The 115,343-nt window shown below is 40.8% G+C and carries 98 protein-coding genes, 1 tRNA gene and 1 riboswitch (2 of these 100 running past the window's edge); of the genes, 85 read left to right on the forward strand and 14 right to left on the reverse strand.

Translation table 11 applies throughout. The features are described 5' to 3' along the window. On the forward strand, positions 1 to 87 hold the final stretch of the coding sequence (locus tag IGI78_RS05875; protein WP_195265716.1) for a GNAT family N-acetyltransferase. It extends 1,095 nt beyond the left edge of the window; 87 of the gene's 1,182 nt are visible here — the last part of the coding sequence; its start codon lies beyond the left edge, outside the window; the stop codon is at positions 85 to 87. A 76-nt stretch (positions 88 to 163) separates the two neighbouring features. On the opposite strand, the gene IGI78_RS05880 is transcribed toward IGI78_RS05875, so the two are convergent. Continuing rightward, positions 164 to 235: transfer RNA gene (locus tag IGI78_RS05880), tRNA-Arg, on the reverse strand. Positions 236 to 304: 69 nt separating this feature from the next. Here IGI78_RS05880 and IGI78_RS05885 point away from each other — a divergent pair. The 5 genes from IGI78_RS05885 (at position 305) to IGI78_RS05905 (ending at position 4,479) form a co-directional block, all read left to right on the forward strand. Beyond that, a complete protein-coding gene (locus tag IGI78_RS05885) occupies positions 305 to 1,237 on the forward strand; it encodes a haloacid dehalogenase-like hydrolase (protein WP_140965411.1) in 933 nt (310 codons plus the stop codon). 96 nt (positions 1,238 to 1,333) lie between these two features. After that, positions 1,334 to 2,029 carry a ThuA domain-containing protein gene (locus IGI78_RS05890; RefSeq protein WP_140965412.1) on the forward strand — a complete coding sequence of 232 codons (696 nt, stop codon included), beginning with the start codon at positions 1,334 to 1,336 and terminating at the stop codon, positions 2,027 to 2,029. A gap of 107 nt (positions 2,030 to 2,136) precedes the next feature. Continuing rightward, positions 2,137 to 3,261, forward strand: coding sequence for a hypothetical protein (locus tag IGI78_RS05895; RefSeq protein ID WP_140965413.1), 1,125 nt, complete (start codon positions 2,137 to 2,139; stop codon positions 3,259 to 3,261). A 278-nt stretch (positions 3,262 to 3,539) separates the two neighbouring features. Further along, the gene (locus tag IGI78_RS05900; protein ID WP_003126918.1) at positions 3,540 to 3,740 is read left to right on the forward strand and encodes a cold-shock protein; all 201 of its coding nucleotides are present in this window, start codon (positions 3,540 to 3,542) and stop codon (positions 3,738 to 3,740) included. 106 nt (positions 3,741 to 3,846) lie between these two features. Next, positions 3,847 to 4,479: an HD domain-containing protein gene (locus IGI78_RS05905; protein WP_140965414.1), complete on the forward strand. Its 633-nt coding sequence runs from the start codon at positions 3,847 to 3,849 to the stop codon at positions 4,477 to 4,479. A 98-nt stretch (positions 4,480 to 4,577) separates the two neighbouring features. Here the strand turns inward: IGI78_RS05905 and IGI78_RS05910 are convergent, their stop codons facing one another. Next, entirely contained in the window at positions 4,578 to 5,348 is a 771-nt protein-coding gene (locus tag IGI78_RS05910; protein WP_081118747.1) for an SDR family oxidoreductase, read from the reverse strand. A gap of 212 nt (positions 5,349 to 5,560) precedes the next feature. Between IGI78_RS05910 and IGI78_RS05915 the strand changes: the two genes are divergently transcribed. The 17 genes from IGI78_RS05915 (at position 5,561) to IGI78_RS05995 (ending at position 25,910) form a co-directional block, all read left to right on the forward strand. Beyond that, complete coding sequence (locus tag IGI78_RS05915) at positions 5,561 to 8,317, forward strand: helicase C-terminal domain-containing protein (protein WP_140965415.1); 2,757 nt, start codon at positions 5,561 to 5,563, stop codon at positions 8,315 to 8,317. Positions 8,318 to 8,365: 48 nt separating this feature from the next. Next, positions 8,366 to 8,866, forward strand: a complete 501-nt coding sequence (locus IGI78_RS05920) for a DUF5590 domain-containing protein (protein WP_086292801.1) — start codon at positions 8,366 to 8,368, stop codon at positions 8,864 to 8,866. A 50-nt stretch (positions 8,867 to 8,916) separates the two neighbouring features. Beyond that, the gene (locus IGI78_RS05925; RefSeq protein ID WP_140965417.1) at positions 8,917 to 10,110 is read left to right on the forward strand and encodes a pyridoxal phosphate-dependent aminotransferase; all 1,194 of its coding nucleotides are present in this window, start codon (positions 8,917 to 8,919) and stop codon (positions 10,108 to 10,110) included. A 43-nt stretch (positions 10,111 to 10,153) separates the two neighbouring features. Continuing rightward, positions 10,154 to 11,452, forward strand: coding sequence for an asparagine--tRNA ligase (asnS, locus tag IGI78_RS05930; RefSeq protein ID WP_140965418.1), 1,299 nt, complete (start codon positions 10,154 to 10,156; stop codon positions 11,450 to 11,452). Between the two features lie 179 nt (positions 11,453 to 11,631). Next, the gene (locus tag IGI78_RS05935; protein ID WP_223080166.1) at positions 11,632 to 13,335 is read left to right on the forward strand and encodes a hypothetical protein; all 1,704 of its coding nucleotides are present in this window, start codon (positions 11,632 to 11,634) and stop codon (positions 13,333 to 13,335) included. 28 nt (positions 13,336 to 13,363) lie between these two features. Next, positions 13,364 to 14,581 carry a CDP-glycerol glycerophosphotransferase family protein gene (locus tag IGI78_RS05940; protein WP_229045585.1) on the forward strand — a complete coding sequence of 406 codons (1,218 nt, stop codon included), beginning with the start codon at positions 13,364 to 13,366 and terminating at the stop codon, positions 14,579 to 14,581. Further along, positions 14,571 to 15,320: a WecB/TagA/CpsF family glycosyltransferase gene (locus IGI78_RS05945; RefSeq protein WP_170924076.1), complete on the forward strand. Its 750-nt coding sequence runs from the start codon at positions 14,571 to 14,573 to the stop codon at positions 15,318 to 15,320. The genes IGI78_RS05940 and IGI78_RS05945 overlap by 11 nt, the downstream gene beginning before the upstream one ends. Further along, the gene (locus IGI78_RS05950) at positions 15,232 to 16,491 is read left to right on the forward strand and encodes a CDP-glycerol glycerophosphotransferase family protein (protein ID WP_430618542.1); all 1,260 of its coding nucleotides are present in this window, start codon (positions 15,232 to 15,234) and stop codon (positions 16,489 to 16,491) included. The genes IGI78_RS05945 and IGI78_RS05950 overlap by 89 nt, the downstream gene beginning before the upstream one ends. A gap of 29 nt (positions 16,492 to 16,520) precedes the next feature. Continuing rightward, complete coding sequence (locus IGI78_RS05955) at positions 16,521 to 19,217, forward strand: CDP-glycerol glycerophosphotransferase family protein (protein ID WP_430618543.1); 2,697 nt, start codon at positions 16,521 to 16,523, stop codon at positions 19,215 to 19,217. 106 nt (positions 19,218 to 19,323) lie between these two features. After that, positions 19,324 to 20,667: an endolytic transglycosylase MltG gene (gene mltG, locus IGI78_RS05960; RefSeq protein WP_086292795.1), complete on the forward strand. Its 1,344-nt coding sequence runs from the start codon at positions 19,324 to 19,326 to the stop codon at positions 20,665 to 20,667. A 115-nt stretch (positions 20,668 to 20,782) separates the two neighbouring features. Further along, a complete protein-coding gene (gene greA / locus IGI78_RS05965; protein WP_005229556.1) occupies positions 20,783 to 21,262 on the forward strand; it encodes a transcription elongation factor GreA in 480 nt (159 codons plus the stop codon). A gap of 152 nt (positions 21,263 to 21,414) precedes the next feature. Then, positions 21,415 to 22,146 (forward strand): cell wall-active antibiotics response protein LiaF, encoded by a 732-nt coding sequence (liaF, locus tag IGI78_RS05970; protein ID WP_010749367.1) that lies wholly within the window; start codon positions 21,415 to 21,417, stop codon positions 22,144 to 22,146. Then, positions 22,143 to 23,210: a sensor histidine kinase gene (locus tag IGI78_RS05975; protein ID WP_077452577.1), complete on the forward strand. Its 1,068-nt coding sequence runs from the start codon at positions 22,143 to 22,145 to the stop codon at positions 23,208 to 23,210. The genes liaF and IGI78_RS05975 overlap by 4 nt, the downstream gene beginning before the upstream one ends. 3 nt (positions 23,211 to 23,213) lie before the next feature. After that, a complete protein-coding gene (locus IGI78_RS05980) occupies positions 23,214 to 23,843 on the forward strand; it encodes a response regulator transcription factor (RefSeq protein ID WP_077452576.1) in 630 nt (209 codons plus the stop codon). Positions 23,844 to 23,930: 87 nt separating this feature from the next. Further along, on the forward strand, positions 23,931 to 24,596 hold the full coding sequence (locus IGI78_RS05985) for a potassium channel family protein (RefSeq protein ID WP_005229566.1): 666 nt from the start codon (positions 23,931 to 23,933) through the stop codon (positions 24,594 to 24,596). 11 nt (positions 24,597 to 24,607) lie between these two features. After that, entirely contained in the window at positions 24,608 to 24,907 is a 300-nt protein-coding gene (locus IGI78_RS05990; protein WP_077452574.1) for a HesB/YadR/YfhF family protein, read from the forward strand. Between the two features lie 58 nt (positions 24,908 to 24,965). Next, positions 24,966 to 25,910 carry a glycosyltransferase family 2 protein gene (locus tag IGI78_RS05995; protein ID WP_176285423.1) on the forward strand — a complete coding sequence of 315 codons (945 nt, stop codon included), beginning with the start codon at positions 24,966 to 24,968 and terminating at the stop codon, positions 25,908 to 25,910. 64 nt (positions 25,911 to 25,974) lie between these two features. On the opposite strand, the gene IGI78_RS06000 is transcribed toward IGI78_RS05995, so the two are convergent. Both IGI78_RS06000 and IGI78_RS06005 read right to left on the reverse strand, forming a co-directional pair. Beyond that, a complete protein-coding gene (locus tag IGI78_RS06000; RefSeq protein ID WP_195265906.1) occupies positions 25,975 to 26,970 on the reverse strand; it encodes a phosphoglycerate dehydrogenase in 996 nt (331 codons plus the stop codon). A 26-nt stretch (positions 26,971 to 26,996) separates the two neighbouring features. After that, positions 26,997 to 27,806 (reverse strand): DUF1189 domain-containing protein, encoded by an 810-nt coding sequence (locus IGI78_RS06005; protein ID WP_195265724.1) that lies wholly within the window; start codon positions 27,804 to 27,806, stop codon positions 26,997 to 26,999. A gap of 132 nt (positions 27,807 to 27,938) precedes the next feature. Here IGI78_RS06005 and IGI78_RS06010 point away from each other — a divergent pair, with 132 nt between their 5' ends. The 14 genes from IGI78_RS06010 to IGI78_RS06075 all read left to right on the forward strand — a co-directional run bounded on the left by IGI78_RS06010 (position 27,939) and on the right by IGI78_RS06075 (position 42,517). Further along, entirely contained in the window at positions 27,939 to 28,382 is a 444-nt protein-coding gene (locus IGI78_RS06010; protein WP_034878673.1) for a GtrA family protein, read from the forward strand. Between the two features lie 76 nt (positions 28,383 to 28,458). Then, positions 28,459 to 29,064, forward strand: coding sequence for a superoxide dismutase (locus IGI78_RS06015; RefSeq protein ID WP_081119170.1), 606 nt, complete (start codon positions 28,459 to 28,461; stop codon positions 29,062 to 29,064). A 144-nt stretch (positions 29,065 to 29,208) separates the two neighbouring features. Beyond that, positions 29,209 to 29,409: a cold-shock protein gene (locus tag IGI78_RS06020; protein WP_005229578.1), complete on the forward strand. Its 201-nt coding sequence runs from the start codon at positions 29,209 to 29,211 to the stop codon at positions 29,407 to 29,409. 109 nt (positions 29,410 to 29,518) lie between these two features. After that, positions 29,519 to 29,920: a glycerol-3-phosphate cytidylyltransferase gene (tagD, locus tag IGI78_RS06025; RefSeq protein WP_081119169.1), complete on the forward strand. Its 402-nt coding sequence runs from the start codon at positions 29,519 to 29,521 to the stop codon at positions 29,918 to 29,920. 168 nt (positions 29,921 to 30,088) lie between these two features. Then, positions 30,089 to 31,144: an ABC transporter ATP-binding protein gene (locus IGI78_RS06030; protein ID WP_081119168.1), complete on the forward strand. Its 1,056-nt coding sequence runs from the start codon at positions 30,089 to 30,091 to the stop codon at positions 31,142 to 31,144. A gap of 45 nt (positions 31,145 to 31,189) precedes the next feature. Next, positions 31,190 to 31,999 (forward strand): ABC transporter permease, encoded by an 810-nt coding sequence (locus IGI78_RS06035; RefSeq protein WP_015510020.1) that lies wholly within the window; start codon positions 31,190 to 31,192, stop codon positions 31,997 to 31,999. A gap of 186 nt (positions 32,000 to 32,185) precedes the next feature. Next, on the forward strand, positions 32,186 to 33,214 hold the full coding sequence (locus IGI78_RS06040) for an LCP family protein (protein WP_195265726.1): 1,029 nt from the start codon (positions 32,186 to 32,188) through the stop codon (positions 33,212 to 33,214). Positions 33,215 to 33,525: 311 nt separating this feature from the next. Further along, positions 33,526 to 35,646, forward strand: a complete 2,121-nt coding sequence (locus tag IGI78_RS06045; RefSeq protein WP_195265728.1) for a peptidoglycan D,D-transpeptidase FtsI family protein — start codon at positions 33,526 to 33,528, stop codon at positions 35,644 to 35,646. A gap of 190 nt (positions 35,647 to 35,836) precedes the next feature. Then, complete coding sequence (locus IGI78_RS06050) at positions 35,837 to 36,118, forward strand: hypothetical protein (RefSeq protein ID WP_008379625.1); 282 nt, start codon at positions 35,837 to 35,839, stop codon at positions 36,116 to 36,118. A gap of 3 nt (positions 36,119 to 36,121) precedes the next feature. Further along, positions 36,122 to 38,158, forward strand: a complete 2,037-nt coding sequence (locus IGI78_RS06055; protein ID WP_081119165.1) for a cation:proton antiporter — start codon at positions 36,122 to 36,124, stop codon at positions 38,156 to 38,158. Positions 38,159 to 38,360: 202 nt separating this feature from the next. Next, positions 38,361 to 40,268: an ABC-F family ATP-binding cassette domain-containing protein gene (locus IGI78_RS06060; RefSeq protein WP_288362174.1), complete on the forward strand. Its 1,908-nt coding sequence runs from the start codon at positions 38,361 to 38,363 to the stop codon at positions 40,266 to 40,268. 17 nt (positions 40,269 to 40,285) lie between these two features. After that, the gene (locus IGI78_RS06065; protein ID WP_195265732.1) at positions 40,286 to 41,233 is read left to right on the forward strand and encodes a thymidylate synthase; all 948 of its coding nucleotides are present in this window, start codon (positions 40,286 to 40,288) and stop codon (positions 41,231 to 41,233) included. 43 nt (positions 41,234 to 41,276) lie between these two features. Further along, on the forward strand, positions 41,277 to 42,023 hold the full coding sequence (locus tag IGI78_RS06070) for a hypothetical protein (RefSeq protein ID WP_195265734.1): 747 nt from the start codon (positions 41,277 to 41,279) through the stop codon (positions 42,021 to 42,023). 5 nt (positions 42,024 to 42,028) lie between these two features. Then, a complete protein-coding gene (locus IGI78_RS06075) occupies positions 42,029 to 42,517 on the forward strand; it encodes a dihydrofolate reductase (protein ID WP_195265736.1) in 489 nt (162 codons plus the stop codon). 61 nt (positions 42,518 to 42,578) lie between these two features. Here IGI78_RS06075 and trhA read toward each other — a convergent pair whose 3' ends face one another. Further along, entirely contained in the window at positions 42,579 to 43,232 is a 654-nt protein-coding gene (gene trhA, locus IGI78_RS06080; protein ID WP_081119160.1) for a PAQR family membrane homeostasis protein TrhA, read from the reverse strand. A 126-nt stretch (positions 43,233 to 43,358) separates the two neighbouring features. Here trhA and IGI78_RS06085 point away from each other — a divergent pair, with 126 nt between their 5' ends. The 7 genes from IGI78_RS06085 to lepB all read left to right on the forward strand — a co-directional run bounded on the left by IGI78_RS06085 (position 43,359) and on the right by lepB (position 48,867). Beyond that, a complete protein-coding gene (locus IGI78_RS06085; protein ID WP_195265738.1) occupies positions 43,359 to 44,201 on the forward strand; it encodes a DegV family protein in 843 nt (280 codons plus the stop codon). Between the two features lie 210 nt (positions 44,202 to 44,411). Next, positions 44,412 to 45,398, forward strand: coding sequence for an SGNH/GDSL hydrolase family protein (locus IGI78_RS06090; protein WP_081119159.1), 987 nt, complete (start codon positions 44,412 to 44,414; stop codon positions 45,396 to 45,398). Beyond that, the gene (locus IGI78_RS06095) at positions 45,395 to 46,045 is read left to right on the forward strand and encodes a YpmS family protein (RefSeq protein WP_081119158.1); all 651 of its coding nucleotides are present in this window, start codon (positions 45,395 to 45,397) and stop codon (positions 46,043 to 46,045) included. Before IGI78_RS06090 ends, IGI78_RS06095 begins: the two co-directional genes overlap by 4 nt. Next, the gene (gene msrA / locus IGI78_RS06100; RefSeq protein WP_081119157.1) at positions 46,045 to 46,566 is read left to right on the forward strand and encodes a peptide-methionine (S)-S-oxide reductase MsrA; all 522 of its coding nucleotides are present in this window, start codon (positions 46,045 to 46,047) and stop codon (positions 46,564 to 46,566) included. The genes IGI78_RS06095 and msrA overlap by 1 nt, the downstream gene beginning before the upstream one ends. Continuing rightward, on the forward strand, positions 46,559 to 46,780 hold the full coding sequence (locus IGI78_RS06105; protein ID WP_195265740.1) for a YozE family protein: 222 nt from the start codon (positions 46,559 to 46,561) through the stop codon (positions 46,778 to 46,780). Before msrA ends, IGI78_RS06105 begins: the two co-directional genes overlap by 8 nt. 75 nt (positions 46,781 to 46,855) lie before the next feature. After that, the gene (locus IGI78_RS06110; protein WP_140965440.1) at positions 46,856 to 48,286 is read left to right on the forward strand and encodes a S41 family peptidase; all 1,431 of its coding nucleotides are present in this window, start codon (positions 46,856 to 46,858) and stop codon (positions 48,284 to 48,286) included. Positions 48,287 to 48,318: 32 nt separating this feature from the next. Continuing rightward, positions 48,319 to 48,867, forward strand: coding sequence for a signal peptidase I (lepB, locus tag IGI78_RS06115; RefSeq protein ID WP_086292763.1), 549 nt, complete (start codon positions 48,319 to 48,321; stop codon positions 48,865 to 48,867). Positions 48,868 to 49,001: 134 nt separating this feature from the next. On the opposite strand, the gene IGI78_RS06120 is transcribed toward lepB, so the two are convergent. Then, positions 49,002 to 50,486: a helix-turn-helix domain-containing protein gene (locus IGI78_RS06120; protein ID WP_140965442.1), complete on the reverse strand. Its 1,485-nt coding sequence runs from the start codon at positions 50,484 to 50,486 to the stop codon at positions 49,002 to 49,004. Between the two features lie 333 nt (positions 50,487 to 50,819). Between IGI78_RS06120 and IGI78_RS06125 the strand changes: the two genes are divergently transcribed. From IGI78_RS06125 to IGI78_RS06195, 15 genes are all read left to right on the forward strand, one after another. After that, complete coding sequence (locus IGI78_RS06125; RefSeq protein WP_195265743.1) at positions 50,820 to 54,395, forward strand: SpaA isopeptide-forming pilin-related protein; 3,576 nt, start codon at positions 50,820 to 50,822, stop codon at positions 54,393 to 54,395. 52 nt (positions 54,396 to 54,447) lie between these two features. Continuing rightward, positions 54,448 to 56,316, forward strand: coding sequence for a SpaH/EbpB family LPXTG-anchored major pilin (locus tag IGI78_RS06130; protein WP_140965446.1), 1,869 nt, complete (start codon positions 54,448 to 54,450; stop codon positions 56,314 to 56,316). 22 nt (positions 56,317 to 56,338) lie between these two features. After that, on the forward strand, positions 56,339 to 57,244 hold the full coding sequence (locus tag IGI78_RS06135; RefSeq protein ID WP_140965448.1) for a class C sortase: 906 nt from the start codon (positions 56,339 to 56,341) through the stop codon (positions 57,242 to 57,244). Positions 57,245 to 57,667: 423 nt separating this feature from the next. Continuing rightward, positions 57,668 to 58,534 (forward strand): ribosome biogenesis GTPase YlqF, encoded by an 867-nt coding sequence (gene ylqF, locus IGI78_RS06140; protein WP_016613223.1) that lies wholly within the window; start codon positions 57,668 to 57,670, stop codon positions 58,532 to 58,534. After that, positions 58,518 to 59,282, forward strand: a complete 765-nt coding sequence (locus tag IGI78_RS06145) for a ribonuclease HII (RefSeq protein ID WP_140965452.1) — start codon at positions 58,518 to 58,520, stop codon at positions 59,280 to 59,282. The genes ylqF and IGI78_RS06145 overlap by 17 nt, the downstream gene beginning before the upstream one ends. Before the next feature lie 68 nt (positions 59,283 to 59,350). Then, positions 59,351 to 60,229 (forward strand): DNA-processing protein DprA, encoded by an 879-nt coding sequence (dprA, locus tag IGI78_RS06150; RefSeq protein WP_140965454.1) that lies wholly within the window; start codon positions 59,351 to 59,353, stop codon positions 60,227 to 60,229. A 142-nt stretch (positions 60,230 to 60,371) separates the two neighbouring features. Beyond that, positions 60,372 to 62,450: a type I DNA topoisomerase gene (gene topA / locus IGI78_RS06155; protein WP_081119148.1), complete on the forward strand. Its 2,079-nt coding sequence runs from the start codon at positions 60,372 to 60,374 to the stop codon at positions 62,448 to 62,450. A 150-nt stretch (positions 62,451 to 62,600) separates the two neighbouring features. Beyond that, complete coding sequence (trmFO, locus tag IGI78_RS06160; RefSeq protein ID WP_195265745.1) at positions 62,601 to 63,902, forward strand: FADH(2)-oxidizing methylenetetrahydrofolate--tRNA-(uracil(54)-C(5))-methyltransferase TrmFO; 1,302 nt, start codon at positions 62,601 to 62,603, stop codon at positions 63,900 to 63,902. A gap of 119 nt (positions 63,903 to 64,021) precedes the next feature. After that, entirely contained in the window at positions 64,022 to 64,447 is a 426-nt protein-coding gene (locus IGI78_RS06165) for a hypothetical protein (RefSeq protein WP_077452548.1), read from the forward strand. Between the two features lie 13 nt (positions 64,448 to 64,460). Beyond that, positions 64,461 to 65,897, forward strand: coding sequence for a flotillin family protein (locus tag IGI78_RS06170; protein WP_288362178.1), 1,437 nt, complete (start codon positions 64,461 to 64,463; stop codon positions 65,895 to 65,897). A 196-nt stretch (positions 65,898 to 66,093) separates the two neighbouring features. Next, complete coding sequence (gene xerC, locus IGI78_RS06175; RefSeq protein ID WP_195265747.1) at positions 66,094 to 67,032, forward strand: tyrosine recombinase XerC; 939 nt, start codon at positions 66,094 to 66,096, stop codon at positions 67,030 to 67,032. Positions 67,033 to 67,054: 22 nt separating this feature from the next. Further along, entirely contained in the window at positions 67,055 to 67,597 is a 543-nt protein-coding gene (gene hslV, locus IGI78_RS06180) for an ATP-dependent protease subunit HslV (protein WP_005229630.1), read from the forward strand. A 14-nt stretch (positions 67,598 to 67,611) separates the two neighbouring features. Next, positions 67,612 to 69,009, forward strand: coding sequence for an ATP-dependent protease ATPase subunit HslU (hslU, locus tag IGI78_RS06185; RefSeq protein WP_005236820.1), 1,398 nt, complete (start codon positions 67,612 to 67,614; stop codon positions 69,007 to 69,009). A gap of 13 nt (positions 69,010 to 69,022) precedes the next feature. Next, positions 69,023 to 69,814: a GTP-sensing pleiotropic transcriptional regulator CodY gene (gene codY, locus IGI78_RS06190; protein ID WP_086292738.1), complete on the forward strand. Its 792-nt coding sequence runs from the start codon at positions 69,023 to 69,025 to the stop codon at positions 69,812 to 69,814. An 11-nt stretch (positions 69,815 to 69,825) separates the two neighbouring features. Next, positions 69,826 to 70,701 (forward strand): aldose 1-epimerase family protein, encoded by an 876-nt coding sequence (locus IGI78_RS06195; RefSeq protein WP_077452544.1) that lies wholly within the window; start codon positions 69,826 to 69,828, stop codon positions 70,699 to 70,701. 51 nt (positions 70,702 to 70,752) lie between these two features. Here the strand turns inward: IGI78_RS06195 and plsY are convergent, their stop codons facing one another. Continuing rightward, a complete protein-coding gene (plsY, locus tag IGI78_RS06200) occupies positions 70,753 to 71,391 on the reverse strand; it encodes a glycerol-3-phosphate 1-O-acyltransferase PlsY (protein WP_074535152.1) in 639 nt (212 codons plus the stop codon). Positions 71,392 to 71,675: 284 nt separating this feature from the next. Here plsY and parE point away from each other — a divergent pair, with 284 nt between their 5' ends. From parE to efp, 17 genes are all read left to right on the forward strand, one after another. Next, the gene (gene parE / locus IGI78_RS06205; RefSeq protein WP_195265748.1) at positions 71,676 to 73,703 is read left to right on the forward strand and encodes a DNA topoisomerase IV subunit B; all 2,028 of its coding nucleotides are present in this window, start codon (positions 71,676 to 71,678) and stop codon (positions 73,701 to 73,703) included. An 11-nt stretch (positions 73,704 to 73,714) separates the two neighbouring features. Next, positions 73,715 to 76,177, forward strand: coding sequence for a DNA topoisomerase IV subunit A (parC, locus tag IGI78_RS06210; RefSeq protein ID WP_195265749.1), 2,463 nt, complete (start codon positions 73,715 to 73,717; stop codon positions 76,175 to 76,177). Between the two features lie 269 nt (positions 76,178 to 76,446). Further along, the gene (gene pflB / locus IGI78_RS06215) at positions 76,447 to 78,675 is read left to right on the forward strand and encodes a formate C-acetyltransferase (protein ID WP_077452540.1); all 2,229 of its coding nucleotides are present in this window, start codon (positions 76,447 to 76,449) and stop codon (positions 78,673 to 78,675) included. Between the two features lie 104 nt (positions 78,676 to 78,779). Beyond that, entirely contained in the window at positions 78,780 to 79,535 is a 756-nt protein-coding gene (pflA, locus tag IGI78_RS06220) for a pyruvate formate-lyase-activating protein (RefSeq protein WP_140965459.1), read from the forward strand. A gap of 94 nt (positions 79,536 to 79,629) precedes the next feature. After that, positions 79,630 to 80,559 (forward strand): manganese-dependent inorganic pyrophosphatase, encoded by a 930-nt coding sequence (locus IGI78_RS06225; protein ID WP_081119140.1) that lies wholly within the window; start codon positions 79,630 to 79,632, stop codon positions 80,557 to 80,559. 88 nt (positions 80,560 to 80,647) lie between these two features. After that, entirely contained in the window at positions 80,648 to 81,457 is an 810-nt protein-coding gene (locus IGI78_RS06230; protein WP_140965460.1) for a DUF1803 domain-containing protein, read from the forward strand. Between the two features lie 197 nt (positions 81,458 to 81,654). Continuing rightward, on the forward strand, positions 81,655 to 82,101 hold the full coding sequence (locus tag IGI78_RS06235) for a hypothetical protein (protein ID WP_081119138.1): 447 nt from the start codon (positions 81,655 to 81,657) through the stop codon (positions 82,099 to 82,101). 94 nt (positions 82,102 to 82,195) lie between these two features. Then, positions 82,196 to 82,603, forward strand: coding sequence for a hypothetical protein (locus tag IGI78_RS06240; protein ID WP_077452679.1), 408 nt, complete (start codon positions 82,196 to 82,198; stop codon positions 82,601 to 82,603). Positions 82,604 to 82,806: 203 nt separating this feature from the next. Further along, positions 82,807 to 84,726: a 1,4-alpha-glucan branching protein GlgB gene (glgB, locus tag IGI78_RS06245; protein ID WP_081119137.1), complete on the forward strand. Its 1,920-nt coding sequence runs from the start codon at positions 82,807 to 82,809 to the stop codon at positions 84,724 to 84,726. Between the two features lie 31 nt (positions 84,727 to 84,757). After that, the gene (locus IGI78_RS06250; RefSeq protein WP_016610807.1) at positions 84,758 to 85,900 is read left to right on the forward strand and encodes a glucose-1-phosphate adenylyltransferase; all 1,143 of its coding nucleotides are present in this window, start codon (positions 84,758 to 84,760) and stop codon (positions 85,898 to 85,900) included. Continuing rightward, complete coding sequence (glgD, locus tag IGI78_RS06255) at positions 85,890 to 87,041, forward strand: glucose-1-phosphate adenylyltransferase subunit GlgD (protein ID WP_077452536.1); 1,152 nt, start codon at positions 85,890 to 85,892, stop codon at positions 87,039 to 87,041. Before IGI78_RS06250 ends, glgD begins: the two co-directional genes overlap by 11 nt. Further along, positions 87,038 to 88,471: a glycogen synthase GlgA gene (gene glgA / locus IGI78_RS06260; protein WP_081119136.1), complete on the forward strand. Its 1,434-nt coding sequence runs from the start codon at positions 87,038 to 87,040 to the stop codon at positions 88,469 to 88,471. Before glgD ends, glgA begins: the two co-directional genes overlap by 4 nt. Before the next feature lie 117 nt (positions 88,472 to 88,588). After that, positions 88,589 to 91,042: a glycogen/starch/alpha-glucan phosphorylase gene (locus tag IGI78_RS06265; RefSeq protein WP_195265750.1), complete on the forward strand. Its 2,454-nt coding sequence runs from the start codon at positions 88,589 to 88,591 to the stop codon at positions 91,040 to 91,042. Positions 91,043 to 91,123: 81 nt separating this feature from the next. Beyond that, positions 91,124 to 91,885, forward strand: coding sequence for a hypothetical protein (locus IGI78_RS06270; RefSeq protein ID WP_140965470.1), 762 nt, complete (start codon positions 91,124 to 91,126; stop codon positions 91,883 to 91,885). Positions 91,886 to 92,234: 349 nt separating this feature from the next. Further along, a complete protein-coding gene (locus IGI78_RS06275; RefSeq protein ID WP_005236782.1) occupies positions 92,235 to 92,804 on the forward strand; it encodes a DUF2179 domain-containing protein in 570 nt (189 codons plus the stop codon). A gap of 104 nt (positions 92,805 to 92,908) precedes the next feature. Then, entirely contained in the window at positions 92,909 to 93,847 is a 939-nt protein-coding gene (locus IGI78_RS06280) for a cation diffusion facilitator family transporter (RefSeq protein WP_229045611.1), read from the forward strand. A gap of 74 nt (positions 93,848 to 93,921) precedes the next feature. Continuing rightward, a complete protein-coding gene (gene efp, locus IGI78_RS06285; RefSeq protein WP_005229668.1) occupies positions 93,922 to 94,482 on the forward strand; it encodes an elongation factor P in 561 nt (186 codons plus the stop codon). Positions 94,483 to 94,544: 62 nt separating this feature from the next. Here the strand turns inward: efp and IGI78_RS06290 are convergent, their stop codons facing one another. Then, on the reverse strand, positions 94,545 to 95,756 hold the full coding sequence (locus IGI78_RS06290; RefSeq protein ID WP_195265752.1) for a chloride channel protein: 1,212 nt from the start codon (positions 95,754 to 95,756) through the stop codon (positions 94,545 to 94,547). A 91-nt stretch (positions 95,757 to 95,847) separates the two neighbouring features. Continuing rightward, a riboswitch (Fluoride riboswitch) is annotated at positions 95,848 to 95,920 on the reverse strand. 231 nt (positions 95,921 to 96,151) lie between these two features. Between IGI78_RS06290 and IGI78_RS06295 the strand changes: the two genes are divergently transcribed. Continuing rightward, positions 96,152 to 96,844, forward strand: coding sequence for a hypothetical protein (locus tag IGI78_RS06295; RefSeq protein ID WP_140965474.1), 693 nt, complete (start codon positions 96,152 to 96,154; stop codon positions 96,842 to 96,844). A gap of 82 nt (positions 96,845 to 96,926) precedes the next feature. Here the strand turns inward: IGI78_RS06295 and IGI78_RS06300 are convergent, their stop codons facing one another. Further along, positions 96,927 to 97,205, reverse strand: a complete 279-nt coding sequence (locus IGI78_RS06300) for a GIY-YIG nuclease family protein (protein ID WP_123834404.1) — start codon at positions 97,203 to 97,205, stop codon at positions 96,927 to 96,929. Next, entirely contained in the window at positions 97,195 to 97,929 is a 735-nt protein-coding gene (locus tag IGI78_RS06305; RefSeq protein ID WP_140965475.1) for a tRNA1(Val) (adenine(37)-N6)-methyltransferase, read from the reverse strand. Before IGI78_RS06305 ends, IGI78_RS06300 begins: the two co-directional genes overlap by 11 nt. Before the next feature lie 137 nt (positions 97,930 to 98,066). On the opposite strand from IGI78_RS06305, the gene IGI78_RS06310 reads away from it, so the two are divergent. After that, the gene (locus IGI78_RS06310; RefSeq protein WP_005229679.1) at positions 98,067 to 98,702 is read left to right on the forward strand and encodes a lysophospholipid acyltransferase family protein; all 636 of its coding nucleotides are present in this window, start codon (positions 98,067 to 98,069) and stop codon (positions 98,700 to 98,702) included. 53 nt (positions 98,703 to 98,755) lie between these two features. On the opposite strand, the gene IGI78_RS06315 is transcribed toward IGI78_RS06310, so the two are convergent. The 3 genes from IGI78_RS06315 to anmK form a co-directional block, all read right to left on the reverse strand. After that, positions 98,756 to 99,847 carry a DUF871 domain-containing protein gene (locus IGI78_RS06315; RefSeq protein WP_140965477.1) on the reverse strand — a complete coding sequence of 364 codons (1,092 nt, stop codon included), beginning with the start codon at positions 99,845 to 99,847 and terminating at the stop codon, positions 98,756 to 98,758. 118 nt (positions 99,848 to 99,965) lie between these two features. Continuing rightward, positions 99,966 to 101,261, reverse strand: a complete 1,296-nt coding sequence (locus tag IGI78_RS06320) for a PTS sugar transporter subunit IIC (protein WP_005229683.1) — start codon at positions 101,259 to 101,261, stop codon at positions 99,966 to 99,968. 21 nt (positions 101,262 to 101,282) lie between these two features. After that, positions 101,283 to 102,443, reverse strand: a complete 1,161-nt coding sequence (anmK, locus tag IGI78_RS06325) for an anhydro-N-acetylmuramic acid kinase AnmK (protein WP_140965479.1) — start codon at positions 102,441 to 102,443, stop codon at positions 101,283 to 101,285. A gap of 255 nt (positions 102,444 to 102,698) precedes the next feature. On the opposite strand from anmK, the gene IGI78_RS06330 reads away from it, so the two are divergent. The 3 genes from IGI78_RS06330 to IGI78_RS06340 are packed head-to-tail and all read left to right on the forward strand — an operon-like array spanning position 102,699 to position 110,132. Beyond that, positions 102,699 to 103,820 (forward strand): exonuclease SbcCD subunit D, encoded by a 1,122-nt coding sequence (locus IGI78_RS06330; protein WP_140965480.1) that lies wholly within the window; start codon positions 102,699 to 102,701, stop codon positions 103,818 to 103,820. Between the two features lie 2 nt (positions 103,821 to 103,822). Continuing rightward, on the forward strand, positions 103,823 to 106,951 hold the full coding sequence (locus IGI78_RS06335) for an AAA family ATPase (protein WP_195265753.1): 3,129 nt from the start codon (positions 103,823 to 103,825) through the stop codon (positions 106,949 to 106,951). A gap of 16 nt (positions 106,952 to 106,967) precedes the next feature. Beyond that, complete coding sequence (locus IGI78_RS06340; RefSeq protein ID WP_195265754.1) at positions 106,968 to 110,132, forward strand: SNF2 helicase associated domain-containing protein; 3,165 nt, start codon at positions 106,968 to 106,970, stop codon at positions 110,130 to 110,132. Positions 110,133 to 110,178: 46 nt separating this feature from the next. On the opposite strand, the gene IGI78_RS06345 is transcribed toward IGI78_RS06340, so the two are convergent. Then, positions 110,179 to 110,913 carry an HAD family hydrolase gene (locus IGI78_RS06345; protein WP_096742514.1) on the reverse strand — a complete coding sequence of 245 codons (735 nt, stop codon included), beginning with the start codon at positions 110,911 to 110,913 and terminating at the stop codon, positions 110,179 to 110,181. A 244-nt stretch (positions 110,914 to 111,157) separates the two neighbouring features. Between IGI78_RS06345 and IGI78_RS06350 the strand changes: the two genes are divergently transcribed. The 4 genes from IGI78_RS06350 to IGI78_RS06365 all read left to right on the forward strand — a co-directional run. After that, entirely contained in the window at positions 111,158 to 112,894 is a 1,737-nt protein-coding gene (locus IGI78_RS06350) for an ABC transporter ATP-binding protein (protein ID WP_096742515.1), read from the forward strand. 701 nt (positions 112,895 to 113,595) lie between these two features. Then, positions 113,596 to 113,994: a transcriptional regulator SpxA gene (gene spxA, locus IGI78_RS06355; RefSeq protein ID WP_003127030.1), complete on the forward strand. Its 399-nt coding sequence runs from the start codon at positions 113,596 to 113,598 to the stop codon at positions 113,992 to 113,994. A 152-nt stretch (positions 113,995 to 114,146) separates the two neighbouring features. Then, positions 114,147 to 114,797: an adaptor protein MecA gene (locus IGI78_RS06360; protein WP_077452520.1), complete on the forward strand. Its 651-nt coding sequence runs from the start codon at positions 114,147 to 114,149 to the stop codon at positions 114,795 to 114,797. 100 nt (positions 114,798 to 114,897) lie between these two features. Next, on the forward strand, positions 114,898 to 115,343 hold the 5' end (the start) of the coding sequence (locus IGI78_RS06365; RefSeq protein ID WP_223272985.1) for a competence protein CoiA. Its footprint extends 553 nt past the window's final position; the window shows 446 of its 999 coding nt (coding positions 1-446); its start codon is at positions 114,898 to 114,900; its stop codon lies beyond the right edge, outside the window.

A 115,343-nucleotide genomic window follows, 5' to 3' on the forward strand; every position in this document is an offset into this window, starting at 1 on the left:
CAGCAAATGGAAACGGAGAAGGAAGCTGCAGTGATGATTCAGGAAAACTTACCAGACGGAAAGCCGATTCTGGAAGATTATTTCTAAGCCAATCGACACAGACGCATTTACTTTCCAACAAAAAAAGATTCCTTAAAAATAAGGAATCTTTTTCTTCAAAAAACGTTCCCTGCCGGAATCGAACCAGCAACTAATCCTTAGGAGGGACTTGTTATATCCATTTAACTAAGGGAACACAATAGCTATATTTTACCTGTTATTCGTGTTTCTCGCAAGATGAGAAGGAAAAGAAAGGAAGAAAAACATGGTCAAACGATTGATAAGTGCAAACTATAGTGAAATCAAAGAAATGTCGGCGCAAGAATTAAAGCAATCCATTAAAGCGAGCGAAGGACGAGTGATCGTCTGTGAAACGGTGGTTCAAACCATGCCGCAAGCTGGCGATATCACCAACGCAGAAGTCGTGGCAGCTTTTGGGGCTGACTTGATTTTGTTGAATGGCTTTGATTGTTATCGTCCAGCTATTTTTGGGATGCCTGGTATCACATTGGAGCAGCTGCTTGATCCTACACAACCGATTGAAAACCCGATTCCTCAACTAAAACAACTGATTGGACGACCTGTCGGCATCAATCTTGAGCCGATCCCAGCTACGACGGAGATGATGAGTGAAAAGATCAGCATCAGTCAAGGCCGAACAAGTTCGGTTGACACCATCAAAAAAGCCCAAGAACTCGGGGTGGACTTTCTCTGCTTTACAGGCAATCCTGGAACAGGTGTGACCAACCGAGAAATCGCTAAAGCAGTAAAAATGGCAAAAAAACATTTCTCTGGGTTGATCATCGCTGGAAAAATGCACAGTGCCGGCTCAGATGAACCTGTGGTTGATCGAGAAGCCATCATTTCTTACGCTGAAGCTGGGGCAGATATTTTGTTACTGCCTTCCGTTGGCTCGATTCAAGGCTTTCTAGAAAAGGATCTGATTGAAGCTGTTCAAATTGCCAAACAATATGACTTATTGACGATGTCAGCGATCGGAACGAGTCAAGAGAGTGCGCGTCCGGAAACGTTGCGACAATTAGCCATTATCAACAAAACTTGTGGGGTCGACCTGCAGCATATCGGTGATGCCGGTTATGGCGGCATGGCACCGACTGAAAATATTTTTGAAACATCGGTTGCAATTAGAGGTATGCGCCATACGATCAATCGTGTCGGGCGTTCAATCAACCGTTAAATCAGAAAAAATTACTAGCGAAGGAAAACGGAGAATCGTTCTGCTTCGCTTTTTGCGTTTTTTTCGCTAAGTTAGAAAGAAAGGAGGGAACACAAAATGAAACAAGCATTGATCATTTACGGAGGTTGGGAAGGACACGCCCCAAAAGAGACCAGTCAGTTTTACCAAACGTTGCTGGAGTCAGAAGGATATCAGGTGACACTCGCCTCAGATTTTGAACCTCTCTATCATAAAGAAGAATTAAAAAGGCTGGATCTGTTGATCATGAATTGGACGCGAGGAGAATTGCCTGATGAGCCGCTGCAAAATGTCACTCAGGCTGTAGCAGAAGGATTGGGATTAGCAGGGGTTCATGGCGGTTTTGCCTCGGCTTTTCAAGCCAGTAAAGGCTGGTTGTTTATGACTGGTGGCTGTTTTTTGGCACATCCTGGCGGCTTGAAAACGACCTATAGCATCGATCTTACGACAGATCACTATATTACGGCAAATACGCAATCGATCCCTCAGTTGACGACGGAGCAATACTATTGCCTGGTTGATCCAGCCGTCACTGTGTTAGCTACCTCAACATTTGCCGCTAAAGATCATCCGAATGCAGCTAACCAAGAAGTCATACTGCCAATGATGTGGATCAAAAAGTGGGGCAAGGGCAGAGTCTTTTTCCAATCCGTTGGACACAGTCTAAAAGAGCTGAAAGAGCCGACCATTCAGACTTGGACCAAACGAGGCTTTCTATGGGCCACCAGAAATACATTGACAGATCCGCTGAAAAATAGCCAGTATAGTGAGTAATCAGAAAAACGAATGAGGAAATAAACGCATGCAATCGTTTTACTTTATGGAAGAAAATAAGCATGGTACACTTTATTTGTATTTGATTAAGCAGGAGGTAATGTGGAATGGGAAAATTTGGAAAAAATTTTTTATCGCAGGTAATATCTGACAGAATCAAAGGACCATTTGTCACGATCATGCTCAATACGCATGTCGGCCACCAGAATGTCGAAAAGGATCAAATCAAATTTAAGAACTTAGCCAAAGATGCGAAGCGCCGCTTTGAAAAAAAATACCCAGATCATTCTTGGGATCTTTTTCAAACGAAAATTGATGAACTGCTTGCAGATCAATCATTTTGGCGCAACAGTACAACAAGTGTGGCGGTGATTATCACCCCAGAAGAGGTACTGGTCCATCGGTTAAGTATTCGTGTGGATGATCAATATTACGTAGGGGAAACTCCTTATGTATTAGCTGTCATCAAAAACGCACAATTTAATTACCCATTTTATCTCTTAGCGTTGAATCGCGATTCAATGCAAGTCTATCAAGTTGAAAACAATCAAGTGCGTGAAGTCGAGTTGCCAGAAGAGGCACCGACAACGATCGAAAAAGCGCTGGGGGAAGAAATCACTGGCGGCGGCAACTTTAATTACAGTGCCCAAGGTGGCCCTAACTCAGGAGGAGAAGGCGTCGCTTATCATGGCTTTAGTGCCAAAGACGAAGAGGTCGAGATCGATCACGTCAACTACTACCAAGCAGTTGATGCATTTTTCAAAAATGATTTTTCAAACGAAGAGCATTTACCAATGTATCTTTTTGCGTTGCCAGAAAATCAAACGCTGTTTAAAAAAGTGGCAAAAACCAACTTTTTCAAAGCAGATCCAAGTATTTCTTCTTCACCAGCGTCGTTATCTTTGAAAGAGATCCAAACGTGTACGCAAAAGCTGATTGCGGAGTTGACACAAAAAGAAGTTGAGGAATACGGCAAGCTGTTGGATCGAAAATTTATTGACCAATTGGTTGATATCGTGCCTGCAGCCAAAGAAGGCCGGATCGCCAATTTGTTTGTGGCTACCTCAAATCTCGCCGATGGTTTTGGAGAAGATCCTGATACAGAGTATGATCGTCGCCAAGTGTTAAATACGCTGGCAATCGATGTTTTAGAAAACGGCGGTGAGGTATCTATCTTGGAACAAAAAGATGCCCCTGGAGAAAAAAGTTTGACGGCGATTTTGCGTTACTAAACACAGTTGCGTCGTTCATAAATAAATCGTTTCCATAAAAGAGAAGGCTGTTGCAGATCTTTAATGCAGCAGTCTTTTTGCGAATCATAAAAAATTTAAGGCGTTTTCATTTTTTTTGATTTTCTATTAGTCATAATGAAGATAATGTGCTATAATACAAAGTGTAGTTTTTGTTACGGTAAATTATGGTAGCTTGTTTCATCTTAAACATCTTCCACATTTTCACCTTATACAAGTAATTGCAAAATATGTGTATAAACACAAGGAGGATTTTTATTATGGAAACAGGTACAGTGAAATGGTTTAACTCAGACAAAGGTTTTGGATTCATCACTGCAGAAAACGGTAACGATGTATTCGTTCATTTCTCAGCTATCCAAGGCGAAGGCTTCAAAACTTTAGAAGAAGGTCAAGCAGTGACTTTCGATATCGAAGACGGACAACGTGGCCCTCAAGCGACTAACGTTAACAAAGCATAATTAGTGAATGCCTTTTAAGAGCAGCTTAGCTGCTCTTTTTTTGTGCGCGAGATATTTGCTTGCAGACAAAGGAGTTGTTATACTCTTAAAAAAAGGAGGCACATTTATGGGATTGAATGAATTTATTCTCGGATTGGCTAATTTGGAAAAGATCCAACGAGCGCCGGGTTTTTTTAAGTTTACTGAGCACAGTGTAGCTGCTCATTCATTTCGAGTAACGATGATTGCCCAGACCTTAGCCGATATCGAAGAACAAGCGGGAAATCAAGTCGATTGGCAAATTCTTTATGAAAAAGCCTTGAACCATGATTACACGGAACGTTTCATCGGCGACATCAAAACGCCAGTCAAATATGCAAACAAAGAATTGCGGGCGATGTTATCAACCGTTGAAGAAAAAATGACCGATGCCTTCATCGAAGAAGAAATCCCCCAAAGCTTTCAAGCGACGTATCGCAGACGCTTGGCGGATGGCAAAGACAACAGCCTTGAAGGACAGCTTTTGGCAATTGCGGATAAGATCGATCTTTTGTATGAATCTTTTGAAGAGATCTCAAAAAGCAACCCCGACAAAGTGTTCAAAGAAATGTTTCGTGAAGCGGTTTTGACGGTCAAAGCGTTTCTGCATCGTCCGTGTGTCACTTATTTCTTTGAAGCCATTTTTCCAGAGTTACTAAATGCAGATTTTTATGGCAAGACTGCCTTTCTAGAAGAAATCGCGGCTTTGGTGGAAAAATAACCAAAACGAAAAAACGAAAAATCAAGAAATGATCCATCTCAAGGGCTTCAATGAAACAAGTGAGGGTATCAGGTTTGATTTTTCGTTTTTTTGTTGGATTAAAGTAAAGATTCCGCTCCATCAATATAGACTTCCGTTCCAGAAATATTGCCCGCAGCCTCTGAAGAAAGAAAAAGCACAAGGTTGGCGACTTGTTCTGGCACGCCTGTTTCTTGCTTTAATGGTCGAGAACGTTCTGGATATTTGACGGGGATCTCAACGCGAGCAACTTCTTCTTCAATTTCTGTGTTGGCATCGATATTCGTTGCGATCGCCCCAGGACAGATAGCATTGACCCGAATATTATAACCGGAAAGTTCCAGCGCAGCCATTTTTGTAAAGGCAACTTGTCCTGCCTTAGATGTACTATAAGCTGTCGCACCAAAATTGCTGAAGATGCGGTTTCCATTGACTGAACTCGTAATGACAATGCTGCCACCGTTTGTTTTCATAAAGGGAATGGCCGCTTTGACGGTAATAAAGGTACTGCGTAAATTTGTGTTGATCGTCTGATCCCATTCTGCCACCGTCAGCTCTTCGATCGGTGTCCAGGTACCGTTGATGCCGGCATTGACATGGAGTACATCAAGTCCACCTAGTTCTTCCACAAGACCACTCATTGCTTCTTGCAGCTTATCCGCTTCGGTGACGTCAACCGCTCGATAATGGGCTTGTGCGTCATAGTCAGCAAGAAACTCCTGCAGCTCCTCTTCGTTGCGATCAATCAACCCAACAAGAGCACCATGGGCTAGAAATTGTTCTGCCACCGCTTTTCCAATTCCTGAAGCAGCCCCCGTTACAATCACTCGTTTGTTTTTGAAATCATTCATTTTTTTCGCCTCCTTATAGTAAATTATAAAAAAGATCCCTTTTTTTGTCGAAAAAAGCGATCAGCGACCAGCACCAAACTCTTTCAGATGGGACACGCGAACGGTTAGCTTTCTAGTTTTACCTCCTGAGACCCCTTGTATCTAGTGGGAAAACAGATGTAATCGCCATTGATTTTGTAGTATAATGCAGACAGTGTGCAAGGAGGAATACAATGAAACCCATATACGCTGTGGTGGATCTTGAAACAACAGGAACCGATTCGACGGTTGATCGAATTATTCAATTTGGCTGTGTCCTAGTCCAAGATGGCAAGATCATCAATCGTTTTGCCGCAGATATCAACCCTGACCGCAGAATTTCTAAGCAAATTCAACGATTGACACACATCACAAACCAACAAGTAAGCAAAGCGCCATATTTCGAAGACGTAGCTGATACGATCTATAACTTACTCAGCAACACGATTTTTGTGGCGCATAATATTTATTTTGATTATCATTTTTTAAGCAATGAATTTGTGCGTTGCGGGCTGCCACCTTTATCACTTCCCGGAATCGATACGGTGGAATTGGCACAAGTGTTTTTACCAACAGAAAGCAGCTTTCGTTTAGGTGACCTAGCAGACAGCATTGGCTTTCGTCATGATAACCCGCATCAAGCAGATAGTGATGCAGAAGTGACCGCAGCTTTATTTTTGTATATCGAAGCGATCATGCGAGAACTGCCCCGAACGACCCTTAAACAAATTGCGCTTTTAAGCGGTCAAATGGGCATGCAAACGAGTGACTATATCCATGGGATCTTAAAAGAAAAAGGCCCAGAGTTGGCAGAAGATTTCGAAGTGATCGACGGTATCGTCTTGCGGAAAAAGACCGTTCCGCTTTTTGAAGCTACGCATTTTCAAGAAACGTATCCGAAAGTTAAAACGGAAAAAGAACAGCGCTTTGGGCAGCACTTAGTCTATCGGAAACAACAAGCACGCTTGATGAATGCAGTGTATACGCATTACACCCAGCCAGAGAAAAATCTGATCATTGAAGCCGAAACAGGCATGGGGAAAACCATCGGTTACTTGTTTCCAGCCGCCTATCTAGTGACACCAGAAAATCCATTGATCGTTAGTACCTCATCAATTCTATTGCAAAATCAAATCATCAACAAAGACATTCCTTTGGTAAACCAAGTACTGCAGCAACCTTTGCAAGCGGTCTTGGTCAAAAGCCATCGTCATTACATTGATTTGCAGCGTTTTAAAGCGACCCTTGATCAACCGGTAGAGCAAAAGCAATATGCGCAATACCAAATGGGGATCTTAGTTTGGCTAACTAAAACAGAGACGGGAGATTTCGATGAATTGAACTTGGTTCGACTTGATCATCCCTTATTTACCGACATCCGCCATCGCGGCGTTGCCTTTTTAGCCAAAGATCAACCCTTCTATGAACAAGATTTTGTCCGACATTTATATCAGCGGATAGCGCAAAGCAATGTTTTGATCGTCAACCATGCCTTTTTGATGCAGGAAAACCGGCGAGTGCAGCCGCTTTTGCCAGCGAGTGATTACTTATTGATCGATGAAGCCCAACAGTTGCCGCAGCAAGCAGAAGGCTTTAGTCAACATGTCTTTGACTCTGCTCACTTCAAGCGGCAGTTTTTACAGCTAAATGAAGAAGGACTATTTGAAGAAATTGCCCAAATCATTACCGAGGATGATTTTTTACAACGGATGTTCTCGTTGTACCGAAACGCGTTGTCGATCTTGGTCGAAACACAAGAACAGTATTTTCGCAGTTTGTCGATCGATGCGCCAGAGCTACAAGTCGTGCACCATGACGACCTCTACGATGGCACGTTAGCACAAGACAAGCTGCATCAGAAATTGATCCTTTACTATCAAGAAATCAATGAGATCCAACAACAGCTGCGTCAGCGATTCGAGTTGACCAATGATCGGTGGTATGCAAGACAACGAATCGTGATTGCCCGTTTATTGGATTTCTTTAGTCAAATGGAAACCCAGGAACAAACGGTGACCGCATGGTTGACTTGGTGGCATCCTCGTTACGTTCATTGGTTAAAAAAGCATCCCCAGTCAGGAAATGCTGTGATTGAGTTAGCTGATCTAGAAGGGCATTCGATTGTGGAAAGCACGTGGTATCAACGCTATCAGCACATCATTTATCTAGGGGGGACATTGAAGATCCCGGGAAATAAAGAATATTTTGCCCATCAGATCGGCTTGACCGATGTGCCAGTCAAAACGATTCCCGCTTTTTATGACTACAGCAAACAAACTCGACTCTATGTAGTTAAAAAAGGTCTCTCGATCCAACAAGCATCAGCTGCTGAATACGCGGATTATTTAGTCGAAGCGTTAGTCCCAATTTTGTTTGACAATCCGCAACCAGCGCTTGTGTTGTTTACGGCGCATGAAACTTTGAAAAATGTCTATGATCGATTGAATAAAAAAGCCCTGCATTATGGCAGAGAAATCGTTGCTCAAGGAACTGGCGGAACCCGTGAGAAAATCTTAAAGAAATTTTTATTAGCGGAAAATGGCATCTTATTAGGGACTAGCAGTTTTTGGGAAGGGGTCGACCTACCAGGTCAGGCCTTGAAGATCGCTGTGGTGACTCGCTTGCCTTTTGAGAATCCTAAGCAACCAATGGTCCAAGCACGGCATGCCTTCTTGGAAGCAGAAGGCATCGATTCTTTCAAAGAAGATGCCTTACCTAAAGCGATTCTACGGCTACGCCAAGCGTTGGGGCGCTTGATCCGTTCTGAAGAGGATACAGGCGTGATGGTCGTCCTTGATCGACGCTTGTTATCAACAAAGTATGGCAAACGGATGGTCAAAGGTCTACCCAAAAACTTGCCTCTGATTGAAGCCAGCCCAACCGAAATTGCCGAAGATATTCAACATTTTTTTGCGCAAGAGGAAAAAGCGGCGGTTGATTTTGAAAAATGAGTCAAACATCTGATATAATGAGTTTTATTTAAGATTGGAGTACGAAGTGTGAAAACAAAAGACAAAGAACATCGGCGAGTGATTATTTTGCTGAGTGCGATCACGGTTTTACTGATCGTTATTCTCTTCGCTTCTATTTTCTATCTCCGTTCTTCTCGTCCAATGCGACAAGCAAGAAACGAAGCGATCGAAATAGCAGAAAGATACACTGATTTAGCAGAGGTCGAACAATTCTATTGGTTCACCCGTGAGGAGACATCTTTTAGCATTGTTGGAAAAGATACGAATAACAATGAGATCGTCGTGATCATTCCTAAAAGCGGCGAAAAGGTTTCCGTTTATAATCAAGGGGATGGATTGACGGAAGCACAGGCCAAGGCCTTCGTTCGCGACAACCATCAAGGGCAGCAAATCCAAAAAGCAGCATTGGGTATTTTTAAAGGCGAGCCCGCTTGGGAAGTCATGACTAAAGACGACCAAGGTCGCTTGAACTATTATTTGATTGGTTTCAAAGATGGAGAAGAAATCAAAGCGGTCACTGAACTATAGAAAGCCGCTTATGATAGACAGAAATTTGGATCGTAGGAAGGATGATAAACATGGTACTTTCAAAAAGAGCAGAAAAATTAGAACCCTCCGCTACGTTAGCGGCATCTGCTAAGGCAAAAGCATTAGCAGACCAAGGTGTAGACGTATTAAGTCTAACCGTCGGTGAGCCCGACTTTATTACCCCGAAGAACATTCGCCAAGCAGCGATTGCAGCGATTGAGAGTGGCAAAGCTAGTTTTTACACAGCAACTGCTGGGATTCCAGAGCTAAAACAGGCGATTCTTGCTTATATGAAAGAGTTTTATGGTGCTGACTATGATTCAAACCAAGTGATCGTGACAGATGGCGCAAAATTTGCCCTTTATACGCTGTTTCAAGCACTCCTTGATGAAGAGGATGAAGTACTCATTCCAGTACCTTACTGGGTCAGCTATGCGGAACAAGTCCGTTTAGCGCAAGGGACACCTGTGTTTGTTGAAGCCAAACAAGCAGCTGATTTTAAAGTTTCTGTTGCTCAATTAGAAGCTGCTTGTACAGAGAAAACGAAAGCCATCATTTTAAACTCGCCTGCCAACCCAACAGGGACGATTTACTCAAAAGAAGAGTTAACGGCAATCGGCAACTGGGCAGTGGAAAATAATATTTGGATCATTGCCGATGATATCTATGGTCGTTTGGTTTATAACGGCAATACCTTTACATCGATCGCTAGCCTATCAGAAGAGATCCGCAAGCAAACCATCGTGATCAACGGCGTTTCTAAAACCTATTCTATGACTGGGTGGCGGATCGGATTTGCTGTCGGCGATGCAAAAATCATCAAAGCGATGGTCGATATCGCTTCCCAAGCTACCAGCAACCCGCCGGCTGCTAGCCAATACGCAGCAGTTGAGGCACTGACTGGTAATCAAGAATCGATCGAAGTGATGCGTCAGGCCTTTGAAGAACGCTTGAATAAACTATATCCGTTAATTGCCGCTATTCCTGGTTTTAAAGTGACGAAACCCCAAGGCGCGTTTTACTTGTTCCCAAATGTCAAAGAAGCCATGACAATGTGCGGTTATCAAACCATTGATGCCTTCGTAGAAGCTTTACTAATGGAAGCCCACGTGGCAGTAGTGACTGGTGCTGGTTTTGGCACACCGGATTATTTACGGATCAGCTATGCAACTGATTGGGACACGTTAGCGGAAGCTACCAAACGAATCCATGATTTTGTTGAAAAGAAACGCCAAAAAGCTTAAAATGCTCTATGGTGCCTTTATTAATTAGATAGGAGAGAATCAAGTGGAATCTATTCAAATTTTAGATGCAAAAAAACACGTTGGCGAAACCGTTCAAATCGGAGCATGGGTTGCTAACAAACGCTCTAGTGGGAAGATCGCCTTCTTACAACTTCGCGACGGAACAGCGTATTTCCAAGGAATCGTTGTAAAAAGTGAAGTAGGGGAAGAAGTATTCCAATTAGCGAAAAATCTAAATCAGGAAACTGCCGTACTGGTCACTGGGGAAATCAGAGAAGACAGCCGCTCAAAATTTGGCTATGAAATTGGCATTTCTGGTTTAGAAGTTGTCGGTGAAAGCCACGATTACCCAATTACACCAAAAGAACACGGAACAGATTTCTTGATGGACCATCGTCACTTATGGTTGCGTTCTTCAAAACAACATGCCATCATGCAAATCCGAAACGAAATCATCCGGGCAACGTATGAATTCTTCAACAAAAATGGCTTCATCAAAATCGATCCACCAATCCTAACCGGATCAGCACCAGAAGGAACGACTGATTTATTCGAAACCAACTATTTCGATCAAAAAGCATATTTGTCTCAGTCTGGTCAATTGTACATGGAAGCTGCTGCTATGGCGTTTGGCAAAGTCTTTTCTTTTGGACCAACCTTCCGTGCTGAAAAATCTAAGACACGTCGTCACTTGATTGAATTTTGGATGATTGAACCAGAAATGGCCTTTATGCATCAAGAAGAAAGTTTGGAAGTCCAAGAGCAGTACGTGGCATTCTTAGTGCAAAATGTGCTCGATAACTGTGACTATGCACTTGACGTCTTAGGCCGTGACCGTGAAGTCTTGAAAAAATACACCAAATTACCATTCCCACGAATCTCTTACGATGATGCAGTGGAATTATTACAAAAGCACGGCTTTGATGATATTCAATGGGGCGATGACTTTGGCTCACCACATGAGACCTTTATTGCCAATTCATTCGATCAGCCCGTCTTTATCTTAAACTATCCAAAAGCCATCAAACCTTTCTATATGAAGCCACATCCAACGAGAGAAGATGTCGTGATCTGTGCCGATATGATTGCACCAGAAGGCTATGGCGAGATCATAGGCGGTTCTGAACGTGCCATCGATCATGAATACCTGCTAGAACAAATCCGCGCCCACGGCTTGGACGAAAACGAGTACTCATGGTATTTAGACCTACGCAAGTACGGTTCAGTCCCTCACACCGGCTTTGGTCTTGGATTAGAACGGACCGTTACCTGGTTATCAGGAATCGAGCACGTAAGAGAATCCATTCCGTTTCCACGGTTGTTGAATCGGATTTATCCTTAAAGTTGACATAAGCTAGTACTAAAAAAATGGTGCTAGCTTTTTTAGTTTGAAAAAATACTGTGCCTTTTAGGTTGAAATTCCCACATTATAGCTATATATTTATATGGGTTATACGATAAGAATCAATTTTAGAAACAAAATAATAATAGAGGTAAAAAGAAAATGTGAGGAGTTTTTAAATGCTGAGTTTTTTTAAAAAATATCCATTATATATACAAATGTTTTTGATTTTATTTGCCAGTTTCATTTTAATTTTTCCGCAGTTATATCTGCGAGGAGTTATTATTGGTTCTGACGCTATCTTTCATTATAATCGCTTTTATGATGTAAGTGAGCAAATAAAAAATGGAAATTATCAATACTTTATATCAATGTATGGGTTTCAACAATCCGGACGAATCATCAACGCTTTGTATGGTCCACTATTTGCATATTTCCAAGGAATTATTGTAATAATTTCAAAATCGTGGTTTCAATATCAAATAATATCCAACTTTATACTTTATAATATTTCCGGTTTCTCCATGCTGATTTTCTTGAAAAAAATTAAAGTAAATGGTTGGATTTCTGCTGGATTCAGTATATTTTTTATGACTACTTATCCAATTCAATATTGGATAGATCAACAAGGTCTTTCAGCTTGGCCAGCTGCAATTCTTCCGCTGTGTATGATACCATTGATAAAATTAATTGAAGAAAAAAAACTAAGTGTTATAGGAACCTCAGTGGCAATTAGTGCTATGTTTCAAGTCCATGTTTTATCGACAATCTTCTTAGTAATGGTTTATTTCTTCTTCTTTATATATTCTTTTTTGACAACAGATAAAAAAAAATCGCTATTGAAAGAATTAATTATATCAATTTTTTCATTTTTGTTACTAACTACTAATGTATGGGTAAATATGATAGATGTTTATCTAGGCAATAGATTAGTTTCGCCTTTTTTAAATGAACATATGGAGAATAATACGATTACAGCCAATAGTTCATATTGGGTTGAGTATCCTAAATTTCTTCCGGTTCTTTTTGCAGTTCTATTCTGTGGAATACTAAATAAGAAATATAAATTTGAACCTTTTTTGAAAATAATAGTGGCAATTGTTGCTTTATTTACTATTCTTTCAACAAATTTTATACCGTGGAAATTTCTATCTAGCTTGGAGAACCCTATTTTAGGGCTTATACAATTTCCGTTTCGTTTCGTTATAACCTCAATAGTTTTGTTATTAATAGGTTTGGCAATAATGATGCGATACTATAAAGGTGCGAGAATAGCAAATCCATTTTACTTAGCTATATTACTATGTTTAAGCTTAGTTCAAATAAATTATATGAATACGAGTAAAATGATTAAATGGCATCAAAGTGACACTGCTGTAAATACTAGAGTAAACTCGTTTGTTTTCGAAGATGACGAATTCAAAATGAAAAATCAACTTTTTTCAAAAGATAAACAGGAGCTTCTTTTGAGCTTTCAGAAGTCTACGCCAGATTACCTTCCTTTATATAATGATGATAAAATAAGCAGATATGGGACCTATGGAGACGAAATCATCCAAAAAAATCATTTTTTCGAAAAAAGCGTGGTTAATGGTAAACTACAGGTTACTTGGAAATCCAATTCAAACAAAAGTATAAAAATTCCGATTATCAAATATAAACGAACAAATTTGATTTTAAATGGCAATTCTCTTTCAGATGAAGACTTCGATGTCAATACAATAGGAGTTGTAACAGTGAACCAGGTTAAGGGGGAAAATAATCTTATAGTATCATATAATAATCCTTGGTTCTTTTCTATTACAATAATAATTCCTTGTATTGTGTTGCTATTTTTCATAATCGTAACCTTAATAAAAAAGTATAACTTTCATTTATCATAAAAGAATTGTTACCCATCCTAATGACTATATGACGGTTTTGTTACAAATATTTTCTTTTTTTCTTATATCGGTTAGAATAAGGGTTAGTGTAAAAGAGGCGATTACAATTATAAATTATATAAAACCTTTGGCTAAGACAATTTACTTATTGCCAATTAAATGGTTATCGAAAGTAAAACGAAAAAAAAATAAGCATATCGTATTTTTATTAAGTTTCCCCTCTTCAAGTGAGTATATTTTGGATAAATTGATAGAAAAATATAGAGGAAGAGTGATTATCTGCTATACAAAGAATTGTGCTGAACTGGCTCAAAGGTTTTCTATTCAGGGTAATCGAACTTTATCGATTGATTCTTTATACGACTTATATACTAAGGTGATTCCTGTTCTAGGTTCAAGTAAAATGATTTTATGTGATAATTATTTTCCTTTACTTGCTGAATTTAACTTCGATAAAGAAGTTAGTGTAGTACAACTTTGGCATGCGAATGGTGCTATAAAAAAATTTGGGTTAGAAGCAAATTATGTATCTAGTGAATCGAATATTGATAAAAAAAGATATCAAGCAGTATACAATAGATTTACTCACTTGGTAGTTAGTTCTCCAATGATGGCTAAGATTTTTTGTAAGAGCTATGCTAAAAATTATGGTATATTACCTTTTGGGTATCCTTTAACTGATCAATATTTTAGTCATCAATTCAAAAACGAACTAAAATTTGATTTTATAAAAAAACCCTTGGTTCTCTATGCTCCAACATATCGTGAGACTGAAAGAGATCAATCATTTAGTTTAGAAGAGTTTATAAAACAAATCCCATCGAACTTGCAATTGATTATCCATCCGCATCCGCATGATAATTTTATAAGAGATCAATTAGCTGATTTTCCTGAGATTATTCAGCTTCCTAAAGGTGTGTCTTTAACATCTATCCTTCCATATGTTGATTATCTAGTAACAGATTATTCATCTATTCCTTTTGAATATTCATTAGCAAATCCCAATGGGCAAATTATCTATTTTTGGTATGATTACAAAACTTATAGTACTAAGGTTGGAATACAAGAGTTATTTGAAAAATACGTAACAGGGACAATTGCTTATAGTCATAGTGATCTTAAAAATTCGTTTTTAAAAGAAAATAAATCAGATTTAAAAGAGTTTAATTCCATTTGGAATACTTTTGCAGATGGAAGAGCTATGAAACAACTAATAGATTGGATCGATAAACAATATGAAAACTGAGTTAATTATGGGGATCCCAGTAGACAATCTTACGTATCAAATGATTTTAAGTGATCTTCCGTACTACTTGTTAGAAAAGAAAAAGATGACTATCATTAGTGTTAATCCTCAAATCATAATTGAGGCTAAGAGGTTTCCTGAAGTGATTGATTTGATAAAAACTAGTACACATCGTATTCCTGATGGTATTGGGGTTGTCTTAGTATCAAAATTAACAGGTGGAAATATTAGGGAGAGGGTTGCAGGTTTTGACTTGATGTTAAAGCTATTGGAGTATGCTAATGTAAATGGGAAAAGTGTTTTCTTTTATGGTGCAAGAATAGAAATCCTTAAAGACGCTATTGCCAATATTGGCTCCACTTATCCTAAAATTAATATAGTAGGCGCAATTGATGGGTATACTAATCTAAGTGAACAAGAAATTGTTAGGGAAATCAACAAGTGTAAGCCTGATTTTCTATTTGTTGCATTAGGTTTTCCAAAACAGGAGCAATGGCTATCTAGGAATATTAACAAGTTGAATGTAAGTATCTTTCAAGATGTTGGTGGAAGTTTTGATGTTTTAAGTGGACATGTGAAAAGAGCACCACAGTTTTTTATAAAATATAATTTGGAATGGATGTATCGTTCACTAAGCAATCCATCTAGAATTGGAAGGATTTTTCAATTGCCCTCCTTTCTTTTTAAAAGTTTGTGGTGGAATTATAGAGGAGTTGACAAACATAAAAAAGATAATTAGTTATCTCTACGGTAAACTTTTTAATTTTATCGCTTCGTATTTTTCCGTTAAGAAAAATACGATTCTTTTTGAAAATTTTAATGGCAAGCTCCCTGGAGACAATCCCTATGCAATTTATAACGAATTTATAAACAATATAGACTGTAACGATTGGTATGTTTATTGGGGAATCAAAAAAAAATATTTAAGTATAGCTCAAGAGAGATTTCCTGAGATTAACTTTGTTGTTCGTTTTTCTATTAAATGGTTATTTTTAGCTCCCAGATCTAACTTTTGGGTATTTAATGCCCGAATGCCAATTTGGTTAAAAAAGAACAAACAGACTGTGTATTTTCAAACCTGGCACGGTACACCCTTAAAAAAATTAGGATTAGACATTCAGAATGTTTCTATTCCAGGTACAACGAATGAATCTTACAAAGAAAGTTTTATAAAAGAGTCAGAAAGATGGGATTTCTTGATTGCACCGAATGATTATTCGAAAAGGATTTTTATAAAAGCTTTTCAATTTAAAAATGAGTTTCTTGAAATTGGTTATCCAAGGAATGATCATTTGGTTAAATATGGTAGTAATAATGAAATTAAAAATATATTGAAAAAGAAAATTTTGGGTAGAACTAATGGCAGGGTGATTCTGTATGCTCCTACTTGGAGAGACGACTATTACATTAGTAAAGGAAATTACAAATTTAAGATGCCTTTCCAATTAAATAAAGTTTTCGATTTGATGAATGAAGATGATGTTTTAATCCTAAGGCCGCATTACTTAGTAGAAGACTCAATTGACATTAATGGGTATGAACAGAAGGTCTTTATTAATAGCTCAGAAGATATTAATAATTTATATTTAATCTCTGATTTTTTAATCACTGATTATTCATCTGTAATGTTTGATTTTGCAGAGCTTCGTAAACCGATGTTATTCTACGCTTATGACTTAGATCATTACGAAAGAGAAATCCGTGGATTCTATATTGATTATATAAATGAACTACCAGGAGCTATCTCCACAAATGAAGAGGACTTTTACAAGCAGTTTAAATTTATGATAAATATGACCTCAAACTACTCAATTATATTTTCAAAAAAATATTCGAACTTTTGTGATAAGTACTGTAGAAGAATGAGCAAAAGTAGCGAAGCAGTTGTAAAAAAAATAATGGAATTTTAAGAACAATTGAATTAAGGAGTTACACTACAATGGTTAGAATACTTAATAAAAAAGTAAGGAAAGTTTTGAAGAAAAAAATAGATAAAAAATATGAATTTCAGTATTTACATTTTATAAAAAATAAAAAGATTAATAAAAACGTTATACTTATTGAGTCTACTCACGGAAGAGATTTCAGTGGGCATGTTTATTATCTTACAAAATATCTTTCGAAAAATTTTAAAGATTTTCAACTAAAGATTGCGATTCAAAAAGACAAGAAAGACTGGATAAAAAATTTACTCGACGTTGAAGTAAATTGGACTAATATTGAATTAATTGAATACAATTCGAAAGAATATGTCTATAATTTAGCTACTGCTGAATTTTTAATTAATGATACGACATTTTGGAGTTATTTTAATAAAAGACCTGAGCAAATCTACATTAATATTTGGCATGGAACCCCTCTGAAATGTTTAGGCAAGGCAATGGAAGTTGACGGTTTTGGGAATGTTCAAAAAAATTTCATGGCATCAAACTTTCTTGTAGTTAGTAATGACTACACTAAGGAAAAGATAGCAGAGAATTACAATTTGAAAAATATTTCAAGTACCAATATTGTGGTAGCACCTTCTCCAAGAAATAGTATCCTTTTTGATAATACTAAAGGATCAGATGTCCGTAATAAAATCGATGTCTCTAATGAGAGAATATACTTTTATATGCCTACATATAGAGATGTAGGTACTTCTGTATCTTTCATAGAGGAAATATTGACTTCTTTCGAAAGAGAACTTAAAGACAATGAGAGATTATTCATAAAGCTTCATCCTTTTGATGCTGAGAAACTCAGTATTGACTTAAATAACTTTAAAAAAGTTAAGTTATTTCCAGAAAACGTGGAAACATATGAGTTTTTAACTGCTGTAGATGTGTTAATAACTGATTATAGTTCTATTATGTATGATTTTTTATGCAGCGGTAAAAAGACTGTTTTATTTACTTATGATAAAGAAGAGTATTATTTAAATAGAGGCCTATATGAAGATATTGATAATTACCCTTTTAAACAAGTAAAGACTATAAATGAATTAATAGAAGAGTGTAGAGTTGATGAATCAGAAAGTTATTCTGGCAATATTACTTCATTTAAAGAAAAATTCATTGGTAAAGATAATATTAAAGGAACGGAACAATTAGTTAAATTTTTGTTTAACAAAGAAAATAATGATAGAATACATCAATACTCTTTAAGAAACAGTAAAAAAAATATAGTTTTATACGCGGGTGCTTTATGGGATAATGGAATTAGTAGGGCTTTTTTTAATACTATTGAAGCAATCGATTTATCAGAAAATAATTATATTCTTTTTGTTAAAGATCGTTCTGTAAAAAAAGAACATAAATATAAATTGGCTGAATTGAAGATTCCATATATTTTGAGTTCCGGTGTAACTCAGTACACTTTTTTGGAAGGAATTTTAACATATTTTTATTTAAATACTGAGTGGTTTGGAAAAAAAATCGCAAAAAAACTTATTGAAAAAAGTATTTTTAAAATGTATAGACTGGATTTTCGACGTATGTTCAACAATCTTGACATAGATCAATTTATTCACTATACAGGTTTCGAACGCGCAATAGCAACTATGACAAGTGCTATTTCTAAATCAAACGTTAAAACTACAATATTTTATCATACTGATATGTTTGAAGAATATAAAGCAAAAAAAAATGTGAATATGAAAGTTTTAGGATCTACGTATGAAAATGTAGATCAATTGGTCTTAGTTAATTCCGAATTGAAAGATAGATTGTTATTGAATTATCCTAGCTTAAATAATATATATGTTATGGATAATTTCTTAGGTTTTAAAGAGATAAGAGATGCAAGTAACGAATCAATTTTTACTTCTCTTTTGAATGTACCATTGCAATATGGATACTCAGAACATATTTCTGATAGAATAAAGAGTGATTTAGGGATAAAAACTCAGACAGAAAATGTAGGATATCGTAAAATATTTAATGTGGTGAAAACACATGAACTAAGTCGAGGTGGACTTTTTCCCAATATTGAAAATAATTCTGATGAGCTTTTAAAAGCTTTTCAAAAAGCGGCTGAAGTTCATCTAGGTATTGGAGAGAAGATAGATTTCACTTTAAATGAAATAGGATATATTTATGGTGTTACTAAATTGCGATTAATTGATGATTTGCTAAATCCTAATATTAAAGTTTTTATCAATATTGGTAGATTTGATTTACAAAAAGGTCATGATCGATTAATCGAGTCTTTTGTAGAAGTAAATAAAAAATTTCCAAACACACGTCTTGTTATTGTAGCTCCTCATGGACCATTAAAAAAGCAGACTATTGCAAAAGTAAGAGAAAGTGGTATCAAAGAAAAAATTATTATTTTTGGAGGAATGGATAATCCCTATTCTTTACTTAAACTATGTGATGCATTTATTTTTACTAGTCTGTATGAAGGCTTAGGGTTGGTAGTATTTGAAGCATTGGCCGTAGGAACAGATGTTATCACTGTCGATATTCCAGCAACCACTCAATTCTTAAAAGATGGTTCTTCAAATGAATTACCGGCACTAATTGTACAAAATAATGTAAGTAGTATAATTGAAGGTTGGATTTTTTATATGGAAGGTTATCCCATTCTAGGGAAATATGATTTTGAAAAACAAGAACAACAGTCTCTTGCAGTATGGAATAGCTTAGTAAAATAAGGTTATTTATATTTAATGATTTCAAAAATATTAAAATCATTCCACTCCTCCTAACTTTCGTGTATAATGGTACAAGCCAGTATTACGAAAGTTAGGAGGAGTTGTTTTGAGTAAACAACATCCAGAGGATAAATCCTTTAAAGACGAAGTATTAGGAGCTTTAAAGCAACCTCAATCAGATCAAACCCAGGAAGACCAAGGTTTGAACGAGCGTCCTATTCAACAGCCTCAAGAAGAGGTGGGTTCGCGAACTGCAAGTGGAAAGACCAAAAATAAAAAAGCAAAGCAAACTGCTGCAAGTCGTAGGGCAGCAGCGGAAGAATTACCCATAGCTGAAGGTGGAGAAACGCAATTGCGCAAGCAGCAACGCAAAAAAGAAGACCGAATTGTCAATCGGATCGTTTTGATCGTAGTTCTTGCTTTGCTCGTTATCGGTGGAGTTTTAGGATTTTCAATGTATCGTTATGTATCATCCGGGCTACAGCCTTTGAATCCTGATGACACGGAAACTGTCGCTGTTGAGATTCCTAGTGGATCGTCCAACAAAGCAATTGGAGAAATATTGGAAGAAGACAATATCATTAAGAGTGGTATGATCTTTAACTATTATACGAAATTCAATAATTTAACTGGATTTCAAGCGGGAAATTATCAGTTTGCGCCAAGTATGACATTGGATCAAATAGCGAAGATGCTACAAAATGGCGAAGGATCGGTCACCTCTGACGCCAAAGTCACCATTCCTGAAGGATTTGATGTAGATCAAATCGGTGATGCTCTAGCGGAAGCAACGAATATCTCGAAAGATGATTTCTTAGCTTTGATGGAAAGTGACGAGTTCTTTGAAAAAATGAAAGCAACCTATCCTGATCTTTTAGCAAGTGCCGGCGATGCACAAGGTGTACGTTACCGACTAGAAGGATACTTGTTCCCAGCGACGTATGACTACTATACAGGGAATACCCTAGAAGAAGTCGTTACTCAAATGGTGGATAAATCAAATGCGGTCATGTCGAAATATTTCGATCAAATCGCTCAAAAAGAAATGACCGTCCAAGAAGTTCTTACTTTAGCATCACTTGTTGAAAAAGAAGGTAGTAAGCTAGAAGATCGTAAAAATATCGCACAGGTATTCTTCAATCGCTTAGCAATTGATATGCCGCTGCAATCGGATATTTCGATTCTATATGCGTTAGGCGAGCACAAAGAGCTAGTTACTTATGAGGACACTCAAGTTGACTCTCCTTATAACCTCTATGTGCATACTGGCTACGGACCTGGACCATTCAACAATCCAAGTGAAGCAGCGATCCAAGCGGTCTTAGATCCAACACCGAACAACTACTATTATTTCGTTGCTGATATTCATACTCAAGAAGTTTACTTTGCAGAAACCTATGAACAGCATATGCAATTAGTGGAACAATACGTAAACAATACCTCAAATTAAATTTTCATAGGTTTATAGTTTACATTTAAAAAAAAGCATGGTAATCTTTTGTGGACTCATCGCAAAAGATTACCTTTTGCGATTTATTAGAAGTTACTAAAAGGAGAAAAGAACTATGGTAGAAAAAGTTTACCCAATGACACTTGAAGGAAAAGAAAAGTTAGAACAAGAATTAGAAGAATTGAAAACGGTAAAACGCGGTGAAATCATTGAACGTATCAAGGTAGCCCGCAGTTTTGGCGATTTATCCGAAAACTCAGAGTATGAGTCTGCCAAAGATGAACAAGCGTTTGTCGAAGGTCGAATCACTACTTTAGAAAATATGATTCGATTTGCAGAAATCATTGATAATGAAGGTGTCGACTCTGATGAAGTTTCCATCGGAAAAACAGTGATTTTTGTGGAGTTGCCTGATGGTGACGAAGAAGAGTACATGATCGTCGGCAGTGCTGAAGCAGATCCCTTTTCTGGTAAAATTTCCAATGATTCACCAATCGCTCGTGCTTTGATTGGGAAAAAAGTCAACGATGAAGTGACGATCTCAACGCCAGGCGGAGATATGCAAGTAAGAATCACAGAAGTAAAGAAAAGCTAATCGTTTGATCGCTAGGTAAATCTAGTTGACCCTGTTGTTCATTCTCCGTTAGGGAAATTGATCATACAGGGTCTTTTTTCGGACCAGCGACGGATGAACAAACCCTTTTTTTCAGGTATGATAGAGTAGAATTACTAGGAGGAGGAGCTTGAATGAAAAGTCCTTGGCGTTTTTTCTTTATTGTTGAAGCGCTCTTACTGCTTTTTGCGGTATGGCAAATTTTATCTAATCCGCCATTATTATTTTTATTAATACTTGGTGTGACGTGCTTGGTTCTGGTGAACCGAAGTGAGCGCAAGAGCAATTTTAAAAATTTCTTGATGGTCTCAAGTTCCATTGCTATTTTGATCAGTTTGTTAAATAGTCCAGCATTGTGGCTGATGCTGATTTTTGCGATTTTATTTATTGGATTAAAAGGAGTCGAGATTACCGGAATCGATTTGACTAAAAATTCCTTCTGGCGCAAAAAACAAATGATCATCGTTGAAACCGAAGAACCAAAGGCGGATCATCCGTTGAAACAAAAACAGCAATGGTTAGGCAATGAACGAATTGGCAGTCAAGTTTATGAATGGGACGATATCAATTTAGATATCTTGACGGGAGATACTTTCATCGATCTAGGCAACACGCTGTTGCCTAAGAAAGAAAATGTCGTGATCGTACGAAAAGGCTTCGGCAGAACTCGTATTTTAGTGCCTGCTGGCATAGCAATCAAATTAGAGCACAGTACTTTTATTGGCTCCGTTATCTTTGAAGGTGAAGAAACGAGCTTGAAAAATGAAAAAGTGACAATCTACAGCCCCGATTATGGCGAAAATAGTCGGCGTTTGAAAATTTTAACGAATACCCTTGTTGGTGATGTTGAGGTGATTCGGGTATGATCGGGAAATTTTCAAGAGGCATGATCGCGTTTTATGCAGGCTTAGCAAGTTTTTTTACCATGATTTTGATGTTGTTCTCCTATTTGTATGCCAGTGGGAAAAATAATTGGCTGATAGAAGTCTTTCAAATCAAACTTTTTTTCATTCCTATCGTCTTTCACTTGCTTGTAATATCTGCATTGATTGCTTTAGCTGTCTTCTTACTGATTTCTTTTTTCCGCAATCGTCAATACGGTCCGGTGGAAGAAAAGCTAAGACTGTTAGCCAGCGGCTATATCGATAGCCCTTTATTGGAAACAAAGATCCCCCATGCGTCTGAAAACCATTTGATTGCGAATGTGGATCGTGATATTGCTAGTATCCAATCGAAGATGAAACAGATGTCGATGGAATTGCAGCAATTGAATGCGAAACCGCAGTTTGTTGATGGTCAGACGAAAGAAGAGATTTTAGAAGCAGAGAGGCAGCGTTTGGCACGTGAATTGCACGACTCTGTTTCTCAACAGCTGTTTGCCGCCATGATGATGATGTCTGCACTGAATGAGCAAGCGATTCGAACAGATGCTCCAGAAAGCCAAAAGAAACAGTTAGCGATGGTCACAGACATTATCAATGCTTCGCAATCTGAAATGCGGGCGCTCTTGCTTCATCTACGACCTGTTACTTTGGAAGGGAAGAGTCTAAAGCAAGGAATCGAGCAATTGTTAAAAGAATTAGAGACAAAAATCAAAATTTTGCTAACTTGGGATATTGAAGACTTTACGATGCCCAGCTCGATCGAGGATCAGCTTTTTCGTGTGATCCAAGAACTCTTGTCTAATACCCTCCGTCATGCTAAAGCCGATGAGTTGGAAGTTTATTTGCATCGCATCGACAATAACGTGTTGTTGCGGGTGATCGATGACGGGGTTGGCTTTGATCCACAGGATCAAAAGGCCGGCAGCTATGGCTTAATGAATATCCGAGAACGGGTGAGTGCCGTTGGAGGTACGTTGAAAATTATTAGTTTTAAAAAGCAAGGAACCAGCATTGAAATCAAAGTTCCACTGTTGAAGGAGGCATAACGGATGATAAACGTGTTGTTAGTTGATGACCATGAAATGGTTCGTCTGGGGGTATCTTCTTACTTATCGATTCAAGACGATATAGAAGTGATTGGGGAAGCGGAAAATGGCCGAGTAGGGTATGAAAAGGCCTTGGAGCTGCGACCAGACGTGATTTTGATGGACTTAGTGATGGATGAAATGGATGGGATCGAATCTACGAAATTGATTTTAAAGGATTGGCCGGATGCAAAAATCATTATTGTCACTAGTTTTATTGATGATGAAAAAGTCTATCCTGCAATTGAAGCGGGTGCGGCCGGTTACCTGTTAAAGACGTCTACTGCTCATGAGATTGCAGAAGCCATTCGTGCCACCCAGCGAGGCGAGCGGGTCTTAGAACCCGAAGTCACCACGAAAATGATGGATCGTTTGACGAATCGGACACCGATCTTGCATGAAGATTTGACGAATCGGGAACAAGAAGTGTTACTGTTGATCGCCGAAGGAAAGAGCAACCAAGAGATTGCGGATTCACTCTTCATTACGTTGAAAACAGTGAAGACACATGTGTCAAATATCTTATCAAAATTAGAAGTAGAAGATCGTACACAAGCGACGATATATGCTTTTAAACATGGTTTGATAAAATAAAATCTTAATAATCATACCTCCTCATGGCAAGCAGGGGAGGTTTTTGTTATACTAAATAATGATCTGGCAAACAAAGGAGCGTTTGTGGTGAAGCAAAATTATGCAATTATTGGATTAGGCCGTTTCGGTGGAAGTATTTGTCGTACGTTGATTGAATCAGGTCAAGAAGTGTTGGCCATCGATAGCAACGAAGATCGGGTGAATGAGTACATGAATATCGCCACCCATGCGGTGGTTGGTAACGCACAAGATGAGATGACGTTACGCTCGTTGGGTATCCGTAATTTTGACCATGTAATCGTTGCGATCGGTGAGGATATTCAAGCTAGTATTTTGGTGACCTTGATGGTCAAAGAAATGGGTGTTCCTAATATCTTAGCGAAAGCCCAAAACGAATACCATGCCCGTGTACTGGAAAAACTCGGCGCAGACCGTGTCGTCCATCCTGAACGTGATATGGGGATTCGCATCGCCCATAATCTAGTTTCCAAAAATATCTTAGATTATATTGAACTATCTGACGAATTTTCTCTAGCAGAGATTCGCGTGTCCAATCCACGCTTTTTCAATAAATCCTTGATTGAGCTGAATTTTCGACAAAAGTATGGTCTGACAGTCGTTGCGATTCGTCGGGGACCAGGACAAGTGATCGTTTCGCCTGATGCAGAGGCAATCGTGCGTGAAAATGACAATTTACTCGTGATCGGCAATACAGATGATGTAGATATACTCGATGAACATATGAATGATTAGGAGTGAAGAAAATGAACTTAACAATAAGTCCTGAAGCAATGCAATGGTTCAAAAAAGAGTTGGTGGTAGACCAAGGAAGCGGGATTCGTTTTTTTGGAAAAATTTATGGCAAAACACAAGTGCATGACGGATTTTCCGTGGGGATGTCAGTCGATAAACCAGAACGTCCGATCGTTGAACGAACCATTGACGGCTTGCTTTTTTTTATTGATGAAGCGGATGAGTGGTTTTTCAAAGGCTATGATCTGACAGTTGATTATGATCAAACGTTAGATGAACCCAAGTATGATTTTAGTGAAGAGAAAAAATAATATGAGTTTGGTCAAATGATGACCGATGTAACTCGATTGGCTCTAGGAGATGAAACCGATGTTATCAATTGTTGTACCTTGTTTTAATGAAGAGGCGAGCTTGCCGATATTTTTTGAGGAAACAGAAAAAGTGAAGAGACAATTAAATATGCCCTTTGAATATATTTTTGTCAATGATGGCTCTTCAGATCAAACACTACCTGTTTTAAGAGAGTTATATCGTGCCCACCCCGACAGTGTTCGCTATTTATCTTTTTCGAGAAACTTTGGCAAAGAAGCTGCACTTTATGCAGGCTTACAAGCGGCGAAAGGCGATTTTGTCACTGTGATGGACGCAGATCTACAAGACCCGCCGACATTACTGCCAGAAATGTTTGCGATGCTGGAAGCAAAACCAGAGCTTGATTGTGTGGGGACTAGACGGGCGGATCGCAAAGGAGAACCGAAGATCCGTAGTTTTTTCTCAGATGCTTTTTATAATATTATCAATAAGATTGCCGATACCGAAATGGTAAATGGTGCTCGAGATTTTCGCTTGATGCGCCGTAATATGGTAGATGCCGTTTTACAACTGTCAGAATACAATCGCTTTTCCAAAGGGATCTTTAGTTGGGTCGGCTTTGATACAGAATACATCGCGTATGAGAACCGGGAACGAGTCGCTGGTGAGACATCGTGGTCATTTTGGAAACTATTTCAATATTCGATCGACGGTATCGTCAACTTTTCGGATACCCCTCTGAACATTGCTTCGTTTATTGGTGCGCTTTCCTGTTTTGGCTCTCTGATCGCATTGATCTTTATTGTAATCAGAACCTTTATCTTTGGTGATCCAACAACTGGTTGGCCATCGATGGTCAGCATTTTCTTGTTTGTGGGCGGTTTGCAATTGCTTTGTTTGGGGATCATCGGGAAATACATTGGGAAAATTTTCTTAGAAACCAAAAATAGACCCTTATATTTCTTGAAAGAAACTGAAAAAGACCAAGAAAAACAACGATAAATTAAAAGTGTACAATCGGAAGGTTTCGCCTCCAACTGTACACTTTTTTTGCGGAAAGAATTTGTTAGTAGCCTTTATCCAAGTTTATCTCATTTTTTTCAAGTTCTTGTTTCGCCAAAAATTGTTGGAGATTCGCTAAGAAAATGGCCATAAATGCCTTTTGAAAATGGGGGGTGTGCCCTGAGATATGAGGAGTAATCAACAGGTTTTCGGTATGCCATAGTGGATCATTTTCTGGTAGAGGTTCCTCTTCAAAAACATCTAGTGCGGCAAATGCCAGCTGCTTTTTCTCTAGGGCTTTTGCTAATGCAGTGGTATCCACACTTGGCCCGCGGCCGACATTATAAAAGGAAGCACTAGGTTTCATTTGGGCAAAAAAAGCTGCATCATACAAGTGAGTGGTTTCTTCCGTCAGAGGAAGGATGTTGATGACGCAATCGGCAGTTTTTGCGCAAGCGTGTAAGTCAGATAACGCAAACGTTTTTTCAAAACCCGCCACCTCATGCCCGCTAGTATTGATACCAATGGGACTTACACCAAAAAAGGTCAATACTTGAGCTAACTTTTGGCCAATTTGTCCCGTACCAACGATCAAAATCTCTTGGTCTGACAATTTTGTATAGGGGATTGTATTTGGTGACCATTGCTGTTTTCTTTGTTGTTGGATTGCTTGGAAAATCCCGCGGTTTTCCATAAATAGTAGAGCCAATAGATGGTCTGTAATCGATTCAGCATGGATGCCGCTACCATTAGATAAGCGAATGCCGTATTTCGCAAACTCTTTTAAGGGTAAGGTGTCTACGCCAGATGAAATTGCTTGGACCCATTTCAAATTTGTTTTCTCCGTTAGTAGGTAGTCCTTCCATTCGGGCTTCCAACCGATGGTAATTTCTACTTGTGACCAATCAATTGCTTGGTCCTTTCTGTACACAAGAAATTGATAGTCTTTTTCGATTTGTTTCACGTATGTGTCGCGAAACTCTCGAGTGGCTAAGATTATTTTTTTCATTGCCAAGCCTCCTTTTAACTTAAGTGTAGCAAAGAATGAGAAAAAAACCATGTTCAAGGAATTGAACATGGCCTAGATTAGGTTTTAAACTGAATTTTTGGAGACTGTTTGACCCCTTGTGTGAATAAGAATAAAGAACCAAACAAAATAAAGGTGGTTGCATCGAAGGAAGGCAATAGTAGTTGTACGATTACACTAATAAGCGTAGGCAATGCAGCACTTACGATCAGAATCTTTAAATTTTCAAAGAAAGTATAGGAGAATCGTTTTAATCTTGTATAGATCGTTGCAATAAAGGTCCCCATCACTAAGGTGATCAGCAAGCTGACAAATGATGGATACAATGCAACAAAAAAGACAATGAGTTTGATTAGCCAGGGGATCGCTTGATTTGATAGCGCTTCTCGAATCGCCTGACCGTTAAGATTGCGCAGCGCAGGCTCACTGTAATCAAATTCTAATTGATTAGAATCTAACATTGACGTCGATAAGCCAGAAGAGGGGATACGGATGACCAGCTGATCTTTTAACAAGGCAACAGCGATGACAGAGCCAGTGACATCAGATGCAATATCTGCTGGCGTACGGTTGCCATCTGGATCGAAAGTAAAGATGATCGAATCGGTTTGATAAATGAAACCTTGCGTACCCGGCGCTGTAGCAAGCTTGCCATTTTCGATCGTAAAATCTGGGATCGATTCTCCAATTTTTTGTCCGTCTGCTTGTACATCGCGAAAGACACCTAATACATTGATGGTCATCGGTACCGCGATAAGCACGGAGGCGCTTAATAGAAAAACGATTACTTTGGAAAATTCTGCTTTTTTGACAAATTTTAAATCAGGTATTCGGAAAAAAGCAATTTTAAATAGTTGGACGATAGTCATTTGCTGATGAACTCCTTTGTGGTATAACTAGAGTAATTGTAACGAAGGGTTCTTTGAATTACAAGGAATTCACAAAAAAAGAACCAATAATCGAATGAATGAATAAATAAAGAAATGAAAGTAGGCAAAAGAATGCAAAAGTACAACGAATACAAGCAGTTCTTGCAGCAAAAAAAGTTGTGGGAGCCGATTACGTATTTATTTTTTGGTGGATTAACGACTGTAGTCAACATTGTCGTCTACCTCGTTTTTCGTGAAGGATTTGGTTTTTATTACCAGACAGCGAATGTGATTTCCTGGATTGCTTCTGTTTTGTTCGCCTACTTTACAAATAAGTTATGGGTCTTTGAAGCAAAAACCGAGACAAAGCAAGAGTCATGGGCGGCATTTGGGAAGTTCATTTTCTTTCGCGTCTTATCATTAGGCTTAGATATGCTTTGTATGTATCTATTTATTTCAATTTTGGCAACCGGCGATCTAGTTGCCAAGCTGGTCACCCAAGTTGTTGTTGTTTTGGCAAACTATGTGTTTAGTAAATTTTTGATTTTCAATACGAAAAAAAGTGAGAAAAAGTAAGCATATTTTTTGAACAAAGTCTGATAGTCTGATAATGTTACTTATGTAAACATTATCATTGAGGAGGAATTTTTTTATGACTTACACATTACCAGATTTACCTTACGCATACGATGCATTAGAACCATACATTGATGAAGAAACGATGCATTTGCATCATGATAAACACCATAATACTTATGTAACAAACTTAAACGCAGCGATTGAAAAACATCCTGAATTAGGTGAAAAAACAGTTGAAGAATTATTAGCTGACTTTTCTTCTGTGCCAGAAGATATTCAAACAGCGGTTCGTAACAATGGTGGCGGCCATGCCAACCATACGTTCTTTTGGGAAATCTTAGGCCCAAATGCTGGTGGCGAACCTACTGGAGCCATCAAAGAGGCAATTGACGCAGCTTTCGGCAGCTTTGAAGACTTTAAAGAAGAATTCAAAACTGCAGCAACCGGACGTTTTGGTTCAGGTTGGGCATGGTTAGTCGTGAAAGATGGCAAATTAGCAATCACATCAACAGCGAATCAAGATTCACCATTGATGGATGGCCAAACGCCTGTTTTAGGTTTAGATGTTTGGGAACATGCGTATTACTTGAAATACAAAAATGTTCGTCCAGATTACATCAATGCTTTCTGGAGTGTTGTTAATTGGGACAAAGTAAACGAATATTTCGCAAAAGCTTAAACAATTTACTAGAAAGAAGCCTGCTAAAAGGCTTCTTTTTTTGTGGATAGAAAGAATCGTTTTGATATTGCTAACGCTTACATAATCAGCTATAATAAAGGCGACGGAATCGTCGGATTATAATTATTGGAGGCTTTACACACTATGGAACATGGGAAAGTAAAATGGTTCAACAACGAAAAAGGGTTTGGTTTTATTACAGTTGACGGTGGCGATGATGTATTTGTTCACTTTTCTGCCATTCAAGGAGACGGTTTTAAATCACTTGAAGAAGGTCAAGAAGTTGAATTTACGATCGTTGAAGGTGCCCGCGGACCGCAAGCAGCGGAAGTGACCAAAGTCTAAATCTGAACGGAAAAGCTGAGTAAGCCCTCAGCTTTTTTAATTTGCTATTTCTCGCCATATTTGGTATCTTCAATACATTAGTAAGATTAAGAAGCGAAGAGGGATAAGAATGAAACGAGTAATCACTTACGGAACATTTGATTTATTGCATTATGGACATATCAATCTTTTGCGTCGTGCAAAAGAGCAAGGCGATTATTTAATCGTGGCACTATCAACGGATGAATTTAATTGGAACGAAAAGCAAAAAAAATGCTACTTTTCTTACGAGAAAAGAAAGCAATTATTAGAAGCGATTCGGTATGTGGATCTAGTGATTCCTGAAGAAGGCTGGGCACAAAAAGTTTCCGATGTCAAAGAATATCATGTGGATACCTTTGTTATGGGAGATGATTGGGCTGGCAAATTTGATTTTATTCAAGAAGAAACAGCTGCTGAAGTGATTTATCTAGCACGAACTCCGGAAATATCAACTACTCAAATCAAAAAAGATTTGAAACTTACCAATTAAAAGGACTATTATAAAAAGCATCTTTTACAGATGTTTTTTTTTGTTGAACGCAACTTCAAGAAATTAAGATTTTATTACTAGTTTTTCATTGATTATTTGTTCAGAACACAAAATATGGTATGATGATTTGTGAGTTGACTCGATCAATTAGAAATTCTATGAGAATGGATGAAGAAAGTGGAAAAAGAAATCAAAGTCCGTGCAACTTTAGTGACGAAAGAATACGACTTATATAAAAAGAAAGCGGATAAAGTAAAAGCATTATTCAAATTCTATCATCGCAATGTTCCTCGATTTTGGGCCTTAAAAGGGGTCAGCTTCGATGTGAAAGCCGGCGAATCAGTAGGGATCATTGGAATCAATGGTTCTGGGAAATCAACTTTATCCAACGTGATCAGTGGGATTATCCCACCGACATCTGGTACGATGGAAGTAAATGGTGACACCTCGATTATCGCGATCGGTGCGGGGTTGAAATATCAACTGACCGGACTAGAAAATATTCGGCTTAAAGCCCTGATGTCTGGAATGACTAATAAAGAAATTGATGAAAAGATGCCTGAAATCGTGGCCTTTGCTGATTTGGGCGACTTTATCAATCAACCAGTTAAAAGCTATTCCAGTGGGATGAAATCACGGTTAGGCTTTGCTATTGCTGTTCATAATGATCCAGATATTTTAGTTATTGATGAAGCTTTGTCTGTCGGTGATGAAACTTTTTATCAAAAATGTGTGGATAAAATTATGGAATTTAAAGCAGCTGGAAAAACCATCTTTTTTGTCAGTCATGCTTTAGGACAGGTAGAAAAGCTTTGCGACCGGACGATTTGGATGCACTATGGTGATTTACGGATGTTTGGTCCTACTGAAGAAGTAATGGCTGAATATCGCAAATTCATTGATTGGTTCAAAAAGCAGCCAAAGAAAGAGCAAAAAGCCTATCAAGACAATTATAAAGAAGACCAGAAAGCCTTTAATTTGGAGAAATTAGCAGAAAAAAGTCGTGAAGATCACTTCTTGCAACAACAAAATCTTTCGGACCAAATGATTCAAAAAAACTTGAAACGTACACCTTTAGGGGAAAAAATGAGCTGGCTAACTAAAGGGATCCTAGGTTTGGTAGTAGCCGCAACGATATTTTGTTCGCTGGTTTCTTTTAGTGGGCGTTCGATTACTTACGCAATTAAGAATCCTGTTGAGACGATCAGTCAAGTTTTCAAATAAAGAAGATGTTTCTTTATTTAGTTCATATAGAAAAGGAAGAAGTTTGTGAAAGAGATTGCTGCAGTCATAAAAGAACAATTTAAGCATGCGGGAATTATATTCCGGATGTCTCGCTATGAGGATAAGGCTACTTATCAGAGCCATTATTTGGGATTAGCTTGGCAAATATTAAATCCTGCGATTCAAATCGGTATTTATTATTTGGTTTTCGGATTAGGAGTGAACGGGAATAGGAAAGTTGATGGCGTTCCTTTTATTATCTGGATGCTGATTGGGATCACTGCTTGGTTTTATATTAATGCATCTGTACTAGGCGCTTCTAATAGTATTCACCGACAAGTTGGAATGGTAGCAAAGATGAAGTTTCCAGTAAGTATTTTACCATCGATCAATATTATAAGTAATTTGTCATCCTACATTCCTATGGTGGCAATCGTGGTAGGTTCGTTATTCATAGCAGGTGTAACACCAAGTATCTATTGGTTACAATTTATTTATTACTTTCTTGCGATGGTCATATTCCTATTTGCTTTTGGTCTATTGAATGCGACCATAACAGTACTGATACGTGACTATCATATATTTCTACAGTCTGTTTTGAGATTATTATTTTATGTTTCTGGTCCGATTTGGGATATTAATAACCGAAACATGCCTGTTTGGTTGATCAAGATTCTTCGCTTGAACCCTTTTTACTATCTAATCGAAGGATTTCGTGATGCTTTTCTTTCCCGTGCATGGGTTTGGGAAAAAACAACTTATACACTTATCTTCTGGTGTCTAACTTTGATGCTTCTTATTTTAGGAAGCCATCTGCATATGAAGTTTCGTGCTCGTTTTGTGGATTATATTTAAAAAAGTGACTATTTGCGGTGCACTCTCTAGCTTAGAGGGTGCACCTTATTTTTGTTTTATTTTTGTTTATTTCAAAGAAGTTACGGAAGGATTAAATATGAAGTTGATGCATGATAGCGATTGCTGAAAGATGCGTTTTGTGGGAAAATTTATTTGATGAGTGAATTTTTATTGGTGAGGTGTAAGATGCGGAGATATCAAAAGGTAATTTTAAGTATTTTAATCGTGTTAGTGGTTGGAATCATTGGAGTAACGATCTACGGGATGCAGGTTTATCAAGAGACAAATGCCACGTTTAATCAAATCTCTCACGCTGTTGATCGGAAAACAGACAAACGAGAGGAAGCGATCAGCATTGAAGATCGAGATCCGTTTTCCATTTTGCTGATGGGAATCGACACTGGGGCATTAGGTCGAACCGAGCAAGGTCGCTCGGATAGTATGATGGTGGTGACGGTCAATCCTGAAAAAAAACAGTCAACGATCATTAGCCTTGATCGTGATATTTACACACAAATCGTTGGTTACAATACGATCGATAAGCTGAATCATGCCTATGCTTTCGGTGGGGAGGCTATGGCCATGGACTCTGTTGAAAATCTCTTGGACATTCCTATCGATCACTATGTGACGATCAATATGCAAGGGATGCGGGATCTGATCGATGCAGTTGGAGGTATCGAGGTGACAAATGCTATCGATTTTACTTTAGAAGGTGTTCATGTCCCTGAAGGGCGAATCACCTTAGATGGGAAAACAGGTTTGGCTTATGCAAGGATGCGCAAACAAGATCCGGAAGGGGATATCGGACGCCAAAGACGGCAAAGAGAAGTGGTTACGAAAATTCTTCAAAAAGTTATGAGTCTGGATGGCATCAGTAATTACCAAAAGATTCTCAAAGCGGTTGAAAAGAATTCGAAGACGGATCTTACGTGGAATGATATGATGGACATCGGTACCAATTATATTCCTGCTTTTACGACCATCAAACAAGAGCAACTCCAAGGAGAAGGGCAACTGATTGGTGGAGTGTATTATCAGTTATTGGGGACAAATCAGTTGTTGCATACGCAAAATTTGTTAAAGGAGCAGTTGCAGCTTCCGACGAACGAGGGTTTGACCCAAGGCGATGAATATACTAACGGATCGCCTAATTATCAGGTATACGACGACAGTTTGACCTTCTCAGAAGAAAATTCAACAACTGGGGAGTAGCTAGTATCTTTAGAAGCCTAAAAAAGCAGGGTGACCGAAAGTCCTCCTGCTTTTAGTTTTCCACAAAAGTACCAGGAGGAATCTTGTTTCACGAGATCATCAAATGAAAAAACATAAGAAAGCTTAAAAAAACAATTTTTTCATGAAAGAATGAAAATGAAACAATCAAACTGTGAAACATTTACTCGGAATCACGCCAATTTTTATAGTTTTTTCTAAGGATTAATGGATATTTTTTATTTTTTCTGTTTCGAATCGAATTTTTTGGTAAAATAGGACAGTAGTCATTATAGATTGGAAGGATAGATGAGATGAAGAATTTGAAAGATAAAGTTGTCCAAGGGATACGCAAGGGGCCGGAAGAACCAAAGGCTAAATCGTATCGCAAATCTCATGTTCCATTTCGATTGAACTTTTTGTTTTTTATTATTTTTGCTTTGTTTGTATCTTTGATCGTTCAATTAGGCTATCTACAGATCGTCAATGGCGACAATATTGAGCAGCAGTTGAAAGCTTCATCTGTAGTGGAAGTCAAAGGAAGCGCCCCACGGGGAATGATCTATGACGCTTCTGGAAAAGCGCTGGTGGAAAATCAAGCCAATGCGGCAATCACATTTACCCGCGGAAACAAAATGACCGCTCAAGATCTGTTAGAAACGGCCAAAAAATTGAGCGAGTTGATCGAAGTTCCTGTGGACAAAAATTTGTCTGATCGAGATCTTAAGGATTTTTGGCTGGCAGATGAAGACAATCTTGAAGCAGCAACTGACCGATTGAGTGATGAAGAGCGTTCTTTAGGTACTTCTGAACAATATGCGGCAACCGTTGAGAAAGTGACAGAAGATGAAATCAATTTTTCTGATGCAGAATTAGAAGCAGCCACGATTTTTAAGCGGATGAATAGCGCCCAATCTTTGAGTACGGTCTTTATTAAGACGTCGGATGTGTCTGACCGTGAATTAGCTATTGTTGCTGAAAACATGGTCGATTTACCGGGAATCTCCACCGGTACCGATTGGACACGAAAGATCGTTGAAGGAAGTTCTCTGGCTAGTTTGATCGGAACGGTGACTAGTGAAGAACAAGGAATTCCTGAAGAAGTTCTAGACGAATTTTTAGAAAAAGGCTATGCTCGTAATGACCGTGTTGGACGCAGCTATTTAGAGCAGCAGTATGAAGAAGTCTTACAAGGTACAAAATCCATTTCTGAGATCTCTCTTGATAACAATAATAATATTGAAAGTCAAAAAGAAACCTTTGCTGGAGCAAAAGGGGACAACCTTGTTCTAACATTGGATGCTGAGTTTCAGGCGAAAGTTGACAAAATTTTGCAAGACAATTTCCAAAAACTGATTGATTCTGGCGCAGCTGAATATTCTCCGGGGGTATACGCAGTGGCGTTAAATCCAAAAACCGGCGGCGTTTTGTCAATGTCTGGTTATCATCATGACACAGGTTCAAATGAATTGCAGGAAAATGCCATTGGTACCTTCATTAATTCCTTTGTACCAGGGTCCGTTGTCAAAGCAGGGACTTTGGCTGCCGGCTGGGAAAATGGGGTCTTAAACGGCAATGAAGTGCTGTTGGATCAACCAATCAGAATTGGCTCCGATGTCAAAGCCTCAATTTTCAATCCAACTGGGGCAAATAATCGTAACCTTTCTGCGGAGCAGGCGTTGGAAGTTTCTTCTAACTCCTATATGATGCAAGTCGCTTTACGTTTGATGGGCATCAATTATCAGTCAGGTATCTCAATTCCAACAGTGGATCGTCAAGGGGATGTCTATGAAAAACTACGTTCGTCTTTTGCCTCTTTTGGTATGGGAACTGAAACTGGGATCGATTTACCGGGAGAAGCGACTGGTATCAGCACATCGATCGATAACATGGACCCGGTCAGTGATGGTGGGAAGATCCTTGACTTGGCATTTGGTCAGTTTGATACCTATACGACGTTGCAACTGGCACAATATGCAGCAACCGTTGCTAATGGTGGCAAAAGATTGCAGCCTCACATCGTTGACGGCATTTACGGCAATGATGAAACTGGCGGTCTTGGCTCACTGATTGAAGAGATCGAACCAACGGTATTGAATGAAGTTGGTTTAACGGATGCTCAAATGCAAATTATTCAAAATGGGTTTTATGATGCAGTTCATGGAACGGATGCGTGGGCAACTGCCAAAGGCTTGGCCTCTGCAAAAATGGAAGTGTCCGCTAAAACAGGGACTGCCGAGACACCGATCGTGGATAGTAACGGTAACACCGTCAGCTTAGTAAACTTGAATATCGTGGCATACGGACCTAGCAGCGATGCGGATATTGCCATCGCGATCGTAATGCCTCAATTAAAAGGCGACACAGATACCCATCCAAATATTCAAATCGCCAAAGAAATCATGGATGCTTACTACGACCTATATATGAAATAAGCATAAAAAATCGCAGTGAAGACTGCGGTTTTTTTGTTTTATAAGAAAACTGATAGAAAACCAACATTTAGTGAGAAAGACTTGCTATTTTTGAATGATTGGCTTAGAATACTAGCGGTCAAGAGATAATTTTGATTTGCACGTTAAATAAAAAGATAAACTGATGATAAAAGGGGTAAAAAACGTAATTATGAACAAGGAATGTTTAAGTAAACAAGAGTTAATGAAACAGTTGGGACAATTTACACCAGCTGAAAAAAAGGAGATTCGGGATTATTTGCAACGGAAAAATCCATTGCTTTTCCGAAAATTTGAACGAATGAAACATGATCTTTACCGCTTGGAATCACGACGTGTCCAATGCGAGATTGAAAATAACGAAAAGGAGTTAGGTCTTCTAAACGACAAGATCCTTTTAAAAAAAGAAGATTTTCTTGAGCTGTTATTAGCAATTCGAAAGAAAAGAGGGTAATGGATGGAATTTATTGAACTCGTCATTATCATTGCAATTCTTGTCACATTATCAAATGTGGCGAGCAAAATATTGCCCTCGGTACCGATCTTTTTTATTCAAATTATTTTAGGAATTTTATTAGGTCTTACAGAGATGGGCCAAGAGATCGCCTTTGAGCCAGAAATGTTCTTAGTAATGATCATTGGTCCATTGCTATTTCGTGAAGGGGAGCGGGCAGACGTTCCGGAAATCTTAAAAAACAGCAAGATCGTGCTATTTTTGGCTTTTGGTGGCGTGTTAATGACATTATTTGCCGTCGGGGGAACACTCCATTGGCTAATGCCGACGATACCTCTGGCTGCTTGCTTCGCTTTTGGTGCTGCGTTAGGACCAACTGATGCAGTGGCAGTCTCTTCATTAGCAAAACGTTTGAAAATTTCCAAAAATATTATGCATATTCTGGAAGGCGAGGGCTTACTGAATGATGCTTCGGGGGTTACCGCATTACAGTTTGCTATCGTGGCTTTGACCACCGGGAGTTTTTCAGCAGCCAACGCAGGTTTCCAACTCCTTTTCTCTAGTATCGGCGGCGGGCTTATCGGTTACTTGATTGTGTGGCTGAAACGCCGGATTTTACGTTTTATTGAAAAAATCTCGGCACAAGATGTCACAGTATACTTATTGATTGAACTGCTCTTGCCATTTGCTGCCTATTTGCTGGCAGAAATGATCGGAGTCTCAGGGATTATCGCAGCAGTTGTGGCAGGTGTAGCCCAAGCCCAAAGAAAACGGCGAATCTCGTTGTTTGATGCAGAGTTGGCGAACATTTCGGAAAGCACGTGGTCGACCATAGTCTTTACATTGAACGCATTAGTGTTTCTCTTTCTAGGGATCGAGTTGTCACAAGTCTTCTCACCGATCTGGGAAAGCAAAAACTATGCAAACTGGCATCTAGTTATCACGATTTTAGTCGTCACAGCGGTGATTTTCCTCGTTCGTTTTCTCTTTTTACTATTTTATTATTGGTTCTTACAGTCAAAAAAACAAGTGTCTATGAATCAAGTCGCCTTGTTGACCTTTGGTGGCGTCAAGGGAACAGTCAGTTTGGCAGCCATCTTTATTTTACCGGTGATGGTGCATGAGACACCGTTTCAGGAACGGAGCTTGCTCTTGTTTTTGACCGCCTGTGTGATTTTGCTGACGTTGATCATCAGCGTGATGGTCTTGCCTTATTTGGCAGATGGTGAAGCTGCCGAAAGTGTCGACTTCAATCACTTGCTGATCTTAGAAGACGTCATCGAACAATTGGAAGCAGAAGAAAAACAAGAGCTTTCTGATAAAGGTCGCTTAGCGATTGATGCTGTCATCAATTCCTATGAAAATCGCCGTTGGGAATTGTATCGCAATAGTTTGACAGATTCAGAAAAACAAGAAATCCAAGAAATTCAAGGGTTGATCTTGTCGATCGAACAAGATGGCTTGGATGAAGCCTATCGAAATGGGAAAGTCAGTCTAAATGGCTATCGTTTTTATTCACGGTTTATTTCTCAGCAACAGCATTCCCTCGCAAAACAAATTCTCTCATTCTTTAGTTTTTGGCTCTTCTTTATTCAGCGCTTTATTCGTGTATTGATCCATCCTCGTTTGTTTTTACAGCGACGGCAGCAACTGAAAGATGCCTTGAAACAACGAGACATTTCTGAAGTACAAAAAATCTACTTAAAAAACAGCGAATACATTTTTCACAGTTTGAGCAATTTAGAAGATGTCTATGATTCCTCGCTGATCAATTTCTTTATTCGTCAACGAGAAATGAGCATCAAACGGTTTGAACATAGCAATTTCATTGAAACGATCATGATCGAGCAAGAGCCGATTTTTGTCAAGAAAGTCCTTTGGGGCTATTATCTCGAGCGCAAGACGATCGATGAATATGAAGTGGCTGAAAAAATATCGACGATTTCTGCAAATGAATATCGACGCAATGTCAATCTGTTAGAATCGTATGCGATGTCTCGAGCGGAAGAACAGCCGAAACAGCGGATGTTCCGCCGATAATATGTCTCAAAAGGTGCATGAATTGATGCACGTTTTATGGAGTGTCTTCGTCAGGTTATTCCCCGTAGGTGATCAACATGGATCATCCAAGGGAATAAACTGACGAAGGCATTCTTTTTTACAAAAATTGAATTTTTTCTCTCATCGTCTCCGTTGATGAAATGTGGTACAATGAGCGAAGAAAAAACTCAGGAGGGATTCTGTGAAAGAATTAAAAGTAAGTGAATTAACCAAAACTTACGGTGAAAAAACACTGTTTGATCAGCTTTCTTTTCTGATACATGAAAAAGATCGAATCGGTTTGATCGGTGTCAATGGCACGGGAAAATCGAGTTTGTTACGGATCTTAGCCGGTTTGGATCGCGGAGATGGCGATCGCCAAACGGTATTTGCCGCGCAAGATTATCGCATCGGTTTCTTGGCTCAAGACAATCAGTTACAAGAAGAATTATCTGTTGTAGATGCTGTTTTTCAAGGCACCAGTCCGCTGATTCGCGTTGTTCGTGACTATGAAAAAGCGCTGATTGCTCTAGAAAATAATGGTATGGATCAACAAACGCAACGGAATTATCAGTTGGCTGAAGAAGCGATGAATAAAGCCGATGCTTGGAATACAGATACAACTGCCAAGATTATTTTACAAAAGCTTGGGATCAGTGAGTTAGAGAAAAAGGTCAGTGAGTTATCTGGAGGTCAAAAGAAACGAGTGGCTATGGCTCAAGTATTGATCGATGAACCAGACCTGTTGTTATTGGATGAACCGACTAACCACTTAGATTATGATGCGATCCAATGGTTGGAAGGCTATTTAAAGAATTATCGGGGTGCGTTACTGATGGTGACCCACGATCGCTACTTTTTGGATCGAGTCGTTAATCGGATTTTTGAATTGTCCTTTGGCAAGTTGCATGAATATCAAGGCAATTACGAGACGTATCTTCATGCTCGAGCAGAACGAGAACGTGTGGAGGAGACGCAAGAAGACAAGCGCAAGCAGTTGTACAAACATGAGTTGGCTTGGATTCGTACTGGAGCAAAAGCCCGTACAACGAAGCAACAGGCCCGGATCGATCGTTTCGATGATTTAAAAGAAAACCTACATCAAGTAAAACGGAACGGCGAAGTGGCCATTGATGTTGCTACGACACGCTTAGGTAAACAGGTCCTAGAACTAAAAGATGCGAGTTTCCAGATTGAAAACAAAACGATTTTGTCACACTTTGATTTGTTGATTCAATCAAGAGAACGCTTAGGGATCACAGGAGAAAACGGTGCGGGTAAATCAACGTTGCTCAATATTTTAGCTGGTCGCCTGCCTTTAGAAGAAGGGGAGCGCACGATGGGCGTGACGGTGAAAATGGCTTATTATACGCAAACGATTGAAGCGATGAACCCTGATCAGCGAATGATTGCTTATTTGCAAGAAGCAGCCGAGGAAGTGCAAAAAGTGGACGGCTCCCAAGCCAGTGTCGCAGAAATGCTGGAACAGTTTTTGTTTCCGCGATCCATGCATGGCACCAAGATCGGCAAGCTGTCTGGTGGGGAAAAACGACGCCTATTTTTACTCAAGCTATTGATTGGACAGCCAAATGTTCTCTTGTTAGATGAACCGACCAACGATTTGGATATTGATACCTTGACGATTTTGGAAAGTTATTTGGAAACATTTCCAGGTGCAGTGATCACTGTTTCCCATGACCGCTACTTTTTAGATAAAGTTGCCCAAAAATTGCTGATCTTCGAAGGAGACGGCCGGATTAAGTCCTACTTTGGTTCCATTAATGAGTACCTAGCAGCCAATACCAATAAAGCTAGCTCGAGTGTACTAGAGCCAAAAGAAACAAAAACCGATTCCCTTTCTGCTGAAAGTGAGGAGACTGCTGCAGCGCCTATCAAAAAGAAACTGAGTTATATGGAACAAAAAGAGTGGGCGACGATTGAAGATGATATTGCGGCATTAGAAGAAAAAGCAGCCGCTTTAACTGAAGAAATGAATCATCAAGGTGCGGACTTTACGAAGCTCCAAAAATTACAGCAAGAAATCAGCGAGGTTGAAACGCAACTGGCAGAAAAAATGGATCGTTGGGAATATTTGAGCGAATTTGTCTAGAGTAAAGGAGAAAAACGATGGAACAAGCATATTTAGAGCTAGGAAAAAAGATTTTAACAGAAGGCAATGATAAAAGCGACCGTACAGGAACGGGAACGCGCAGTGTCTTTGGTCACCAAATGCGTTTTGACCTGTCCCAAGGCTTTCCATTGTTGACAACCAAGAGAGTTCCTTTTGGTTTGATCAAAAGTGAATTATTATGGTTTCTAAAAGGAGATACCAACATTCGTTATCTGCTAGAGCATAATAACCACATTTGGGATGAATGGGCGTTTGAACGCTATATTAAAAGTGATGCTTACACAGGTCCTGATATGACGGATTTTGGTCGCCGTTCCTTAGTGGATGAAGCTTTCAATGAACAGTACCAACATGAGTTGAAACAGTTTTGTGAAAAAATCTTATCTGATGACACTTTCGCTGAAACTTTCGGCGATTTGGGTCATGTTTATGGGTACCAATGGCGGCATTGGGAAAAAAGTACGGGTGGGTTTATCGATCAAATCAAAGAAGTGATCGACATGATCAAAACAACGCCAGACTCTCGTCGTTTGATCGTCTCTGCTTGGAATCCAGAAGATGTACCGACGATGGCGTTGCCGCCTTGTCACACAATGTTTCAATTTTATGTTCATAATGGGCGCTTAAGCTGTCAGTTGTATCAACGCAGTGCCGATGTCTTTTTAGGTGTTCCCTTCAATATTGCTAGTTATGCGCTATTGACGCACCTGATTGCTCATGAAACTGGACTAGAAGTTGGAGATTTTGTCCATACATTAGGCGATGCTCATCTTTATAGCAATCATATGGAACAAATGAAAGAACAATTGACTCGTACAGTGCGTCCTGCGCCAACCTTACAGTTAAATCCTGAAAAACAATCGATCTTCGATTTTGAAATGGAAGATATTACGCTGGTTGGGTATGATCCGCATCCAACGATCAAAGCACCGATTGCAGTTTAAGTGGTTGTTTGGTTTCATTTCATAAAGAAAGGAATGAGGCGTAATGGAAAATACCCACAAACGAGGCTTTGCGGCGACCTTTCATCAGAGACATACTGGATCGATTCATGCAGTGCTCATTGAGCAAGTCATTGATTTCTTGGATCAGCACTATGATGCAGTTTGGCTATCCGTATCCGAAGAAACGGTGCCGGAGCTAAAAGAAGCCATTCGTTCAAATCAGCAGTGTACTGCCATTTTTATACCAGCAAAAGGAGCGGCAGATGCCCGCAGAAGGCTTGTTTTTGCTGCACAGCATAACCTACCAATGCTGGATTCATTGCATATTTGTGATTTTGATCGCGTAGTGACGTGGATCGAGACGTATCCAGAAGAACTTGTGGCAATAAGCAAACAGCCGTTACCAGAGAATACGTATTGTATCCTAGGACGAACTGCAAGGGCATTTGCGAGTCATCCGCAAACGTGGCAAAGAACGGAGTGCTTGATCAACGAGATCGCCGCCGACTTTTTTCAAATAGAAGAAATTGATGTCGCAGCTGGCAGTGCTCTCTTTCCGATCTCCCTGATACCGACCTTGCTGAAAAACAACGACGCGCGTTTAAACGATGGAGAATGGCCAAGAAATGTCCAAAGAAGTGGCGGCACAATTGTTTACCAAGCCTGTGATGGCTTGCGCTTTGATGAGCGCAACAAAGATCCATTCGAGCATGAATCGGCTTTTCAGCTGATGCAGCGACTGCAAGTCGCTGCGGATATTTCTGAATCATTTTATACAGAAGGGATGTAATATTTATGTTGATCGCACTTTGGGCACAAGATCAAAAGGGGTTGATCGGAGCGGATGGCACACTGCCGTGGCATTTGCCGAATGATTTGAAATTTTTTAAAGAGCAAACCATCAATAATACGATCATTATGGGGCGCAAAACCTTTGAAGGCATGGGAAAAAGATTGTTGCCACAACGGACGACGATCGTTTTGACAAGTGATCGAGATTATCAAGCCGACGGTGCCTTGGTGATGCATGACCGTGAGGAAATTTTGACGTATGTGAAGCAGCAAGAGCATCCTGTTTTTTTAACTGGTGGAGCGGGTGTTTTTGAAGCGATGATTGACGATTGCGATCAATTGTACCGTACAGTGATCGGTGCGGAATTTAACGGAGATGTGTATTTTCCCGAGATTGATTGGACGCAATGGAAACTTGATCATGTGATCGATGGGATCGTCGATGAAAAAAACCATTATCCTCATCGATTCGAGTTTTATCATAAAAAATAAAAGATCAGGAACCTTTCTCTAATGAAGGTTCCCTGATCTTTTATTTAATCGCGCTTACTGTTTAAGTATAAAACAAGACGGAGAAGTACATTAGTCCAGCACCTAACATAACGAATAAGTGCCAAACCACATGCATGAATCGAACGGATTTTAAACTATAGAATAGCGCACCTACAGTATAAGAAACACCACCGCTTGCTAGTAAAAATGTTCCCCAATAGCCTAAATGCTCGATCAGAGGTTTAAAGGCAATTACACAAAGCCAGCCCATGATGATGTAGATCAGGGTGGAGATTTTAGAGACGGTCTCTTTTTTATGAAGAGTCAGTGACTTATAAACGATGCCGCTAATTGCTAGTAGCCAAATCAAGATGAAGAGTGACCAGCCAAGCCAGCCTTGGATACTAAGCAAACAAAAAGGAGTATAGCTTCCAGCGATCAGCAAGAAAATGGAGGCATGATCGAAGACTTGGAAGACTTTTTTTGCCTTGGTAAAAATCAAACTATGAAATAAGGTAGAAAAGAGGAAGAGCAAAATCATCATGGACCCATATATGGCATAGGAAACGATGTGGATAGGTGACCCTAGATTTGCCCCCTTGATTAAGAGAATGACCAGTCCTGCGATACTCAGTCCTAATCCGATCCCGTGGGTTACTGCATTTAATACTTCATTGACGATCAAATATCTGCGACTAAACTTCATGTGCTGCATTCGGCACCGTCCTTTCGAATCGAAATTAGATGAAAAAAAATTTTCTCTCTGTTATACTTAGTATAAATGGTCTGTGGTTATTTTACCATGAAAAAAGACTTGATTTAAAGAGAGAGTGAATATATGATGGCAAATCTTAAAATTGTGACAGATTCTTCCAGTACGATGGAACCAAGTGTCCGTGATGCTTTGGCTATCCATGTTGTGCCTTTATCTGTAATGATTGATGGTGTCGTTTATCCAGATGATGAAACGCTACCGGGAGAAAAATTTATGCAAATGATGGCGCAAGCCAAAGAATTACCTAAAACTAGCCAGCCGCCGATCGGTCATTTTGTAGAATTATATGATGAATTAGGCAAAGATGGCAGTGAAATTTTATCGATCCATATGACCAAAGGCCTGAGCGGAACCGTGGAAGCGGCTCGTCAAGCCAGTCATTTATCAAAAACCAAAGTCACGGTGATCGATAGCGACACGACAGATCAAGCGCTGGCTTTTCAAGTGATTCGGGCAGCTGAATTGGCTAAAGCCGGTAAGACACTAGAAGAAGTGTTACCTGAAGTGGATTTGGTGCGTGAGCATACGAAATTATTTATCGGCGTTTCAACGTTAGAAAACTTAGTAAAAGGCGGTCGTATCAGTCGTGCCAAAGGTCTTTTATCGAGTTTGCTGAACATGAAAGTGATCATGGATTTTGATCATTCAGAACTGATTCCAGTCGTCAAAGGACGCGGTGTCAAGACGTTTAATAAATGGTTTGAGGAATTAAAAGCAGAATTGAAGAATATGCCTAAAGTGACGAAAATTGGTATTTCTCATGCTGAAGGATTAGAAATCACGGAACGTTTCCAAAAAGAACTAGCAGAACTGTTTCCTGACTTGGAGATCCCATTGCTTCACACAACACCGATCATCGCCACTCACACTGGCAAAGGTGCTTTTGCGATTACTTACAGTACGGAATAAAAAGGATGTTTCTTTCAGCGATTCGTTTGACGACGAATCGCTTTTTGGTGTATGAAAAGCTGAAAGGAAGAAAAAGCAGAATGAAGCTGCGATTTTTGTCTACTCAGAGAGTAGGGAACTGATTTCTTTCTTAAGTTTGAAGGATTGCGACTAGGAATTTTATGAGAATTTTGTTAAAATAGCAAAGATTACAAAGGAGTTTGAATACCTGTGAAATGGAAAAAAATAGTAACTTATTTACTTGTTGTGGGACTGATAGCCATTGGAACGGGCTTCTTGTTTCATTTTGCTGTTCCCAAAGCGCAACCACTGTTGACCCCTGTTAATAAGCTGGCGGCCAATGACTCAAAAAAATCCGCCATCGAGTATCTCGCACTTGGGGATTCATTAACGGAAGGGGTTGGTGATGAAACAGCTCGTGGCGGCTTTGTGCCAATTTTAGCGGGGGATTTAGAAGACCGCTATGATTTGAACAATTTGGTAACCAAAAATTATGGGGTCGCTGGTGAAAGAAGCGATCAGATTCTAAAGCGAGTCAAAAATGATGAAGACTTGCGGCAAGACCTCAGTCAAGCGGATTTGATTACCTTGACTGTCGGCGGTAACGATGTACTAAAAGTGATTCAGAGCAATTTCTTTGGCTTGAGCATTGAGACGTTTACGGAACCGATGGAAGATTACAAAGAACGTTTAAAAGACTTGTTTGCTCAAATTCGCGATTTGAATAGTGATGCACCAATCTATGTCTTGGGCATCTACAATCCATTTTATCTGAATTTCCCAGAAATCACGGATATGCAAACGATCATTGATAACTGGAATAAGCAAACGGAAACGTTCGTCAATCAGCAAGAAAAGGCCTTTTTTATTCCTATTAACGATTTACTCTATAAAGGGTTAAGTGATGAGGTCGGTATTGCTGATACCGAAGGAGGGGAATCAGAGGGAACTGCCGAATCATCGGATTCAGAAAGTTTATCTGATTCATCAACGACAGCTTCGGATGAAACGCAAAGTAGTCCTTCAACGACCACTGATTCATCGCAAGCCGTTGGAAATAACATTACAAACAATGTTTTGTATGAAGGCGATCGCTTCCATCCCAATAATCTTGGGTATCAACTGATGGCGAATGCCGTTCGCGATGAAGTGATCAAAACGCAAAACTATTGGTTGCTAGAGGAGGATACAAAATGAAACCAAGGGAATCAACGAAGCAGCCGGAAAAAACAGCTACAACGAATAAAAAAGCGATCAACTACTGGAAAATTGCCTTCCTAGTGTTGGTCGGTATCCTTTTAGGGACAACGGTTTTCTTTGCTTCAAGAATTTTTCAGCAGAGGGAAACCGGCTTAAATGAAAGTGCCGAACTTGTTCAACGGGAGGGCAGTCCTGTTCTGACCGTTAACAGCAACAAAAGCCAAGTCAATCAATTGATTGATTTTTATCTATCTGATTTTCAAAAGGATCAAGAGGTCAAATATAATTTTGAGCTAAGAAATGAAGCACTCTTAACAGGAGAGTTTCAAGTATTAGGATTTCCTATCACCTTCTATCTCTATTTTGATCCTTACGTGACGGAAGAAGGCAATGTCCAATTAAAGGCCAAAAGCTTATCAATCGGCACCTTGGATCTGCCCACCAGTGAAGTGATGAAAATGATCAAACGTAGTTTTAAATTTCCTGAATGGATCGATGTCAATGCCGATGAACAAATTATTTTGATTCGATTGGATCAATTCCGCATGCAAAACGGCTTGTTTATCAAAGCGAACAAAATCAATCTTGTGGATGATGAAATTCAAATGAGTTTATATTTACCAGCTGAAACGGAGGATGAATAATGGAACGAGCAATTTTTGCCGGTGGGTGCTTCTGGTGTATGATCCAACCCTTTGATGAACTAGAGGGCGTGCATTCGATTTTTTCTGGCTATACCGCAGGACATACCGAAAATCCAACCTATGAAGAAGTCAAAAGCCATCAAACCGGGCATACCGAAGCAGTGGAAATCATCTTTGATCCTGAAAAAATCAGTTATGAAGATCTTTTGACGATTTATTGGCAGCAAACAGATCCAACGGATGCTTTTGGGCAATTTGAAGATCGTGGCGACAATTATCGTCCGGCTATCTTCTATTTGAATGAAGAGCAACGACAAAAAGCCGAAGCCAGCAAGGAGGCACTTCAAGCTTCCGGTCGCTTTACCGATCCGATCGTGACCACGATCGAACCAGCCCAACCCTTTTATTTAGCGGAAGAAGAACATCAAGAGTATTACAAAAAGAATCCTGAGAATTTTGCTCGCAATCACGCTCGTAGAGCAGCCTTTTTAGAAAATCATTGGGAGCAAGATCATGCGTAAAAGTTTTTATAGCTATTTAATGGCAGTCAAAGGTCCGAGTCATACAGATGAGGCTCAGATCTTTGCCACTCATGCAAGTCATGATATTCAGTTTCCAAAACACAGTGATGATTATGATGAAGTTTCTTCTTATCTGGAATTAAGCGTTGATTATTTGCCGTCCATGGATATTTTTGATCGTATCTGGGCAAAGTATCTCGAAAATAACAAATAAAAAACTGTCCTTCGTTTTGTATGGTTGCATAAAATCCACAGAACGAAGCTGTTTTTTCTCAGAGAGGTGTTGTGAATGAAAGGTTTAACGACGAGCCGATATATCGTTTCTCTCGTTTGTGTCGCAATTTTGTCAGGAGGCGGTGTCTATTTATGGCAAACGGCTCAGCAAAATCAGCAGACGACGCAACCGGTGACAGAAACGAGCACAGAAGCCAGCGGGATGGAGAAAATCCAGTCGCTATATGACCAGATCCTCGCGAATTATTACCAAGAAGTCGATGAGGATGCCTTGATAGAAGGCGCCCTACAGGGAATGACTGATGCGCTAGATGATCCTTATACAACGTATTTGAATCAATCGGATGCGGATAACTTAGAACAATCACTTTCTGGCAGTTTTGAAGGGATTGGTGCTACCTTGTCGATCGTGGAAGACTATCCAGAAGTCGCACAAGCCCCGATAAAAAATACGCCTGCTGAAAAAAGCGGCCTGCGAATGAATGACCGAATCGTCAAGGTAGATGGTGAAGATACGCAGGGTCAAGAATTATCTGAAGTCGTGGGTAAGATTCGTGGTGAGAAAGGGACGAAAGTCACCTTAACGATTCAACGTGGAGAGGACACTTTTGATGTGGAGATCACTCGGGATGTGATCCCCATCGAAACGGTTCATGGAGAAATCGCTGAAAGTGATGAAACGATCGGTCGTATCGACATTACTTCCTTTGGTGAAAACACGGCAGCTGAGTTGAAAGAAACCATCACCGAACTTAGGGAAGCCGGTGCAAAGTCGTTTGTACTAGATTTAAGACAAAATCCTGGTGGACTGCTAGACCAAGTCCAGATCATGGCGAGTATGTTTTTGGAAAACGGTCAAACGATCGTGAAATTTGCCAATAACCAAGGGGTAATCAGTGAAACCAAAGCGAGTGAAACCTTGGACGAAGGATTCAAAGTCACAGAGCCGGTCGTTGTTATAGTCGATGGAGGCAGTGCCTCCGCATCGGAAATTTTTGCTGCAGCCTTGCAAGAATCAGCGGATATTCCAGTCGTTGGTACGGAAACCTTTGGTAAGGGGACTGTCCAGAATGTGAAGGATCTGGGGGATAACAGTGAATTAAAAATGACGGTCATGAAATGGTTGACCCCGAATGAAAATTGGGTCAATGATCAAGGTGTGATGCCGGATTATGAAGAGGACTATCCAGAATATGCGTATTTCCCGCCATTACCACGGGACCATGCTTTAAAAGCTGGCCAATCGTCAACGGCAGTCAACAATCTAAATCAATTTCTTAAAGCGTTGGGGTATTCAACCAGTGGTGATACCTTCAATGATGAGACGACCGCAGCTGTGCAGTCCTTCCAAGAAGCCCATGATTTAAAGGAAACTGGGGAAGTCGATGTAGACACGGCCCAAGCAATTGAAAAAGAAGTAACGGCGAAACTCAAAGCAGAGGACCCAGCATACTTAAAAGCACTGTCCTTGCTTTCTGAACAATAAACTAAGTGAAAAATTGGAGAGGAGGCAGACGTGTGGAGTCAAAAAAACTTTGGGTTGATCGTTTTTGGCTAGTAGTGAAATATGCGTTGATCGCTTTTGCAACAGCCTTCTTGATTCGGGCATTCTTGTTGATTCCAGTTCCTGTTGAAGGAAATTCGATGGAAGGAACTTTAAAACAAGGAGACATGGTGGTCATTGAGAAGATTTCGCCGATCCAACGTTTTGATGTCGTTGTTTTCCAGCTGCCGGATGGTTCGACCTATATCAAGCGGGTGATTGGCTTACCAGGTGAGTCAGTGAAATATGTCAATGATCAGCTTTACATTGATGATGAACCAGTAGATGAAGATTTTCTAGTGAAAAACCGTAGCAATGACCACGAGTCTGCTTCTTATACCAATGATTTTGATTTAGAATCTTTATTAGGCGTTGAGAAATTAGGGAAAGATAGTTACTTTGTCATTGGTGACAATCGACGTGCCTCCAAAGATAGTCGTTCCTTTGGACCAATATCAGGAGAGGCTATTTTAGGCAATGCTCGTTTTGTTTATTATCCATTGACCCATATTCGGTTGATTTAAACTATGTAATTATACACACAGACAAATAATGCATAACCCCTTGGATTCATCGATTGAATCCAAGGGGTTATTTGTATAGTTTTCAATCTTTTTCAAAAGACCTCCTTGCGTTTGCCGAAGTGCGCCAGTTGATTTTAACCCGTCAACTTTTTGATTTTTTCATTAAAAGCAGCCAGTAATTTCTGACAGAGATCTGTTTCAAAGTCATAATAGCGACAAAAATCAATGATTGCCGAATTCTTTTCGGTTGTATAGGGAGGGAAAAGCTGAGGCGCACTCAGGATATAAAAATCAAATGGTTCTTCTGTTGGCAGTGTGATCCGCTCTATCGCAACGAATGGTAGTCGCTCACATATATTAAAAACTTCCATTGAAACCAAATAATTGGATACATAGACGAAAGCAACTTTAAGCTTATATTTCTGTTCCTTTTCGATGTAAACGGGGTAAAGCAAACAGGCTTGATAAAAGGCAAGATCGGCATAACAGGTTTTCAACCATTCATAACCTTTACGATTTGCTATTTTACGCCAAAAACTTTGAATGGTATTTGTCAAAATCGTATGCAATGGGTATTTATCTTTGATCACGTTTGCTTCGAAAAAATTGGAAAGAGGGACTTTTTGCTTGAATATGCAAAATTTCAGCAAGGTAAGATATGTATTCATATAAAGAAACGATTGGTGATCAAAGTCAAAATCGCAGAGAAATTTTTGGCAATGGTCTTCAAATTCAGTCATCAGTTCTTTTAGTTCTTGTTTTTCATGCTTGTAACAATTTGCAACGATCGGCAGACGCACATCGTTTGCGGAAGTCAGCATCGGCCAGTAATAAAAAAGAAAAAACAATGAATTGATCTCAAGAATGTCTATTGCTGAATCAATGAGCTTAAAGAAAGCAGAAAAGAAATCAAGACTTTCGCAACTGGGAATAAAGGACTTATTCGTTAATTCATAAAGATTCGTTGAGTGACCATCCTTGATCCGGAAAAGACAAATTTTGCAATGGAGTAATGCTTCTTTTTTACCAATTTCATATTTACTTTGGTATTTTGTTCCTTCATAGGTAACAAATAACTCTTCGATCTCTTGATTAAATGCCTGTGCCAAACTATCTCCTAAAGAAATATGCCAGATAAAATTAAACAACAAGATGCGAATCACCATCTCTGAACCGGTAAGCGTCATGGCCGATTGATTTAAGGTTATGTTGAATTCCTTTAAATGATCCTGCAGCTTTTTAGTTTGTCGGAAACAAGTCGAACGGCTGATATAGTTTCTTTGGCAAAATGCCAGCAAGCTTTCATCTTGGTTGGTCAAGATACTTAACAACATTTTATAAGAAATACTTACTTGGGCTAAAAACTGCTGATATTGATTGTATTCAATCAAATTTTTAGGGAGACTGAGGGTGTTTTTATGTAATGAAAGATTTACTGGGGAAAGGTTTTGCAGGTCCTCTTGGATCGAGGAAAGTAAACTTTTCAATCTCGTTGTACTTAAATGGGTCAGATTTTTCACGAACTCTATGTTGTATTCACCCGGAGCAATTGATAATAATTTTCCGTAGAGTCCGATTTTGTCTAATGCTCGGGAATCTAAGAGTATTTTTTCAATCAAATGATCACCTTCTTATTTTAGTAATAACTTATTTATATAACTGTGTAAAGACACGTCTCAAAACTTTTGCTTTTTTTTATAAAAACTGAGACAAATCTTTCCAAAAAGTGTCTCATAAAGAAGAAAAATACAATGAGGATTTGAAAATTGTTGATTTTCTTCAGTTTTTAAATAACATAAACTGATTGGTTTTCATCATAAAACCTGCGCATAAATTCTGTTTAAATAACGCACGAAAATAAGAGTTTTCCCATTTTTCTGAAAATGAAAAAAAGCGGTGTATTGTTCTTCTTTTTTGTATGATCAGCTTGTAATTTGAAAGGAGGTCTTTTTATGTTTTTTGCAAAGAGACACCACTGGTTCTCTTTCATTTTCTGTATGTTAGGGGGGATATTATTCATCATCTATTCAGGTTTGCAAACAAATGGGACAGCAAGTGCACAAGAAGAAAATACGATCGCTATTACCGAAACGGAGCAGATCAAGCTGACAGGTCAACGGGAGGGCAATCAATTTACTTTACGTTATCAGCTATCACAAAAAAACAAGCAGCAACGCATCTGGCTGCAATTATATGCACTGGATGAAACGAAAGAACAACCGCTAACGAAAACGAACAACAAAGAGGTGGTTTTTATTGAGGATGAATCTGCACAGTCTTGGCTAACAACACAAGACTTCTTGAAAACACCCTGTGAACAAGAAGTAACGTTTCAACTACCCAATGAAACAAAAAAACTGAAGTTGGCGCTTCAGATTGAAGAATATGATCATGAAAATCAAGAGTCGCACAAATTGGCGTCTTTGGATGAATTGATGGTTGACATTCCGCTTGCGACAGAATCTGCTTCCTCAGATAGGGTGGAAGTCAGCTCAACTGATTCGCAAGCTGCAGAAACCGGCACGGAGTCAACTTCGGGACAAGTGTCGAATGAAGACTCAAAAGGTGTTTTTAACGAAGAAACGCAGGAAGAGACAAAGGAAACAGGAACGACGACAAGTTCTTCTGAAAATGAAACACTCATTGAACCGTTTAAACAAGAACGTCTTTATCAAAAAATGACCGTTTCACAGGCTTTTGCTTCGATTGAACCAGATTATACGACAGACCAAAGCGGGACGTATCCTTCGGCGAATTGGAAAACCGATGAAAAGAGTAACGTATTAAATCATCAGGGGAACAAGGATGCAGGAGAAACCTGGGATGGCGTAACTACATGGAATGGTGATCCAGAAAATGTGACCAACTCGTATATTGAGTATGGTGGTGTAGGTGACGAAGCAGATTTCGCTCTGCGAAAATTTGCCAAAGAGACGAATACCCCGGGACTATTTGATGTTTACCTAAATGTACGAGGGAATGTTCAACGTCAAGTCGATCCCATCGATGTCGTATTGGTCGTGGATTGGTCAGGCAGTATGAATGATATGGGACGCATCACTGAAGTAAAAAAAGGTGTGGATCGCTTTTTGAATCAAATTGAAGGAAGCGGCATTCAAGACAGTGTCTACATGGGCTATGTCGGTTATTCCAGTGATGGTAGCAATTACCAAAACAAAATCTGCCAATTAGGAAAATTTTCGGAAGTCAAAGAGACGATCCGGACCATGACACCAGAAACAGCAGCTGGGGGAACCTTTACCCAAAGAGGGCTGCGCCAAGCAGGGGATATGCTATCGACGCAAAATGGACATAAGAAAGTCATCGTTTTGCTAACAGATGGCGTGCCTACTTACAGTTACCATGTGTCCAAAGTGCAGACGCAAGCAGACGACAGTTATTTTGGAACCGCCTTTTCACTTACTCAAGATCAGCCCATGAATACATCGTTTATCCACAATGGGTATTTTGCACCTGATCAATACGGTAACTCTAAACGGATCGACAATACGTTTGTCGCTACGATCGGTGAGGCGATGGCGTTAAAAGAGCGCGGGATTGAGATTCACGGATTGGGGATTCAACTGCAAGGAGATCAAACAGCTGGGTATACAAAGGCCGATGTTGAGAACAAAATGAGACAGATGGTTTCTGCAGATGAAGAGGGGCATCTTTATTATGAGTCAGCCAATGAAGCAGCGGATATTTCCGACTATCTCGAGAAAAAAGCCCTTCATATTTCGGCGACAGTCACTGATGGAGAGATTACTGACCCCATTTCGCAGCCATTTTTATACGAAGAAAATAGCTTGTCCATCAAAAGTGTCGGTTCTGCTGATCTAACGGTGCAGCCTGAGGTCACGGTATCTGACAATACCCTCAACGCTTCTAGTCTTTATTTAGGCGAAGGACAGGAACTGCAAATTCATTATCAAGTGCGGATTCAAACAGAAGCAGCGGATTTTAAACCAGATACTTGGTATCAAATGAATGGTGAAACGGTGTTTTATCCGAATCATCAATTCGATCAAAAGGCATTGTTTGGTGTGCCATCTGCCAAAGCACCTGGTAAGGAGTTGACGATCAAAAAAGTCTGGGAGGAATACGATGGTGATGTGTCAAGTCGCCCAGAATCCGTTTATTTTGAAATAAGTAGAAGCCCGGTTACTAGCAAGGAGAGCTGGCAAACAGGATATCTCGAACTTACTGAGACCGATGCGCAAGATCAGACAACTTGGGAACGAAGCAAGGTTCCCGCGGTTTCTGAAAAGGATGGAACGAATTACGAAGAAACCCGTCTACTGCCGCTTTATAATAACCAAGGAGAAACTTTTGATTATCAAGTCACAAGTGAACGAACAGTGTCAGGCTATGAAGCGACAAAAGTGGACGCTTATACATGGAAAAACACAAAGATGTTTGTGCCCCTGGCATTAAACCTGATCAAAAAATCCGCTGTAGGAGAGGTGAAGTTGACAGGTGCCGTTTTTGAATTGACGGGGGCAGGGGAGACAGTGACCCTTGTGGATCAAGGGGATGGAACGTACGGGCTACCAGCAGATACTGCGTTGCAAAAAAGTCAGACGTATCGTTTAAAGGAAGTCACTGCACCGGCGGGACATCATTTAGCTGAGCAAACCCAGTGGCAGATTCATGTCGATGCGCAAGGGCATGCGACGATCGATGGGCAACCCGTCACACTGGTCGAGCATACGATTACCCTGGAGATCACCAATCCCTTTACAGAAATTCCAGTCGCTATTCGAAAATACACGGTACAAAAAGAGCAGCAAGTACTGTTAGCTGGGGCTGTCTTTTCTCTGCAACAAATAACAGCAGGGGGGGAATATCAAGAAATCGCCTCAGAAACGTCGGATGATGTTGGGATGGCTGAATTTACGATCCTTGAGCCTGGCGCTTATCGTATCTCAGAAACAGCCGGTCCGCTCGGATATGATACGGTTGCCGGTGACTATGAATTTGTCGTTGGTACAGACGGAAAAATCCAGTATCAAGGGGAAAACGTCGATGGGGATGCCAATTGTTGGACCCTTACCCATGGCAATCAGTTAAAACCTTTTGATTTAGTGGTCAATAAACAGGATGAACTGGGACAAGCACTTGAGGGGGCAAAATTCCGGCTAAGTGGAAACGGTCAGACGATCGAATTGCCCGAAGCCCAAGAATCACTGGCAGTATTCCATTTCCAGGAGCTAGCGCCCGGCAGCTATACCTTGGAAGAAATAGTTACTCCTGAAGGCTATGCAGGTTTAACAGCACCTGTCCAAATCAAGATTGAAGAGGATGGTCAAGTCTTTATCGATGAAGAACGACAACCGAATCTTCTTGTTTCTGGAGAAAAGAACAATCAAATAGAATTGATCGTCACCAATCAAGTGAAAGTGTCTCTTCCTGAAACAGGAGGGAGTTGGCATGGGTGGCTGGCGATTCTTTCAGCAAGTCTGCTAGTCCTTTTAGCTGGAAGCTATTTGTACGTTAAGCGCAAAGATAAGCCTTCATTAAAGTAATTCTTCCATTAGCGAAAGAAAAACAAAAAAAATTAGAAGAGAGGAAAGAACAATGAAAAAGATTTTTAATCATACGAAAATGGTTTGTCTCCTATTTTTACTTTTGCCATTTGTCTTTTTTGGAACAAAAAATCAGCAAGTATCCGCAGAGACCAATTTGGCACAGGTTCATCTGCATAAAAAGAAAATGGTCAATCTACCAGGTTCATTGATTCAAAATAGTGGGACCGAGATGGCAGAGTTTGATCAATACCAAGGGTTAGCCGATGTTACTTTTTCTGTCTATGATGTGACAGCAGCCTATTACGAAAAACGATCTGCAGGGGCATCCGTTGAAGAAGCTAAGCGTCAAGTCCAAAACTTGACGCCAGGTTCTCCTGTAGCTAGCGGGAAAACAGATACAGCCGGTGATTTGATTTTTGAATTGCCGAAAAAACAAGCCGATCGGGATGCTGTTTACACCATTGTGGAAGAACCTAAAGACGGCGTTACCTCTGCTGAGAATATGGTGATCGCCTTTCCTGTGTATGAAATGATCCAACAAGCAGATGGCTCTTATGTATATGGAGAAGAAGAGCTTGACACGATCCATCTTTATCCGAAAAATCTCGTCACAAATGAAGGAACGCTCCTGGTGAATAAGCGAGGAACGGGGGAAAACGAACCACTGAATAATGCGGAATTTGTTGTTTCAAAGCAAGAAGGAAACCAACAGACTAAGAAATATATTGTAAGTGCAGCCGATGGACTCTATACGTGGACGACCGACAAACAAGCAGCGTATCGTTTTTTAACAGGTAAACAATATGCTGCCGGAGACGCTGGTATCAATGTGAGTGAGAACCAAAAAGGACAGCTAAAGATTGCACAACTAGAAACAGGCGCCTATCAATTAGAGGAAACGAAAGCCCCAAGTCAAGCCGCCTTAATCGAGGAAGAAAGGATCAAGGATTTCACGATTGATTCAGGAAGTAACGTTACTGTTGAGCTAACAATCAAGAATGACACAACAAATGTTACCAAAACAACACCACAATTAGACGGAAAAGACGTGGAGATCGGCGAAAGAATCCAATATCACCTAACGGTCAATATCCCATCAGGTATTCAAGATAAAGTAGGAGCTGAAAACAAATACAAACATTTTCAATTGATCGATGCCCATGATCCAGCATTAACTTTTGAAAATACAGCTGAAGGAGAAACAGGCTATGCGTTGTATGATGGAGAGCAGAAAATCGACGCGACGAATTACCAAGTAACGGAAAAAGAGCATGGCTTTACGGTAACTATCAATCCAGAATTTTTGCCGCAATTAACGCCGGGAAATCAATTACGCTTTGTGTATTATATGTATTTAAATGAACAGGCGATGCCTATCAATGGCTTTACGAATGAAGCAAATGTTGAAACGGATTTCATGACGGATCAAACGCCTCCAAGCGTGGAAGTTTTGACAGGGGGCAAACGGTTTTTAAAAGTCGATGGGGCTGTGACCGCTACCGAAGCATTGGCAGATGCAGTTTTTGTTGTACGGGATCAAGACCATGATGAGGCCAACTACTTGAAAATCGAAGAGGGAACCAAACAAGTATCTTGGGTGCAAACAGCGGATGAAGCGACGAAATTTACCTCAGGTGCAGATGGATTAGTCGACATTATCGGGTTGAAATTTGGCACCTACTATTTGGAAGAAGTAAAAGCACCAAAAAATTATGTGCTGTTAACAAATCGCATCGCTTTTGAAGTCCATGAAACATCATATGGAACGAAAGAGCAATTGCTAGAACCTGAAAAAGTCCCTAACCGCCGCAAAGGAACTTTACCGGCAACTGGTGGTGTCGGCACGTATTTAATGGGCGCCATCGGAGTGGTGATCGTTGGTTTAGCTGGGTGTTACTTTGTAAAACGGAAAGGGTAAGTAAATGAGATGAAGATGCACGATGACGATCAAAAGGAAAAGAAATGGCGCGAAATCACTTACTAAAAAAGTGACTTTGTTGGATGTTTTAATGGGTATTTTGCTGCTGATAGGAGTCCTGATTATCAGTTATCCTTTTGTAAGTAATCAACTCAACACGTTTTTAGATCAGCAGTTGATCAGTTACTACCAAAGCCAAGCCAAAAAAATGAGTGAAATAGAAAAACAGCAAAAGAGGAACCAGTTGGAACGAACGAATCAAGAACTGGCACAGCGGGCAAGTACTCCTGGAATCAAAGAAACGCAAGCATCAGCAGAAACAAAGGACTCAGAATCAGTCGACACCCCTGATTACTATGAACGACATACGATCGGTGTTTTAAAGATCCCCGTAATCGATGTCGCTCTCCCGATTTTTGATCAAACCACCGATACGTTGTTAAAAAGAGGCGCAACATTATTGGAGGGCGCTTCGTATCCAATAGGTGGGGAAGATACCCATGCAGTTCTGTGCGGACACCGTGGGTTAACGAGTGCAACCCTCTTTACGGATCTGCCTAAGCTGCAGATCGGCGATGCGTTTTATATCGAAACGTTTGATGATACGTTGGCGTATCAAATAGATCAGATCAAAACGGTCGCCCCTGATGATACCGAAGCACTAAAAATTGTCAAAGGCAGTGATTATGTCACCTTACTAACCTGCACACCCTATATGGTCAATAGCCATCGTTTATTGGTTCGCGGCAAACGGGTTCCTTACAATGAAGAAAATGGAACAAATGCCGCAAAAAAAGCAAACCAGCAGGATTTGTGGGTGCTGCTAGTTGTAAGCACCATACTATTACTACTCCTACTGATGATTAGCAGAATCAAAAGAAAAAAACAGCATGATTTGATCACTCCCAGTGATAAGAAGCAAAGATAGCAGGTTTTCCTCTAGATCCACTAGAAAATGACTTGTTAACCTTACTCAGAACGAAACATGTCGTGTGAAATATGGTACAATAACGAAGATAAAAGGTAGTAAAAAGCAGTCGGTCTAATGGTAAAGGTGTCAGAAAAAAGGAAGAATGAGTGGGTAGACAAGCTTTTTCCAACCACTTCCCCAAAATTAAAAATCGAGAAAGCGCGTATGACGCATGAGAATCGCGCTGAAAGCTTTACCTATGCACCAGGTTGGAATAAGAACATCGTTGTAAAGAAATTTCAGCAAAATGCCCAGTGTGACTAGTATCTCTGATGGTTTTAGAGCAAATAGTCCTCGTTCTTGTCAGGTATATACTGCAGGGATTTAGATACTACTGTCTTTTTACCAATTCGAAGAAGTACCAAGGAGGAAAACGTTCAAATGACCATTCAATGGTTTCCAGGCCATATGGCGAAAGCCAGACGTGAAGTAAGTGAAAAATTAAAATTCGTGGATATCGTTTTTGAACTCGTGGACGCACGCTTGCCGATTTCATCCCGCAACCCCATGCTGGATCAATTATTACAGCAAAAACCACGATTGATCTTGATCAATAAAGCGGATCTAGCAGATCCCGTTCAAACCAAAAAATGGGAGCATTATTTCCAAGCACAAGGCTATTTAGCATTGGCGATCAACGCCCAAGACAATCAAGGCGTCAAAGCGATTGTCCCGACGGCTAAGCAAGTCTTGAAGGAAAAAATCGCTCGTGACAAAGCCAGAGGATTGAAACCCCGTGCGATTCGGGCGATGGTGATCGGCATCCCGAATGTCGGAAAATCAACCTTGATGAACCGCTTAGTAGGGAAGAAAATTGCTCAGACGGGCAATAAACCTGGTGTGACCAAAGGGCAGCAATGGCTGCGTTTTGGGACTGATCTAGAGCTGCTAGATACGCCCGGGATCTTATGGCCAAAATTTGAAGATCCAGAGATCGGCAAGAAGCTGGCATTGACCGGAGCGATCAAAGACCAGCTGATCCATTTGGATGATATCGCATTGTATGGACTTGATTTTTTCGCTCGTTATTATCCTGAAAGAATCGCCAATCGTTACCAATTAAAGGCGGAGGAAGAGGCGTTATTAGCGCCAGACCTTTTAATGAAGATCACGGAAAAACGTGGCTATAAAGACAATTATGATCGAGGAAGCGAACTTGTTGTCTTTGACATTCGGCAAGGAAAATTAGGCCGTTACACACTAGATCGAGTGGAGGAAATGGAAAGTCAAGATGAAACAATCGATTAAGACAATCAAAGAGCGATTATTTGATCCAACCTTTAATGACCCGGCATTTTTGCAGGAATTGCTAGCAGATGAACGCGCGGGGGTCCAAAAGCTGTTGCAACAATATGAGAAACAATTAGTCAAACAGCAGCTTTTGCGGGAGAAATATGAAGAAATGATGCGTTTTGAAAACGAAGCATTTAAACAAGGCGCCCGTTTTATCGCCGGTTTAGATGAAGTAGGACGCGGACCTTTAGCAGGACCCGTGGTGTCAGCTGCGGTGATTCTGCCTAAAGAATGCCAGATTTTGGGGTTGAATGATTCAAAACAGCTTTCTGCGAAGAAAAGAGAAGAACTGTTTATCGAAATTCAAAACAAGGCTGTTGCTGTCGGTATCGGTGTGGTTAGTCCTGAAGAAATTGATCGGATAAATATCTATCAAGCGAGCCGCCTGGCGATGAAAGAAGCTTTGATCGACTTAGCGGTCAAGCCGGAACATTTGCTCATTGATGCGATGACCATCGAGACCGATATTCCTCAACAAAGCCTGATCAAAGGCGATGCCCGCTCCATTTCGATTGCCGCAGCAAGTATCATTGCCAAAGTCTATCGTGACAATTTAATGAAAGATTTTCATGATGTGTATCCTTTTTATGGGTTTGATCAAAATGCTGGGTATGGGACCAAAGTTCATTTAGAAGGGTTAGCTGCCCATGGAATTTGCCCTATTCATCGAAAAACCTTTGCCCCAGTTAAACAATACCTATAAATTTCATCCATCCCTCTTTTTTTAGCGAATCTTATAAGTAAGATCACTAAGAAAAGAGGGTTTTGTTTATGAAGTATCAACAAGCAACAGATTTTGAAAAACAGTTGATAAAACTGTACTACTGTCAGGGAATCGGTCTGCAAGGCTGCTGGAAGATTATTTGGTATTGGTTGGAAACAAAAGAGATGCGTTGTTCGTTGGAAGAGATGATTGCCATCGGCGTCCTTCCACAGCATAGGACGGTTTTTCGGCGATCATGGGAACAATTGACAGAAGAGCACATCACACAAAAGATGGGGGAACAAAACTACCTCACCTTTTTTTCGGCGGAGTATCCGATGCTTTTAAGACAAATTGCGGACCCACCATTGATGCTTTTTTATGAAGGAAATCTGCAATTGCTGCAAACGCCCATGATTGGATTTGTCGGCGCAAGAACAGCTTCTCGCTACGCGCGTAAAGTTTGCGAAAAGCTGATTCCACCGCTAGTGACGGAAAATTATACGATCGTCAGTGGATTGGCAAATGGTGTTGACAGTTTTGCCCATGAATCAGCCATCAGAAATCGTGGGAAAACTATTGCCGTGATTGCGTCTGGGTTGGAGCATTGTTATCCTGCTTCTGCGTTTCCATTATTTCAGCAGATTCGTCAAGAACATCTAGTACTGAGTGAATATTCTCATGATACTAAACCGCAAAGACATCACTTTCCCTTGCGCAATCGCATCATTGCTGGTATTTCAAAAGGGATCTGTGTGATTGAAGCTAAAGAAAGAAGCGGTTCTTTGATTACGGCACAATTAGCAATGGAAAATGGCCGAGAAGTTTTTGCAGTACCTGGTGAAATGATTTCCGATCAGTCAAAAGGTTGTCACCACTTGATTCAAGATGGCGCAAAATGTACGATTAGTGTGTCAGATATTTTACAGGAGTTAGCCTTTTTTTGATTTTTCCAATCAACCTTCCTTGACAAACCTTTTCTTGAAAGCTATGATAAGCTACGATTTGTATGTTTCATCTGCATACGATAGGTTCACTGATTGATAGAATATAATAGTAGGAAAAATTCAGGAAGGAGCCATTCTTTATATGGCATATAAATATTTAGTAATCGTGGAATCGCCAGCAAAGGCGAAAACCATTGAAAAATACCTTGGACGAAATTACAAAGTCGTCGCAAGTGTCGGTCATATTCGTGATCTCCCTAAAAGTAAAATGGGAATTGATGTCGAAAATGACTATGAGCCGCATTACATTTCGATCCGTGGCAAAGGCGATGTGATCAAAAGCCTTCGTTCAGCTGCAAAAAAAGCCGAGAAAGTCTACCTCGCAAGTGACCCGGATAGAGAAGGAGAAGCCATTGCTTGGCATTTAGCTTTTCTGCTAGGGTTAGATTTAAAAGATAAAAACCGAGTCGTCTTTAATGAGATCACCAAAGATGCCGTCAAAGCAGCTTTCAAAGAGCCAAGAACGATCGATGTAGATCTCGTCGATGCCCAACAAGCACGGCGGATCTTAGACCGATTAGTCGGGTATTCATTGAGCCCGATCCTTTGGCGTAAAGTGAAAAAAGGATTGAGTGCTGGCCGTGTTCAATCGGTGGCGCTTAAGATCATTATTGATCGTGAAAAAGAGATCCGTGATTTTGTGCCTGAAGAATACTGGAGCATCGATGGGAACTTTAAAAAAGCCACGAAGAAATTTAAAGCCAATTTTTGGGGCCTAGATGGCAAAAAGAAAAAATTACCGAATGCTGAAAGTATTAAAGAAGTCACTGATCGCCTTTCTGGTAAAGACTTTCAAGTGACGAAGGTTGAAAAGAAAGAACGCAAACGCAACCCGGCAGCACCTTTTACCACCAGTAGCTTGCAACAAGAAGCAGCCCGTAAACTGAACTTTCGAACGCGGAAAACCATGATGGTTGCACAGCAGCTCTATGAAGGGATCGCCCTTGGCAAACAAGGCACCGTCGGTTTGATCACCTATATGCGTACCGATTCGACCCGAATCGCAGACACAGCCAAAGGCGAAGCGGCAGAATTTATTGAAACTACCTATGGTTCAGAGTTTTCAGCGCACGGTGGCAAAAAACGCGCCAATGCACAAGGGGCACAAGATGCCCATGAAGCGGTAAGACCAACCAGTGTGATGCGTACGCCAGAAGCCATGGAGAAATTCTTAGACAAAGACCAACTAAAACTGTATCGCTTGATCTGGTCTCGCTTTGTGGCTAGTCAAATGACGCCGGCGATTTTGGACACAATGAAAGTTACTTTGGATCAAAATGGTGTCATCTTTATTGCCAATGGTTCAAAAATCAAATTTAAAGGGTTTATGCAGGTCTATGTGGAAGGACGCGATGACGGCAAAGAAGACAAAGAGAACATCTTGCCAGAGTTAGTTGAAGGAGATGTGGTTCAATCTGTATCGATCGAACCGAAACAGCATTTCACTCAACCACCTGCCCGCTACAGTGAAGCCACCTTGATCAAAACCCTTGAAGAGAACGGTGTCGGCCGTCCTTCAACTTATGCACCAACGCTAGAAACGATCCAGCGGCGTTATTATGTGAAATTGACGCAAAAACGTTTTGAGCCAACTGAACTTGGTGAGATCGTCAATTCATTGATCGAGGAATTCTTCCCGCAAATCGTTGATATGCATTTTACTGCTGAAATGGAAAATAGTTTAGATAGCATTGAAGCTGGGAAAGAAGAATGGGTCAAAGTCGTCGATCAATTCTACCGTCCTTTTGAAAAGGAATTGACGACCGCAGAAGAAAGTATCGAAAAAATTCAAATCAAAGATGAACCTGCAGGCTTTGATTGTGATCTTTGCGGACATCCAATGGTGATCAAATTAGGTCGTTACGGAAAATTTTATGCCTGCAGTAATTTCCCTGACTGTCGCAACACGAAACCAATCGTCAAAGAAATCGGCGTTGAGTGCCCGGTCTGTCATCAAGGGCAAGTCGTTGAACGCAAATCGAAGAAAAATCGGTTGTTTTATGGTTGTACCCGCTATCCCGACTGTGACTTTACTTCTTGGGACAAACCTGTAGGCCGTAATTGTCCGAAATGTGATAATTACTTAGTTGAGAAGAAAGTCAAAGGCGGCAAACAAGTCGTGTGTATCAATGGCGACTATGAAGAAAATGTGCAAAAATAACTAGCAGGATTCCCTGCAAAAAAGAATCGGCGCATTCTTTTGAACGGTCAGCCTCGATGTTGGCTGACAAAAGAAAGTGCCGGTCCTTTTGATTAATACAAGCAGTTTCTTATGAAAAGAGGCGAGCTTTTGAAATAAAAGGAGAGCACTATGAAAGAAATCAATGTTATTGGTGCCGGTTTAGCCGGAAGCGAGGCTGCGTGGCAAGCAGCGCAAGCAGGTGTCGCAGTAAAGCTTTATGAAATGCGTCCTAAGAAATCGACAGAAGCCCATCATACAAATAATTTTGCTGAGCTTGTTTGTACGAATTCACTACGAGGCAACAATTTAACGAATGCGGTCGGTGTTTTGAAAGAAGAGATGCGTCGCTTGGATTCAGTGATTATTACCTCTGCAGACAAAACAGCGGTTCCAGCAGGGGGTGCTTTAGCTGTTGATCGCGATGATTTTTCAGAGTTAGTCACCAAACGTGTCAAGGAACATCCTTTAGTCACTGTCATCGAAGAGGAGATCACTGAAATTCCAGATGGGATCACCGTGATTGCAACTGGACCTTTGACTTCTGAACCTTTATCCAAAGCGATCCAAGCTTTTAACGGATCAGAAGGATTTTATTTCTATGACGCAGCAGCACCGATCGTCGATAAATCCACCATCAATATGGATAAAGTTTATTTGAAATCACGCTACGACAAAGGCGAAGCAGCCTATCTGAATTGTCCGATGAACGAAGAGGAGTTTTATGCGTTTCGTGACGCTTTAGTCAATGCGGAAGTGGCCCCTTTGAAAGAATTCGAAAAAGAAAAATTCTTTGAAGGATGTATGCCAATCGAAGTTATGGCTGGCCGTGGACCGAAAACCATGTTGTTTGGTCCGATGAAACCCGTTGGTTTGGAAGATCCGAAAACCGGCAAGCGTCCTTACGCAGTGATTCAGCTGCGGCAAGATAATGCAGCTGCTTCTCTGTACAACATCGTTGGTTTTCAAACACATTTGAAATGGGGCGAGCAAAAGCGGGTATTCCGGATGATCCCTGGTTTGGAAGAGGCCGAATTTGTGCGCTACGGCGTGATGCATCGGAATAGTTTTATGAATTCACCAGAGTTGTTACAACAAACCTATCAATCGAAAAAACGTGAGGACCTCTTTTTTGCTGGTCAAATGACAGGGGTCGAAGGGTATGTTGAAAGTGCGGCCAGTGGATTGATGGCTGGCATCAACGCGGCCAAACTTGCAAAAGGCGAAGCACCGATCATTATGCCGCAAGAAACAACAATTGGTAGTATGGCGTATTATATCACCCATGCTGAAGGCAAACACTTCCAACCAATGAATGCAAACTTTGGGTTATTGCCAGAACTTCCAGAGCGAATCAGAGACAAGAAATCTCGTTATGAAGCATTGGCAAATCGAGCGTTAGCTGCTTTAGAAAAAGCCAAAGAACAACTATAAGAGTGATGAGTCAACACCTTCTTACTAATAATTGGTAAGAAGGTTTTTTTTTAATTTGTCTTGAAACTTTAATCAAGGTGACTTATGATAGACAGTAACAATGAGAGAAGGTGGTGAAGATGGTGATCGGAGAATGGGTTCATTTGATTCAAAACTATTTACAGCGTTTTCCTACAGTGATCCAATTTTTAGGATGGCTGATCCTCTTGGTCGGGGGCATTTTCGTTGTCTTTGTTGCATTTAGTTTGCTGTTAGGTCCCTTTATGTGGCTTTACAATCGCATCACAGACAAAAACCGCAGCAATGTCATTAGCCGCAATGAGTTTGTGATCGGCGAACTGACGGAAAAGATTGTCGGAGACACAATCGGCGAAGTCATGGAAATAGGGAGTCAAAGTGCACGTTCTGTTTATCCCGCTCGGTTTTTTCGGGAAGAAGATCGTGAAAACAATGTTCGATTGCCAGTCGGCACCAAAGTCATCATTGTCGATTTTGATAAAAAAGGGATCGCGTTGGTGGTTGAAAGTAAAAATTTTATAGAATAGGAAGTGTTAGGTTATGGTGGATACAGGATCAGCAGTCGATTTTTTAAGTAATCCAATTTTATGGATCATTGTCCTCGTTGTTTTATTGGTTGCCTTTTTGATGATACGTTACCGTATCGGGAAACCCGATGAAGCGTTGATCGTTACAGGATCATTCTTAGGAAAAGAAGGCATCAAGATCTTAAAAAACAGTGGGACATTTGTGATTCCTATTGTTCAAAAAGCTCATAAATTAAGTTTATTGACCCACAAGTTAGAGATTGGGACACCAGAAGTTTATACGGAACAAGGCGTACCGATCAAAGCCAGTGCGACGGTGCTTGTGAAGGTCGGTAATAGTACCGAATCGATCAAGACAGCCGCCGAACAATACTTAGGTAAATCCACAGGTGAATTGGAAGATGAAGCCCAAGAAGTCTTAGAAGGTCACTTACGGGCGATTTTAGGAACGATGACGGTAGAAGCTATCTACAAAAACCGAGATGATTTTGCGGAACAAGTGCAAGAAGTTGCCTCTACGGACTTGAAAAAAATGGGGTTGGAGATCGTTTCGTTTACGATCAAAGATGTCAGCGACAGCAATGGCTACTTGGATGCGTTAGGACGCCCTCAGATTGCTGAAGTGAAAAAAAATGCCGAAGTAGCAGAATCCAATGCCTTAAGAGAAACGCGGATCAAGCAAGCTGAGAATGAGCAATTGGCACAGCATGAAGAGATCCGTCGCCAAACAGAAATCGCAGAAGCGACTAAAGATATGGCATTGAAACAAGCGCAGTACAAACAAGAACGCGAAGTTGCGGATGCGAAAGCAGAACAAATCGCGGTCGGCGAACAAATGAAAGTTCAGTTGATCGAACAAGAAAAAAATATTGAGATCCAAGAAAAACAAGCGGAATTGACGGAAAAAGAATTGAATGCAACTGTCCGTAAAAAAGCCGAAGCAGATAAATATGTCGTTGAACAAAACGCTCTAGCAGACAAAGCACGTGAAATCGCCCGAGCACAAGCCGAAGCGGAAAAAGTCAAATTAGCTGCCCAAGCAGAAGCCGAACGAATTGAAAAACTAGGTAGTGCCGACGCGGAACGGATCGCAAAAGTCGGTCAAGCCGAAGCGGAAAGCCGTGAAAAGATGGCGATTGCTTTGACCAAACTAAACGAAGCCGGTATTTTGATGGAGTTCATCAAAGTGCTGCCTGAAATCGCGAAAGAAGTCAATGCGCCCCTTAGCAATATCGATAAAGTGGTCAGCTTTGGCGGCAACGATGGGCTTCAATCAATGGGGGAAGCTGGTTTAGCGCGAACTTTTGATACGATCAAAGAGACAACCGGATTAGACTTAGTTGGGTTGATCAATGACACGATGTCCACAAAACAAGGAAACAAAGAGCTAGTTCAGGCTGTATCTGAAAGCAATGGTTCGCATCAGCCAACAACGGATCTAATCGAATAAAAGCAAATAAGTGGAAACGTATCAGTCCCTCTATCTTTTGAGGAGAAGGACTGGTACGTTTTTCTGGCTTTTTTGAGGGATCTTTTTGAAGAGTGATAAGAATCTTACGAAGATTCTTAGAAAGTTTTCACAATTATGTCTAAACTTTGAAATATTGATTAAATTCTGACAATTCATTTGTTTTTTTTTGTGGTCTATGCTAAAGTTATTTCGAATCATGAAAAGGGGGGTTACTTTGCAAACAGATCAGTTACAAGAAGCGTTTTTTCGTTATCTTATTGTTGAAAGAGGGTATTCGGAAAAGACAAAAAAAGCGTATCAAGAAGATATGAGCGATTTTTTTTACTTCTTAAAAGAGTCTGGCAATGAAGACCCATTAGCAGTGGAGTACCGTGATGTTCGCGTCTATCTAAGCTATTTGACAGAACGAGAGTACAGTCGTAATTCCATTAGTCGCAAAATGGCTAGCTTGCGATCATTTTACCAGTTTCTAACCAAGCATGAGATCGTCAAAGAGAATCCTTTTGCCTACATTCATTTAAAAAAGAAAAACGCCAAATTGCCGCGTTTTTTTTATGAAAAAGAAATGGATGCACTCTTTCAAAGTGTTGCCGGTGATGAGCCATTACAACAGCGCAATCAAGCATTGTTAGAAGTCCTTTACGGTTCAGGTCTGCGGGTCAGCGAATGTAGTAGTCTGACGCTGGGGGCGATCGATTGGGAAAGCGGCGTATTGTTGATCCACGGAAAAGGCAACAAAGATCGTTATGTTCCTTTCGGCAGTTACGCACAAGCGGCAGTCAAGCGCTACCTTTCCTCAGGACGCAAACAACTGATGGAAAAGCAGAACAAAGAACACGATATTCTTTTCGTGAATCATCTTGGTGATGGGATCACTGCAACAGGGATCGAGTATGTGTTGAATCAAATCATTCGAAAAAGCAGTTTAGACAGTAAAATCCATCCTCATATGCTTCGGCATACGTTTGCGACCCATTTATTAAACAACGGTGCCGATATGCGGACCGTTCAAGAATTGTTGGGGCATGCCAATCTATCGACGACACAGATCTATGCGCATGTCACCAAAGACAGTTTACAAAAAAATTATCGCCAATTTCATCCACGCGCGTAAAATTGGTACAGGAGGAACGTAAATGAAGTCAGAATTTCATTCAACCACCATCTGTGCGGTTGAAAAAGACGGCAAGTTTGCCATGGCCGGTGACGGACAAGTAACGATGGGAGAACAGGTCGTTATGAAAGGAACCGCTCGGAAAGTTCGTCGAATTTACAACGGTGAGGTGATCGTTGGCTTTGCCGGCAGTGTAGCAGATGCCTTTACCTTGGAAGAAAAATTTGAAGGGAAATTAAATGAATACAACGGAAATTTGCAACGAGCTGCAGTAGAATTGGCGCAAGAATGGCGGACGCAGCAGTCGATGCAAAAACTAGAGGCGATGCTGATCGTCATGAATGATAAGGAGATGCTCTTAGTCTCTGGGACAGGCGAGGTCATTTCGCCAGATGAAGGGATCTTAGCCATTGGTTCAGGCGGAAACTATGCCTTGGCGGCAGCCCGTGCGATGAAACGTTATGGCGGCGAACTATCTGCCAAAGAAATCGCTGAAGGTGCCTTGAATATCGCAGCAGACATTTGTGTCTTTACGAATCACAATATCATTGTAGAAGAGTTTTAAAGAGGGATGACGATATGACAAACCAAAACAAATCACCACGAGAAATCGTGAAAGAATTAGATGAATACATCGTTGGACAAACCAACGCCAAAAAATCAGTGGCTGTTGCTTTGAGAAATCGCTACCGCCGGCTACAATTAGATGAAAAGATGCAACAAGATGTCACACCAAAAAATATTTTGATGATCGGACCAACGGGCGTTGGGAAAACGGAAATTGCGCGACGCTTAGCAAAGATCGTTGATGCACCTTTCGTTAAGTTAGAAGCGACGAAATTCACGGAAGTCGGCTATGTCGGTCGAGACGTAGAATCGATGGTACGTGACCTCGTTGAGAATGCGATCCAAATCGTGAAAAAAGAACAATATAAAAACGTGCGGATCCAAGCAGAGAAAAAAGCCAACCGTCGTTTAGTAAAAGTCTTAGTTCCTGGTATTAAAAAGGAACAGAAAAAGAATACCAATCCTTATGAACAAATGATGAATATGTTCAACGCCGCACAACAACCAGAAGAGCCAAAAGAAGAATTGACGGATGAGATTCGTAGCAACCGTCAAGCCATTTTCGAGCAATTAGAAAAGGGGCTTTTAGACAACCGAGAAGTGACGATCCAAGTCGATGAGCCGAAAAATCAAGCACCAATGATGAACAATGGCTTAGAACAAATGGGGATCGATTTGAATGAAACCTTAGGGGCATTGAAACCGCAAAAGAAAATCGAGCGCACGGTAACTGTGAAAGAAGCACGAGAATTGTTGATTCAAGAAGAATCCTCCAAACTGGTCAACGACGCGGATATTCATAGTGAAGCGTTACGTTTAGCAGAATCTAGCGGCATCATTTTTCTTGATGAAATCGACAAGGTATCTTCGAAATCACAGCAGTCAGGAGAAGTTTCTCGTGAAGGGGTGCAAAGAGATATCTTACCGATCGTTGAAGGATCGCAAGTCAATACGAAATATGGCACGTTACAAACAGATCATATTCTCTTTATCGCTTCAGGCGCGTTCCATCTATCAAAACCAAGCGATCTGATCCCTGAGTTGCAAGGACGTTTCCCGATTCGCGTGGAACTAGATGACTTGACAAAAGAAGACTTTGTTAAAATTTTAACGGAGCCAAACAATGCTTTAGTCAAACAATACATCGCCTTGTTAGGAACCGAGAATGTCAAAGTGGTCTTTACGATGGAAGCTATCGAAAAAATTGCCGAAATCGCGTATCAAGTCAATCGCGATACCGACAATATTGGTGCTCGTCGTTTGCATACAATTCTAGAAAAACTACTTGAAGATTTATTGTTTGAAGCATCTGAGATGCAAATGGGTGAAATTACGATCACAGAAGCGTATGTGGAAGAAAAACTTGCGTCCATCGCAAAAGATGAAGACTTAAGCCGGTATATTTTATAAAGGGAGCGGACCAATGAAAACATTATTAGAAAAGACAAGACAAATCAATGAATTATTGCAGCAAAAAAACACCTTTAATTTAGCTTCTGATTTGCCTTACGACAAAATGGCTGTCATTTTAGGAAACATCCTAGACAGCAATGCGTATATTATTAGCATCGACGGTAGTGTGTTAGGTTTTGTTGAGAACCACGATGTTAATAACGAACGTATAAAAAAAATGTTTGTTGAAAAACAGTTTCCTAAAAATTATACAAATTTAGTCGATCACCTGACCTCCACAGAAGCTAATGTGCCAATCAGTGATGATATGACCGCTTTTCCTGTGGAAGGCCGTGAGTTGTATCCCAACGGACTAACAACTATCGTACCGATTTACGGTGCAGGGGAACGTTTAGGAACAATCATTCTTTCTAGAATCGATAAATCTTTTGATGATGACGATTTGGTATTAGCGGAATACAGTGCAACAGTTGTGGGTATGCAATTCTTGTACCAAAAATCCCGCAGTATCGAAGAAGACGTTCGCAGTACAACGGCGGTTCAAATGGCAATCAACACCCTTTCTTATAGTGAGTTGAAAGCTGTTCAAGCGATCTTTGAGGCATTAGAAGGCGACGAAGGTCGTCTGACCGCATCAAGTATCGCTGATCGCATTGGTATTACACGGTCGGTGATCGTAAATGCTTTACGTAAATTAGAGTCTGCCGGTATTATTGAATCCCGCTCTTTGGGGATGAAAGGCACCTATTTAAAAGTGCTTAACAGTCGCTTTAAAGAGGAATTGACGAAACATCAATATTAGGAGATGAGACCATGACAGTTACCATCACGGCCGGTCATCTGCAAGCAAAAATTGCAGAAAAAGGGGCTGAGCTGCAAAGTTTAGTCGATACGAGCAATGACCTTGAATATATTTGGCAAGCTGATCCAAACCACTGGGGAAAGCATGCACCGATCTTATTTCCGATCGTTGGTGCCTTAAAAGAGGACACCTATCAGCATGAGGGCAAGAGTTATCATTTGCCTCGTCATGGATTTGCCAGAGACATGTTGTTTACTGTCGTTGAAAAACGCACAGATTACGCTTTGTTTTTACTAGAAAGTTCGACTGAAACCAAAGCAAAGTATCCGTTTGATTTTCAGCTGTATGTCAGTTATGAATTAGGCGGTGATGGTTTAGTCGTCAAATACCAAGTGAAGAATAGCGGTCAAAAAGAACTCTATTTCTCCATTGGTGGACACCCTGCATTCAACGTCCCACTTGAAAAAGGGCTGACTTTTGAAGACTATTATCTTTCTTTTTCTCCAAAGAAATCACGGGTGAAATTGCCGTTAAAAGGCAACTATATTGATTATGAGCAACGCACACTCGGTCAAACGAATACGGATTTACGCTTGACCCATGACATGTTTGCAAATGATGCGCTAGTTTATGAAACGAAAGGATTACATTCCTACTCGATTCGCAGTGAGAAATCGCCTCATAGTGTCACGTTAAGCTACAATAATATGCCGTATGTCGGTTTTTGGTCCACGTATCCAGTGAAATCGCCGTTTCTATGTATAGAACCATGGTGCGGTATCGCAGACACACTGGAAGCTTCCGGTGAGCTTTCAGAAAAACTGGGGATTCAAGCACTTCCACCTGAAGAAGTATTTGAAACAAAGTACTCAATCACAGTTAAATAATGTATGCAAAAAGAAGCTGGGAAAAGCGCAATGACTTTTCTCAGCTTCTGCTTATTTGTTCGTTTGACGCTTATTCAGTCCAAAGGGTACTCGACTTTCGGTTCCGTCTTTGATGCGGGTGATGTTTTCACGATGGCGAATAAAGATAAAAATCGTTACGCCGATGGCGATAAAGGTCAGCAGCCAATTTTGCTCAGGCAAGATCGCAGGGGCGATAAAAGGCAAAACAATCGTCGATAAAGTGATCAAACACGCCGCGATCATACTGGTCAGACTCACCATACTGGTCACATAAAGACAGATAACAAAAATCAATGAAGAATAAATGAAAAAGAGCGGATTGTATCCTAAGAGCATCCCAGCACTTGTCGCCACTGCTTTGCCGCCTTTAAATTTGGCAAAGATTGGGAAGGTGTGGCCTAAGATTGCACAGACCCCAAACCAGAGCGGATTGACGGTATGGAGACCAAAGATGACTGGCAAGCTGGTCGCCAAAGTTCCTTTTAAGATATCCATCAATAAAACAACGATCCCGGCTTTTTTTCCTAAAACGCGAAATGTATTGGTCGTTCCCGTATTGCCGCTGCCGAATTGGCGAATATCTTTTTTGAAAAACAGTTGGCCAATCCAAACACCCGAGGGGATCGAACCTAAAAGGTAAGCAACAATAAATAAAAGAATCGTATTCATAATAACCAACTTTCTTTGCAAGGCTAGGGCAATTTTAGCATGAAAACGCCTTTCCAACAATAAGAAAATCTTTCGCTGGTTAGGGAAAGAAGAAAAACAGCTTTTCTCAGAGCTGTGAAACACAAACGAGCCATTTTGTGACTCTAGCTTGTGCAAACAAAGGAAAAAGGATAAGATAGTTTAGAAAAATGTTCGCTTGAAAAAAGCGTATTTTGTGTTAAGATTTTTTTTGCAGTTCTTTCAGCAGCAAAAAAGGACTGATCAAGATTAAAGGAGCGGTGGGTTTGGCAAAGAAAACCACAGAATATAATGATGCTTCCATTCAGGTCTTAGAGGGCCTGGAAGCAGTAAGAAAACGGCCAGGAATGTATATCGGCTCGACCGATAGCCGCGGCTTGCACCACTTAGTGTATGAAATCGTCGATAATGCGGTTGATGAGGCACTCTCAGGATACGGCAATGAAATCGATGTTACGATCCATAAAGACAATAGTATCAGTGTTCGAGACAATGGCCGAGGAATGCCGGTCGGGACACATGCATCTGGAATCCCGACTGTTGAAGTCATCTTCACAGTATTACATGCCGGCGGGAAGTTTGGCCAAGGCGGCTACAAAACCTCTGGCGGCCTTCATGGGGTTGGTGCCAGTGTTGTAAATGCCTTATCCAGCTGGCTAGAAGTGGTCATCGTTCGTGACGGTATCGAATACAAACAGAGCTTCAAAGACGGCGGGAAACCAGCCGATACCTTGAAAAAAATCGGCAAAACCCGTAAACCAACGGGAACAACCGTTACGTTCAAACCTGACGATACAATCTTTTCTGCAACCAAATTCTCCTATGAGATTCTCGCAGAACGTTTGAGAGAATCAGCCTTCTTGCTAAAAGGGGTCAAAATCTCCCTGACGGATGAACGAGGGGAAGAACCGATTCATGAAGTCTTTTTATATGAGGAAGGCATCAAAGAATTTGTTGATTATTTAAATGAAGAAAAAGATACCTTGACCCAGGTGGTTTATTTTTCTGGCACGAAAGAAGCCATTGAGGTAGAACTTGCCTTTCAATACAATGATGGCTATTCGGAAAATGTCTTGTCTTTTGTCAATAATGTACGTACCAAAGATGGTGGTACCCATGAAGTGGGGATGAAGACATCAATGACGAAAGCTTTCAATGAGTATGCCCGCAAGGTGAATTTGTTGAAGGAAAAAGATAAGAACCTTGAAGGCAGTGATTTTCGGGAAGGCTTAGCGGCCGTGCTGTCGATCCGTGTTCCGGAAAATCTTTTGCAATTTGAAGGACAGACCAAAGGAAAATTAGGAACACCCTTAGCAAGAAATGCTGTAGACAATGTGATTGGCGAGCAGCTAGGCTATTACCTGCAAGAAAACAGTGAAATGAGTCAAATGCTAGTTCGTAAAGCAATCAAAGCAAGAGAGGCCCGTGAAGCTGCCAGAAAAGCGAGAGAAGAAAGCCGCACTGGAAAGAAACGCAAAAAAGGGGAGTCACTGCTTTCTGGAAAATTAACGCCTGCACAATCTCGTAATCCTAAGAAAAATGAATTGTATCTGGTGGAGGGGGATTCTGCGGGTGGTTCAGCGAAGCAAGGCCGTGACCGCAAGTTCCAAGCGATTTTACCGTTACGAGGCAAAGTTATCAATACGGAAAAAGCCAAAATGCAGGATATTTTGAAAAATGAAGAGATCAATACCATGATCTATACTATCGGTGCCGGTGTTGGCCCAGAGTTTTCGATTGAAGACTGCAACTATGATAAAGTGATCATCATGACTGATGCGGACACCGATGGGGCACACATCCAAGTATTGCTATTGACGTTTTTCTACCGTTACATGAAACCGTTGATCGAAGCAGGAAAAGTTTACATTGCTTTGCCGCCTTTGTACAAAGTGTCAAAAGGGTTAGGGAAAAAGGCAGTAGTCGAATACGCTTGGACCGATGATGAACTAAGCAAACTGACCCAAAAAATCGGCAAAGGCTATCTCCTACAGCGCTACAAAGGGTTAGGGGAAATGAATGCCGACCAATTGTGGGAAACGACGATGGACCCAGAAACGCGGACGCTGATTCGAGTAAGGATCGATGATGCGGCTCAAGCAGAACGCCGTGTCACCACATTGATGGGAGATAAAGTAGAACCACGTCGGAAGTGGATCGAAAGCCATGTTCAATTCAGTTTAGAAGAAGATGGCAGTATTTTGGATAAAAAAGAAGATACAGTACCGGAATTAGTTGATGAAAAGTTAATGGATACCGAACAAGCAGAAAGCAAACAGTTAGTTAAGGAATAGGAGGTGGTCTCTTGGAACACAGAAGCAATATACAAGAATTGACATTGGAAGAAGTGATGGGAGATCGCTTCGGACGATATTCCAAATACATCATTCAAGAACGGGCATTACCGGATATTCGTGATGGGTTAAAACCGGTTCAGCGGCGCATCTTGTTTGCCATGAACCAAGACGGCAATACGTATGACAAAGGCTTCCGCAAATCAGCGAAATCAGTCGGAAATATCATGGGGAATTTTCACCCCCATGGCGACTCAAGTATCTATGAAGCAATGGTCCGCATGAGCCAAGACTGGAAACTACGTCAGATTTTGATTGAAATGCACGGGAACAACGGGAGTATGGATGGCGATCCACCAGCAGCCATGCGTTATACGGAAGCACGGCTTTCAGAATTAAGCGGTGAGCTGTTAAAAGATATCGAAAAAAACACGGTCGAATTGGTGTGGAACTTCGATGATACCGAAAAAGAACCAACTGTTCTACCAGCAAAATACCCGAATCTGTTAGTCAATGGCTCAACAGGGATCTCAGCTGGGTATGCAACGGAAATTCCCACCCACAATTTAGGAGAGATCATTGATGGAACGGTCTATTTGATCGACCATCCGCAAGCTTCTTTGGATCAGCTGATGAAATATATTCCTGGCCCTGATTTTCCAACAGGAGGGATTTTACAAGGGAAAGAAGAAATCAAGAAAGCCTATGAAACAGGTAAAGGCAAAGTGATCCTGCGTTCGAAAACCAAGATTGAAGACATTAAAGGCGGCAAACAGCAAATCGTCATCAATGAGATTCCCTATGAGGTCAATAAAGCCAATTTAGTCAAAAAAATGGATGAGATCCGTTTGAATAAGCGGATCGACGGGATTGCTGAAGTACGGGATGAAACCGACCGTACTGGTTTGCAGATCGTTGTCGAGCTGAAAAAAGAAGCAAATGCACAAGGAATTTTAAATTATCTATTTAAAAATACCGAATTGCAGATCAACTACAACTTCAATATGGTAGCCATTGACAATATGCGCCCCCAACAAGTCGGTTTGAAACGGATTTTAGAAAGCTACATCAAGCATCGCCGTGAAGTGATTGAAAAACGCAGTCGTTTTGAACTGCAAAAAGCCCAAAAGAGACAGCATATCGTTGATGGTCTGATCAAAGCTCTATCGATCCTTGATGAAGTGATCGCCACCATTCGCGGCAGTAAAGACAAAAAAGATGCCAAAAACAATCTGGTGGTTCAACACGGCTTTACGGAAGAGCAAGCAGAAGCCATTGTGAACTTGCAGTTGTACCGGTTAACCAATACGGATATCACGCAATTGCAAGCAGAGGCGAAAGAACTTGCTGAAACGATCGCTGAATTGACAACAATCTTAAATGAGGAAAGCGAATTACTGAAAGTGATCAAAAAGGAATTGCGGGAAATCAAGAAAAAATATACGACCCCGCGGTTGACTGAGATCGAAGCAGAAATTCAAGAAATCAAGATTGAAACACAAGTCTTGGTTGCACAAGAAGAAGTCGTCGTAACAGTCACAAGAGACGGCTATGTCAAACGTAGCAGTTTGCGTTCTTACGGCGCTTCAAAACCAGAAGAGATCGGCATGAAAGAAGGCGACTCTTTACTTTATAGCAGTCAAATGAACACGTTAGATCATCTGTTGTTGGTAACCAATAAAGGAAACACGATCTATCGTCCGGTTCATGAATTGCCTGATTTAAAATGGAAAGATCTAGGCGAACATATTTCGCAAACGGTCATGACGCTGGCCCAAGATGAAATGATCATTGGGGTCTTTGCTTACAAAGAGATCGATCCTTTGAAAAACTTTGTGCTGATCAGTAAAAACGGCATGATCAAACAAACGCGGATGACGGAATTTGAACCTTGGCGTACCTATAAGACACGGCCAATGACGATGATGAAGCTAAAAGATGAAACCGATGAATTGGTCAATGTCTTTTTGACGGATCAAACGGAAGAAATGGATGTCTTTTTAGTCAGTCATCTTGCCTTTGGCTTACGGTATTCGCTTAATGAAGTGCCGGTTGTGGGACCAAAAGCAGCTGGAGTCAAAGCGATGAACCTTAAAGCGGGTGATTATCTTATCAATGGGTTGTTAGTTTATTCAGAAGGGGATACACCAATCGTTCTGATTACTCAACGTGGCGCAGCAAAACGTATGCTGGCTCAAGAGATTACCCAATTAGGACGGGCGAAGCGTGGTTTGATGGTCTTGCGTGAATTGAAGAAAAATCCTCATCGCGTCGTCTATATGGGCAGTGGGGAAAATCAGCAACTGCTAGTGACCAACCAAAAAGGACAAGCCTTTGAAGTCATCACGAATCAAATCCCGATCAATGATCGGACCTCCAATGGCTCATTTATTATGGATGAGAAAACAGGGGGACAAATCTACGAAGTGAAAACACAAATCAGTCCTGCAATCGCGGAGGATCCTGTACTATAAATTATAACGAAACAGCCATTCTGTACCAGTACAGGATGGCTGTTTTTTACCTCTTAATTAATCTTTCACATTTGCTAAAAACGTACTTTAATAAAAGATTCACATTTAAAATATACCTATAAATCAACGTTTCTAATAATAAACATCTTAAAAATAATTAAATTGTTCAAAATAATTCTTGAAAATGCTTGCAATCATTTAGGTGTGTGTTATACTGTTCACGTAAAGCTGTTACATTAGTGAACAGAAAATTTAAGGAGGTCCATCAGATGGAACAATGGAATGGATTTAAAGGAAAAACTTGGAAAGAAGAAGTAAACGTACGCGACTTCATCCAAGAAAACTACACACCTTATGACGGAACAGATGAATTCCTAGCAGATGCTACTGAAGCAACGACAAAGCTATGGGATCAAGTCATGGAACTGAACAAGCAAGAGCGTGAAGCTGGCGGCGTATTGGATATGGATACAAAAGTCGTTTCAACGATTACTTCTCATGGACCTGGCTACTTAGACAAAGACTTAGAAACAGTTGTTGGTTTCCAAACGGAAAAACCATTTAAACGCAGCTTGCAACCATTTGGCGGCATCCGCATGTCAGAACAAGCAGCAGAATCTTACGGCTATGAAATTGATGCGGAAGTTTCTCACATTTTCCGCGACTACCGTAAAACACATAACCAAGGAGTATTTGATGCCTATACACCTGAAATCAGAGCAGCTCGTCGTTCTGGTGTAATCACAGGTCTTCCTGATGCATACGGCCGTGGCCGGATCATTGGTGACTACCGTCGTGTTGCATTATACGGAGTGGACTTCTTGATCAAAGAAAAACAACAAGACCTACTATATTGCGGAAACGGAACCATGTCTGAAGACATTATCCGCCAACGGGAAGAATTAAGTGAACAAATTCGTGCTTTAAGCGAATTGAAAGAACTAGGAAACATTTACGGATTTGATATTTCTAAACCTGCTCAAACGGCGAAAGAAGCATTCCAATGGTTATATCTTGGTTACTTAGCAGCCATCAAAGAACAAAACGGTGCAGCAATGTCATTGGGACGTACGTCAACTTTCCTTGATATTTATGTAGAGCGTGATTTGAAAAACGGTGTGATCACTGAAGTAGAAGCACAAGAAATCGTTGACCATTTTGTCATGAAACTACGTCTTGTGAAATTTGCTCGGACACCTGATTACAATGCCTTGTTCTCTGGTGACCCAACTTGGGTAACTGAGTCAATCGCTGGTATGGGTGAAGATGGACGCCACATGGTAACAAAAAACAGCTTCCGTTTCTTACACACTCTAGCAAACTTAGGTCCAGCACCAGAACCAAACTTGACTGTTTTGTGGTCAACACGTTTGCCTCATAACTTCAAAACATTCTGTGCGAAAATGTCGATCCAAACATCAGCGATTCAATATGAAAACGATGATGTGATGCGTGGGCATTGGGGCGACGACTACGGAATCGCTTGTTGTGTATCAGCAATGCGTATCGGGAAACAAATGCAATTCTTTGGTGCTCGTGCCAACTTAGCAAAAACATTGTTGTATGCAATCAACGGTGGGGTCGATGAAAAATCAAAAGCACAAGTTGGACCAAAATTCCAACCAATTACTTCTGAATACTTGGATTACAACGAAGTAATGGAAAAATATGACACAATGATGGACTGGATTTGTGATCTGTATGTGAACACATTGAACATCATTCATTACATGCACGACAAATATTCTTATGAACGCATTGAAATGGCGCTACAAGATACAGACATTTTACGTACGATGGCTACTGGTATCGCTGGTTTCTCTGTAGCAGTTGACTCATTATCAGCAATCAAATATGCCAAAGTTCGTACGATCCGTGATGAAAACGGCATTGTTGAAGATTACGAAATCGAAGGCGATTATCCTAAATACGGAAACAATGATGACCGCGTAGATGATATCGCAGTCAACTTGTTGAAAGCCTTCATGAAAAAAGTGAAACGCACCAAAACTTACCGTGATTCAAAACACACAACATCGATCCTTACAATCACTTCTAACGTGGTTTATGGTAAGAAAACAGGGAACACGCCTGATGGACGTCGTGCAGGTGCACCATTTGCTCCAGGAGCAAATCCAATGCATGGTCGCGATACTCATGGAGCGTTGGCAAGTCTTTCATCAGTTGCGAAATTGCCATATGATTACTCATTAGATGGTATTTCAAACACCTTCTCAATCGTACCTAAAGCATTAGGTCGTGACGATGAAACACAACAAGAAAATCTAGCAACAATGTTAGATGGCTATGCTGCAAAAGGTGGTCACCACTTAAATATTAACGTATTTAACCGTGATACATTACTTGATGCGCAAGCTCATCCAGAAAAATACCCACAATTAACGATTCGGGTTTCTGGTTATGCGGTTAACTTCATTAAATTGACCAAAGAACAACAAGATGATGTCATTGCTCGTACAATGCACGAAGCAATGTAATAAGTAACAAATTCAGGCGGCGGACGGGAAAATCCGCCGCCTCTTGTTTTGAAAGTATCAGACGGAACAAGATCATCCGTCGTTTCGAAGAAAGGAAGAGCATTATGGCAGTAACAGGACAAGTACATTCAACAGAAAGTTTTGGATCGGTAGATGGACCGGGTATCCGTTTTATTGTATTCATGCAAGGATGCCGCATGCGTTGCCAGTTTTGTCATAATCCAGATACTTGGAAGATTGGCACGGGTGTCGAACGCACGACCGATGACGTCTTAGAAGAAGCGTTGAAATACCGTGAATTCTGGGGACAAAAAGGTGGGATCACTGTCAGTGGTGGGGAACCGTTACTTCAAATGGATTTTCTGATCGATCTGTTTCGCAAAGCCAAAGCAGAAGGGGTCAGCACAACATTGGATACTTGCGGAAAACCATTTACACGAGAAGAGCCTTTTTTCAGTAAGTTTCAAGAGTTGATGACTGTGACTGATTTGCTGTTGTTTGATATCAAACATATCGATAACAAAGCCCATAAAGAGTTAACTACTCAATCCAATGATAACATTTTGGATATGGCGAATTATCTTTCAGAAATCAATCAACCTGTCTGGATTCGCCACGTGCTGGTTCCATTTAGAAGCGACTATGATGAATTTTTGATCCGTTTGGATGAGTTTATCAAAACACTGAATAATGTCGATAAAGTGGAGATCTTGCCTTATCACACGATGGGAAAATACAAGTGGGATGAGCTTGGTTTGAAATATCCCCTTGAAGGCATCGAACCACCAACAGAAGATCGGGTGAAAAATGCCAAACGTTTGCTTCATGTAGACGACTATAAAGGCTACTTAACCCGTTGATTAAAACAGGAAAGAAGAGATTGCTATTGCTTCTTTCCTGTTTTTTTACTATGATTAGAAAGTGAATATCAATTGAAATAGGAGCGATGAAGAAATGTCGAAAATATTAGTGTTCGGTCATCAAAATCCTGATACCGATGCCATTGGTGCAGCGATTGCTTTTGCGAACTTACAAAATCAACTCGGGAAAGACTGTGAAGCAGTAGCGCTTGGTACACCAAATGAAGAAACACAATTTGCACTAGATACCTTTGGTCTGGCTGCTCCTCGTGTGATCGATTCAGTGGCAAAGGAAACCCAAGAAGTAATGCTAGTGGATCATAACGAATTTCAACAAAGTGCAGCAGATATTGCGGATGTTACTGTATTAGCAGTGGTCGATCATCACCGTATCGCTAACTTTGAGACAGCTAACCCACTGTACTATCGTGCAGAACCTGTTGGTTGTACCAGTACGATCGTCTTGAAGTTATACAAAGAAAATCAAGTGGAAATACCAAAAGCGATCGCAGGAATCATGCTTTCAGCGATCATCTCCGATACATTGTTATTCAAATCGCCAACATGTACCGATGAAGATGTAGCGGCAGCAAAAGAATTAGCGGTTTTAGCAGGTGTTGAACTGGAAGCATACGGATTGGACATGTTGAAAGCCGGCACAAACCTTGGGACAAAATCAGCAGCAGAATTGCTGGACTTGGATGCAAAAAGCTTCCCAATGGGCGGGAAAAACATCCGTATCGGGCAAGTCAATACGGTCGATCTAAAAGAAGTCTTTGACCGTCAATCAGAGTTGGAAGCTGCCATGAAAGAATCAATGTCAGCAAATGGCTATGATCTGTTCTTGCTGGTTGCTACTGATATCTTAGACAGTAATTCTGAGCTATTAGTTGTTGGTGAACCAATTGCCCCAGTAGAAGCAGCGTTTAACACGACATTAACCAACAATCGTGCCTTCTTACCAGGAGTTGTTTCTCGTAAAAAACAAATCGTTCCTCAATTAACCGCAGTTTTTGAAGGATAATTTGAATAAATGTCAGAATGCTGGTGAGATCTGTTTTGGTAGATCAAGCCAGCATTTTTCATGATTTTTTGAATAAGGAGTCCACACAGTGAAATTTTTTCATAGTCCCCATTATCGTTCATTACAACCGATAGTGGCATCTTCTGAATTCCATGATTTGGTTCATGTGCTTCTAAGCTGTCAAGAACCGCCGACATTACGAGAGCTAAAAGTGAAGTTTCCGGAGGTGTCATTTGATAAAACTCTTGACCGCTTGATCGCATCAGCTTTGATCATCCGTAAAAATCGACGCTATTTTTTAGGTTTTCCTGTTTATACTGAAGAAGATCAAAAGCAGTTGCAAGAAAGTGACGGTTTTTATCAAGAAGCCCTTGATTGGTCAACACAAGAGATTGCTGATTTTATCAAAAGCTTTACGGTGACAAGTGCTGAAAACAAATATTTTTATGGTTGTTTGCAAGGAGTGGAGCAAGGAGTCGTGTATTCGTTGACTCATGAGACGTTTCAGATGATCACTTACGCAGAAGCGCCATGGCCACCGACACTACCGGCTTTTTTTGAAGCAAATCGCCAGCTACAAAATCTAGCGGTTTATGACGAACTAATGGATTTGATCGGCGATGTCGATCCAGTCTATTACTTAGATCAAGTAAGTGTCATCTTTGAACGTATCCGTAAAAACAAAAAAGTGCGTTCAAGTATTTTTCTAGAATCGCTCCAACGATTGAAAATTGTCAGTTCTGAGCTAGATTTCTTGCTGGAAGAAATAAATTGTGATAATCTAAAAAACGGTCGTTATCCTCCTTCTGAAAAGGATAGTTTCTTGCAACGATTAGTGATTGCTCAATTAGCAATAAGGACAGGTTCATACAACACTTTATTTTTCAATAATATTTGATATTTCTAATAATTGTGTTATTTGTTTAAAATTATATGATTTTTTAAAAGCTGTTAGACATCATTCTAACAGCTTTTTTTAGTTTTCTTTAAAATGATAATTTGATGAATAAAAATTAAAAAACAACAATCGTTTTGTTTGGAGTTTTGATTTCTTGGTGATATGATGATTTCAGAACTTTGAAAGGGGATATAAAAATGGAAGGATATAAAACGGTTGAGTTTGAACAGTTGGAAGGGCATAAAACGAAAGCAGAAATGATTACATTCGTATCGATGACAGAAATAGAAGCTGCTCGGCAAGCAATTACAAATGCGGGGATCGATGAAACACGTTTTTCTGACGGAGATCTCATTCTGGCATTGAAGCAAAAGGAACGATTTGGGGCAAATACAATCGTTTCCGTGGTTATTGATTGGCTAGTGAATCAAAATTACTTAGTGAATCCAGCCCATGCTCTGCGTTACTTGGCAAAGAAAATGGCTGATGGTCCTGTAACGAGTTATAAACTATTAAGTGAGAGTGAGTTTGACTGTGATGGGAATTACTACTTGATTGGTCACACTGGTAAATCATTGGCGGTAAATAAAGCCTATAAAGTGTATACTGACGGGCAAGTAAAAGAGCTTTGGCAAGCAAAATAGTTGAAGATGATTTCGGCTCTAGCGGGGAAAGAAAGTGACTGTAGAAACAGTTGTTTTCAAAAAAGGATCAAATATTGAAGGTTGTGAAAGATGCGTGAAACTAAACATTCGAATCGGCTTAGCTGGCAGTCATCTTCTGATTGGTGCATTCAGCCTGATCGGCGCACTGCTGACGCTTTACAAAGTACCAACTAGTTTTGGTACGATCCAAGTCTTGTTAGGTGAAATTTATTATACCGATACGGTATTTGACCGATTTACTCAGCTTTTCTTATTGGGGATCATTAGTCTTTATACCGTAGTGACGAGTTTTTATGGGTTTCGATTTTGGTGTTTTTGCTCCGCCTCTTCTGCATTTGGGACACTGTTGGCATATGTTGAATTAACTGAAACACTTCCGATGATGGTTGTTTTTATCCTAGTATTGGTAAGTTTGTTTCAGTTATGTGTAGTCACATACTTCATTTTCCAAAAGCTAAAAAGTAGAGCTGAAACAGGTTGAACAGATACGTTCAAGCTGTTTTTTTCTGTCCAGAACAATTCGTTCGTATCATAGGGTTATTACGTTACTAGAAATTTATTTTATGCTATGCTAGCAGTAGAGAACGTTTGCTTGCGAATCTTTCTCAAAGGGTAAAATCGTGACAGTGATCGATGGTCACAGAATAAGCGATCAAGATGAATTGAAGGAGGACTGATGAGAGAGTGGTTACCAAACAACAGGAACTGACTGCAGAAAAAGACTTTCTGAGTGGTGAAAATTTTTATGTCCAACATTTCTTAGGAGCCCATCAAGTCGATAACGGCTATGTGTTTCGCGTTTGGGCACCAAAGGCTCAACAAGTTTGGCTTGTTGGCGATTTCAACCAATGGACAGACACTTTGCCAATGAATAAAAGGGCAGAATCTGGAGTCTGGGAAATTGAGACCAATCAAGTAAAAGCAGGCCAGCTTTATAAATACAAAGTCAAACAAGCAAATGGACGAGAAGTGTTAAAGATTGACCCTTTTGCTGTCCATTTTGAAGCTCGACCAGGAACAGCGGCAGTCTTGCACAAGATTCCTCCCAAAAAATGGCGGGACGGACTGTGGCAAGGCCGCAAAAAAAGACAGAAAACATTTAACCGACCTCTAAATATTTATGAAGTTCATGCCAGCTCGTGGAAGCACCACGAAGACGGCACCCCTTATCGCTTCTCTGAATTAAAAGATGAACTTATTCCTTATGTGAAAAAAATGGGTTATACCCATATTGAATTTATGCCATTGATGGAACATCCATTAGGTACCTCTTGGGGCTATCAGTTGACAGGTTATTTTGCGCTCAGTTCCTATTATGGGACACCAGAAGAGTTCCAAGACTTTGTAGAGGCATGCCACTTAGAAAATATTGGTGTCTTTGTTGACTGGGTACCTGGACATTTTTGTGTCAATGACGACAGCCTCGCTTATTATGACGGGACACCAACCTTCGAATACATGGACGAGAATCGAGCCAAAAATGTGCGCTGGGGAGCAATCAATTTTGATCTAGGGAAACCGCAAGTCCAAAGCTTTCTGATCTCAAGCGCCTTGTTTTGGATTGAGTTTTATCATATCGATGGGATTCGAGTGGACGCTGTTTCCAACATGATTTACCGCGATTATGACGAAGGACCTTGGGAGCCCAATCACGAAGGCGGCAATCGCAATTTTGAAGGCTATTACTTCTTGCAGAAGCTTAATTCCGTTATTAAATTAGCCCATCCAGCAGTGGTCATGATAGCAGAAGAAAGTACTTCTGAGACCAAAATAACAGGAATGGTCGAAGAGGGCGCGTTAGGATTTGATTATAAATGGAATATGGGCTGGATGAACGATGTCTTGCGTTTTTACGAGATGGATCCGATTTTCCGCAAAGACCATTTAAGTTTGCTTTCTTTTTCTTTTATGTATCGGATGCAAGAAAATTATATTTTGCCTCTCTCGCATGATGAAGTTGTTCATGGTAAAAAAAGTTTGATGCACAAAATGTGGGGAGACCGCTACAAGCAGTTTTCACAATTACGCAATCTTTATACGTACATGATGATGCATCCAGGAAAAAAACTATTGTTTATGGGAAGTGAATGGGGTCAGTTTTTAGAATGGAAGTACGATCACGGTCTTGAATGGGTCGATCTAAACGATTCCCTAAATGCAAAAATGCAGTTCTTCACCCAAACCTTGAATGAATTGTACAAAGAAGAACGAGGTCTTTGGGAGCTAGACGATCAGGAAGAATCGTTGGAAGTGATCGATGCAGATAACTTAGATGAAACGACATTGACTTTCTTGCGACAAGGGAAAACCAAAAAAGATTTCTTGATCGTTGTGGTCAATCTAACACCGGTGGAGCGGCACGATTTTGCGATCGGTGTTCCGTATGAAGGAACATATCGTGAGATTTTAAACACGGAACGGGATATATTTGGCGGAACTTGGATTGCTAATAACCAAGACTGTCAAACCAGTCATACCCCTTTTAAACGATATGATTATCAAATCAAAACAATTTTGCCTGCACTTGGGGCTTTGATCATCAAACCAGAAAAAATCAAAATGACTCGTAAAAAAGGACCAACAAAATTACGAAAAAAAGAGTAAAGGGGGAAAGGTGAGTAGATCACCAAATAAAATGAAAACAGAGATGTTAGCAATGATCCTCGCAGGGGGACAAGGGACTCGATTAGGGAAATTAACAAAGAATATTGCTAAACCAGCGGTTCCATTTGGTGGCAGATATCGGATCATCGATTTCACGTTGAGTAATTGTGTCAATTCAGGAATCAAAAATGTGGGTGTTGTCACTCAGTACCAGCCATTAGCACTAAACAACCATATCGGCAATGGTGCGAGCTGGGGATTGGATGGCATCAGTACCGGAGTGACCATCTTACAGCCATATTCAAATTCAGAAGGCGAAAAATGGTTTGAAGGAACCGCCCATGCCATCTATCAAAACATCGCCTATATCGATGAGATGGATCCGCAATATGTCTTGATTTTATCCGGCGATCATATCTATAAAATGGATTATGAAGAAATGCTGGAAAAACACAAAGAAAATGATGCTTCATTGACGGTCGCAGTTCTCGAAGTTCCGATGAAAGATGCTTCTCGTTTCGGGATCATGAATACTGATAAAAATGACCGCATCATCGAATTTGATGAAAAACCAGCCGAACCAAAGAGCAATCTTGCTTCGATGGGGATCTATATATTTGATTGGAGTCGTCTACGCAGTATGCTATTGAGTAATTACACAAAAGACGGCGAAATGGTCGATTTTGGGAAACATGTCATTCCTTCTTATCTCGAAAGCGGCGACAACGTTTTTGCCTATCGCTTCTCTGGCTATTGGAAAGACGTAGGAACGATCGATTCCTTATGGGAAGCCAACATGGAATTTATTGATCCAGCCATGGAGTTGAATATCCGTGATAAAAGCTGGCAAGTGTTCTCTAAAAATCCAATCGCACCCCCACATTTTGTAACTGAAACCGGTGCTGCAAGAAATTCGCTTGTGATGGATGGCTGCTATGTTGCTGGGGAGATCGAGCACAGCATTTTATCAGAGAATGTGCAAGTGAAAGAAGGCTCGACCATCAAAGACAGTGTGATCATGCCAGGAGCGGTGATCGGCAGAAACGTCAAATTAAACCGAGTGATCGTTGGGGAAAATGCAGTGATTGGTGACGACGCAGAAATCGATGGAACAGACGAAATTGCCGTAGTCGGCTATTCTGAAATTTTAGGGGTGACGATTGATGAGAACTAATAAAATGTGTGCAATTTTAGGGAACCTACAGCGATACCAAGACTTGATGCCATTAACGGAAAATCGTCCGCTATCAACCTTGTTATTTGATTGCAAATATCGCTTGCTAGATTTCAATCTTTCAAGTATCGAAAATGCCAATATCAAACAAGTCTATATGATTTTCAATGAAGGAGAAACGCAGTCGGTCTTCGATCATATCGGTGGCGGAAAAGAGTGGAACTTGGACGGCGTACAAAACCGGTTCTTTATCCACTTATTCCAAGACTCATTGAAAAAGCAAGCCGAAGGGCAAGAGTACTACTATAATGTCATTGACTATCTGGAAAAATCCAAATCAGATCATACTGTATTTATGGGCAGTAAGATCTTATGCAACATTGATTTGCGTGCATTGCTGAAAATTCATCAACTACAAGGCAATGAAATGACTGTGGTGTATAAACGTATCGGCAGTGATCATGTTTCTGAAAGCGACTTGTTGTTCAATGTTGACAGTGAAGGTCACTTAGAAGAAGCGATCCAAGCGAAAAAAGGGGAAGTTGGCTCCTTAGTCAATTTATGTACGGATATTTTTATTATTCAAACGGATCGACTGATCACGGCTCTTAAAGAAGGCCAAACGGTTGGCGCAACGGCGGATCTCGGTCAATTTTTAAGAGAAATGATCTCTGTAGAGAATACCGGCCTTTATGAATATACTGGTTATTTAAGTAATATTTACGACATCTCTTCTTATTATCAAACCAACATGGATATGTTAGATGTGCACAAATTCACTTCATTGCTTTATTCGAATCAAAAAATTTATACCAAATTGAAGAATGAAGTACCAACCTATTACTCGGAGACGTCTGAGGTGAAAAACAGCCATTTTGCTTCTGGTTGCATCGTGGAAGGTATGGTCGAACAGTCACTGGTTGCCCGTCGTACGAAAATCCATCCTGAGGCAAAAGTCAAAGGCGCAATCATTTTCGGGAATAACGAAATCAAAGCAGGTGCGGAAGTTTCTTATGCGATCTTAGATAAAAATGTGACCATCGCAGAAGGTGTAAAAGTTCAGGGAACCAAAGATGCGCCGATCGTTATTAAGAAGAATTCTCATGTGACAGAAGATGTTATCGGAGGAGCAAGCGCATGAAGGTTTTGTTTACAGCAGCAGAATGCGCCCCGTTTTTTAAAACAGGCGGATTAGGGGATGTTGCAGGTGCATTGCCAAAAGAGTTGGTCAAAAAAGGCGTCGAAACAGTTGTCGTCTTACCTTACTTTACGAAAATGCCTGCCGAATACCAAGACCAAATGGAGGATTGTTTTTCCTTTGAAGTGGCGGTCGGCTGGCGCAAGCAATATTGTGGGATCAAAAAATTAGTTCTAGGCTCTGTGACCTATTATTTCATAGACAATCTCTATTATTTTGGTCGCGAACGTCTCTATGATTTTTATGATGATGGGGAACGCTTTGCTTTCTTCCAATTAGCCGTGATCGAAATGATGGAACGCATTGAATTTATTCCAGACATCGTTCATGTCAATGACTACCATACGGCGATGATTCCGTTCTTGATCAAAGAAAAATATCATTGGATTCAAGCGTATCAAAACATACGCACCGTTTTGACGATCCATAACATTGGGTTTCAAGGGTGGTATAGTCGCGATATATTACCAGATCTTTTTGGGATGGGTACGGAAAGATACGATGATGGAACCTTGCGCTTAAACGATTGCTTGAACTTTATGAAGGCAGGAATCTTGTATGCTGACCGCATCACGACCGTCAGTCCTTCCTATAGTGAAGAAATCAAAACCTCTGAGTTCGGCTGTGGGCTTGAAGTCATTTTACGTATGGAAAGCGGCAAACTCAGCGGCATCTTAAACGGAATTGATTATGAAATGAACGATCCAGAAACCGATCCTCATTTGGACTATCCTTTCAGTGTCGAGGATTTATCAGGAAAAGCCAAAAACAAGCGAGCGCTACAAGAACAGTTTGGCTTGCCAACTCGTAAAGAGGTTCCGTTGATTTCCGTTGTCAGTCGTTTGACCACTCAAAAGGGGTTCCATTTAGTTCTTGAAGAAATGGAAAACCTCTTGCAATTTGATGTCCAGTTTATCCTATTGGGAACCGGTGAGCATGATTTTGAAGAAGGCTTTCGTTACTTTGCGCAGAAATATCCTGACAAATGTGCCGCCGCGATTTCTTTTGATATCGCATTGGCGCAAAAGTTATACGCAGCAGCGGATCTCTTCTTGATGCCTTCCGCCTTTGAACCATGTGGACTATCGCAGATGATCGCGATGCGTTATGGTACATTACCCGTCGTCCATGAAATCGGTGGCTTGAAAGATACGGTAGATTCCTATAATCCGATCACCAAACAAGGTACCGGCTTTGGCTTTCAAGAGTTTTCACCATTCTACTTGATGAATGCCTTGAAACAAGGAATCGAATTGTACGAATCGGATCAGACAACCTGGAACGCTTTAGTCAAGCAAGCAATGAAAAAAGATTTTAGCTGGAATCAAAGCTCAGATCTTTATGTTGAGTTGTATAATAATATCAAAGTTTGATTGTTTTAAGACAGAAGAATCCTTGTCTGCAACAGAACGGTTAGTTGTATGACTAGCCATTCTGGCGGCAAGAATTCTTCTTTTTTATAAACGGTTAGCATAAAGGAGTGTAACCCTATGACAAAAGAACGATTGCGTGAACTGCTAGAAACCAACGTGCACGAACTGTTTGCGATAGAGATCGATGAAGCATCGCCGCAGGAATTGTTTCAGGCACTAGCCAATGTTGTGAAGCAATTGTATTCAGAAGACTGGCGCCAGACCAGAAAAAATCTCTTGTTGGAGGATCAAAAACAAGCGTATTATTTTTCTATCGAATTTTTACCCGGCAAAATGTTAAAGAGCAATCTGTTGAATATGCAGCTGTTGGAGCAAGCAGAAGCCGTTTTTGAAGAGCTAGGGGTTTCACTTGACGATGTTGCGGAAACAGAAAAAGACATGGCTTTAGGCAACGGGGGCCTGGGTCGCTTGGCGTCTTGTTTTATGGATTCATTAGCTTCTTTAGGTTTGCCGGGAAATGGCAATGGGATTCGCTATCGCTACGGATTATTTAAACAAAAATTTATTGACGGTCATCAAGTAGAATTGCCCGATGATTGGTTGCGTTCGGGGAATGTTTGGGAAGTTCGCAAAGAAAGCAAGGCGGTGCCAATTCGTTTCGGCGGACAGGTCTATCTCGTTACCGGAGAGGACGGAAAATTAGCCCCAGTCTATGAAGGTGGCTTTACCTGGCGGGCGGTTCCTTATGATACAGCAATGGTTGGCTATCAAAATCACCATCTCAACACCTTGCGCTTATGGAGTGTTGAGGTCCCTGCAGAAGATGAGGCGCACTATGCCACACTAGAATCGCGCCAAGCGTTGGAAAATCTGACAGCGGTCTTGTATCCCGATGATTCCAATGAGACAGGCAAACGGACCCGGCTGATGCAAGAATACTTTTTTGTGTCTGCAGGGATCCAAAGTATCGTCCGTTATTATAAAAAGTTAAATTTACCTTTGGCCATGATGAGTGAACGAGTTGCGATCCACATCAATGATACGCACCCAGCCCTTTGTGTCCCAGAACTGATGCGCATTTTAGTTGATGAAGAAGGCCTTGCTTGGGAACAAGCGTGGTCGATCACCGTGAAAGTCATGAGTTATACGAACCATACGATTATGGCGGAAGCTTTAGAAAAATGGCCCGTGCGCATGATTGAAGAAGTTTTGCCGAGAATGGATCAGATCATCAAAGAAATTGATCGCCGTTTTGTGGAAACGATGCAAGGGGTCCATCCGCAAGTCTTACTGGAACGGACGCGAATCATTATTGATGATCAAGTCCATATGGCACATCTCGCCATCATCGGCAGCCACAGTGTCAATGGCGTAGCCAAGCTCCATTCTGATTTACTAAAATCAGTGGTACTCCATGACTTTTATCTTATTTATCCTGCCCGTTTCAACAATAAGACCAACGGCATCGCGCAACGGCGTTGGCTTCAGCTAGCCAATCAACCGTTAGCCAAAGTGCTGGATCAGTCCATCGGTACAAGCTGGCGCAATGATCCATTAGACCTGCAACTGCTCAAAAACTATTATAAGGACGAAACCGTTCTGCAACAAATTGCCGACGCAAAAATGAGCAATAAACGAGCGCTGTCTCGTTACATTCAACATACGACTGGTGTCACAGTTGACCCAACAGCAATCTTTGATGTGCAAATCAAACGACTACATGCCTACAAGCGACAATTGTTAAATCTCATGCACATCTTGAAGCTCTACTTTGAGGTCAAAGACGATCCGACTGCAACGTTTTATCCAAGAGTCTTTATCTTTGGCGCTAAAGCAGCACCAAGCTATCACTATGCCAAATCAATCATCAAAGTCATCAATGAAGTGGCGAATCTGATCAATCATGATGAAAGCATCAATGACAAAATCAAAGTTGTCTTTTTAGAAAATTACAACGTTTCTTTGGCAGAAAAAATTATTCCAGCAGCGGATGTCAGTGAACAAATTTCGTTGGCTTCAAAAGAAGCATCGGGAACAAGTAATATGAAATTAATGCTGAATGGGGCAGTAACGATCGCCACTTTAGATGGTGCGAATATTGAGATTCGAGATGCGATCGGTGATGAAAACATTGCGATCTTTGGGCTAACGGAAGAAGAAGTGTATCAGTATTACGCCCAGCGTAATTATTCTGCCTATGCGTATTATGAGTCAGATCCAGTATTACAACGGGTAGTCAATGCCTTTATAGATGGGACGATCCCGAATATCCAAGTAGAAGGTCGCGAGATTTTTGATTCACTTTTGAAATACAATGATGAGTACTTTTTATTAAGAGATTTCCTCGCCTATTGTGATGCACAGCATCGGGTAGATATTGCTTATCAAGATACCCATCGCTGGCAAAAAATCAGTCTAATGAATATTGCGAATGCTGGGAAGTTTTCAGCGGATGAAACGGTGCGAAATTATGCAGCAGATATTTGGCAGATCGATCCATTATTTGCCCATATCAAAGAACCAAATGCGGCAAGCTTGACGGAGTCAGTGCCTCCCTTGGGGAACAGTTGAAGTGACTTCGGTTGAAATGGTGTAGTCTTTCGTGAAATTCTCTTTTATTTGTGGTATGATGAAAAAAATGCATGTAAGAGGATGAGTACAGTGGCAAATTATTTAGATGTGAAACGAAAACACTTCCGTTTTCCTGCTTATGATGATACAGATGGTGTGAAACTGCAATCTGAGCATCGCCCCGCCTTCAGTAAAGCAGATGATTGGATTTTAACAGAAATCAAAGATACCGTGAGTCATTCTCACAAGGAAGAAAATCAATCTTTGCAGCGTAAAGTGCAGTCAAGCCAACGGGATCGCGGACATAATGTGCGTCAAAAAGAAGAACTCGCCAACCACCGTGCCAACTTACCTCAGTATGGAAAACGTCCGGTGAAAGAGCAGATGCCGACAGGAAAAACCAATTTTTTTGGTAAGGATGCTAAGCACTCTTCTTATCAAGTCACAAGCAAACAAGAACGAGCGGAAGTAGCTTCATCACCAAAAAAAGAGTACTCAGGGCGTTCGTATTTTGTTCCTAAATATATCCCAGCTTCAATAATCCCTGATGAACAAAAACCAGAAATTACGTCTAATGACTTGATGGATGCAATGGCAAAAAAACAAGAGAGTTATTTGTTATTTGATAACGAACCAGCAGCCTACCAAGTCAAAGAAGAAAATGATCCGACGGTAAAGAAATTCAATCGCCCCCAATCGGTGGGCATGACTCGCAGTGAGTTTCGCGCTAATAACAAAAAAAATGGCGATAAAAAGCGGTCCGTTCTAGATCGTTCTTTACAAGGAATGATTGAAGACGATCAACGGGAGGATTCAGCAAACGGTTATTTTCGTTCGGAGTAACTTAGCAAACAGAAAATAAATAGCAGGAACCAGAATTGAAAGAAAAAATACGGATGAAACCAGTTAGAAACTTAAATCTAACTGGTTTTTTGAGTAGTCATTGTAACAAATGAATGTATGACAGTCGGAGGTCTGCATCACTCGATGGAGAAACTGGTTTTTGTAGATTATGAAAGGGAGTGAATCGCAAATTGTGTACTCATTTTCTGAGCGTCTTTGAAAAAAACGGTGCTATTATTCATGGAGGTGTTTGATTGATTTTATTATAGTGTTTTAGTAGTTAACTCCTGCTCAAATATTTTAATTTTCGCTGACCTTTTGATATGCTAAGAACAAGGGGGAATCAAAGATGGAAGTTGATCTACAAATGCTGGCGATGATTTTCTTTATCAATCTCGCCTATGTTACATTGAATACATTGCGATTTTTATTGACAATGAAAGGGTATCGTGTGATTGCCCCATTAGTGAGTATGATTGAGATCACGATCTATATTTTAGGATTATCTATGGTATTGGATCGTTTGGATAACCCACTGAATCTCTTGTTCTATGCGCTAGGCTATGCCGCTGGAGTCAGTATCGGGATCAAAATCGAAGATAAGCTGGCTCTCGGGTACACAATGGTTACCGTGATCTTGCCTAGTAATACGGATGAGGAAAAAAGTTTGCCTAAGATCTTACGACAAGAAGGCTACGGAGTTACACAAAGTTATGGAGAAGGCTTAGAAGGACCGCGACTGATTTTAGAGATTCTCTCCCAAAGAAAAAGTGAGAAAAAGCTCTATCAGACGATCAAAGCAGTGGAAGAACGAGCGTTCATCATCAGTTATGAACCCAAGTATATTTCAGGCGGTTTTTGGACCAAAAAAATCAGCCGCCGAGAAGCGAAGCTAAAAAAACAAGCACCTGTTGATTGAAGGAGTTTAGTCAGGCATGATTCATTCGAGAAGAATAGCTGAGTATAAAGCAGGGAGTTTATTGATGAGAGGAAGCGTTAGGTGTGGAAAAGAAAGCAAATGGCATGATGGCGGTCATCGCTGCCTTGATCTCAAACATTTTGGTGGCAATCAGTAAGTTTGTCGGTTATGCACTAAGTGGCAGTGCGGCCATGCTGAATGAAAGCATTCATAGTGTCGTAGATTGTAGCAATCAAATCTTTTTGTTGATCGGGGATAAACGGGCAACAAAGGGACAAAGTGAACTGCATCAGTTTGGTGAAGGTCGAGCGAAATATTTTTTCAGCACGATCGTTGCCATGATGCTCTTCTTTGGTGGGGGCGCACTCGGTGTGATGGAAGCGGTAGAAAAGCTGCTGCATCCTGCCCATGAAGTTGGTAACGCTTGGTTGGTGATCGCTATTTTGATTTTCGGGATGATCGTTGAAGGAAGTTCGTTGTGGATCGCGATCAAGGAGATCCGCGAACTGAATGTGGAACGTCAACCAATCTATCGTTTTTTGAAAGAAAGTCGGCATAGTGAGATTCTGATTATTTTCACAGAAGACTTTTGTGCAATGATCGGCCTAATGATCGCACTATTTGGTACGATTCTAACCATAATTACGGGTAACGCATTTTTTGATGCCTTCAGTGGTTTATTGATTGGTCTCTTATTGATGGTAGCAGCCATTTTCTTAGCCCGCGAATTTTATAGTCTACTGATTGGCGAAAGTGTCACAAAACGGGATCTAGCAGTGATCAAAAGAGCATTTGAACGGCCAGATGTTGATCGCTTGATTGATGTTAAAACGGTTCATTTAGGACCAGCAGAAATTTTGATTGCGGCAAAAGTTGATATTGCCGCAAAACAAGAAGAGGTCGGCTATGAGATCATTAATGAGATTGAAGCCGAGATTCGACACCAAATGGCAGATAAAAAAGTCTATATTTATATTGAGACAGATGAGTATGACCCTCACTATATGGAGAAACGCCGTAAACTTGTGCGACCTTCCCACTGATTTAGCTAGAATAAAGCAGCTTTTTTTGATACAATAGACAAGGATTATCACATAGTGAAGGAGATTTCAAAATTATGATCAATGCAAGTGACTTAAGAGCTGGAATGACATTCGTTCAAGACGGCAAACTTATCAAAGTATTAGATGCTAGCCATCACAAACCAGGTAAGGGAAATACGGTTATGCGTATGAAATTACGAGATGTTCGGACTGGTTCGACTTACGATACAACCTTCCGTCCCGAAGAAAAATTTGAAAAAGCGCATATCGATACGAAAGCTGTACAATATTTGTACACAATGGATGATACAGCATTCTTCATGGATCTGGAAACGTATGAACAATACGAAATTCCAGTTGAAGTGGTCGAAGAAGAAATGAAATTCATTCTTGAAAATATGGAAGTAAAAATCCAATTCTTCGGCAGCGAAGTAATCGGCGTGCAATTACCATCAAGTGTGATCTTGAAAGTCGTTGAAACACAGCCATCAATCAAAGGGGCGACTGTGACTGGTTCAGGCAAGCCAGCAACGATGGAAACGGGCTTAGTTGTCAATGTTCCTGACTTTGTTGAAGAAGGCGAAATGCTAGAAATCAATACAGCTGAAGGTACCTACTTGAAACGTGCGAAATAAGAAAAAAACCGCGATTTGTTCGCGGTTTTTTCTTTTGCTCTGGATGAGGGATCAAAAGTGCATCATTTCCCATCTGCCAATGACTTTTGTAAGGGATAGATACTATAGGGGTTGCTGACAAAGTAGGCGACGGAGCAGACGATCACAAACAACGGCAGATTTTCAAAACCAAAAACTTCCCCACCGATAAAGATCGGTGCAAATAAAGTGCTAGTAGCACTGCCAAAGACACTGGCATAGCCTAGGGCTGCCACCAGTTCAATGGGCAGTCCAAAGAGTGGTGCCAGCACGACGCCCAAAGAGGCGCCGATCGCAAACAAAGGGGTGACTTCCCCACCCAAAAAACCAATACTGATGGTCAGTACGGTTAATACCAACTTAAACAGCCAGTCATAAGAATAAATGGGTTGATCAGCAAAACTGGCGCTGATCAAATTCGTTCCTAAACCTGAATAACGACCATGGTACAAAAGGACAAAAAGTAAGACTAGCACGAGTGAACCGATGCCGATACGCCAGAGAGGATGAGGAAACCGTCGTTTCATGATCCGTTTCATCGTTTCTAATAATCCCGCAAAACTGCCGCCAACAATACCAAATAGTAAGCCAATCAAAAGTAATTTCAGAAAAACAGCCAAAGTCAAATCGGGGGACGGTGACAAAGCAAAACTAAACTTTTCTAATCCTAACAATTGAGAAGTCGTACTAGCGGTGAAAGCAGCCAGCAAAGTCGGTAAGAGTGCATGATGACTGAATTTACCGATGACAAGTACCTCCAGTGCGAAGAACGTCGCAGCGATCGGGGTTTCAAATAAACCAGCAAATCCCGCAGCCATCCCAATCATGATCAGGGTGCTGGCATACTTTTCTAGTCGCAGCCATTTTCCTAAACGATTGGCAATGGTGGCTCCTAATTGAACTGCCACCCCTTCTCTGCCGGCACTTCCTCCAAATAAATGCGTTAGCCAGGTTCCCACCATCACAAATGGGATCAAGCGCAACGGAATGTCTTTTTCTTCTTCATGTCCGACTAAAAACACTAAATTCATTCCTTGAGGACTTCGGTCACCATACTTTTGGAACAGGAAAGTAAAGCAAATACCGATAATTGGTAAAAAGAGAATCAAGGGCAAAAAATGACTTTCACGAAAGGCACTTAAGGAAAGTAGGATTATACCAAAGAAAGTATCGACGGCTCCAGCAAGCACCCCAATCACTAGACTGAGCAATCCTAATGCAACCAGTTCAAAATACATTGTTTTTTGTTTCTTCATTTCAATCACGATCCTTTAAAAAATATAGGAATAATGCTCTTGCAACTATGACGAACGAGTGAAAATAAAAAATGACTACTACACACTAAAAAAAGTGGTAGAAGTCATTAGCAAAATTGCGGTTTCAGTAAGAACTGAGGGAGACATTCATTCCCGATTAGCATTAATATTATCTGATAAAACCCTCCTTTTGTCAATGGATGCTGGTCGTGAAAAGCAATCCAACGAATACTTATCTTTTATACATACTTATGGTAAAATTAATTTCATAAGAATTTACATGTGAATTGTGCGTCGTAAGAGTCACTGACAAGAAAAGGGATGAAAGGACGATCCTTCTACTGTTTGACCAAGGGAAAAACAGTGGGTAGGGAGGAATCGAAGGGGAAGAAAAAATGATTGCATTTATGACGAGCGAAAAATGGCTGCAAAGTGAGCGTTTTTACTATGTGATCCTACCAATTCTCATGGTGGTTGGTCTGATTGCGTTATTAGGGTTCCTGATGGTTCTGCTTTATCGAGAAAACCGCAACCCGAAAGTGACGCTATTGCTTGGCGGCATAGTCGTTACGTGTCTATTAGGTTTTTTTATTGGTGATCAAATGTATGGTGAATTCAAAACGTATAATGCGCTGATCACACCGAATATCCGAGACCGCGAAAAAATGTTTCTAGGCTATAAATATTATGAATCTGATACTACAGCAATTTATCAGCGCATCCAAAGCAATGAAGCGATTGAAACTTTAGGAATCTATCAAGCAATACCGGTGGAACGGGAGATTGAATATCTTGGTTCTGCTCATAACTCCGTATATTTTAAAATGGGCGCCCAGGTTTACTATGCTCGCTATCAACCGACATTTGTGGAAGAGGAAACAACTGCTAAACTGCAGGGGGTTCAATACCATTTGACGGATCCTTCCTTTGAAACAATTGGATTCTATTCCGAAACCAACAACTATTTAACGGCAATTACGATTTCAAAGACCCAAGAAACCCTCGAATATCAATCCGTTGATTCTGTGATCCCGAAAGAATTCGGGAAAAGTCAAACCCAATGGGCGTTACCGAATAGGAATGAATAACCATAAAAGAAAACTACCTAAGTCACGCAAGGAAGTTTCCTCAAGCAGGAATCTTCCTTGCGCAGGTAGTTTTTTTGCTTGGTCAGATAACATTGCTTTTCCTATGACTGATTAGGTAGTCCTCTTTCTTTTTGCGAGGCAATTTTTTGAAGGCGGCTTCTGCTTGAGTGGCTTCACTGCGAGTGGAAAAGCTTTCTGCATGAATCATTTGCAAAGGTCTGCGACTAGCAGGACGGGTATATTTTGCCCCGATCCCTTTGTTGTGCTCTAATAAGCGGCGACTCAAATCTGTGGTATAACCACCGTAGAAGGACTGATCGTTGCAACGCAAGACATAAAAATAATGATTCTCAGCAGCCATAGAGCATCGCCTTCACTTCTGAACTATAGGCACCTGTTTCATCATAGGTAATGAGAGGGGAATCAATTTTAAAGCCATCCGCCTTACCATCCTTGATTCCTTCAATCAATAAAATATTTGCCTCTTTGCCTACTTTCGGATAGACGAAGCGGACGCGTTTTGGGGCGATTCGATGGGCACGCATATGGTCCAAAATATCAAGAAAGCGATCCGGTCGATGAACCATCGCAAACCGTCCGTTCATTTTTAATGCTTTGCTTGCGGTTTGGATCACTTCATCTAAAGTTGTGGTGATCTCGTGCCGTGCGATCGCTAAATAGGGATTCGGGTTTTTGATCGCCGTCGGTACATTTTTAAAATAAGGCGGATTGCAGACCAAAAGATCGACGGAATCAGGTTTGATTTTTTGAAAGAGGTCCTTCAAGTCCATAGGATAGACCGTCAGCTGGTCTTGCAAGTTGTTTAATTCGATACTGCGCTGCGCCATATCCGCTAAGCGTTCCTGTAATTCGACCTGATAAATATGAGCGGTCGTTTTTTTGCTGATAAATAAACCGACTGCACCATTCCCTGCACAAAGGTCAACGATCACACCTCTTTTTGGCACTCTAGCGTAATTTGCTAATAAGACAGCATCTAATGAAAAAGAAAAAACTTCGGAACTTTGAATGATCTTGATGTCATCGGCATACAATTGGTCGATGCGTTCGTTCGGTTGCAACATGAAGCATACTCCTGTTCTAAATTCATTTCAATGTATTATACTACGATTAAGAATAATGGGAAACGCTAAAAAATGCTTGTCATTTAAACCGTTTTTTTGCATACTTGAATAGGAGAGAAATAGAAAGGAAAATGAGTATGTTTTTTCGCTTTATGCGCGGTGTGGTTCGCGTAGTATTATTTTTGATCAACGGCAATGCTCGTTATCAAAACAAAGAGGTTTTACCTAAAAATGAAAACTATATTTTAGTGGCTCCTCACCGAACCTGGTGGGATCCATTGTACCTAGCAGTGGCTGCTCGGCCAAAGAAATTTAGTTTTATGGCGAAAGAAGAGCTGTTCAAAAATCCGATTTTACGGTTCATTTTGATCCATGCCAATGCTTTTCCAGTCAAACGGGACAAACCGGGACCGAGTGCGGTAAAGACGCCAGTCAAAATCTTGAAGGAAACCGATCTTAGCTTGATCATGTTTCCAAGTGGTACCAGACATGCAACGGCTTTAAAAGGTGGCATGGCGTTGATCGCAAAAATGGCCAAAGTCAAGATCGTTCCCTCTGTTTATCAAGGACCGCTGACGTTAAAGGATTTATTTAAACGCAAGCGAGTGACCGTCCGCTTTGGGGAGCCCATTGACATCAGTGACATCAAAAAGATGGACAAAGAGGGCTTGGCGGAAGTGGAACGGCGCATCCAAGGTGCATTTGACACACTGGATCAAGCGATCGATCCGTCATTTGTTTATCAAATCGATGAGTCCAAAAGAGAAGATTAATACGCAAGAAAAGCCGCTGATCCTTTTGTGATCAGCGGCTTTTTTCTAACGATTTAATCCAACAATTCGAAAGCAAATTTGGTCCATGGTTTCAAATATTCCAACAAAGGCAACTCCTCTTTGGGAATAGCGCCGACTTTGTTTTTTCGGGCGTCTTGGTGAGGGGTCAAAACGATCTGCAATTCGTTTTTGTACTGACCAAAGGTATCATTGCCGATAACGATGTCCCCATAAGCAAACGGTTCTTGGTTTGTATGAGGGAGGTTTTCGATGGGACGGTATTTCACCCGTGATTGTGTGGAACGAGCGACTAACGCATTACTGTCACCGCGACGAAAATGATTGGTTTCAGCTAAAATCCTCCGTTCGATTTCGCTGGCTTCTGCTTCTACGGAAACGCCAAAGGTCAGTTTGTAGCGATCGATCGCCGCCAGAGCTTTCAGTTCTGCATCCGACGCATAGGCATTGCCAATAATCACCGTATCGATCAACCCAGAAGCAAAAAGCAGCTTTCCTTGCAGCGCCAATGGTAAATCGCGACAAGATTCTAAGGTTGGCAGACCATCATTGACTTCCCAAGGACCAATTTTGGCTGATTGACTAGTGATGAAGGCGGCTGTTTTCAACCCATATTTTTTGAAACGTTGGCTGCAGCTGCGGAAAAAAGCCTCCGTTAAGCCTGTGCCTCGTTGGGGGTAAAAATTGTGGCAGCCATATAAAAAAGGTTCATTGGCTTGGTAAGAAAGGATATTTTCTAAATAGTTCACATCATTACTCATATTCAATTCAATCGCCAAGCCAAATGGATTAAAGGTCAGCTGGGCTTCTTTATTGCCATCAAACCCTTGATCCAAGCGGATACCGTCCGCACCTAATTCTGCAAAGAAGCTAAGATCGTCATAAGAGATCGCCAGATCACTAAAAACAGCTGGCGAAATATCTAATATCGTTTCAAAGCCAAGGTTCTTGGCAAAACCGATAATCGAAGAGAATTTTTTTCTGACGGTCTCTTTGCCTTCACTGACTTCTAGCATACTCATAAATAAGCGAGAGTAACCAAGGGCAGCAGCTTTTTTTAAATAGTCTTGATCCAGTAACGGATCGCTATGGTCGGGGTAAATCGAAAGGCCAATTTCTCGTTTCAATGGTTTTCCTTCTTTCTAAAAAAACCGCACGAAGCACCTCTTGGCATTGGAAAAAGCTGCTGAGGACCGCTTCTTCTGTTTGTCTTGGTGGGTACTTCGTACGACCGTTATTTACACATTATTGTGCGACTGGTTGATTTTCTTTTTCCAATTCGTTTTTGTCATAGATTTTTACGAATGGGTAATAGATCAGGATCGATAAAAGAATCAAAAGAACATTTAGCACGATCGCACGCCAATCGCCGCCAGTCGCTAAGAAAGCGCCAATGGGTCCAGGCAATGTCCAAGGGGCATTGACCGTAACTGCATTGACTAAACCAGCTGAGGTAGCGACCCACGCAATGACGCCATTGATCAGTGGTGCAATGATGAAAGGTGGGATCAAGATTGGGTTCAAAACGATCGGTGTACCAAAAATCAGTGGTTCGTTGATGTTGAAAATAGCTGGGATTAAGGCTGTTTTTCCTAGTTTTGAACCGAATTCCGATTTGGTGCGAAACGCTAACAAGATAGCCAAACCAATCGTTGAACCCGCCCCACCGATCCAGATGAACCATTGATAAAATGGTTCGGCTGCGATATTGGGAATCATATCTCCTGAAGCAAGCGCTGTGGTATTTCCTTCTAACAACTGTAACCATAATGGACGAGCCAGTGACCCAACGATAGAAGCACCATGGATCCCGAATGACCAGAAGAAGGTCGTCAAGAAGGTGATCAAAAGCACACTTGGCAAGGTATCTGCGGCACTGACTAAAGGATCGACGACTTTTGCAACGATCGTGTGCCAGTCAAAACCGATATAGTAAGTGATCGCGCCCATTCCTAAAATAATGACTAAAGTAGGGGTCAAGGCTTCGAAAGAGCGAGCGACTGCTGGTGGGACTTGTTCTGGCATCGTGATTTTAAATTTCGATTTGTCCGTTAATCGATAGATCTCAACAGCAAGGATCGAGGTGATGATCGCCACGAACATTCCAGCACTCCCTAAATTGGCCATTGGTAAGACAAAGCCGACCGTTCCAGCAGCATCCAAAGCTTCTGCTGGGATATTGACCGGGGTGAAGGTCAGTAAAAAGGCAGTCGTAGCTAGGATCCCACCAGAAAGTCCATCAAGCTTATAAGAGCGAGAAAGACTGTATCCAATCCCAAATGCCGCATACAAGCTCATAATGTACATCGTCATTCGATAAGGCAATAAGATCGTTGTGGCATTGCTAGACAAGAATTGATAGATGCCCCAACTTTGAGGCAGCGGTGGAAAGGCTAAAATCATAAAGAACGAACTGACGATAATCAATGGCAATGTTGAAACGATCCCGTCACGAACCGCTCGCAAATGACGCTGGCTGCCAAGTTTTTCCATCGGTCCTGCCAGATGGCGTTCGATGAATTGAGTGAATTTATCTAACATGGTTTATCCTCCTAAGGTGTTTCACATTTTTACTTCCCATGGATTCGGAATGATTTTTCCTAAAATCACGCCTTGGGCTGCCCCGGTTGCTGCAGGGGCATTATTGACACGGCTGTGAAGGGTTTCATTTCCTAAGATGGCAAAAGCCACCGCTTCTTTGGCATCGTTCGAACCGCCAATGTCATCTTGTGTTACAACGGCTACTGACTCGGGTAAATAGCCTTGGATCAGCTCAATCAGCAGATGATTATGAGCACCGCCGCCCGAGAGAATCACTTCCATATCGTTTGTTCCCAACTGAGGAAAAATGAACCGTTGGTAACTGTCAGCGATGGAAAAAGCGGTGAAATCGGTTAAAGTCCTCACCAAGTCTTCAGGTGCTGCTTCGGGATACTTGGTCAATAACTGCTGCACGAATTGTTTTCCAAAAAGCTCACGCCCGGTGCTTTTCGGCGGTTGCTGGGACAAATAAAAATGAGTTCTTAATTCCTTTTGCAAGGTGGGTATAATTGCTCCCGCTCGGGCTGTTTCACCAAACGCATCATAAGGCTGACCGAATAGCTGAACCATTAATTCATCGATGACCATATTCCCTGGACCTGTATCAAAGGCATACAGCTCCTTTAAGCCGCCACTTTTTGGTAGTACAGTAACATTGCCGATGCCGCCAATATTTTGCAGCAAACGATTTTTGGTGTCTGATTGATAGAGCAGATAGTCTGTATAAGGAACAAGAGGGGCGCCTTGACCACCAGCAGCCATATCCATCACTCGAAAATCGGCAACGACTTTCGTTTGTAAGCCATAAGCGATAATCGAAGGTTCGCCAATTTGCAAGGTGCTGTTTTTCGCTGGATCAGCATCGGGGGAGTGCCAGATCGTTTGTCCGTGGCTGGCAACAAAATCAATGCTTTTTTCTTCAATACCGGCTTTTTGGCAGAGGATTTGACACGCTTTCAAAAATTGATACCCTAATTCAGTATTTAATTGGCAGATGAGGGGAACATTTGATTCCACCGGATCACAAGCGGTTTTTATTTGTTCCTTCAATTCTTCACCAATGGGCAGAGTAACCATTTCCATCAGCTGAACGTCAGTTTCGGTACCGCAGCCGTTGATTTTTACTAAAGCAGCGTCGATCCCATCCAAACTGGTTCCTGACATGAGTCCTATTGCTAGCATATCGTTTCTCCTTTCTTTATAAAATAGTGATGAAAGCGATTGTTGAATTCGATTTCACACTCATTGTAAATGAAGTGTAATTATATTTCAAGATATAAATTTATAATTGAAAAAACATTTCAACATAATGATGTCAGGTGTTCGCTATTTTTATCAAAAATGGGTGGTAAATGAAATTTCGCTGGAAGAGAGATGTCTAACTATCAGGGAAAGTGGTATAATGATTGGAAGGATATTTTTTAAGAAGGTGAAGAAATGCGCTTTATACATACAGCTGATTGGCACATCGGAAAAAAACTACATGGCTATGATCTGCTGGAAGACCAACGAGCAATCATTGATCAAATCATAGCGCTAGCAAGAACAGAAAAGGTCGATGCCATCGTCATTGCGGGGGACCTTTATGATCGTTCTGTTCCTGCTGTTGATGCAGTCAAATTACTAAATGAAAAAATCGCTGAAATCAATTTAACGAATGAACTGCCATTATTGGCTATCTCAGGAAACCATGATAGCCCAACGCGGCTAGAAACCGGCAGTCAGTGGTTTCAACAAACACGTTTTTATCTGTCCACTAGCATCGAACAAAGTTTACAACCGGTTGAGTTTGACGATACACAATTCTTTTTACTGCCTTATTTCGAACCGATCGAGGCCCGGATATTTTTTGACGAACCGTTAATGAAAATTTCAGATAGTGTCCAAAGAGTGATTGAGGAGATGACCAAGCACTTTGATTCGTCAAAAAAACAAGTGTTAGTGACCCATTTTTTTGTGGCGGGCGCTAGCCAAACGGATTCTGAAACGAAAATTCAAGTTGGCGGATTGGACAGTGTGCCGACCACCGCTTTTGCACCTTTTGATCGGGTGGTTTTAGGCCATTTACATGCCAATACGGCTCTGAAACATCCGAAAATCGGCTACAGCGGCTCACCGCTGAAATTTTCTCTTTCTGAACGGACGAACCAAAAAGGGATCTATCTTGTTGATACCGTAAAAGATACCAATGAATTTATTCCGCTGACACCAAAAAGGGATATCCAGCAGCTGACGGCGTCCTTTGAGGAGTTGATCGATCCGGTTTTTTACCGTGATCTGGATCGTGAGGCGTTTTGGCATTTTCTGCTGACGGATCGTGCTGTGATCCCAAATATGATGAATCAGTTGCGAAAAATTTATCCGTTTGTTTTATCTGTCGAACGGTTGAATGGACGGGAACAGACAAAAAAAAGACAAATAACGACACGAGAAACCGATCCACAGACTTTGATCAGTCATTTCTTTCAAGAGATGACAGGAGATTCATTGCTCGATTCACAAACCAAATGGATCGAACAAGGGTTAAATGAAGCATTTGTCGTGGAAAAGAGGGAATAGTCATGCAACCAAAGTCTTTACAAATGAAAAATTTTGGGCCATTCATCGATGAAAAATTGGATTTCAGTCAGCTGCAAGCTGGCGGGTTGTTTTTGATCAGCGGTAAAACTGGTGCAGGAAAAACGACGATTTTCGATGGAATGACATTTGCCTTATTTGGTGAAACATCGGGGAATCTGCGTTCAGGCAAAGAAATGCGTTCGATGTTTGCTTCACCAACCGAAGAGACCAGCGTCACGTTTACTTTTGAACATCAGCGTTTTACCTACCAGATCCAACGGAAACCGGAACAAACGTTAGCAAAAAAACGTGGTGACGGGGTCACCAACCAAACGGCAAAAGTTCAATTGACGATTTTTGACGCAGATGGCAAAGAGAAAAAGCAGATCAGTAAACGGACAGAGGTTGATACGTTTATCAAGGATCTGCTGCAACTGGATGCCAAACAGTTTTTTCAAATCATGATGTTGCCGCAAGGAGAATTTCGTAATTTTCTGATTGCTAGCAGTAATGAGAAAGAACGCGTTTTGCGAAATCTATTTGGTACGGAAATGTACCAGCAATTTAATGAATGGCTAAAAGAACAAGTCAAAGCGCAAAGCAGAAAGCTTGAACATCAGCAACTAGTCGCTTCGCAGATCATGGAGCGTTTTGAATGGGAAGAAGAGCAGGAAATTTTAACGGTTACGGAATGTCTGACTTTGTGGGGGCAAGATTTAGAAAAACAACAGATCCAACTTCAGCAGTTATTGCAGAGAAAAGACCAGACAATGCAAGAAATGAAAGCTGCGCAAGAGGCTTTTTACCGTGCAAAAGAAATCGAAAATGCGCGGATCGAAAGGCAAGGTCTACAAGAAAAAGCCCGAGAGCTGCATGCTAAAAAAACCGAGATCGCTCAGAAAAAAGCCCAGTTGAACCAGTTGGTGTGGGTGCTTGAACATCAAGAAATCATGCAGCAAAAAGAAGAACGCGTGAAAGAAGCACAGCAAGCTGCTCAGCAAATCAACGAAACAAAGCAGCAACTGCAAGAAATTCAGCAGCAACAAATAAGCTGGCAAGACCAACGATCGTTGATTGACGGCATCAAGAAAAAACAGGAAGCTGCTAGTCAAAAAGTTCAACGAATCCAGCAGCAGATCCCGCTAGCACAGCGCACACAAGCCCAGCAAGAAGAAGTGGAGCAGCTTGAAAAAGCCGCACAACAACAGACCATCGAGTTAACGAAAATAAATCAAGCGCAAGCACGTGCCAAAACGCAAGCACAGCATCTTGCAGAAGAAATCGACACCTTGCGAGGGTTTCAAGCAGAAGCGGTGAAATTGGTAGAAACGCAGGCTCAGGTAGAAAAATGGCAGCAGGCAAAAATGCTGTTTCATGAAGCCGAGCAAAAAGCAGGGGAACAGCAACAAATTCATTCGGAGTTAGTCCTTGAACAACAGCAATTGACAGCATCCTTGCTGGAGCTGCAAAAAACGCTAAAACAAGAGACCAGTCAAAATGCTCGAATGCAAATTGCTCGGCTTCGCCTTTTACTGGAAGAAAATGAACCCTGTCCGGTTTGCGGATCCTTGGATCATCCGAATACACAGGAGCACACGACCTATCGCATCGAAGACATCATTGCCAGTGAGCAAAGACTTGAGCAAACACAAGAAAAATTGACGAAGATCCAACAGCAAGTATCGGCAAATCAAACGCTGCAGGAGCAAGCCACATTGCGAATCAGCGAATGGCAAGCCACCAGTGCTGCTGCGCAGAAGCAAGTGGAATTAGCTTGGACTGCAGTTCAACAGGCATTTGCTGCCTTGCAGCCGATAGAAAACCAAGAGGCGATTACCGAGGAAACGACGGTAGCGGAACTAAAGAAACGGCAATCGTTTAATCAACAAAAAGCCGCTTCTTATGAAGAAGCGCAGAAGAAACATCAGGCAGTAAATGAGCAGCTAGCAACATTCAATGAGTCCTATCAGCAAGTCAGTGAGCAAGTGAAAAAAGCTCAAGAAGCGCGCCAGCTTGCGGAGGGGAAATTGGCTTCTTTGCAGGAACAACTTGCAGGCGCAACGTATGAACAATTACAAGCTGATTTAGGAGAAACCAATGGTTTACTAATGGAATATACGCAACAAATCGAGGCGGATGCCCGACAAGAAGCGCAGATAAACGAGCAACAAGCGATCCTTTCAGAGAAGCTGAAAAATCTGCAGCAATTTTTTGAAGAAAAGCAAGCGGCTAAGACAAAAGCAGAGCAACGACTGACGCAGCGACTCCAAGAAGCTGGTATGACTGAAGAAACGATGCGGGACTTGATTGCCCAAGCCCCTCAAAGAACCATTCTCTCAGAAGAAATCAAAACCTATGAGCAAGAAACGGCGTTTGTTCAGCAACGGCTAGCATTGTTAGATGCGCAGTTAAAAGAGCAAGCTACGATAGATTTAAACCAATTGGAAACGGCCTACCTTCAGTTGCAGACTGTGATGGAGGAATTACAGCAAGAAACAGTCCGCAAACAGGAGAAAGTCAATGGCAATCAACGGTTGTTTGAAGAGTTGCAAGTCATTTATCAGCAAAATGTCGAAGAACTTGCCCAATTAGGCCAACTTCAGCAATTAGCAGAAACTATCAACGGTGAAAACGTCAAAAAAACCAGTTTGGAACGGTATGTACTACAGCAATTTTTGACGGATATCTTAGATGTCGCCAACGAACGCTTGGCCCGTTTGACCCGCGGCCGTTATCAATTTGAATTAGCAGATAAAGTCGGGAGCTATCGGAGCTCAACAGGATTAGAGATCGATATCTATGACGATAATGCCGGTCAAGTCAGAAGAGCTCATACGCTGTCAGGTGGCGAAAGCTTTATTGCAGCCTTAGCGTTGGCGATCTCTTTGGCAGATGTGATCCAGCAACGAGCTGGCGGGATTGAGATCGAAGCACTCTTCATCGATGAAGGCTTTGGCTCGCTTGATGAAGAATCATTGGAAATGGCGATGGAAGCATTAGAAATGATCGAAAATGAAGGGCGCATGATTGGGATCATCAGTCATGTTCGAGAACTGCGGGCAAGGATCCTGCAGCAAGTTTTCGTAGAAACTAACGGCAGCGGGCAAAGCCGGATCCGAATAAAAGAATAAGGAGAGGAGGGCTCTTATGAAGTGGAGTATTCCAGAAAAAGTAATTGAGCGAGGTAGAACCTACGTTAATGAAGGTCGTGTCTTGTCTGTCACACCGGATAAAGAGAAAAATGTGTGGCACGCAGAAGTACTAGGAACAGAATTGTATTTAGTTACTTTGGATGCTACTGCCAAAGAAGTGGATTATTGCCAATGTCCTTATTGGGAAGAGCACCATTATTGCAAACATACGGTGGCCGTCGAACTCTATTTACGCAAACAAGGAAAAACACGAAAAATCAATGAACAAACCCCCATCAAAAAAGCCTTTTCTGCTTCAGAGATGTTTTCCAATGGTTTTGCCCGCTTAAACAGTGAAAAAGAAGCGAGTAAACCATTACAGATTGAATTTCGGGTAGATACGATTGCGACAAATCCATATCATCAAGAGATGGATATTTTAGGCGTCTCTTTGAAAGTTGGCCATCGCGGCACGGCCAGGACTTATGTCGTCAAAGACATTTACAAATTTTTACAAATGTATCAAGAAAACAAGCACTATGCGACCAATAAGCAACAGACCTTTTTCCTTTCTCCAGATGCCTTTGATGAGAAAAATCAAGCTTTATTAAATCGATTGGCAGGAATCTCGCAAACCCAGCAATTAATGGGGCAAGCAGGCATTCAAATCAATGGCAAACTTGACAAAAAATACTTGCTGCTGCCCGTTGAATTCGGCAAGGAACTGCTATTGCAATTCAATGATGTCTACACGCAAATTACCATTGGTGAAACCAAGGTCAGCCAAGTAGACTTCCAATCGGGAGAACCATTGACGTTTTCAGTTACAAAAGAAGCGGATCATTTTCCGCTGCAGTTCGTAAAAGACTTCGACCACTTACTAAGTTATTATAACTGGGGGCTGTTGGATGGAACCTTTTATGAATTGACTGTCGAGCAAAAGGAGATCTATGTCACGATGCAGCAGCTGTTTAAACGTTTTGAACAGCCAATCATTGATTATCCAAAAGAAGAGCTGGCGAATCTCTTTATGAAAGTTTTGCCTTATTTGCGAAAAATTGGGCGTGTCCAAGTGGCTCCTGAGGTTCAAAATGACATCGAAGAATCTGAATTGAAAGCAGTTTTCTCCTTGCGGAAAATCAAAGGTCAAGTAGATCTACAAGTTGATTTTACTTATGGAGAAGTCGTTTTTTCAAGTGATGAAAAACATCAATACATGCCAGAAAATCATCCAGAGATTTTACGTGATTTCCAACAAGAAGCACGGATCGAAGCCATTATTGAAACCTTTGGCTATCAAGCTAGCAGTAAGAACTGGCAAAAAAACCTCCCGATAGGTGAACAACTCTATGCCTTTTTCACAAGAGAGATCCCGGTGTTGAGACAACTAGGTGAAGTTCGCATCGGCAAGAAGCTGCGGGAACTCTATCTTGATGCCCAACATCATCGTCCAGAAATCGTCATCGAAGAAAATGGTTCTTGGTTAGATATCAAGTTTGATGTTAGCGGCATTCAAGAATCAGAGATCAACGATGTTTTGCGGAGTCTGTTGCAATCTGCGCAATTTTATACCACAGAAAATGGGCAAGTCCTTTCATTGGAATCCGAAGAGTTTCAAGAAGCAAGTGCTGCCCTGAAAAAATTGCGTCTTTCACTCGAAGCGAAGGATGGGGCGATCCAAGTTCCTATGAATCAAGGGCTGCTCCTGCAAGAGCAGTTTGCTGATCAAGCCAGCTTTAGCGCGGGCTTTCAGCAAATGACGGAAGACTTAATTCACCCAGAAAACTTTGAGGCGCAGCTGCCAGAAAACTTGCAAGCTGAGTTGCGGCAGTACCAAGAAGTTGGCTTTCGTTGGCTAAAAATGTTGAGTCATTATCAATTTGGCGGCATTCTTGCTGATGAAATGGGGTTAGGGAAGACCGTTCAGACGATTAGCTACTTACTTTCAGAAAAACAAGAGAAACAAAAATTGAATGCATTGATCGTGGCACCTGCCAGTCTAACGTTCAACTGGCAACAAGAGATCAAACGTTTTGCGCCGACGATTTCAGCGACTGTCATCAGCGGAACGAAAGAAGAGCGCGAAGGGCAGATGGCGCAGCCAGCGGACGTCCGCATCACTTCTTATGCAAGTTTGCGGCAAGATATTGATGCCTATCAAGCACTAGATCTGACTTGTTTGATTTTAGATGAAGCGCAAATGGTCAAAAACAGTGCGACCAAAACGGCACAGGCCTTGCGATCCTTGGAAGTTCCACAGCGGTTCGCCCTCAGTGGCACACCAATCGAGAACAATCTAGAAGAATTGTGGTCCTTGTTCCAAATGATTATGCCAGGCTTTTTCCCGAACAAACAGAAATTTAAAGAACTGTCCACACAAGAAATTGCGAAAATGATCAAACCTTTTATTTTGCGAAGAGACAAAAAATCCGTGCTGCATGATTTGCCGCAAAAATTGGAGACAAATTATTACAGTGTCCTTACAGAAGAACAAAAGAAAATCTATTTGGCGTACTTGCGGCAAATGCGGGAAGAAATCGCGCAAATGGATTCTACGTCTTTCCGTAAAAATCGAATCAGTATCTTAGCTGGTTTGACTCGACTGCGGCAAATCTGTTGCGACCCACGATTATTCGTGGAGGATTATGAAGGTTCTTCTGGGAAACTTGAACAGGTAAAAGATTTACTCTTAGCAGCCAAAGAAAATGGTCGTCGGGTACTGCTATTTTCTCAATTCACTAGCATGCTTTCGATCATTGAAGAAGAGCTAGCACAAGAAGGATTTGAATCCTTTTATTTGCGCGGCAGTACCCCGCCACAAGATCGTTTGACGATGGTCGATGCCTTCAATAGTGGTGAAAAAGATGTCTTCTTGATCTCATTAAAAGCAGGAGGAACAGGACTGAATCTGACCGGTGCAGACACCGTAATCTTATACGATTTGTGGTGGAACCCGGCGGTGGAGGAACAAGCCGCTGGACGAGCCCATCGGATCGGTCAAAAAAATGTTGTCGAAGTCTGGCGAATGATTGCTGAAGGAACCATTGAAGAACGAATGGATGCACTGCAACAAGAAAAACGAGAACTTTTTCAAAAAGTGATCCAAGGCAACGAAACACAGCTGCAACAAATGACCGAAGAAGATATTCGTCTGATTTTGAGTATCGGTGAAGAAAATTAAGCATTAAAAAAACATGGACCCGCTTGAAGCGAAGGTCCATGTTTTTTTAGCTATAGGCGTATGCAGGAAGCTGCAAGAGCGTGTCAATACTTCCTTGGAGTTGCGAGAAAGCGGTGATAGACACATCTGGCAAATCTTCCAATCCATTAGGGGCCTGACGGAGACGATGATTGAACCACAAGGCTTGCCAACCGGCTTTTTTGCAGCCGACCACGTCATTATCAAAATTGTCACCAACGTACAGTGTCGTTTCTGGATCAAGAGCAAAGTCGGTTTCTGCCAATTGGAAAATTTCTAGTTGCGGCTTTTGATAGCCAGTTGCTTGGGAAATGATCATATGCTCTGGTTTGATCCATCGAGTCAATTGCAACTGATCCAATTTCTTTTGTTGATGGTCGGTGGGACCGTTAGTAATAATCCCTAACTTGATTGGTAATTTAGACAAATAGTTTAAGGTTGACTCAACTTCAGGATGTAGCGTAATGGCATCTAGTTCTTGTTCATAACACAGCTGGAATTTACAGCTTTCTTCCATTTTAATAGGTAAGTATCCTAAATCCGTTAATGAATGCGTCAGTCGGTGATAGCGAAAATGATCTAGTGTCCATTCATTGGCCAATACCCGTCCAAACTGCTCATCACTGTGCACCCGAAACCGTAAGTAAAGAGCGGTTAGATCTTTGGGGGCAATTTGTGGGAAGCATGAGGTTACGGCATTACGAAATGGTTGCTGCTGGTCATATAAGGTATCATCGACATCAAAAAGAATACTAGTGATCAAAAGAGACACGCCTTTCAGAGTTAGTGAAAATTTTCAGTTTGTTTTCGAATCAATCATAAGCTATTATGACTCTAAAAAAAAGAGGAAAAACCTTGTGAAATAAAGGTTTTATTTACTATTTTTAGAAATCCGCGTCTTGATAGGTTTTCAAAATTATAGTGAATTTTACCCATTTTCACATGTTTCTCATTTTGCATTTCTTCAAAGAGTTGCTTATAATGAAAGCTATTGAGGAGGGGGAAATGTGTTAAAAAGGTTTTTCCGTTATTATCGACCGTATCGGTCACTATTTATGTTGGATTTTACTTGTGCGGTATTTGCTGGTTTATTAGAACTGGCCTTTCCCGTAGCCGTCAACCAAGTAATCGATAAGATCATGCCCCAGAACAACTTTCGCCTGATACTATTGGCTTGCTTAGGCTTGTTCTTGTTTTATGTGATCAATACTGTGTTGCAATATATCGTAGTTTTTTATGGTCATAAACTTGGGGTCAATATTGAAACAGATATGCGTCAAGAACTGTTTCGACATCTGCAAACGCAATCTTTTGAATATTATGACAATCAAAAGACTGGCAAGCTGATCAGTCGTTTGACTACGGATCTCTTTGAAATTTCTGAAGTCGCTCACCATGGGCCAGAAGATGTTTTTATTACCATCATGACTTTAGTCGGTTCATTCCTATTGATGTTAAATATGCATGTTCAATTAGCGGTAGCGACATTTGCGTTGATTCCATTGATTACGATTGCCTTAGTTTTTTTCAACAAGAAAATGACCAAAGTCAACACACAGATCTATGACAACCTCGGTGAGTTCAACGCCGGAGTGGAAGCATCTGTCAGCGGCATTCGGGTGACTCAATCGTTTGCCAATGAAACGTTCGAACACAAACGCTTTGATGGATTGAGCGAAATCTATCGTCAATCAAAGATCCTTTTTTATAAGGTAATGGCGATCAGTTCAGCGTACAATTACTTCCTGATTCGCTTGATCAACTTGTTTGCTCTAATTTTTGGTGCTTACTACGTGATTCGCGGTGAACTGACGAATGGCCAGTTTGTAGGGTTTATTTTATTGTCGAATGTCTTTGTTAGACCAATTGAGAAGGTCAATACGATGATCGAGAGTTATCCCAAAGGAATCGCCGGCTTCAAACGATTGACGGAAGAATTGGATAAAGAACCGACGATCAAAGACAAACCAGGGGCACGGGCCGTTCAATCATTAAAAGGAGATATCGTCTACCATGATGTTTCTTTTTCTTATGCGGATGCGACAAAAGTCTTGAATCACATCAATTTGTCGATCAAAGCCGGCGAGACGATCGCCTTCGTAGGACAAAGTGGTTCAGGGAAAACCACGTTATGCAATCTCTTGCCACGTTTTTATGAAGTCACGGAAGGTGCTATTACGATCGATGGCATCAATATTCAGGAGATGACCTTGGCTTCTTTACGTCAGCAGATTGGGACTGTCCAGCAAGATGTCTTTCTTTTCCCAGGAACGATTCGAGAAAATATTGCATATGGCAAACTCGATGCAACAGAAGAAGAGATTCTAAAGGCAGTCAAGTTAGCACACTTGGAAAAAGTCATCGATCAAATGACAGATGGGTTGGATACAGTCATTGGTGAACGAGGAGTCAAATTATCCGGTGGCCAAAAGCAGCGGGTAGCGATTGCTCGGATGTTCTTGAAAAATCCGCCGATTTTGATATTAGATGAAGCAACATCAGCGTTAGATACGGAAACCGAGCAAGTGATTCAAGAATCCTTGAATTCATTGGCAGATGGTCGCACAACCTTGATCATTGCTCATCGTCTTGCGACGATCAAACATGCAACACGAATCATTGTCGTTAGTGAAAAAGGCATCTTGGAAGAAGGAACCCATGAAGAATTGATGGCGAAAAGGGGACATTATCGCGCATTGCATGATGCGCAATTCGCTCGTGATGGGGAACCGTCTCTCTCTTAGAAAAAAGGAACGATCCATTCAAGAAAGCCCTAGCCTTTTTATGTTTTGTCAGGAAAAAGCATAAAAAGACGGGCTTCTTGGGTTGATCGTTTTTCACTAAATTTTTGTGAGAAACCCTTTTCATTTATAAGCAGATATTCATTTCTCCTGCTGTTTTAATGTCGATTATGACAGAAATGCTTGTATGGTTTTCTGATTAAAAAGGAATGTGATACAATTGAATCAAGATTGAAGGGATGAGCTGAAAATCTTCTCTGAAAAAAATAACATATATTTTTATTGTAGCCCTATCGGTTTGAAGGCAACAATGGTTCGTGAAATTTTTCCTTTGAAAACGATTGAGCCATGGACTTGGTTTTTCTCCTTGTATTTTGATTACACATGTAATTACAGATAGGAAATTAAAAAACGCGCGATTCAACTAAAAGAGTATTTTAATATTCTGACATCTTTTTGATACACCTTTGACACACTGTTGTATAAAAGAAGTAATATTAAAAAAAAATTTGAGTTTTCTCATTTAAAAACAAAGTTTTTGTGTGAAACCTTTTGCCTAAGAGGTTTCGCTTTTAATATAACTTTCGATTTTTATTAAAAAATATGAGATTTAGACTAGATTTTTTTTAGTTAAACCTGTATAATTGAAATCAAGCGAGGGCACAGGACTTGCTTGATTGAAAATTAAAAAGGAGAGATGCACGTTGTTGACACTATACACTTCCCCAAGTTGCACATCTTGTCGCAAAGCTCGTGCGTGGTTACAAGAGCACGAAATCCCTTTTGTTGAAAGAAATATTTTTTCAGAACCGTTAAATATTTCTGAGCTTAAGGCAATTCTACAGATGACAGAAGATGGCACAGAAGAAATTATTTCCACCAGATCCAAAGTATTCCAAAAGTTGAATATGGATCTAGATGACCTGCCCCTAAAAGATTTATTGACACTTGTTCAAGAAAATCCAGGATTATTGCGTCGGCCAATCATGATTGATGAAAAACGATTGCAAGTTGGGTTTAACGAAGATGAAATTCGTCGGTTTTTACCAAGGGATGTTCGCCAACTGGAACTAAGACAAGCGCAATTAATGGCAGGCTTATAAATTTGACTTCATCGACTCGCTTTCTCGTAGAAAGTGAGTCTTTTTTTGAGTTTTTACGTTTTTCTTAAGAGGATATTCGTTTTCTCTTTACTTTTTATCAGGTTTCGATACAATGAACCTATAGTGAGTAGCAAAAGTGAGGTGTAGCTAATATGGAAATGGAACATATCAATGAAAACACCATTCGTGTATTGATCAAAAGTGAAGACTTAGCTGCGAGAGGCATCACTTTTCTTGACCTTCTAGGAAATCACAATGAAATTGAAAACTTCTTTTATAGTATTCTTGAAGAAGTTGATATTGACGAAGAATTTAAAGGCAGTGAAGCTGTAACTTTCCAAGTCTTGCCTAAAGGCGATGGGTTAGAATTGTTTATTAGCAAAAATCTTCCACCAGAAGGAATGGAAAATTTTGATGAGATGAACGATGAAGCGAATGAAGACATTACCGATATGTTGAAAAAGCATGTGGCGGCTCAATTACAAGAGTCAGAGCAAGCAGAAGATATCGGCAATCGTTTTGTATTCGAGTTGTTGCGATTCGAAGATATGATTCAATTGGCATCCGAAGTATATTTGGATTCTGTTGCAACCAATCTTTACCAAATGGGCAACCATTATTATATTGAAATTCGATTCATGGATGCAGATGTTACTGATATTGAAGTAGAAAATGCACTTTCTTATTTGATGGAGTTTGCTCAACGGACGTCAGTGACGCCAGAGGTTTTATCTGAATACGGTGAGTTGATTATGGAAAACGATGCACTTGAATTGACTCGTTTCTACTTCAAGAATGATTAATGAATGAAAATCATTTCCAGCCAAGGACATTTTGACAATGTTCTTGGCTTTTTCAATTGTGATTAAAGAAAATGGCGTATCTTTTATTGAGGTGAGCCAGATGCTGAAAGCGTTGAACCAAAGAAAAGAAGTTATTGCAGCGAAAGGGAGAAAGAAATCATCGGGCCCTTTTTATTGCCCAGGATGTCAGAAAGAAGTGATTTTGAGGCAGGGACCAAAGCGACAGCCCCACTTTGCCCATCAAACCAGTACTGATTGTCAGACGTACAGTGAAAGGGAGACGAAGGAACATTTGGAAGCAAAACAACTTTTGTTTGAGTGGTTTCAAGATACAGGGATTGAAATCGAAGCCTTTTTGCCTAAACTCCAACAGTGTCCTGACCTTTGTTACAAGAATATCGCCATTGAAGTCCAGTGTTCTTCCCTCAAGTTTTCACGATTTCTGGAACGAACCACCACTTATTTAGCAAACGGCTATCAGCCTTGGTGGATCCTCGGGACCAAATTGTATCCGAAACGCCAGTGGTCGTTTTTGGTAAAAGCTTG

The sequence above is a fragment of the Enterococcus sp. DIV1767 genome, assembly GCF_050542585.1.
GTDB classification, from domain to species: Bacteria; Bacillota; Bacilli; order Lactobacillales; family Enterococcaceae; genus Enterococcus_D; species Enterococcus_D innesii.

Excerpts from the sequence above, each read along its gene's own strand:
- IGI78_RS05885 (WP_140965411.1), top strand. The coding sequence starts at position 305 with ATGGTCAAACGATTGATAAGTGCAAACTATAGTGAAATCAAAGAAATG.
- IGI78_RS05890 (WP_140965412.1), top strand. The coding sequence starts at position 1,334 with ATGAAACAAGCATTGATCATTTACGGAGGTTGGGAAGGACACGCCCCA.
- IGI78_RS05895 (WP_140965413.1), top strand. The coding sequence starts at position 2,137 with ATGGGAAAATTTGGAAAAAATTTTTTATCGCAGGTAATATCTGACAGA.
- IGI78_RS05900 (WP_003126918.1), top strand. The coding sequence starts at position 3,540 with ATGGAAACAGGTACAGTGAAATGGTTTAACTCAGACAAAGGTTTTGGA.
- IGI78_RS05905 (WP_140965414.1), top strand. The coding sequence starts at position 3,847 with ATGGGATTGAATGAATTTATTCTCGGATTGGCTAATTTGGAAAAGATC.
- IGI78_RS05910 (WP_081118747.1), bottom strand. The coding sequence starts at position 5,348 with ATGAATGATTTCAAAAACAAACGAGTGATTGTAACGGGGGCTGCTTCA.
- IGI78_RS05915 (WP_140965415.1), top strand. The coding sequence starts at position 5,561 with ATGAAACCCATATACGCTGTGGTGGATCTTGAAACAACAGGAACCGAT.
- IGI78_RS05925 (WP_140965417.1), top strand. The coding sequence starts at position 8,917 with ATGGTACTTTCAAAAAGAGCAGAAAAATTAGAACCCTCCGCTACGTTA.
- IGI78_RS05935 (WP_223080166.1), top strand. The coding sequence starts at position 11,632 with ATGCTGAGTTTTTTTAAAAAATATCCATTATATATACAAATGTTTTTG.
- IGI78_RS05940 (WP_229045585.1), top strand. The coding sequence starts at position 13,364 with ATGACGGTTTTGTTACAAATATTTTCTTTTTTTCTTATATCGGTTAGA.
- IGI78_RS05945 (WP_170924076.1), top strand. The coding sequence starts at position 14,571 with ATGAAAACTGAGTTAATTATGGGGATCCCAGTAGACAATCTTACGTAT.
- IGI78_RS05955 (WP_430618543.1), top strand. The coding sequence starts at position 16,521 with ATGGTTAGAATACTTAATAAAAAAGTAAGGAAAGTTTTGAAGAAAAAA.
- greA (WP_005229556.1), top strand. The coding sequence starts at position 20,783 with ATGGTAGAAAAAGTTTACCCAATGACACTTGAAGGAAAAGAAAAGTTA.
- liaF (WP_010749367.1), top strand. The coding sequence starts at position 21,415 with ATGAAAAGTCCTTGGCGTTTTTTCTTTATTGTTGAAGCGCTCTTACTG.
- IGI78_RS05975 (WP_077452577.1), top strand. The coding sequence starts at position 22,143 with ATGATCGGGAAATTTTCAAGAGGCATGATCGCGTTTTATGCAGGCTTA.
- IGI78_RS05980 (WP_077452576.1), top strand. The coding sequence starts at position 23,214 with ATGATAAACGTGTTGTTAGTTGATGACCATGAAATGGTTCGTCTGGGG.
- IGI78_RS05990 (WP_077452574.1), top strand. The coding sequence starts at position 24,608 with ATGAACTTAACAATAAGTCCTGAAGCAATGCAATGGTTCAAAAAAGAG.
- IGI78_RS05995 (WP_176285423.1), top strand. The coding sequence starts at position 24,966 with ATGTTATCAATTGTTGTACCTTGTTTTAATGAAGAGGCGAGCTTGCCG.
- IGI78_RS06000 (WP_195265906.1), bottom strand. The coding sequence starts at position 26,970 with ATGGTTTTTTTCTCATTCTTTGCTACACTTAAGTTAAAAGGAGGCTTG.
- IGI78_RS06005 (WP_195265724.1), bottom strand. The coding sequence starts at position 27,806 with ATGACTATCGTCCAACTATTTAAAATTGCTTTTTTCCGAATACCTGAT.
- IGI78_RS06010 (WP_034878673.1), top strand. The coding sequence starts at position 27,939 with ATGCAAAAGTACAACGAATACAAGCAGTTCTTGCAGCAAAAAAAGTTG.
- IGI78_RS06015 (WP_081119170.1), top strand. The coding sequence starts at position 28,459 with ATGACTTACACATTACCAGATTTACCTTACGCATACGATGCATTAGAA.
- IGI78_RS06020 (WP_005229578.1), top strand. The coding sequence starts at position 29,209 with ATGGAACATGGGAAAGTAAAATGGTTCAACAACGAAAAAGGGTTTGGT.
- tagD (WP_081119169.1), top strand. The coding sequence starts at position 29,519 with ATGAAACGAGTAATCACTTACGGAACATTTGATTTATTGCATTATGGA.
- IGI78_RS06030 (WP_081119168.1), top strand. The coding sequence starts at position 30,089 with ATGAAGAAAGTGGAAAAAGAAATCAAAGTCCGTGCAACTTTAGTGACG.
- IGI78_RS06040 (WP_195265726.1), top strand. The coding sequence starts at position 32,186 with ATGCGGAGATATCAAAAGGTAATTTTAAGTATTTTAATCGTGTTAGTG.
- IGI78_RS06045 (WP_195265728.1), top strand. The coding sequence starts at position 33,526 with ATGAAGAATTTGAAAGATAAAGTTGTCCAAGGGATACGCAAGGGGCCG.
- IGI78_RS06050 (WP_008379625.1), top strand. The coding sequence starts at position 35,837 with ATGAACAAGGAATGTTTAAGTAAACAAGAGTTAATGAAACAGTTGGGA.
- IGI78_RS06055 (WP_081119165.1), top strand. The coding sequence starts at position 36,122 with ATGGAATTTATTGAACTCGTCATTATCATTGCAATTCTTGTCACATTA.
- IGI78_RS06065 (WP_195265732.1), top strand. The coding sequence starts at position 40,286 with ATGGAACAAGCATATTTAGAGCTAGGAAAAAAGATTTTAACAGAAGGC.
- IGI78_RS06070 (WP_195265734.1), top strand. The coding sequence starts at position 41,277 with ATGGAAAATACCCACAAACGAGGCTTTGCGGCGACCTTTCATCAGAGA.
- IGI78_RS06075 (WP_195265736.1), top strand. The coding sequence starts at position 42,029 with ATGTTGATCGCACTTTGGGCACAAGATCAAAAGGGGTTGATCGGAGCG.
- trhA (WP_081119160.1), bottom strand. The coding sequence starts at position 43,232 with ATGCAGCACATGAAGTTTAGTCGCAGATATTTGATCGTCAATGAAGTA.
- IGI78_RS06085 (WP_195265738.1), top strand. The coding sequence starts at position 43,359 with ATGGCAAATCTTAAAATTGTGACAGATTCTTCCAGTACGATGGAACCA.
- IGI78_RS06095 (WP_081119158.1), top strand. The coding sequence starts at position 45,395 with ATGAAACCAAGGGAATCAACGAAGCAGCCGGAAAAAACAGCTACAACG.
- msrA (WP_081119157.1), top strand. The coding sequence starts at position 46,045 with ATGGAACGAGCAATTTTTGCCGGTGGGTGCTTCTGGTGTATGATCCAA.
- IGI78_RS06105 (WP_195265740.1), top strand. The coding sequence starts at position 46,559 with ATGCGTAAAAGTTTTTATAGCTATTTAATGGCAGTCAAAGGTCCGAGT.
- IGI78_RS06110 (WP_140965440.1), top strand. The coding sequence starts at position 46,856 with ATGAAAGGTTTAACGACGAGCCGATATATCGTTTCTCTCGTTTGTGTC.
- IGI78_RS06125 (WP_195265743.1), top strand. The coding sequence starts at position 50,820 with ATGTTTTTTGCAAAGAGACACCACTGGTTCTCTTTCATTTTCTGTATG.
- IGI78_RS06130 (WP_140965446.1), top strand. The coding sequence starts at position 54,448 with ATGAAAAAGATTTTTAATCATACGAAAATGGTTTGTCTCCTATTTTTA.
- IGI78_RS06135 (WP_140965448.1), top strand. The coding sequence starts at position 56,339 with ATGACGATCAAAAGGAAAAGAAATGGCGCGAAATCACTTACTAAAAAA.
- ylqF (WP_016613223.1), top strand. The coding sequence starts at position 57,668 with ATGACCATTCAATGGTTTCCAGGCCATATGGCGAAAGCCAGACGTGAA.
- IGI78_RS06145 (WP_140965452.1), top strand. The coding sequence starts at position 58,518 with ATGAAACAATCGATTAAGACAATCAAAGAGCGATTATTTGATCCAACC.
- dprA (WP_140965454.1), top strand. The coding sequence starts at position 59,351 with ATGAAGTATCAACAAGCAACAGATTTTGAAAAACAGTTGATAAAACTG.
- topA (WP_081119148.1), top strand. The coding sequence starts at position 60,372 with ATGGCATATAAATATTTAGTAATCGTGGAATCGCCAGCAAAGGCGAAA.
- trmFO (WP_195265745.1), top strand. The coding sequence starts at position 62,601 with ATGAAAGAAATCAATGTTATTGGTGCCGGTTTAGCCGGAAGCGAGGCT.
- IGI78_RS06165 (WP_077452548.1), top strand. The coding sequence starts at position 64,022 with ATGGTGATCGGAGAATGGGTTCATTTGATTCAAAACTATTTACAGCGT.
- IGI78_RS06170 (WP_288362178.1), top strand. The coding sequence starts at position 64,461 with ATGGTGGATACAGGATCAGCAGTCGATTTTTTAAGTAATCCAATTTTA.
- xerC (WP_195265747.1), top strand. The coding sequence starts at position 66,094 with ATGCTAAAGTTATTTCGAATCATGAAAAGGGGGGTTACTTTGCAAACA.
- hslV (WP_005229630.1), top strand. The coding sequence starts at position 67,055 with ATGAAGTCAGAATTTCATTCAACCACCATCTGTGCGGTTGAAAAAGAC.
- hslU (WP_005236820.1), top strand. The coding sequence starts at position 67,612 with ATGACAAACCAAAACAAATCACCACGAGAAATCGTGAAAGAATTAGAT.
- codY (WP_086292738.1), top strand. The coding sequence starts at position 69,023 with ATGAAAACATTATTAGAAAAGACAAGACAAATCAATGAATTATTGCAG.
- IGI78_RS06195 (WP_077452544.1), top strand. The coding sequence starts at position 69,826 with ATGACAGTTACCATCACGGCCGGTCATCTGCAAGCAAAAATTGCAGAA.
- plsY (WP_074535152.1), bottom strand. The coding sequence starts at position 71,391 with ATGAATACGATTCTTTTATTTATTGTTGCTTACCTTTTAGGTTCGATC.
- pflB (WP_077452540.1), top strand. The coding sequence starts at position 76,447 with ATGGAACAATGGAATGGATTTAAAGGAAAAACTTGGAAAGAAGAAGTA.
- pflA (WP_140965459.1), top strand. The coding sequence starts at position 78,780 with ATGGCAGTAACAGGACAAGTACATTCAACAGAAAGTTTTGGATCGGTA.
- IGI78_RS06225 (WP_081119140.1), top strand. The coding sequence starts at position 79,630 with ATGTCGAAAATATTAGTGTTCGGTCATCAAAATCCTGATACCGATGCC.
- IGI78_RS06235 (WP_081119138.1), top strand. The coding sequence starts at position 81,655 with ATGGAAGGATATAAAACGGTTGAGTTTGAACAGTTGGAAGGGCATAAA.
- IGI78_RS06250 (WP_016610807.1), top strand. The coding sequence starts at position 84,758 with ATGAAAACAGAGATGTTAGCAATGATCCTCGCAGGGGGACAAGGGACT.
- glgD (WP_077452536.1), top strand. The coding sequence starts at position 85,890 with ATGAGAACTAATAAAATGTGTGCAATTTTAGGGAACCTACAGCGATAC.
- glgA (WP_081119136.1), top strand. The coding sequence starts at position 87,038 with ATGAAGGTTTTGTTTACAGCAGCAGAATGCGCCCCGTTTTTTAAAACA.
- IGI78_RS06265 (WP_195265750.1), top strand. The coding sequence starts at position 88,589 with ATGACAAAAGAACGATTGCGTGAACTGCTAGAAACCAACGTGCACGAA.
- IGI78_RS06270 (WP_140965470.1), top strand. The coding sequence starts at position 91,124 with ATGAGTACAGTGGCAAATTATTTAGATGTGAAACGAAAACACTTCCGT.
- IGI78_RS06275 (WP_005236782.1), top strand. The coding sequence starts at position 92,235 with ATGGAAGTTGATCTACAAATGCTGGCGATGATTTTCTTTATCAATCTC.
- IGI78_RS06280 (WP_229045611.1), top strand. The coding sequence starts at position 92,909 with ATGATGGCGGTCATCGCTGCCTTGATCTCAAACATTTTGGTGGCAATC.
- efp (WP_005229668.1), top strand. The coding sequence starts at position 93,922 with ATGATCAATGCAAGTGACTTAAGAGCTGGAATGACATTCGTTCAAGAC.
- IGI78_RS06290 (WP_195265752.1), bottom strand. The coding sequence starts at position 95,756 with ATGAAGAAACAAAAAACAATGTATTTTGAACTGGTTGCATTAGGATTG.
- IGI78_RS06295 (WP_140965474.1), top strand. The coding sequence starts at position 96,152 with ATGATTGCATTTATGACGAGCGAAAAATGGCTGCAAAGTGAGCGTTTT.
- IGI78_RS06300 (WP_123834404.1), bottom strand. The coding sequence starts at position 97,205 with ATGGCTGCTGAGAATCATTATTTTTATGTCTTGCGTTGCAACGATCAG.
- IGI78_RS06305 (WP_140965475.1), bottom strand. The coding sequence starts at position 97,929 with ATGTTGCAACCGAACGAACGCATCGACCAATTGTATGCCGATGACATC.
- IGI78_RS06310 (WP_005229679.1), top strand. The coding sequence starts at position 98,067 with ATGTTTTTTCGCTTTATGCGCGGTGTGGTTCGCGTAGTATTATTTTTG.
- IGI78_RS06320 (WP_005229683.1), bottom strand. The coding sequence starts at position 101,261 with ATGTTAGATAAATTCACTCAATTCATCGAACGCCATCTGGCAGGACCG.
- anmK (WP_140965479.1), bottom strand. The coding sequence starts at position 102,443 with ATGCTAGCAATAGGACTCATGTCAGGAACCAGTTTGGATGGGATCGAC.
- IGI78_RS06330 (WP_140965480.1), top strand. The coding sequence starts at position 102,699 with ATGCGCTTTATACATACAGCTGATTGGCACATCGGAAAAAAACTACAT.
- IGI78_RS06335 (WP_195265753.1), top strand. The coding sequence starts at position 103,823 with ATGCAACCAAAGTCTTTACAAATGAAAAATTTTGGGCCATTCATCGAT.
- IGI78_RS06340 (WP_195265754.1), top strand. The coding sequence starts at position 106,968 with ATGAAGTGGAGTATTCCAGAAAAAGTAATTGAGCGAGGTAGAACCTAC.
- IGI78_RS06360 (WP_077452520.1), top strand. The coding sequence starts at position 114,147 with ATGGAAATGGAACATATCAATGAAAACACCATTCGTGTATTGATCAAA.